Here is a 115,343-nt window from a genome sequence, read left to right as displayed (position 1 = left end):
GGGGGCCCCCCCCCCCCCCCCCCCCCCCCCCGCCGTTTGCAGTTACCGGTGGGCGTGCGCGTGTGTGTTGTGCCGGTCCAGCCGGGCCTGCAGCCGGTCCTGGAGCAGGTCCAGCGCCTCGTAGGGCGTGTCGGCGCACGCCTCGGCGTGCAGGACGTGGCCGTTGAGGTCGACCTCCGCCCGCGCCGTCACCGGCCGCAGCGCGGCGGGGTTGCCGATCCGGTCCAGCCGGACCCGCGCGAACAGGACCGGCCGCGCCGTGTGCCCGAGCACCGCGGTGACCTTCTCCTGGGCGTACCGCTGCAGCTGCTGCTCCATGCCGTCCTGCAGTTGCACGTTGACCTCGACCTCGTCGTGAGTGCGGGACATCGTCGTCGTCCTTTCGCAGCCCCGGCGGCGCGGATCCGGCCGCCCGAGATCATTTGATCTCCACCGCCCGGTCCGGCTCCAGGGTCTTCCGACCCGTCCGCACGGACCTAAGCCTCCTCCCCGGCAGGCATCGGCCGGCTGGTGAGATAGCCGCCCATCGTCCAGAAGTAGTCGACGGCGGGCGGTTCGGCGCCGTCGGCCGTACGCACCCGCTCGACGGCCAGCCCATGGCTGTTGCCGCGGCGGGCGTCGGCTCCCGCGACGATGACGACGGCGTCGCCCTCGCGGATGAAGATCCGGCCGGGCGTGCCGCCGTACCGTCCACTGGAGACGGACGCAGCCACGATGCGGATCCGTTCGCCCTTGTGGTACGTGAACGCGTTCGTGAGCTGCGCGACGGCCGGGTCGGCCACGAACCGGGACGCGGTGAGGCCCGGCGCGTGCAGGTAGCCGCGGGCCAGGCCGGCGCCGGCGTGCTGCTCGCCGCGTTCGCGCTCGCCGTGCGGGCCTGGCGGCCGGCGCGCCCGGATCGCGTTCGCGCCGGGGGAGCCGGGCCGTCGGCGAGGTCCTGTCCTGGTTGAGCGCCGGCGGCCGGGCCGGGCCCCGATGCCGCCGGCCCTTCGTGCCCACGAGTTCGACCAGGCGACCGCCGACGGCTGTTGATTCGGGCGGGCCGCCAGGCATCATCCGCCGCCCAGACCGGCTCGCGCGGATCGCGCGCGGCGGGCACGGCCGCGTCGCGCGCGATCTCGCTGGTCATCGTGCGATCCCAGTGCGATGGGCCGGGCCGCTCACGAGGCCTTACGCTCGTGCGCGATGAGCACCGGGCACTCCGCGTGGTGCATGAGCTGCTGGCCGACGGAGCCGAGCAGCAGGCCGGCGAAGCCGCCGTGGCCGCGGCTGCCGACGACGACGAGCTGGGCGGTGTGCGAGACGCCGACGAGCACCTTGGCCGCGCGGCCGGCGGCGACGAGGGCCTCGACCTTGACGTCCGGGTACTTCTCCCTCCACCCGGCCAGCGAGGCGTCCAGCGCGGCCCGCTCCTGCGCCTCGATGTCGCGCAGGGGCAGCGCGGGCTGGGCCGGCGTGACGTGGGCGCGGATGGCGACCACCTCGGCGCCGCGCGCCCGGGCGGCCTCGAAGGCGAGTGCCAGCGCGGCATCGCTGGACGCCGAGCCGTCCGCGCCGACCACGACCGGGCCGTCGACGGCGGCGGAGCGGCCGCGGACCACGACGACGGGGACCCGGGAGTGGGTGGCCACCTGCTGGCTGACGGACCCCATGAGCAGATTGGTCAGCCCGCCGGCCCCGCGGTTGCCCACGACGATCATCCGGGCGCCGGCGTCGCCGAGGTCCAGCAGCGTGGACGCGGGCGGCGCATCGACGGAGACGCCGAAGACGTCGATGCCGGTGCCGCGCTCGCGGACCCGCGTGACGATCTCGGCGACGAGCTCTTCGGCGGCCTCCCGCGCGGCCGTGATCTGCTCCGCGACGGCGATGTAGTAGGCGCCCGGCCAGGCGATCTGGTAGGCGTTGACGACCTGCAGCTGGCTGTTCGTGCGCTCGGCCTCGGCGGCGGCCCAGTCGACCGCCCACCGCGCCTCGTCGGACCCGTCGTAGCCGACGACGATCCGGTGCTCGCTCACGGTCGCGTTCATCGCATCCTCCTCCGATGGTTTCCTCACTTCAGCCTGGATCCAGCGGTGCCGGCGGGACAGGGAACATGGGCGCCACCAGCCGGGACCTACGTCCCGGAGCCGGCCGAGCCCGCTGAGCCCGCCGAGCCTCAGCGGGTGTCCGAGCCGGTGGCGGTGACGGCGCTGCGGCCGGCCTCGAGCCGGGCCACGGGGACCCGGAACGGGGAGCACGACACGTAGTCCAGGCCGGCGTCGTGGAAGAACCGGATCGAGTCCGGGTCGCCGCCGTGCTCGCCGCAGACGCCGATGTGCAGGTCCGGGCGCGCGGCGCGGCCCTCGGCGACGGCGATGCGGATCAGCCGGCCGACCCCGTCGCGGTCGATGGACTCGAACGGCGACACGCCGAAGATGCCCAGCTCGAGGTAGCGGGTGAAGAACGCGCCCTCGACGTCGTCGCGGGAGAAGCCCCAGCCCATCTGGGTCAGGTCGTTGGTACCGAACGAGAAGAAGTCGGCGGCGCGGGCGATCTCGCCGGCGGTGAGCGCGGCGCGCGGCACCTCGATCATCGTGCCGATGCGGGCGTCGACGCCGAGCTCGCGCAGCAGCCCCTGCGCCTCCGCGCGCACCGCCTCCAGCTCCTGCACCGCGCCGACGAGCGGCACCATGATCTCGGCGCACGCGCCGGGGACCCGCGCCGCGGCCTCGGCGATCGCCCGGACCTGCATGGCGAACAGCCCCGGCACGACCAGGCCGAGACGCACGCCGCGCAGGCCCAGCATCGGGTTCTCCTCGTGCATGCGGTGCACCGCGTCGAGCAACTCCCGGTCGTGGCCGGGGTCCTCGCCGCGCTCCTCGGCCCGGGCGACCCGCACCGCGAGGTCCTCCAGGGGCGGCAGGAACTCGTGCAGCGGCGGGTCGATGAGCCGCACCGTCACCGGCAGCCCCGCCATCTCGCGGAACAGGCCGGTGAAGTCGGCGCGCTGCAGCGGCAGCAGCTCGGCCAGCGCGGCGTCGCGCTGCTCGGCCGTGCGGGCCAGGATCAGCCGCTCGACCAGCGCGCGGCGCTCGCCGAGGAACATGTGCTCGGTGCGGCACAGGCCGATGCCCTGGGCGCCGAAGCGCCGCGCGCGGGCGGCGTCCTCGGCGGTGTCGGCGTTGGCGCGCACGGCGAGGCGGCGGCGCTTGTCGGCGTGGGTGAGGATCCGGTCGACGGCGCGGACGAGCTGGTCGGCGCCGGGGGAGAGCGCACCCTCGAAATACCGGACCACGGGCGAGGGCTGGACGGGCACCTCGCCGAGGTAGACCGCCCCGGAGCTGCCGTCGATCGAGATGACGTCGCCCTCGCGCACCACCTGACCGTCCACGGTGAACTGTCCCGTGTGGACGTCGACGTCGAGCGTGTCGGCGCCGCACACGCAGGTCTTGCCCATGCCCCGGGCGACCACGGCGGCGTGCGAGGTCTTGCCGCCCCGGCTGGTCAGGATGCCCTGGGCGGCGATCATGCCGGGCAGGTCGTCGGGGTTGGTCTCGCGCCGCACCAGGATCACCGGCGTGCCGGTCCCGGCCAGCTCCGCGGCGCGGTGGGCGTCGAAGACGGCGGCGCCGACGGCGGCGCCCGGCGAGGCGGCGATGCCGGAGCCGATCCGCCGCGGCCCGGCGGACAGGTCGAACGCGGGGAACATCAGCTGGGCCAGCTGCGCGCCGTTGACCCGGGTGAGGGCCTCGTCGAGGTCGATCACGCCGTCGTCGACGAGCTGCGCCGCGATCACGAAGGCCGCGGCGGCGGTGCGCTTGCCGACCCGGGTCTGCAGCATCCACAGCTTGCCGCGCTCGATGGTGAACTCGATGTCGCACAGGTCCTTGTAGTGCGCCTCCAGCCGCGCCATGATCGCCAGCAGCTCGTCGTAGCTCGCCTTGTCGATGCGCTCCAGCTCCTGCAGCGGCACGGTGTTGCGAATGCCCGCCACGACGTCCTCGCCCTGGGCGTTGGCGAGGTAGTCGCCGTAGACGCCGGGGGCGCCGGTGGCCGGGTCGCGGGTGAAGGCCACGCCGGTGCCGGAGTCGGGGCCGAGGTTGCCGAAGACCATGGTGACCACGTTGACGGCGGTGCCGAGGTCGGCCGGGATGTGCTCCTGCCGGCGGTACAGCACGGCCCGCTCGGCGTTCCACGAGCCGAACACGGCCCGCACCGCCTGCTCGAGCTGCACGCGCGCATCCTGCGGGAAGTCGTCCCCGGTGTGCTCCCGGAAGATGGCCTTGTACCGGTCGACGAGCGCCCGCAGCGCGTCCGTGCCCAGCCCGAGATCGTCGCCGGTGCCCGCCAGCGCCTTCGCCTCGTCCAGCGCCCGGTCGAACGCCTCGCCCGGGACCCCGCGGACGGTCTTGCCGAACATCTGGACGAGCCGCCGGTAGGAGTCCCACGCGAAGCGCTCGTCGCCCGCCCGCGCCGCCAACCCGGGGAGCGTGGCGTCGGTGAGGCCGACGTTGAGGACGGTCTCCATCATGCCGGGCATCGAGAACTTCGCCCCGGAGCGCACGGACACGAGCAGCGGATCGCCCGCGTCGCCGAGCCTGCGGCCGGCCTGCCGCTCCAGGCGCTCCAGGTGCAGGGCGATCTCGTCGGCCAGGCCGTACGGCTCCTTGCCGGTGCGCAGATAGGCCCGGCACGCGTCGGTGGTGATCGTGAAGCCGGGCGGGACCGGCAGGCCGAGGTTGGCCATCTCGGCCAGGTTGCCGCCCTTGCCGCCGAGCAGGTCCTTGAGCCCCTTGTTGCCCTCGGCGAAGTCGTACACGTACTTGGTCATCGCGCACCTCCAGGGTCCGGACCGACGCTAGGCGCGGGCCGGGCCGTCGCGGCAGGGTCGATCGACCCGCGGCGACGGGCCGGTCAGGCGCTGGACCGAAACCAGGCGGAGGGCTCGGTGCCGGCCGGCGTCATGAGGTCCCGTGCGGTGGCGCCGGCCATGCGGTCTCGGCGGCGTCGCTGGCGGGGCGTGCCGGCCACGCGCGGCCCGTCGGCCTCGAACAGCTGCGGGTAGGTGTCGCGGTCGACGACGCCGAGGAAGCGCCCCGATGCGTCCACCACGGCCACCGCCCGGGCGCCGGCGCTCTCGACGGCGTCCACCACCTGCTGCAGGCCGGTGTCGGCACCGATGGTCACGACGGCCGCTGCCCCTTCCGATCCGATCAACTCGTCCAACACGAGCGACGCACCTCCTCCGGTCTCACGCCCAGCGTAGGCACCGCGGCGGGGCGCGGGCAGGCGCGGACGGCCCCCCGCGCCCGGGACTTCGGGCCCTGCCTGAACCGCGCGGCAGCGGCGACGCTGTAGGGGAAGCGAACCGCCTCAGACCGACTCGGGAGGAACGATGACCACCACCAGCGTCCCCGCCGGCACCGGACTCGCCGCCTGGCGCGGCTTCGGCGGCGGGCGGTGGCGCGACGAGGTCGACGTCGCCGGCTTCGTGCGCGCCAACGTCCTGCCGTACGAGGGTGACGGGGCCTTCCTCGCCGGCCCGACCGAGCGGACCCGGCACGTCTGGGGCCTGCTGACCGAGATGTTCCCGGCCGAGCGCGAGCGCGGCATCTACGACGTTGACGCGCGCACGCCGGCCTCGATCACCGCGCACGCGCCCGGCTACATCGACCGCGACCGCGAGCTGATCGTCGGCCTGCAGACCGACGCGCCGCTGCGGCGGGCCATCATGCCCTTCGGCGGCCTGCGGATGGTCGAGAACGGGCTGCGCGCCTACGGCTACGAGCTGGACGCGAGCGTCAAGGAGGTCTTCACGCGGTACCGCAAGACCCACAACGACGCGGTCTTCGACGCCTACACGCCGCAGATCCTGGCGGCGCGCAAGGCCGGCGTCATCACCGGGCTGCCCGACGCGTACGGCCGCGGCCGCATCATCGGCGACTACCGGCGGGTCCCGCTCTACGGCGTGGACTTCCTCATCGCCGCCAAGCGCCGGGACAAGGCGTCGCTGGACGAGCACGCCGCGACCCCCGACGTGGTGCGCGACCGCGAGGAGCTCGCCGAGCAGCTGCGCGCCCTCGACGAGCTCAAGGCGATGGCCGCCTCCTACGGGTACGACATCTCCGGGCCGGCGCGGACCGCGCGCGAGGCGGTGCAGTGGCTGTACTTCGCCTACCTCGCCGCCGCCAAGGAGCAGAACGGCGCGGCGATGTCGCTCGGGCGCACCTCGACGTTCCTCGACGTGTACCTCGAGCGCGACCTCGCCGACGGCACGCTCACCGAGACCGAGGCGCAGGAGCTCGTCGACGACTTCGTCATCAAGCTGCGCATCATCCGGTTCCTGCGCACGCCCGAGTACGACCAGCTGTTCTCCGGCGACCCGACCTGGGTCACCGAGGCGATCGGCGGGATGGGCAGTGAGGGCACTGACGGGCGGACCCTGGTGACCCGGACCTCGTTCCGTTACCTGCAGACGCTGTACAACCTCGGCCCGGCACCCGAGCCGAACCTGACCGTGCTGTGGTCCCCGGCGCTGCCGGAGCCGTTCAAGCGCTTCTGCGCCAAGGTGTCGCTGGACACCAGCGCGATCCAGTACGAGAACGACGACCTGCTGCGCGGCTACGGCGACGACGACACCGCGATCGCGTGCTGCGTCTCGGCGATGCGCACCGGCAAGGACATGCAGTTCTTCGGCGCCCGGGTCAACGTGGCCAAGGCCCTGCTGTACGCCGTCAACGGCGGCCGCGACGAGATGACCGGCGTGCAGGTGGCGCCGAGCACCGAGCCGATACGCGGTGACGTGCTGGACTACGACGAGGTGATGGCCGCGTTCGACCGCACCCTGGACTGGCTGGCCCGCACCTACGTCGACGCGCTGAACATCATCCACTACATGCACGACAAGTACGCCTACGAGCGCATCGAGATGGCGCTGCACGACTACCCGGTGCGCCGCTTCCTCGCCTGCGGCATCGCCGGGCTCTCGGTGGCCGCCGACAGCCTGTCCGCGATCCGCTACGCCACCGTCCGGCCCGTGCGCGACGACACCGGGCTCGTCGTGGACTACCGCGTCGAGGGGGAGTACCCGGCCTACGGCAACGGCGACGACCGCGCCGACCGGATCGCGGTGTGGCTCGTCGAGGCGTTCATGGACAAGCTGCGCGGCAACCCGGCCTACCGCGAGGCGATCCACACCCAGTCGGTGCTCACCATCACCTCGAACGTGGTGTACGGCAAGCACACCGGCAACACCCCCGACGGCCGCCGCGCCGGCGAGCCGTTCGCGCCGGGCGCCAACCCGATGAACGGCCGCGACGTGCACGGCATGGTCGCCTCGGCGCTGTCGGTGGCGAAGCTGCCGTACGCCGCCGCGCGCGACGGCATCTCGCTCACCAGCACCGTCACGCCCGACGGCCTGGGCCGCGGCGACGAGGAGCGGATCGGCAACCTGGCCGGGATCCTCGACGCCTACACGTCGGCCGGCGGCTTCCACCTCAACGTCAACGTGCTCGACCGGGCGACGCTGGTGGACGCGATGGCGCATCCGGAGCGCTACCCGCAGCTGACCATCCGCGTCTCCGGCTACGCGGTCAACTTCGTCAAGCTCACCCCGGAGCAGCAGCGCGACGTCATCAACCGCACCTTCCACGGCGCGCGATGATCGACCTCGAGGTGCCCGGGCGGCTGCACTCGTGGGACGTCTCCACGGGCGTGGACGGCCCGGGCACCCGCTTCGTCGCGTTCCTGAGCGGCTGCCCGCTGCGCTGCCTGTACTGCCAGAACCCGGACACCTGGCACATGCGCGACGGCACCGCGACCACGGCCGCCGCGGTCCTGGAAACGGCCAGGGGCTTCGCCGCCTTCGCCCGCACCACCGGCGGCGGGATGACCGTCAGCGGCGGCGAGCCGCTGCTGCAGCCGGCCTTCACCCGCGCGCTGTTCGCCGGCGCGAAGGAGCTCGGCCTGCACACCGCCCTGGACACCTCGGGCGCGCTGGGCGCCCGGGCCGGCGAGGACCTGCTCGACCTGACCGACCTCGTGCTGCTGGACATCAAGTCCTGGGACCCGGCCCACTACCGCCGGCTCACCGGCGGCGAGGTCAGGCCCACCCTGGACTTCGCCCGCCGGCTGGCCGCCCGCGGCACCCCCGTGTGGGTCCGATACGTCCTCGTCCCCGGCGTCACCGACGACCCGGCCGACGTCGACGGGGTCGCCGGGTTCGCCGCGGGCCTCGGCAACGTGGAGCGCGTCGACGTGCTGCCGTTCCACCGGCTCGGCGCGGCCAAGTACGACCGGCTCGGCATCCCGTTCCCGCTACGCGACACGGCGCCGCCGGACCGGGACCTGATCGAGCGGGTCCGGGGCCGGTTCCGCGACGCCGGGCTGGTGGCCTACTGACATCCCGCCCCGAACAACGACGACGGTCCGCACCCGGGGGTGCGGACCGTCCTGACGTCGGCTACCGGTCGGCTCCGGAGAAGACCAGCGCGAGGTCGACGAGCCGGTTGGTGTAGCCCCACTCGTTGTCGTACCAGCCGAAGACCTTGACCAGGTGGCCGTCGGCGGCGGTGAGGCCGGCGTCGAAGACACACGAGGCCGGGTCGCCGATGATGTCGCGGGACACCAGCGGCGCCTCGCTGTAGCGCAGGATCCCCTTGAGCGGGCCGGCCGCCGCCGCGGCGAACGCCGCGTTGACCTGCTCGACGGTCGCCGCCTGGGACAGCCGCACGGTCAGGTCGGTCATCGAGCCGTTCTCGACCGGCACCCGCAGCGCGACGCCGCCGAGCCGCCCGGCCAGCTCCGGCAGCACCAGGCCGATCGCCTTCGCCGCCCCGGTGCTGGTGGGGATGATGTTCGTGGCGGCGGTGCGGGCCCGGCGCAGGTCCTTGTGCGGCGCGTCGAGCACGACCTGGTCGTTGGTGTAGGCGTGCACGGTGGTCAGGTAGCCCTGCTCGATGCCGAACGCGTTGTGCAGCACCTGGGCCATCGGGGCGGCGCAGTTGGTGGTGCACGACGCCGCGGAGACGACCTCGTGCGCCCGCGGATCGTACGACTCGCCGTTGACGCCGAGCACGAGCGTCGCGTCGACGTCCTTGCCGGGCGCCGAGATGAGCACCTTCCGGGCGCCGGACTTGAGGTGCACCGCCGCGTCGTCGCGGCTGCGGAACCGCCCGGTCGATTCGATGACGAGGTCGACGTCGAGGTCGGCCCACGGCAGGAACGCCGGGTCGCGCTGGCGCAGCACGTCGACGAACTGGCCGCCGACGGTCATGCCGCCGCCGGACGGGTCGACGTCGACCGTCGCGCGCAGCCGGCCGAACGTGGAATCGTGCTGCAGCAGGTGCGCGAGCGTGCCCGTGTCGAACAGGTCGTTGATCGCGACGACGGTGATCGCCCGGCCGAACAGGTCCCGCTCGACGAGACACCGGACGAAGTCCCGGCCGATGCGGCCGAACCCGTTGATGGCGATGCGGTACGTCATGGCTTCCTCCTCAGCCCCGCGGGGCATGCCGGCCCCACACTTCCCACCCTGGACCGGCTCGCTCGCGCGCACACGGGCCGAACGTCACCCGCGGGCCGGGCCCAGGTCACCCCCGCCGGGTGACCGCGCACCCCGCCGCGTCATGGTGGACAGGCCGATCCGGGACGCCGGGAGGGTCACCGCCGCATCCGTGGCACGTCGAGCGGCCGTTCGGCGTCCTCCCGCTCCGCCATCGCGGCCACCTGGGCGCGGTACTCGGCCCGGTCGAGCCGGCCCGCCAGCAGCGCCCGCGTGGCGCGGCGCTCGGCCCGGTAGCGCCGATGCGCGGCCGTGGCCAGGAGCCACACGGCGAACCGCAGGCGGGACCCGTCGCCGGCCGATCCTCGCCGGCGGATCGCCACGGTGTGCAGGACGATCAGCGTGACGCACGTGCTCACCAAGAGCGCGACGACGACAATGGCTGCGGCCATCGGACTCACCTCCCGGCATCCCTCCCCGCCGGACACGGCTTCTAACCACGCTAGGCGGCGCCGGTCGCGGCGGGCAGGGCCGCCTCACGTGGTGGTCGCGGCGGAGCTGACGACCGGCTCGGCGGGAGCCCGGCTTGGGCCGTGGGCGATGAGGACGGGACAGGCGGCGACCTGCAGGACCCGGTGCGTCACCGAAGGGTTCGGCGGCTGGACGCGGTCGCCCGGGCAGCGGGTGCCGAGGACGAGCAGGCCCGCCCACTGCGACACCACGGCGAGCGCCTGCACCGGGTCGCCCGGCTCGCTACGCACCTCGACGTCGAGCAGCGGGTACTTGGCGCACCAGGGCGCGGCTGCGTCCTGCAGCGCCTCCCGGACGACGGTGTCGTCGGCGCTGAGGTCGGCGCCGCGGACCGACCCCGGATGCCACAGCCGCGGGTGCGGCCACGCCTGCACGATGACGAGCCGGCTGCAACGGGCGGACGCCTCCTCGAAGGCCAGGCGTAGCGCGCGCCGGGCCGGGTCCGAGCCGTCGAACCCGACGACGACCGGCCCGCAGCGGGGCAGCGTCGCGTCGGGGTCGGCCCACCTCCGGGCGTCGTGGACGATCAGCACCGGGGCGTCCGCCCGGGTGCCGAGCGCCTGGCTGACGGAGCCCAGTGGCTTGTCGCCGTCCCCGCCGGCGCCGCGCCCACCGATCACGACGAGGCGCGCCCCGGCCGCGAGTTCGCGCAGGACCGCGACCGGGGAGCCGTAGCGGGTGTCGGCCTCGGCCGCCACGCCGACCCGCCATCGCCGGGCCTCGGCCGCGGCGTCCGCCGCGATGTCCGGCCGCGCCCGCCCGGCCGCACCACCCTCAGGCAGCACGGCCACGGCCAGGAGCATGCGCGTCCACCGGCAGGCCTCGTCGGCGCCCCAGTGCAGCGCGCCGATGCTGTGTGCCGATCCGTCGACGCCGACAACGACCGGCCCGAATTCGTACGCCATCGGGAATCCTCCGTCCCGCGCGGCGCAGCGGGCGTCGCCGCCGCGCCGCCAACTGCTGGCACCGGCGGTGATCGGGACCGCCGGTGCCGACCTTCACACGCTGACGCGCACGGGGTGCCCGACGACGGCCCGAAGGTCGGCGGCGGTGGTCACCAGCAGCTGGTGGCCCAGGTCCGACAGCGCCCGCGCCGCGGCGAGCTCGTCGCCGATCGCCGGGACGTCGGTGTCCGCCGGATTCAGCCTGGCGTCCCCGACGCCGGTGAGCCGGGCGCTCTCGCCGCTGTGCAGGCGCGCCTCCGCATGCGTGTGCCCGTCGCGCTCGTCGATGAGCACGACGACCGCCCAGCGTTTCACGGTGGCCATGACGACATCGTCTCCTCCCGTGCCGAACGGGTACTCCATTGCCCAATGGTCCCTCGCGCCCGCGCCCCGGTCGCAGGGCCGAAAGTCCCGGCGTGCCGGCCGCGCACGCCGCCGGCCCCAGAGACCGGTGCCGCGGCGGCATAGGACGCGCCGGCCGGGGAAGCGTTGCGACGGGTACGACGATCGGGTGGTACGACGGGGAAGACGGGGAAAGGGACGGCCGATGAGAGCGCACGTAGGCGACCGCATCATCGAAGAGGGCAAGCGCGTCGGTGACCACCGGCGCATCGGCGTCATCACCGCGGTCAGGAGGGACGACGGCACACCGCCATATGTCGTCCGCTGGCTGGACACCCAGCACGAGGCGCTGGTGTACCCCGGCTCCGACTGCAGGATCGAGGCGGCACGCGCGGGGGATTCCCCCACCTGAGCGGCCGGAACAAACCGAAACAAATCGGGGACGTGGAAACGATGAACGACCGGCCGCCGATCACGGCGGTGCTGCACCGGGCGGCGGAGGATGCCGGGCTCGCGCCGTCGATTCTCAACACGCAGCCGTGGCGGTGGCGGGTCCGGGCGGACGCGCTCGACCTGTACGCGGATCCGGCCCGCCAGCTGCACGCGATCGACCCGTTCGGGCGGTTGCTGATCGTCAGCTGCGGCGCGGCCCTGCACCATGCCCGCGTCGCCCTGGCGTACGCCGGCTACGAGGGCCGGGTGTACCGCTGGCCCGACCCGGACCAGCCGTGGCTGCTCGCCCGGATCGTGGACTTCCGGGCCCGCCCGGCCGACCGCGGCAGCGTACTGGCATACCGCAACATGCGGCGGCGCCACACGGACCGCCGCCCCGTCGGCGGCCGCGCGCCGGTGCCGGCCGCGGTCGTCGCGGCGCTGCGCGCGGCGGCCGAAGCCGAGGGCGCGCGGCTGCACGCCCTCGTGCGCGACGAGATCGCGTACCTGCGATACGCCGCGCAGGGCGCGCGCAGGATCGAGGGCGCGAGCCGGGGACACGTCGCCGAGCTGCGGCGGTGGACCTCGCGCGGCCCGGGCGCCGTCGACGGGATCGCGCCGGAGACCGTCGTGGCACCGGTCCCGCGGCCGGTGCCACAGAGGGACTTCGGCATGGGCGCCGCGGCGAAGCTGGCGCCCGGCCCCGGAGACGACCGGCTCGCCGAGTACCTCGCGCTGGCGACAGACCGGGACGAGCCAGGGGACTGGCTCTCGGCGGGCCAGGCGGTCAGCGCCGTCTGGCTGAGCGCGACCGGGCACGGGCTCACGGTCTCGCCGATGAGCGACGTCATCGAGGTCCCGGGGGCCCGGGTGCTGCTCCGCGGCCTCCTGCACCCGCCTGGGCAGCCGCATCTCGTACTGCGGGTCGGCGTGGCCGGCGACCTGGCGCCACCCCCGGCGAGCCCGCGCCGGCCCGGCGCCGACATCGTCGAGGTCGAGGCGTCGGCCGACGGCTGACACCGTGGCGGACCCGCCGGCTCGGACCGGCCGGGCCTGGCGACCACGAAATCCGGCTGCCTACGCTGGGCTGATGGCGCGGACGAACGACACCGTCGCGGCGCTGCTGCAGGAGTACGCCGACCTGATCGCGGTGACCGGCGGAGACGACGCGTTCAAGGCTCGCGTGTACGAGAAGGCGGCCCGGGCCGTCGCCGGTCATCCGGTCGACATCGCCGCCCTGGACGCCGACGGGCTGCGGCAGATTCCCAACGTCGGCGCGTCGATCGCCGGCAAGGTCGTCGAGTATCTGCACACCGGCCACATCGCCGCGGTGGACGCGCTGCGGGCGAAGGTGCCGTACGGCGTCCTGGAGCTGACCCGGATCCCGACGCTGGGGCCGAAACGAGCCCTGCAGCTGCACGAGGAGCTGGGCGTCGCCTCCATCGACGGGCTGCGCGACGCGATCCTCGCCGGCCGGCTCAGCGGCCGCCGGGGCTTCGGGGCGAGGGCGGCCGAGAACATCCTGCACGGCATCGAGGTGCTGGAGCGCAGCCACGGGCGCACCCTCATCTCGGCGGCGACGGACGCCGCGGAGCAGATCGTCGGCGCGCTGTGCGGCGTGCCGGGGTGCCTGCGGTGCACCTGGGCCGGCTCGCTGCGCCGGTTCCGCGAGACCATCGGCGACGTCGACATCCTCGCCGCCGCGGTGGAGCCGGGTCTGCTAATGGACGCCTTCACCCGGCTGCCGGAGGTCGTCGACGTGCTGGCCTGCGGAACGACGAAGTCGTCGGTGCGGCTCCGCGGCGACCTGCAGGTGGACCTGCGGGTGGTCGAGGCCGTGTCGTGGGGCGCGGCGCTGCAGTACTTCACCGGGTCCAAACCCCACAACGTGCGCCTGCGCGAGATCGCCGCCCGCGCCGGGTTCAAACTCTCCGAGTACGGGCTGTTCCGCATCGTGGACGGCTGCCTCGTCGCGGCGCGGTCCGAGGAGGAGGTGTACGCGCGGCTCGGCCTGCAGTGGATCCCGCCCCCGCTCCGGGAGGACCGGGGCGAGATCGCGGCGTCCCGGGAAGGCACACTGCCGGACCTGGTGACCGCCGCCGACATCCGCGGCGACCTGCATACCCACACCGACCTCACCGACGGTGTCGCACCGCTGTCCGACATGGTCGCCGCGGCCCGGGAGCGGGGCTACGAGTACTACGCGGTCACCGACCACGCGAAGAACATGCCCATGCAGCGCATGACCGACGAGAAGATGCTCGCCCAGCGCGAACGGCTGCACGAGCTGGCCTCGCCGGACGGGCCGGTGCTGCTGCACGGCACGGAGCTCAACATCGGCCCGGACGGCGAGCTGGACTGGGACGACACGTTCCTCAGCGGGTTCGACCTGTGCGTGGCCTCGGTGCACTCGCACTTCACGCAGCCGGCCGCCGAGCTCACCCGGCGGCTCGTGCGCGCCTGCGAGAATCCCTTCGTCACGATCCTCGGCCACCCGACGACCCGCCTGATCGGCAAGCGGCCGCCCCTGGACGCGGACTGGGACACGGTGTTCGCCGCCGCGGCCCGCACCGGCACGGTGCTGGAGATCAACGGCTTCCCCGACCGGCTGGACCTGCCCGACGAGCTCATCCTGCGCGCCCGGCGCCTCGGCGCCAAGTTCGCCGTCGACACCGACGCGCACGCACCGGTACACCTGGATCACCTGCGCTACGGCATCGGCACCGCCCAGCGCGGCTGGCTCACCGCCGACGACGTCGTCAACACCTGGCCGATCGACCGCCTGCGCGCCTTCGTCGCCGCCAAACGGGCGGTCGCGGCCCGGCGGTGAACGACCGCCAAGCGCGCCCGATCCGGGGACGCCGGCTGGGGACCGGCGGAAGAATAGGCGGATGGAGACGATGATCGCCTGGCAGGTCGACCGGCCCGGTCCGATCGCGACCCGTCCGTTGCGCCGTGTGACGCTGCCGATCCCGGAGCCGGCCGACGACGAGGTACTGATCCGGGTGCGCGCGTGCGCGGTCTGCCGCACCGACCTCCACCTGGCCGAGGGCGACCTGCCGCCGCACCGGCCGGGCACCGTGCCCGGCCACGAGGTGGTCGGCACGGTGGAGCGGCTGGGCGCGAGCGTGTCCGATCCGGCGGTGGGTGACCGGGTCGGGGTGGCCTGGCTGCGCCGGACGTGCGGCATCTGCCGGTACTGCCGGCGGGGCGCGGAGAACCTGTGCCCCAACTCGCGGTACACCGGGTGGGACGCCGACGGCGGGTACGCGGAGTTCTGCGTCGCCCCCGCCGCCTACGTGTACCGGCTGCCGGACGGCTACGCCGACGACGAGGTCGCCCCGCTGCTGTGCGCCGGGATCATCGGCTACCGGGCGCTGCGCCGCTGCGAGCTGCCGCCGGGCGGCCGGCTGGGCGTCTACGGGTTCGGCGCGTCGGCGCATCTCGCCGCGCAGGTCGCGATCGCCGAGGGCGCCACCGTCCACGTGGTCACGCGCTCCCGGGCCGCCCGGGAGCTGGCGCTGTCCCTCGGCGCCGCGTCGGCCTCGGCCGACGGGCCACCGCCCGAGCCGCTCGACGCCGCGATCCTGTTCGCCCCGGTGGGCACCCTGGTGCCCCCGGCGCTCGCCGCGCTGGACCGCGGCGGCACGCTGGCGATCGCCGGGATCCACCTGACCGACATCCCGCCGCTGCACTACGCCGAGCACCTCTTCGAGGAGCGGCGGCTGTGCAGCGTGACGGCGAACACCCGCGAGGACGGCCGCCAGTTCCTCGACCTCGCACAGCGGCACCGGCTGCGGGTGACCGTCACCGGCTATCCCCTGGCCGAGGCGGACAAGGCCGTGGCCGACCTGGCCGCGGAGCGCTTCCACGGCGCCGCCGTGCTGCAAGCGACGCCCTAGCGGGGGATCCGCGCTACCTCGCGGGACGCGCCTCGCCGGAGACCCAGTCGCCGCCGTCGCGGCGAATCGTGCAATCCCAGCCCAGCCGGCGCAGCTGGAGTTCCAGCCGGTCCGGGTCCACGAAGTTCTTGACCACGCGGAACGTGCTGCCGTCCCGCAGCCGCCGCTCGACGATCTCGTCCCGGCCCGGGACATAGGCCTCTTTGTCGCGTACGTCGACGTGCTCGTCGATGAACAGTACCCGGCCGTCCTCGGCCAGCAGGCCCCGCAGCGAGTGCCAGAACTGTTCGACCAGGCTCGTCGGCACATGTGACAGCCACGCCGAGAAGAAGACCACGTCGAACCGGGCGTCCGGCTTCCACGAGAACACGTCGGCAACCTCGAAGCTGACGTTCGCCGAACCCACCCGATCGCGAGCGATCTCCACCGCCTCGGGGGCCGCGTCGATCGCCGTCACCGTGTCGGCCAGCGCCGCCAGCGCCTCCGTCCACAGGCCGGTCCCGCATGCGATCTCCAGCACGCGCCCGGTCGGCCGCATCTGCGCCACCAGTCGCGCGATGCGCTCACGCGCCGCCGCGACGTCGCCGTACGCCGTCACGTCGTACTCGCCCGCCCGGCGCCGGTAGTAGTCGAGCTGACCAGCCAGAACGTCGTCGATCACCCGGACATCATCACACAGCGACGCGGACCGGGCTCAGCGACGGGCGACCAGGACCGGTACCGATGCGTGATCGAGCACCTGCTGCGTCACGGATCCGAGCCGGAGCGAGCCGAAACCGCCCGTGCCGCGGGGGCCCAGCACGACCATGAGCGCGTCGCGCGCCTCCTCGATGAGCACCGGCACCGCCGCGCCGTGGACGCTGCGCAGCTCGACCCGCACGGCGGGGTACTTCGCCCGCCACGGCTCCAGCTCGGCGGCCAGCGCCCGCTGCACGTCGTCGGCGAGGTGGTCGCGGCGCGCGGCGCGGCCCCGGTGATCTCGATGGTCTCGGGCCTCCTGCCAGGCCCGGACAGCGGTCAGGTCCACGTCCCGCGAGGCCGCCTCCGCGAACGCGAGCTCGATGGCCGCCTGCGCGTGGGCCGAGCCGTCGGTACCCACCAGGACCGGCCGGTACCGGGGGAGCGCGCCGGACGGACCGGCCCATCGCTCCCCGCTATGGACCACGAGCACCGGGCAGTGCGCGTGCGCGGCCAGCTGCACGCCGACGGAGCCGACCGGCAGCGCGTGGAAGCCGCCGGTGCCGCGGCTGGCCACCACCACGAGGCTGGCATGGCGGGACTGCTCGACGAGCAGCCGGGCCGGCCCGCCGTGCCAGGTGCAGGTGGTGACGTGCAGGCCGGGCTGCCAGCCGCGGGCCTCGACCGCGGCCCGCGACGCCAGTTCGTGTTCGTCGGGCGCCTGCTCGAACGGGTCCGGTGCGCCCAGGGCGTGGGTGATCTGCAGCGGCTGCCGAAGGCGTACCGCTTCGTCCGCGGCCCAGCGGACCGCGCCGAGGCTGGCCTCCGAACCGTCGACGCCCACGATCACCGGGCGGTGGATGGCGGTCATCTCGCCTCCTCGCGTGCTCGCCCTCGCTGCGGGTCACCTTCAGCGTTGCGCGCGCGCATGCCACGCGGAAGGGCCGTAGGACCCGACAATCGTCCGGCGCCGGGGGCGCGGCGGTGCCTACCCGGCCGGGGTGACCAGGCCGGCGCCGCCGTCGTAGCGGCGGTACACCAGGTTGCCGCGGCCGGTCCGCGCCTCGGTGAAGAACAGGAACGGCAGCCAGCCCTCCGCCAGGTGGGCAACGGCCTCGTCAGCGGTCAGCACGGGGGTGTGGCGCGGGTTGACGGTCGGCACTGGGGCGCCGTGCACGGTGGGCGGGTGCATGCTGCGCTGCCGGGACAGCTGCACCCCGGTCGGCCCGGCGCGGTGCACGAGCGCGTCCTCGCCGGTCTCGGCGTCGGTGAACAGGTACGCGTCGTAGTCCATCGCGGCGAGGTACGCCCCGGCCTGGCAGCTGCTGCGCCGGTGCAGCCGCACCGGCTTGCGGCGGGTGATGTGCGCCGGGCCGGGCACGGCGAGCGGGCGGCGTTCGGGGTCGGGCCACGGCCACGCCTCCCAGGCCGTGGTCAGCCGCCGGATCTGGCGTTCCAGCCGCACCGTGCCGGCGGCCAGCGCCGCCGCGGGGGAGGACCCGGGCACCTGGATGCGCGCGGGCGCGCCGAACACCCGCAGGTTGACCTGGACGAGCATCGGGCCGCCCGCGCAGGTGGCCGCCGCCAGCCGGACGCGGACGCCGCCGGCCACGTCGTGGCGGGCCGCCACCGCGGCGAACATCGCCCGGGCCGACTCGAGCGCTTCGGCCTGCACCGGGCCACGTGGCAGTACCTCGACGACGCGGGCCACGGTACGCGTGTCCGACATGGCGATGCCCCCTCCTGCGGTGCGCGGACCGCACCACTGTGCGACCGCGGCGGACCGCCGGGCCAGTGCCGAAAGTCCCGTTCCGGGCGGCGACGGCCGATGCGGCATCCGGTATCAGGACGCGGTTCGGGCGACCACCTCGATGACCTCGGCGGCGGGGCGTAGCGGCGGCCCCGGCACGGCGCCGATCCGGCCGGCCACGCCGAAGCGGACCAGGGCGGCCGGACAGCCGGCGCCGGGCGGCAGGCTTCGCCGCAGCCAGGGCGGGACGGCCGCCGGCGGGCAGGCCTCCGCGGAGGTCGCCAGCCCTTCGGCGGTGGCGTTGAGGATCACCGCCGAGAGCGCCTCGCCGGCGACCAGCCAGTCGTGCGGCCGGTCGCCGGCGGTGGTGACGACGGCGAGCCGGTCGGCCGCCTGCGGTCCGGCGAGCAGGTGCAGGTGCGCGCCGGCGTCCTCGGCGACGCCCTGCAGCAGGCGTACCGTCTCGTCGGGGACCGGCTCGTCGGCGAAGCTGCGCTGGTCGGTGCGGCGCACCGCGATGGCGCGGCGCAGCCGTTCCGCGCGCGGCTCCCGGGCGGCCGGACCGGTGTACCGAAGGACCGCCACCGGACCCGGGATGCGCGGCTGCGCGGAGCGGATGACCTCGACCCCGATGCCGTCGGCGGCGAGCACGACGAGCGCGTGATGCAGGGCCGCGCCGCAGCTGATGGTCACCTGCCGCTCGTCCGGATCTTCCGGCAGCCGGCGCCGGTGGTCCGCGGCCAGCTCCGCGCGTTCGCCGTCGATGTGCCACCGCCACGGCTGGGTGTTGTGGAACGACGGCGCCTCCATGGCGGCCAGGGCCGCCCGCGTCAGGGCCCGGGAGACCTCGCCGAGCCGCACCGCTGCCCCGGCGTCGGTGTAATGGATCGCAACCATGGCGTGCTCCTCGGCAGACGGGATGGCTGACTCCCACTACCGTGCCGCCTCTACCCGGCCCCGTTCAGGGGCGAAGGTCCCGCGTTGGGCCCGAAACCGCTCGTTTTGTCAGAACCGCGACGCGGGCACCGCCGGCCTCAGATCGGCACGCGCCAGGCCACACGGGTGCCGCCGCCGGCGGCCGGCCCGACAGTGCAGTCGCCGCCGAGATCGGCGGCGCGGGCGCGCATGTTCGGCAGGCCGTTGCCGCCCGCCCTACCCCCGTCGAGACTCTTGGCCGGGCCGCGGCCGTCGTCCTCGACGACGAGGTCGAGCCCCCCGCCGCCGGCCGTGATCGTCACGCGGGCCGCGGCGGCGTGGGCGTGCTTGGCGACGTTGCTCAGCGACTCCCGCAGTACGGCCATCAGGGCCGTGCGGGCGGTGTCGGGCACCGCCGTGTCGATCGGCCCGTCGATGTGCAGGACGGGGCGGAAGCCGAGGGCCGGCGCGGCCTCCTCGAGCAGGTCGCGGATCTCCTTGCGCAGGCTGTGCTGTGCCGCGCCGCGCAGCTCGAAGATCGCGCCGCGGATGTCCCGGATCGTCGTGTCGAGGTCTTCGGTGACGCGGCCGATGCGCTCGCGCACGTCGTCCTGGCCGGCGCGGTAGGCGGCGGCCTGCAGCTGCATGCCGGCGGCGAAGAGCCGCTGGATGACCACGTCGTGCAGGTCGCGGGCGATCCGCTCGCGGTCGCCGACCACGGCGAGCATCTCGCGCTCGTCCTGGGCCCGGGCCCGCTCCAGGGCCAGGGCGGCCTGGCCGGCGAACGTCTCGACCATGGCGAGCTCCATGCCCTCCGTGATCGGGGTGCCGTCCTTGCCGAACGCGACCACCAGCGCGCCGAGGGCCACGCCGCCGACGGCGAGCGGCACGAGCAGAGCGGTGCCGGTGGGCAACAGGATCGGCCAGTTGGCGGCGGTGCCGAGGTCGGTGATGACGGCGACGTGCCGGTCCTGGAGGACCTCGGCGAACTCGCTGCCGGCGACCGGGATCGACCAGCCGGCGGCGCCGTCCGGGCCGCCGGCGGCGACCTCGACGGTGAGCCGCTCGCCGTCGTCGCCCGAGAGCAGGACCATGGCCAGCTCGGCGCCGGCGACCTCGCGGGCCCGGGTCGCCACGAGCGCGAGGGCCTCGGTGCGGCGGACCTCGCCCAGCAGCACCGAGGTGATCTCGGCCGCGGCGACCAGCCAGCGCTGCCGCCGCTCGGCCTGCGCGTAGAGGCGGGCGTTGTCGATCGCCGCGCCGGCCGCCACCGACAGCGCCGCCACGAGGTCCTCGTCGTCCTGGGTGAACTGCTCGCCGCCGCGCTTCTCCGCGAGGTACAGATTCCCGAACACCTGGTCCCGGATGCGCACCGGAACCCCGAGAAAGCTGTGCATCGGCGGGTGGTTGGGCGGGAACCCGTAGGCGCGCGGGTGCTTGGTGATGTCCTCCAGCCGGATCGGCCGGGGCTCGTCGATGAGCAGGCCGAGCACGCCGTGGCCGCGGGGCAGGTCACCGATCTCGGCGCGCTGCTCGGCGGTGACGCCGTAGTTGATGAACTCGACCAGCATCCGGTCCGCGCCGATGACGCCCAGCGCGCCGTAGCGCGCATCGGCGAGCCGGCAGGCGGCCTCGACGATGCGCTCCAGGGTGCTGTGCAGGTCGAGGTTGGAACCGATGCCGACGACGGCGTCGAGCAGGGCCCGCAGCCGCTCCCGGCTGGTCATCACCTCGCCGACGCGGGCGAGCAGTTCCTGCAGCAGGGCGTCGAGGTCGATCCGGGACAGTTCCGGCAGCGGCAGCGTCACGGCTTCTTTTGTACTACGGCTTCTTTTGTAACAGCCGCGACGCCAACACCGCCGCCTGCGTGCGCCGCTCCAGGCCCAGCTTGGCCAGGAGGCTGGAGACGTAGTTCTTGACGGTCTTCTCGGCCAGGAACATCCGCTCGGCGATCTCCCGGTTGGTCAGCCCCTCCGCCACCAGCAGGAGGATCTTGCGCTCCTGGTCGGTGAGGTCCTTGAACTCGTCGGGCTGCTCCGGGCCCCGCCGGATGCGCTCCAGCACCCGGGCGGTGACGGCGGGGTCGAGCAGCGACTGCCCGGCCGCGACCCGGCGCACGGCGTCGACCAGGTCGGTGCCGTGGATCTGCTTGAGCACATACCCCGACGCGCCCGCCATGATCGCCGCGAACAGCGCCTCGTCGTCATCGTACGACGTGAGGATGAGCGCGTTGATCGACGGGTCGACCGACCGGACCTCGCGGCACACGTCGATGCCGCTGCCGTCGGGCAGCCGCCCGTCGAGGACGGCGACGTGCGGCCGCAGCGCCGGAATGCGGTGCGTGGCCTCGACCGCCGAGCCAGACTCGCCGACGACCTCGATGTCGCCCTCACGCTCGAGCATCTCGCGCAGGCCGAAACGGACCACCTCGTGGTCGTCGAGCAGGAACACCCGGATCATGTACTCCTTCTTACCCGCCCGATGTCACGTCCCGCCAGGCCTAAGGTCCCGATTTCGTCGCTTCTCGCCAGGTGGCCTCCCGGCGCCGGGGCCGGCGGACGGGCGGCCCGGCAGCGACTGGCGGTCGCCGAGGTGCGTGGCCGGGCGGTGAGGTGCGTATGGGCCGGCCGGCGGCTGCCGTGCTGCGGAGGACGGTGGCTCCGGTGGATGCCACTTGCCGCCGTGCCGGCCCCCTTCCGCAGCCCACCACGATTTCCGGCCCGCGCGGAACAGGCGCGCCGTGCCTTTCCGGCAGACGCACGTCGCCCGGCGGTCAGGCTGCGCCGAGTGCGACGATCGGCGCCGCATGCTGCCCGGTCCGCCGATCACTTCCGGGTTCGTGCGGATGGACGATCCGGGTTGGACCGTCCTGCGGAGGCGTCGAGGCGTCGAGGCGCCGTGGGTCGCGGCGCTGTCGCGGCTTTGTCATATCCTCTCAGCAGGTTCGTCGTACTTCGCGCCGACAATGTCCCATTGTCCCGGTGGCGGCGGTGAACGGATGACGGCGTGCTCAGCGACGATGAACAGTGGCGCCTGGGGCAGTTGGAGCGGCAACTCGCCGACGAGGATCCGGCGCTTGCGCGGGCCTTGTCCCGTCACGAGCCGGTGCGCCGGTGGCAGGTCCGCCTGGTGACGTGGGCGACGGTCGCCGGCGGGTGTGGTGTCCCGGCGAGCGTCATGGCCCATGATCCGGTACTGCTGGTCGTGACGCTGCTCGCGTTCGGGCTCTGCTGCGCGTTGATGGTGCCCGACGGCCGCAACCGGCCCGCGCTCCCGAGGTGCCCGGAGTCGCCGCCGACCTCGGCGAGGACCGACCGGTGTCTGCCCGGGCAGCGTCGAGCCCGTCCGCCGTGGGTCCGGGCGCCGGGTGCCACCGGCGTTCGCCGGGCCGCCGCCGGCGGCGCCGACCGCGTATCCCGGCGCCGCGGCTGGGCGCGCCGGGCCGCCGCGTTGTGGACCTCGGGGTGGTCCGCGTGAGCGATCAGGAGCCGCTGGAGGAGCCGGTGGCCGAGGGGCAGGTCCGGCCGGTGGCGCCCCGCCTGCGGGTGCATCGCGAGGAGCACGAGGGGTTCGTACTCCTGCGCCTGGTCGGGCAGTTCGTGGCCCTGACCGCGCTGAGCGTGCAGGTGAACCTGGCGCGGTCCCTGGCGGCCCGGCCGCCGAGAATCGTGCTGGAGACCCACGCGGTGCGGGCGATGGACGCCGTCGCCGCGACCATGGTGCAGGTGGCCGCGCAGGTGGCCGGCGAGCGCGCCGGGTTCGTGCGCATCGCCGCCCCGTCGGCGGCGGTGGCCGCGGCGCTGCGGGCGCTGCCGTCGGGGTCGGTGGGCGTGCACGTCAGCGTCGCCGACGCGCTGCTCGGCGTCTCGGCAACGCCCAGCACGGGCGGCGAGGAGCGCGGGTCGGCGCGGCGGACACGTGGGGGCGGGATGAGCACGGGCGGTGAGGAGCGCGGAAGGGTGCGACGGACACGGACCGGCGTGTTGAGTGTGGGCGGCGAGGAAAACGGAGCGGCGCGTTGTTGAGCGCGGAAGTCGAGGAGAACGGAGCGGTGCGATGAGCGCGGGCGGCGCGGCCGCGGTGGACGAGGCCGGTGGCCAGCTGGCCGTGTCGCACCGGAAGCTGGTGGGCGTGTTCCGGCACGCGCCCGTCCCGGGTGCGGGGCGATGGCTGCGGGCGTTGCGCGCGCCGAGCGAGCGGGCCGGCCGGGTGCTGCTGGCGGCCTCGATCCTGCCGGTGCTGGCGCTGGCCGGCTGGCTGCTGGTGGCGGTACCGCTAGCGGCGCTCGGCGGCTTCCACCCCTGGACGGTGCTGCCCGCGGCGGGACTGGCGATGCTGCTGCTGGTGCGGTGGGCGCTGCCGAGCCTCGCCGCCGTGCGGGCACGCCCGGCGCCGTGGTGGGCGGTGATCGGCACGCTGCTGGTCGCGACCGCGTTCGCGGCGCTGGCGATCGTGACGCACAGCGAGCAGGCGGTACTGCACCGCGACGCCGGCACGTACGCGCAGGTCGGGCTGTGGCTGAGCGGGCACCCGGGGCTGACGACGCCGGTGCCGGTGGAGGCGTTCGGCTCCGCCGCCGACACGGTCACCTACGCCCACCCCGGGTTCTACGTCCAGGACGGGCTGATCGTGCCGCAGTTCATGACGGGCTGGCCGACGCTGCTGGCGGCCGGGTACTGGATCGGCGGCTGGACCGGCATGTTCGTGCTGCCGGGGCTGGTCGGCGGACTGGCCGTGCTGGCGGTGGCGGGGCTGGCGGCGCGGCTGTGCGGGCCACGGTGGGCGCTGCTGGCAGCGGCGCTGCTGGCGCTGGCGTGGCCGATGCTGCGGGTGAGCCAGACGACCTACTCGGAGCCGCTGGCGTGCCTGATGCTCGCCGGCGGCCTCAGCCTGCTCGCCGACGGCTGGTCGATCGGCGAGGGTGCCCGCGCCGCCGGGCGCGGCTCCGCGCGGCGGCGAGCGGCCGGGGTGCTGCTCGGCCTGGCCGGGCTGGTGCTGTCCGGCGGCGAGCTGGTCCGGCTGGACATGGCGGTGGACTTCGCGCTGGTGCTGCCCGCGGTGGGCTGGTGGTGGCTGCGCCGCCGGCCGGGGGTCGGGCCGTTCCTGCTCGGCACGGCGGTCGGCGGCGGGCTCGGGTTCCTCGACTGCCGGTACGTGACGTTGCCGTACGTGATGGTGAACTGGTCCTCCGTCCGGCTCATGATCGCGCTGCTGGTGGTCATGGCCGTCGGGACGGTGGCCGGTGCGCTGCTGCTGCGGCGCCGGGGCGTGCCGCTGGACCCGCACCGGCGCCGCCTGCTGGCCGCCGCGGCGGTGACGGCGGTGATCATCGGGGGCGTGCTCCTGGCGGCGCGGCCGCTGCTGTACGTCGATCACTCGATCACCGCACCGTCGACGATGGAGTATGTCGCGTCGCACCAGGAGCAGTACGGGCTGCCGCACGACGGCACCCGCGGCTACGCCGAGCAGAGCCTGTCCTGGGTGTCGTGGTATGTCGGCTGGCCGGCGCTCGTGCTGGCGTGGACCGGCGTGATGGTCGCGGCGGCGGGTGTCGCGCGCGGCCGGGACTGGCGCCTGCTGCCGGTGCTGCTGGTGTACGCCGGGTCGGGCGTGGCGACGCTGCTGCGCCCGGCGATCACCCCGGATCATCCGTGGGCGGACCGGCGGCTGGTGGTCGAGGTGATCCCCGCCGTCGTCCTGTTCGCCACCCTGGCCGTCGCTCGCGGCGCGCGGTCGTGGCGGCTCGGCGCCTCGGCCGGGGCCCGGTCGGCGGTGCCCTGGCCGAAGCGGGCCCTGCTGCCCGCGGTGCTGATGCTGGCGCTGGTGCCCGGCGTGGTGGTCACCGCACAGCTCGCGCCGCTGCGCACCGAGCTGGGCGAGCCCGAGGCGGCGGCCGCGGTGTGCGAGGCGCTGCGCCCCACGGACTCCGTGATCATGATCGACACGCAGTGGGCGCCGACCGTGCGCAACCAGTGCGGCGTGCCGGTCGCGGCGCTGGAGGATCCGACCGTCGAGCGCATGCAGACCACGGTGGCGGCGGTGCGGGCGAGCGGCCGGGACCCGGTGCTGCTGTCCTCCTCGACGCTGCCGCTGCTGCCGTACGGGCTGCCGCTGGAGCAGGTGGTGTACCTGGAGGAGCATGAGGACCAGCACCAGCTGGTGGCGCGGCCGACCGGCACCGATACGCGGCGCCTGGAGTGCTGGGTGGTGCGGCCGTGACCGGTTCAGCCGGCGGCGTCGGGCCTTGGCTGTTCGAAAGGCTGGGGTCCGTCGACGGGCCGGACGCGCCGACGGCGGGCCGCCGCGGCGGCGCCCCCGGCCAGCACGAGGTCGGCGACGGTCATGACCGCCCGGGACAGCAGGGCCACCGCGGCCGCCTCATCGGTACCGAGCTGGGTGGCCAGCAGCGCGATGAGGACCACGTCGCGGGCGCCCGCCCCGGCCGGCGCCACGACCAGCAGGAAGCCCAGGCACCAGGCGAGCGCGAAGCCGCCGACCGACACGGCGGCGGCCGGGCCGGGGTGCCGGGTCAGCGGTACGACCAGCAGCCAGATGTGCACCCCGAACAGCAGCCACGACACGACCGCCCACCCGGTGGCGGCCAGCACGGCCCGCGCGGGCAGCGGCCGGTCCGGCGGCGGCCGCCGGGTCACCCGCAGCGCGACGGCCAGGGCGGCCCGCAGGCAGGCCGGGTGCAGCACGAGGGCGACGACCGGCACCCCGGCGAGCAGCCACAGGTACCGCCGGTCGGCACCGGCCAGCGCCGGGGGCAGCGTCGCGGCCGCGGTCAGCAGGCCGGCGCCCAGCGAGACAACCATGGTCAGCAGCGCGGCGGTGCCGGTGCGGTGCCGGGGCACCCGGTGGGCGTGGGCGAGCTCCATCTGGGCCAGGATCGGCCACACCGATCCGGGCACGTACTTGCCGAGCTGCCCGACGAAGAAGACCTTCGCCGCGGCGAGGGGTGGCAGGTCGCTGCCGAGCCCGGCCAGGACGACCCGCCAGACCTGCATCGTGGCCAGCAGCCCGGCCACCGCGGCGACCCCGCCGCCGAGGACCGCGACGGCGCCGATGTCCCGGGCCGCCGCGGCGACGGCGTGACGGTGCGGCGCGAGGGCGAGACCGCCGCCGACCACGGCGGCGGCCAGGAAGGCCCATCTCGTCCACCGGCTGCCGGCGACGGCCTTGGCAAGCCGTACGACGGCCTTGACGACGACCTGGGCCAGCCTCACCGGCGCCCGATCCTGCGAGCGGCCCGCGGCCGCCGGCTGACCCGCCGTCGGTGGCGCGGGTGTCGGCGACGGGCGGGGCATCGGCCGAGCCTATCGGTACGCCATGTCGACCAGCGCGGAGGGACGGATACGGTGGGCGGCATGCGCGTCGTGTTCTTCGGCACCTACGACACCGCCACGCACCCGCGGGTGCTGGTGCTGGCCCAGGGGTTACGGGCGAACGGCGCCACGGTGCTGGAGTGCAACGCGCCGCTGGGCGTCGGCACCGCGGCACGCGTGGCGGCCGTACGCCGGCCCTGGCGGGCGGTGCCGCTGGTGGCGCGCATCGCCCGGCGCTGGTGGACCCTCGCCCGGGCGGCCCGTGCCGTGCGCCCGCGGCGCGGCGGGACCCCGGTGGACGCGGTCGTCGTGGGCTACCTGGGCCTGTTCGACGTACACCTGGCTCGCCTGTTGTTCGGCCGCACCCCGGTCGTGCTGGACCACATGGCCGGCGCGGCGGACACCGCGGCCGACCGGCGCCTCGGCGGCCGGCTGCGGCACCGGCTGCTGGCCGCCGTCGACCGCGCCGCGCTCGCCCGCGCCGACGTGATCGTCGTCGACACCGACGAGCAGCGCGACGCCCTGCCGCAGCACGTGCGGGAGCGGGCCGTGGTGTGCCCGGTCGGCGCGCCCGACGCGTGGTTCGACGCGGGAGCCGCCACGCCGCCCGCGCCGCCGGGCCCGCTGCGGGTGGTGTTCTTCGGCCTCTACACGCCCCTGCAGGGGGCGCCGGCGATCGGCGCGGCCGCCCGGCTGCTCGCCGACCGGCCGGTGCGCTTCACGATGATCGGCCACGGTCAGGACGAGGACGCCACCCGGCGCGCCGCCGACGGCGCGGCGGTGCGGTGGGTGCCGTGGGCCGACGCCAGTGAGCTGCCGGGGCTCGTCGCCGGCCACGACGTGTGCCTGGGCATCTTCGGCGGCGGCGCGAAGGCCCGGCGGGTCGTGCCCAACAAGGTCTTCCAGGGCGCCGCGGCCGGCTGCGCGATCGTCACCGCCGACACCGCACCGCAGCGGCGGGCCCTCGGCGGCGCCGCGCTGTTCGTGCCGCCCGGCGACCCCGCCGCCCTCGCGGCGGCGCTGGACCGCCTCGCCGCCGACCGTGCCGAGCTGGACCGCCTCCGCGGCGCCGCCCGCCGGCTGGCCGAGGACGACTTCACCGCGGCTCGGGTCGCGTTGCCGCTGTGGCGGCGACTCGAGGAGAGCCGTCGCGGCGCCGCCGCCACCCCGGCGGCCGGGACGGCGGGGGTGCCGCGGTGACCGGCGAGCCGATGGTGGCCGCGGCGAGCCCGCGGGCCGGCGCGAGGCTGGACCGGCTGGCCCCGCTGTCGCTCAACGCCTGGCTGCGCCTCGACGTCGTGTCGCGGCTCTTCCCGGCCGGCGTGCGTGACGTGCTGGAGATCGGCTGCGGCCAGGGCGGCTTCGGCGCCCGCCTCGCTCAGCGCTACGACTACGTCGGGATCGAACCCGATCCGGCGTCGTTCGCCGTCGCCGAGCAGCGCCTGCGCCTCGCCGGCGCGGGCGGGGTCGCCAGGGTCGCCAACATCCGCCTGGAGGAGCTGCCCGCGGCCCGCTTCGACGTCGTCTGCGCGTTCGAGGTGCTCGAGCACCTCGAGGACGACGCCGCCGCGCTGGCCGCCTGGGCCGCCCGGCTGCGCCCCGGCGGCTGGCTGCTGCTGTCGGTGCCCGCCTACCAGCACCGCTACGGCCCCGCCGACGAGCTCGTCGGGCACTTCCGCCGCTACGACCCGGCGGCGCTGCACGCGCTGCTGACCGGCGCGGGCCTGACCGACGTGCGCCTGTGCCACTACGGCATGCCGCTCGGATACCTGCTCGAGGCCGCCCGCAACCGGCTGGCCCGCCGGCGGCTGCGCTCCGTCGGCGACGCGACCGCGCCGCAGCGCAGCGCGGCCTCGGGGCGGCTGCTGCAGCCCTCCGCGCCGCTGCGCGGCCTGCTGCACCGGTGGGGCACCGCCCCGTTCCGGTGGGCGCAGCGGGCCGCGCCGAACACCGGGCCGGGCCTCATCGCCGCGGCCCGGCTCGCCGCGTCACACGTCGGGGCGGGACCGCACGATGAGATCGGCGAGCAGCGCCATTGAGCCGATGATCAGCCCGGTCAGGAACAGCATCACCGTGTTGGTGGCCAGCCGCACCGGGTGTACCGCCACGTCGAACACGCTCTTCGCCACGCCCGCCCCGATCAGCATCAGCGCCGGCGGCATCAGCGCCTTGAGCGGGTTGAAGTACATCACCATCCGCAGCACCTGCAGCAGGTACCGGTAGGCGTCGCTGACGAACCGGAACTTCGACCGGCCGGCCCGCTTGGCGTAGTCGATCGGCACGTAAGCGACGGGGTGCTGGTTGGACAGGAACGCCAGGGTGATCGTGGTGACGCAGGAGAAGCCGGGCGGCAGCAGCCGCAGGTACGGGGCTGCGACGCTGCGCCGGAACGCGCGCAGGCCCGAGTTGAGGTCCGGGATGCGCTGCCCGACGAGCCACTCGGCGATCTTGCGGATCGTCCACTTCGCCGGAATCCGCAGCAGGCGGTGGCTGCCCTGCTCCGACGTGCGGGCCCCGACCACCTGGTCGATGCCCGGATTGTCGCGCAACCGTTGCACCAGCTCCGGGATGCGCTCGTTCGGGTACGTCATGTCCGCGTCGGTCCACACCACGATCTCGCCGCGGGCCATCCGCGAGCCGAGCCGCCGCACGGTTCCGGCGCCACCGTTGCGCTCCAGCGCGATCACCTGCACCTGCGGCAGCGACAGCTGCGCCAGGTGCAGCACGTCCAGCGTGGCGTCGGTGGACGCGTCGTCGATCGCGAGGACCTCGTACCGGTAGCCGGCGTGGTCCATCGCCGCGCAGATCCGGTCCAGTTCGGCCCGGACATGCGCGGCCTCGTTGAAGCACGGCAGCACGATCGTCACATCCAGCGGCGCCGGCTGGTCGCCGGGCCGCGTGGTGTCGTCGGCCGGCACGGACACGGTTTCCACGACGTACCTCTGGGGGTGAGTTGGCGAGGGCATTACACGGGCATGCGGAGCTCGTCGGGACCGGCATCGGCAGCGGCAGCGGCACCAGGGGCGGCGGGCGGCGGAGCGTCGGCCGCCGGTGTGCCGCGGCGGCGGTTGCGCCACCGGTTGAGCGGCTCCAGCGACCGGGCCAGGATCGGGCCGGCCACCGCGAGCACCAGCACATAGGCGGCGGCGAGCGGGCCGATCTGTTTGTTGAGGCCGGCGGCCACCGCCAGCCCGGCGATGACGATGTTGAACTCGCCGCGCGGGGTCAGCGCGAGGCCGGCGCGGGCGCGGCCCAGGGAGCTGACGCCGGCCCGGCGGGCCGCCCACCAGCCGGTCGCGATCTTCGTAAGGATGCTGACGAAGGCGAGCAGCACCGCCACGCCCAGCATCGGCGGCAGGGAGCCGGGGTCGGTGTGCAGGCCGAAGAAGACGAAGAACACGGCGGCGAACAGGTCCCGCAGCGGGCTGAGCAGCTCCCGGGCCGTGTGGGCCAGCGGCCCGGACAGCGCGATGCCGACCAGGAAGGCGCCGACCGCGGCGGAGACCTGCAGCAGCTGCGCGACGCCGGCGACCAGCACCGTCAGCCCCAGGGCCTTGAGCAGCAGGACCTCTTCGTTGGGCGAGGCGACGAACTTCTCGACGTAGCGGCCGAACCGCAGCGCGATGACGAGGATCACGGTGATCGTCGCGGCCGCGATGGCCAGCGTGGTGAGGCCGGCGACCAGGCCCACCCCGGCCAGCAGGGCGGTGAGGATCGGCAGGTAGACCGCCATGGTGAGGTCCTCGAACACCAGCAGCGACAGCACGACCGGGACCTCGCGGTTACCGAGCCACTGCAGGTCGGCGAGCACCTTCGCGGTGATGCCGGACGAGGTCACATACGTCACGCCGCCGAGCGCGACCGCCGCGACCGGACCCCAGCCCAGCAGCAGCGCCGTGGCCACCCCCGGCGCGGCGTTGAGCACCAGGTCAACCACGCCCGCGACGGCGTTGTGCCGCAGCGTGCCGACCAGTTCCGGCGCGGTGTACTCCAGGCCCAGCGTGAACAGCAGCAGGATCACGCCGATCTCGGCGCCGGTCGCGGTGAACTCCTCGCTCGTGGCCAGCGGCAGGATGCCGCCCTTGCCGAACGCGAGCCCCGCCAGCAGGTACAGCGGGATCGGCGAGATCCCGAAGCGGGCGGAGACCGCACCGAGCAGACCCAGGCTGAGGATGACCGCCCCGATTTCGATCAACGCAGTAGCACCGTGCATGCGCTCAGCCGTTGTCGAGGATCGAAGCGACGGCGGCGGTACCCTCGGCCGTGCCGACCACCACGACCAGGTCCCCGGGTATGAATACGAAGTCCGGACGTGGGCTGGCCAGGATCTGTCCGGCCCGGATCACCGCCACGATCGACGCGCCCGTGCGGGTCCGCGCCTGCGTGGCGCCCATCGACCGCCCGTCGTACGGCGACCCGGCGGTGATCGGCACCTGCACCGTCTTCAGCCCGGTCACCTGCCGCTGCAGGTCGGCCAGCCGCTCGACGATCCGGGCGGTGCCCAGCAGTTCCGCCACGCCGTTGGCCTCGTCGGTGCTCAGCGACAGCGTCGACACCACCGTGTCCGGGTCGTCGATGCTGTACAGCACGATGTCCCGGCGACCCGACACGTGCGACACCACCGCGGCGTGCTGACCCTTCACGGTGACGAACTCGTGCCGCAGGCCGATTCCGGGCAGCGCGGTGCGTTCGACGTCCACGGATCAGTGCTCCTTCGTTCTGGGGGCCACGCAGCAAAAGGCACACGGGGGCTCCAGGCATGGCGCCCGCCGACGTGTACCGCAGGCGCTACGGTGCCGAATCGATATGACCGATATGCCGCGACAGCATGACAGTCCCATGACGGTCTCGCTCGTCGGGGGTGACCGGCACCGTCCAGTGGCAACGGACGGTTTTGGCTGGGTGACCTAAGGTACCGAATGCGGGCCGGGGTCGCCAGCATCGTCGCCGTTCGGCGGGTGGCCGGGCGTTGCGTCGCCGGAGGTAGCGTTGGCCTGAGATATCGGGCGATCATGGTAGCGCTCTGGCGTTCGGCCATGCCCGCCGCTGCCACGGCGTCGCCGCAGTCGCACCGTCAGACACCGAGGAGCGACATGAACCGGGCGACGGGTGGGCTGTTCCGCCGGATGGTGCTGGCCACCAGCGTCCTCCTGCTCATCGTCGGCGGGGCATTCGGCCTGCTGCTCATCTCGAGCGCCGAGCGGAACGCGGCCACCCGCGTGTCGACCCACGCCCAGGAGGTCTTCATCACCGCCGACCGGATCGAGCGGGTCGCTATCGACATGCAGACGGCGCAACTGGAGTACACCTCCACCGGCGACCCGCGCTTCCTCGGCGCCTGGCAGTCCGGTCGGGTCGACCTCCCCCTCGAGACGGCGCGGCTCGTTCGGACCGCCACCAACCAGGCCCAGCGCAACCAGGCCCAGCACATCACGCAGACCGCCGACTCGTACGTCAACCTGTACTCGGTTCCGGCCATGCAGGCCGCGCAGCGCGGCGACCCCTCGGCGCGCAGCGAGGCGACCCTGCAGGAGGGCAACCGGCGCATCGACGAGCTGCAGTCGGACCTGGTCGCTTTCCGGGTGGCCGAGCAGAACCTCATCCACGCCGACGACGTGCGCGCCGACCGAATGGCCAGCCGGGAGATCATCGCGGTCATCGTCGGGATGGTGGGGTCGGTGATCGTCATCGGGCTCGTCGGCGGGTACCAGATGCGGATCATGATCCAGCCGATCCGCCGCGCGGCCGCCATGGCCGATCGGCTGGCCGGCGGCGACTTCAGCACGCGCATCCCCGAGACCGGCAAGGCCGAGATCGGCCAGCTCGAGCGGTCGTTCAACGTCATGGCCGCGACGCTCGCCCAGTTCGTCGACACCCAGACGGCCCTGCGGCGCGTCGCCACGCTCGTCGCACGCGACGCCCCGCCGGCCGAGGTGATGCAGGCCGTCGCCTCGGAGCTGGGCGGGCTGATCGGCACCCCGTCGGTGCGGATCGTGCGGTACGAACCGGACGGCAGCGGCTTCATCGTCGCCGCCTGGGGCGAGGTCGACCTGGAAATGCCGCCCGGAACGCGGATCTCGCTGGACGGGCTCAATGCCGCGGCCCTGGTGCGGCAGACCGGCCGGCCCGCCCGGATGGACGACTACGCGAACGCTCCCGGCCCGCTCGCCGCCCACCTGCGCGAGCACGGGATCACCGCGGCGGTCGCCGTCCCGATCAACGTCGAGGGGCGCCTGTGGGGCTGCGTGGCCGCCTCGATGACGGACAACCGGCCGCCGCCACCCGACGCCGAGGCCCGCCTGCTCGAGTACACCGACCTCATCGCCACCGCGATCGCGAACAGCCAGGCGCGCGCCGACCTGGTCGCGTCGCGGGCGCGGTTCGTGTTCGCCACCGACCAGGCCCGCCGGCGGATCGAGCGCGACCTGCACGACGGGGTCCAGCAGCGGCTCATCTCCCTCGGGCTGGAGGTGCGCCGGGCCGAGGCGAGCGTGCCGCCGGAGCTGCCGGACCTGCGGGAGCAACTGGGCGCGGTCGCGGCGGGGCTGACCGGCACGGTCGACGACGTCCGGGAGATCTCCCGCGGCGTGCACCCGGCGATCCTCACCGAGGCCGGCCTGCGGCCCGCGCTGAGGGTGCTGGCCCGCCGCTGCGGGGTGGCGGTGGACCTGGACATCAAGCTGGACGGGCGGCTGCCGGAGCCGGTGGAGGTGGCGGCGTTCTACGTGGCGGCGGAGGCGCTGACGAACGCCGCGAAGCACGCCCGCGCCACGCACGTGTCGATCGGCGCGACCGTCCGGGATGAGCAACTGCACCTGACGGTGAGCGACGACGGCGTCGGCGGCGCGGACCCGGCGCACGGGTCGGGTCTCATCGGCCTGACCGACCGGGTCGAGGCGCTGGGCGGCACGCTCGTGATGCACAGCCCGCCCGGCGGCGGCACCCGCCTGAGCGTGCGACTGCCCCTCGAAGAGGGCGGCCCGCACGCCTTCCCGGAAGGGATTGGGCTGATGGCAACGCCCACCGCGCGGCCGGAGACATTTCCGTAACGGTCCGTAGCGGTCCGTCCTCCTGGCCGGCTGGCCGGCCGCCTTGTGGCTGAAGGCCGCGCCGAACGAATTTCCGGGAAACGCCGAACTTTTCCACGAGTTGGGTCCGTACTGGGGGGTAGCAAGGCCAACGGCGGATCGGCGGTGGTAGCCCGGATGTCAGCTCCGCACTATGCACAGGGCGTGGCGGTCACGCCCGGCGAGGTAACCCCGGTCACCGCCCCCGTCGGCGGCCTGGACCGGTACGGCCCGCAGCGCTGGGGCGGCGGTCCGGTGCCGTATCCGAAGCCGCCCGAGTGGCGCGGCCCGCCGAGGCGCCGCGGCTGGCTCGTGCTGCGCTGGATCGTCGGCAGCATCGTGCTGGTGACCCTGGCCTCGCTGGTCGGCGTCGCCGGGCTGGTGGCGGCCGTGCAGTCCCAGTCGCAGCCACCTGGCCCCCGGCCGCCGACCGGCGCCCAGCCGAACGCGGCACCGCCGGCCCTGTTCAGCGACGCGCCGAGCGATCCGCCGAGTGCGGCGGCACCGGCGCCGACCGAGGCGCCCGACCCCGCGGCGATCGTCTCGTCCGTGAACCGGAGCGTCGTCGACATCAACGCCACGCTGGGCCTGCGCAACGCGCGCGCGGCCGGCACCGGCATCGTGCTCACCGGCACCGGCCTGGTGCTGACCAACAACCACGTCATCGCGGGCGCCACCTCGATCACCGGCACGGCGGTCGCCAACGGCCGGACGTTCCATGCCGGCGTCGTCGGCTACGACCGCTCCCACGACATCGCCGTAATCCAGCTGGCCAACGCGACCGGGCTGCCCCGGCTCGCGGTCGCCGACTCCTCGTCGGTCGGGGTCGGTGACCCGATCATCGCCATCGGCAACGCCGGCGGCGCCGGCGGTACGCCGACCGCGGTGACCGGATCGGTCACGGCGCTGGACCAGTCGATCACCGCCCAGGAGCCGGACGGCGGCGGCGCGCAGCAGCTCTACGGCCTCATCCAGGTGGCCGCGGACATCCGGTCCGGCGACTCCGGCGGTCCGCTGGTCGACCGGTCCGGCCGGCTCATCGGCATCAACACCGCCGCGTCCGTCGAGGAACAGGGCCAGGCCGCGGGCGGCACGGGGTTTGCGATCCCGAGCAACACCGCGGTGGGTATCGCGCAGCAGATCCAGGCCGGCAAGGCGTCGCCGACGATCCACCTCGGCCCGACCGCCCTGCTCGGCGTCGCCGCCGCCGACGCCGAGGGCCAGGTCGGCGGGGCCGCGGTGACCGGGGTGATCGTCGACAGCCCCGCCGAGCGCGCCGGCCTGAACGCGGGCGACGTGATCCGGTCGGTCGACGGCCAGCCCGTCGGCTCGGCCCGCGCGCTCACGTCCGTGCTCGACACGCACCATCCGGGCGACCAGGTCAGGATCGCCTGGGTCGACCAGTCCGGCCAGTCGCACGCGGCAACGGTGCGGCTGGCCGTCGGCCCGGCCGGCTGAGGGCGTTCGGCCGCGGGGAGCGGGACCGGCGCGACGCGGTCAGCGCCCGCGCAGCCACGACATGAGGCCCGTTGACCGCTTCCGGCCGCGTTCGCAGGTGCACCGCTGCGCCTCGGGCACGCCGGCGAGCACCTCGTCGACGTGGTTGCCGCATCCGGCGTAGGTGGCCTTGCCGCAGGCGCTACAGGTGACGCGCTGACACATCGTGTCGTCCTTCCGTTTTCGGTTCCGGTGTATCGGCTGTATCGGGATGTCTCCGCCCGGCCGAGGTGCCCTCAAGCCAGCGACAGGAACAGCTTCTCGAGCTGCGCGACATCGACGGCCTTGTCCCCGCCGGTCTCCTCGGCGGTGATGCACTGCCGCAGCCCGGTAGCGATGATCTTGAATCCGGCCCGGTCCAGTGCCCGGGACACGGCCGCGAGCTGGGTGACGACCTCGGCGCAGTCCCGGCCGTCCTCGAGCATCGCGATCACGCCGCGGATCTGGCCCTCGGCGCGGCGTAGCCGCTTGACCACGTCGTCGATGGCGCCCTTGTCGATCTCCATGCCCACTCCTCATCCGTGGTCCGCCGTGGGGCGAGGATACCCCTCGGGGTACACGTCGAAGGTCGTGCCGGCGGTCACCGCAGCGTGAGGTCGACCCGGGGCGGCTGCTCAAGCGTGTTGTGCACGGTGCAGTGGGACGCGACCGCCTGCAGCGCGGCCCAGCGGTCGCGCGGCACGCCGGGGGGCACGTGCAGGTCCAGCCGGACCGCGGCGACCCGGGCCGGGCGGTCGGCGGCGAACTCGAACCCCGCGTCGACCGACAGGCCGTCGCGGGAGTACCCGTGACGGGTCAGGTAGCGGCCGGCGTAGAACGCGACGCATGAGGCCAGCGCGGCGACGAACAGCTCGGTCGGGGTGGGCGCCAGGTCGGTGCCGCCCGCGTCGGTGGGCTGGTCGACCAGGATCCGATGGCCCCGGACCGCGATCTCGTACGCCTCGCCGGTGCGGGGTTCGACCCGCATGCCGGTCGTCGTGACGGCGTTGTTCATCGGTGTACCTCTCTTCTCTGCGGCGGTGCTGTCAGCCAGGGATGACGGGTAGGCCGGCGTCGGCGGCCATGCTGTAGTCGTCGTCGATGTGGATCACACGGCGGCCGGCGCGCTGCAGCAGGCCGCTGGCGGCCGCGGCGCGGTAGCCGGAGCCGCAGTGCACCCACACGGTGCCGGCCGGCACCTCGCCGAGGCGTCGCGGCAGGTCGGGGAGCGGGATGTGGACGGCACCGACGACGTGTTCGGTGCGCCACTCGTTGGTCATGCGCACGTCGAGCAGCACGTCCGGCGCGGGCAGGCCGTGCGGCGGGGCGCCGGCGCGGGCGGTGGCGAGGTCGGCGAACGTGGCCATGGTCAGCGAGGCGAGGCGGGCCTCGTCGTGGCCGGCCCACTGCTGCGGGGCGCCGGCGGCCGCGGCGGTGGGCCGGTCGATGCCGATGCGGGCCAGCTCCCGCTGGGCGGCGGCGACCTGCCGCGCGCTGTCGCCGAGCAGGGTGATCGGTGCGCCCCAGGGGATCATCCAACCCAGCCAGGTGGACATCGGCCCGTCGAGGCCGAAGCTGAGGGTGCCGGTCAGGTGCCGGTGGGCGAACGCCTTGCGGGAGCGGAGGTCGACGACCCACTCGCCGGCGGCGATGCGCTCGGCCAGCTCGGCAGGGTCCGCGGGCCGGACGGGGGTGAGATCGATCAGCTCGGCGCCGGCGGCGTTGCGGGCGCCCATGTGCGCGTAGTACGCGGGGAAGGCGTCGAGGCCGGCGAGGGTCTGGGTGACGAAGTCGCCGGTCTCCAGCCGCAGCGCGGGGTTGACGTGCCGCTCCCGCCCGACGGTCGACTCCGGGGCGTCGGACTGGGTGGCCGAGCAGAAGCTGCCGAAGCCGTGGGTGGGCCAGACCCGCGCGCCGTCGGGCAGCAGGTCGGCCAGCCGCCGCGCCGAGTGGTGCTGATGTTCGGCGAGGGTGTGGGCGTGCTGCGGGCCGAGCAGGTCGGTCCGGCCGGTGGTACCGAACAGCAGCGACCCGCCCGTGAACACCCCGTCCGGGCCGTCCGGGCCGTCGAGGATGTAGGAGAGATGGTGGAAGGTGTGCCCGGGCGTGGCGACCACGCGCAGCCCCATCCGCGCCGACAGGGCGATCGCGTCGCCGTCGGCCACGGGCCACCGCTCGAAGCCCACCCGGTCACCGGCGGGGACCAGGTACGCCGCGCCGGTCAGCTTCGCCAGGGCCAGGCCGCCCGAGACGTAGTCGTTGTGCAGGTGGGTCTCGGCCACGTGCGTGATGCGCACGCCGAGCCGGCCGGCCGGCGCCAGGATGCGGTCGATGTCGCGCTGCGGATCCACCACGATCGCCACCTGGCCGTCGTGGGCCAGGTAGCTGCGGTCGCCCAGCGACGAGGTCTGCACGACCTCCACGCTCAACTCACTCATGCCCGACCTCCTGCCCCGCATCCGCGACGCCACCACATCCGGCTCGTCGCTCATACCCCCGGGGGTATCCCTTAGTCGCAATATACCCCGGTGGGTATCTGGCCGCCAATGCCCCCTCCGACGGCGCGTTCACCCGGTGATGGTGTTGGGGTTCGTATTCGGGTGCTTGGAGCGTGGAAAGCACCCAACGTTCGGCCAGGGTCGTTCGGAGGTTGCCGGGCGCGTTACTGGAGCAGCGATGAACCATCGGGCGTCGGCCGGGGTGCTGTCCCGCCGGCAGGAACTGGCGGAGCTGGGCGTGTTCCTGCTGCTGATCGTGCCGCCGTTGGTGCTGTCGTTCTTCGCGGTCGGCCAAGCCACCATGTCATTCCCGCTGCTGGCCGGCGCGACGATCACGCGCGACGCGAGCCTTGTCGCCCTGATCCTGCTGCTGCTGGCTCGTGCCCGGCAGCCGGTCGCGGCCGTTGGCTGGGTCGGCCGCGCAGCCGGGCGCGAGGTCGCCTTGGGGGTTGTCCTGGCGATACCGGTCCTGGTCGGGGCACAAGCCTTGAACGTTGCCCTTCGGGCCGCGGGCCTGTCCGGGCCGCAGCCGTCCGGTACCGGCCTATTGCCCTCGCCAGGTATCGGTGGGCTTCTCCTCGCGGTGCTGCTGGTTGTGGTGGTCGCGGTCGCCGAGGAGACGATCTTCCGTGGGTATCTGATCCTGCGGATCGCGAGCGTGCTTCGCAGCCGTTGGTTGGCAGTGCTGTTGTCGTCGGTGATCTTTTCCGTCGGGCACGGATATGAAGGCAGCGCGGGAGTACTGACGGTGGGTGTGACCGGCCTGGTCTTCGCCGCCGTCTACGTCTGGCGGGGAAGTCTTGTGGCACCGATGGTGATGCACTTCCTGCTGGACTTTCTCGCGATCGTGGTGGCACCGCTCCTGCTCCGCTGAGCCGCTCGACGCCGAGCCGTCGGAGGGGACAGTTGGCGGTCGACCTGCTGCAGATGACCGCCTACAACTTCGCCGCTGCGCGGGCGGCTGATGGCGCCGACCGTAGACCGGTCATCGCGGACAGATCACCCCGGCGACCTGTCGGCGGATGCCCGAGCACGATAGGTTCGAGGTCGGTGCGCTGAAACGGTCCTGCAAACATGACGAAATCGCTCGAAGCCAGTCGAGGCGATTTGGGTCGTCTCCTGGAGCAGCAGTCTGCGCTGAGGCGAATCGCGACGCTGGTTGCGCAGACGGTGTCTCCTGCCAAGGTCTTCGAGGCTGTCACCGCCGAAGTCGGCCAGCTCTGCGGGGCCGACCTCGCACGCATGGAGCGCTACGAGGTGGACGGTAGTGTGACCGGCGTCGGGATCTGGGGCAGGGAGGGCGGCAGCCAACTCGCCATCAGCACGCGGTTCGTCCTCGAAGGCGCGAGCATTGCCGCGCTTGTACGGCGCACGGGCCGTGCGGCGCGAATCGACAGCTTCGCTCACGCCACCGGTCCGATTGCGGAAGAGGCTCGACGGCTGGGAATCCGCTCGTCGGTCGGTTGTCCGATCATCGTCGCCGGACACCTCTGGGGCGTGATCGCCGCCTCGACGAGGGGTGAGGCTCCGTTCCCCGCGAACACGGAGTCGCAGATCGCCGACTTCACCGAACTCGTAGCCACCGCGGTCGCGAACGCCGAGAGCCGTGACGAGCTCACCCGGCTGCTGGAGCAGCAGTCCGCGCTGAGGCGCGTCGCCACGCTCGTCGCGCATGCCGTACCCCCGACCGAGGTCTTCTCCGCGGTAGCTGCGGAAGTGGCGCGTCTCATCGGCGCCGACAGCGCGAGACTTGTCCGCTACGAGGCCGACGGGACGGCGACCGTGGTCGCGGCCTGGGGCGTGCTCGATGTGATGATCCCGGTCGGCACCCGCGTGTCGCCGGAAGGCGGCAATGTCTCCGGGCTGGTGTTGCGCAGCGGTCGGGCCGCCCGGATGGAGACCTATGCGGACGCTTCGGGCCCGGTCGCCGCTCAGCTGCGCAACTATGGCGTCCGCTCGGCGGCCGGCGCCCCAATCTACGTCGGGGGACGCCTATGGGGTGCGGTGATCGGCTTCTCGACGAAAGAGGAGCCGCTCCCGCAGGACGCCGAGGCGCGACTCACGGACTACACCGACCTGGTCGCCACCGCCGTCGCCAGCGCCGACGCCCGCGCCAACCTGATCGCCTCCCGTGCCCGGGTGGTGGTCGCCGGCGACCAGGCGCGCCGACGCATCGAGCGCGACCTGCACGATGGCATCCAGCAGCGGCTCGTCTCGGTCGGGCTCGACGTACGCAACGCCGAGGCGAGCGTGCCGCCCGAGACAGCTGGGCTCCGGGCGCAACTGTCCGCGATCGCAGACGAACTGACCAACGCGCTGGACGATGTGCGGGAGATATCGCGCGGCATCCACCCGGCGATCCTGTCCGAGGGCGGCCTGTGGCTCGCGTTCAAGGTACTGGCCCGTCGTAGTCCTGTCGCGGTGGACCTCGACGTGCACCTCCCCAGGCGGCTTCCTGAGCCCGTCGAGGTAGCGGCGTACTACGTCGTCGCGGAGGCGCTCGCCAACGCCGCCAAGCATGCGCACGCATCGCATGTACGCGTCGAGGCGACGATACGGAGCGGTTCGCTACACCTGTCGGCGCGAGACGACGGCATCGGTGGCGCCGACCCGGCAGGAGGCTCCGGCCTCATCGGGCTCGCCGACCGGATCGAAGCGCTGGGCGGGACGATCACACTCCACAGCCCCGTCGGTCACGGCACCTCCTTGCAGGTCGAGTTGCCCATCAGCAGTGGCTGACCTGTCCGTGGAAAAGTTGCCGGCGGCGACAATGGCTACGCCGTGACCTTCGCGGCCACGCGATGCCGGGAGCGAGGCTCGGCCGCCGCGGGGCAACGGCCGAGGCTCGGATGTGGCGGCCCTCGGGTGGCTCAGACGCCGGGCGCCCGGTACTCGACGGCCCTGTGCACCGCCTCGTCCACCTCCTCCGGGCTTAGCAGCACGATGGTTCTGGTGGTGGCTCCGCCGGCCGCGCCGATCGCGAGTGCGACGGCCGCGGCGGCCTTGTGATCGGGCAGGTCGCAAATCACATGCGTGTCCCGATCACCGAATGAGAAGTCGAAGGACTGGAGATGCCCGCCGACGCTCTCGGCCATCTTCCGGACCGCCTCGACGCGCCCGCTGCCGCCGTCCTTGAGGATCCCGCGGAGTCCCTCGTGCGTGTAGGTCGCTTCGATGAGGAATCTGGTCATGGAGATCACCTCCTTCAAGCCCAGCGTAGCCGCCGGACGTACGCCGGCTGCAAGGGTCGCCCGGCGCGGCCGACCGGGGACAAGGCGTCAACGACCCTTCTCCTCCTGCACCGAGTTGGCACCGTCCACGATCAGAGTCTGGCCGCTGACGTACGACGCCTCGGGCATGGCGAGGAACGCCACGGCCGCCGCCACCTCGTCCGGAGTGCCGGGACGGCCAACCGGCGTCGCCCTTCCCATGGCCAGCTCCCGCTCGGTTGCCGAGCCGGTCGCGATCCAGCCCGGTGCGACCGCGTTGACGGTGACGCCATACCGGCCGACCTCCACCGCCAGTGCCCGGGTCAGCCCCACCATGCCGGACTTCGCGGCGTGGTACGCGGCGTCGCCGGGGTAGGCGACCACGGGTCCGGACACCGAGGCGACGTTGACCACCCGGCCGTACCGGCGCTCCACCATGCCTGGAAGCAGCGCCCGGGTCAGCCGGAACGCGCTGGTCAGGTTGCGGTCCAGCGCATCGCGCCAGACCTTGTCGCTGGTTTCGAGCAGCGGTACCGATTCGGCCGCGTCGGACACCGACGTCATGCCGGCGTTGTTGACCAGGATGTCGACCCGGCCGCGCACCTGCAGGGCCGCCCGGGCCAGGCGGTCCGTCTCCTCCGGATCGGTCAGGTCGGCGACCAGACCGGACGCGTCGATTCCGGCGGCGCGCAACTCGGCTACGCGTTGCTCAATGCGCTCGGTTGTCGAGGCGACAATGACGTGCGCACCGAGCGTGCCGAGCAGCCGGGCCGAGGCGAAGCCGATCCCGGTTTCGCTGCCGGCTCCCGTGATGACCGCGATCTGGCCGCTCATCCGGGCAAACGTGGTTGGTGCGGTGCTCACACCGGCAGACTAGCTCCCACGTCGACATGCGCCTGCGCCACACCGGCAGGTCCGGGACGAGTGCCGGGTGCCTGCCGGTGTGCGGTCCGTGCGTTGATTCGGTGGCTGATCGCCGCTGTCAGGAGGCGTACACCTCGAACTCGGAGATCTGGCCGGCGGGCCAGCCGGTGTTGGCGGTGAAGTTGAGCCGGACGTAGCGGGTGGCGGTGGCGGTGAACGTGATGGGGGTGGTGTTGGCGCTCGGGCTGAACGTGTAGTCCGCCGACGCCTTGAGGGTGGTGAAGTTCGCGCCGTCCGTGCTGCCCGTCACCGAAAGGGTCTGGGTACGCGCACCCCACGACGCCGGCAGCTTCAGCACGATCCGCCCGACCGAGGTCGCCGAGCCGAGGTCGACCTGCAGCCACTGCGGGAAGGCGTTGTTCGCCGACTCCCAGTAGGTGTCCTGGTTGCCGTCGACGGCGTTGCCGGAGCCATAGGTCTGTGTGTGGCTGCTCTCCGATGTGGCCTTCCCGCGCGCCAGGTTGGTGTTGGGTGCCGGGTCGGTCGTGACGGTGACGCCGTTCGAGGCGGCCGAGACGTTGCCCGCCGCGTCCTGGGCGGTGACGGTGAAGGTGTACGACGTCGATGGGTTCAGCCCGGTGACGGTGAAGGACGTGGCGGCGGTCGTCCCGACGACCGCGCCGCCCTGGCGGATCTGGTACCCGGTGACGCCGACGTTGTCGGTGGAGGCCGTCCAGGACAGCGAGACGCTGCTGGAGGTCTTCCCGGTCGAGGCGAGGTTGGCGGGCGCGGTTGGCGGTTGGGTGTCGCCGCCGGCCGCCGGGCCGTAGACCTCCAGCTCTGACAGTTGCGCGGCGGGCCAGCCGTTGTTGGCGGTGAAGTTGATCCGGACGTAGCGGGCGTTGGCCTGGGCGAAGGTGAGGGTGGCCGTGTTGGCGCTGCCGGAGTTGAAGGCGACGTCACCGGAGTTCACCACGGTGGTGAACGCGCCGCCGTCGGTGCTCGTCTGTACCGACAACGTCTGCGTACGCGAGCCCCATGATGCCGGCAGCTTCAGCACCACCTTGTTCACCGCGAGCGCCGACCCGAGATCGACCTGCACCCACTGGGGGAAGGCGTTGTTCACCGACTCCCAGTAGCTGTCCTGGTTGCCGTCGGTGGTGTTGGCCGACCCGTACGACTGGTTGTGGCTGCTTTCCTGCGTCGGCCTGGACCGCGCGAGGTTCCCGGACGGGGGTGGCGGCGGCGGGCCGCCGTTGGGCTGGGTGGGCCGGACGGGGGTGAGGGCGATCTGGCCCTTGAGCATCCGGCCGCCGTCGCCGGTCAACCGCAGGTAGTAGTCGGACGAGCAGGCGGTCCCGTCCTCGTCGAGCGCGAGCAGCCCCGAGTTGGTGGGCACGTCTGCCAGGGTCGCCGCGGTCTTGCAGATCTGGTTGCCCTCATTGAACTCGTCGTACATGGAGATGTAGATGCCCTGGGCACCGACGCGCACCATGTTGTAGAACTGCCGCCACATGAAATCGCCGTGCGCGCGCTGACGTGCCGAGACGTCGCCGGGCAGGACGCAGGGCTGGTAGTCGATGCCGTTGGCGTTGCAGTCGGCCTGGTCGCCGACGTTGAGCTGGTTGTAGATGTTGTCGGAGTCGGCGGCGTTGCTGATCGCGCCCACCATCCACGGCGAGAGCATGTTGAACGCGTGGTAGGTGCCGAGGAAGCCGGGCCGGGAGCCGTTGATGCCGATGCGCCATTCCCGCGGTACACCGCCGATGACGTAGCAGCCCTGGCTCTTGAACCAGTTGATCACATCGAGGCAGGTGGCCGCATCCCACGGATGGTTGTTGTCGTTGAAGCCGAAGCCCCAGATGCAGACGACCGGTTTGCCGTTCTGCCGCGCGTACGCGCTGGAGGCCGTATGCGCCGACATCTTGTTCGTCCAGTCAGCCTTGATCTCCGGCTGCATGTTCGTCCAGTTCGTGACGTCGTACATGATGTAGAACTTGCGGCCGTTGGACTCGGCTGCGCTGCGTACCTTGGCGGCCATGGCGTCGCGGGTCGCGCCCTCGCCACCGTTCGGGTTGAACCGCTGCAGCGCGGCGGTGTCGATGTTGTTCTGCTGCATCCACAGGAAGTGGGTGTCGACCGTCTGCTGGTCGTAGGAGGAGAACAACGTCGCGGGCTGACCGCTGCCGAGGTTGGCGTACGCCGTCTGATATGCGCGCGTGTATTCGCGCATGTCGGGCCAGGCGCGCAGCGTGCCGTTGTTGCTGGGCGACGGGGGCTGGCTCCAGTTGTTGCTCCAGTGCCACCAGGCGTTGATGGGTGCGCCGTCGCCGATGCAGGCGAACCAGCCCTGGTAGCCGACCGTGATCTTGCCGACGACATCGCCGGGCGGGCTCGCCGCGAACGCGGTCGTGGTCCACGCGGACACCAGTTCGCCGGTGGAGACCGCGGCGAGGGCGGTACCGGACACGACCGAGGCGACGAACTTCCGGCGTGAGATTGCCATGTGGTTACTCCCCTCCTGTTTACGTGGCCGTCATACTTCCAGTCGTCGACACATTTCTGCAATACTCGGATGCATGCTTGCAACATCTTGATGATCCGCCGCAAACCTGCACGTGAAGAGTGGAAAGGTAGGTGTGAGGATCGGGTCGCGCGCCAGCGCCGGTCACGACGCCGAGGCCGACGGGCCCTGGGCCGCCGACCTCGCCATCATTGCGGACCCGGCGTCGTGCTTCTGCGGATGCGTGCGGTCCGGATGGCGACGAGGATGCTGGTCGGAAGGGCCAGGACGTGGGGCAGGCAGACTATTGGGTCCCCGACGAGGAGCCCGTAGGTGAGCCAGAAGGCGCTGGCGGCGGCAGCGAGGACGTACATGCGTGCCGACACCCCGGCCACGCCCTCCTCCGTTCGCGGGGCGAGCAGTTGCGGCACGGCGGTGAGCGCTGCGCTCGTCACGGCTACGACGGTCAGTAGCGGCAGATAGTGAGCCGTGCCGAGCATCGCGACGCTGAGCAGCCCGAATGAGATTGACGCCCGGGTCCGCAGCGCCGATTGCTGACGGCTCAAGATCACCGTCAACGTGAGGAAAGCCGCGAGCGGTGGAATCTGCCCAGCCAGCAGGCCAAGGTCGTGGCGAACCACCGCGTAGCAAGCCCAGGCGAGTCGGGACATGTAGCCGGCAAACACCGTGCCCAGCGAGAGACCCGCCACGGTGCGCAGCGCCCTGGTGACCTGAGGCCAGGCATAGACCGCGTTCAGCGCCGTGCCAGCAAGGCTGACCAGCGTGGCGGCGTCCGAGTTCATCATCGTCCGGGTCTTTCCGGTGGGCGGTGGCGGCTGGTCACCGCTGTTCAGCGTCCGCCGGTCACGTCGAGCGTCGTAGCGATACCGCGGGTGCCACCGTCAGATACCTGCATGTCAATCCTCCTGTGGTGAAGCGTGTCGGGCCGTGACCCTATGGGTCGGCACGACGCCCTGGCGATGCGAGAATCACTCAATGAGTCGCGACGCGGCGTCGTCGATGATCGGTCGTGTCTTGACGCTGCTCGACGCCGTCGCGGAGGCCGGCATCACCAATCGCCGCGACCTCGCCCGAGCAACCGGTTTGCCCCAAGCGACATGCAACCGGATCGTCGCGAGGCTCGTCGCGGAGCGCATGCTCGCCGAGGGACCTGCGGGTTTGCGCCTGGGGTTGCGGCTCTTCGAGTTCGGTACTCAGGCCGCTCAGGCCGGCCTCACCCTGCTCGACGTCGCGGGCCCGTACTTGCTCGACCTACACGGCGCGCTGGGCTGGACGGTTCAGCTCGCCGTTCTGGACGGCGACACCGTGATCTACCTGCTCAAGATCGATGCCCGCCACCGTCCCCGACTCGATACCCGCGTCGCCGGGCGCTTCCCACCGCACTGCACAGGAGCGGGCAAGGCCATGCTCGCGTTCAGCCCTCCCGAGCTGGTCGACAGTATCCTCGACCGAAGCGCCCTCACCGCCCGCACGCCTTCGACCATCACCAGCCGCCCACTCCTGCTGCGGGAACTGCATGCGACGAGGCGCCGTGGCTACGCTATCGATCGCGGCGAGTTCCAGACCGGCCTGACCGGTGTCGCCGTACCCATCCGCCAACGCACACGACTCGTCGGTGCGGTGACGGCCAGCGGACCCACTGAGTCGTTCGACCCACCACGCGCTGCCCACGCCGCACGGGTCGTCGCCCGGTTGATTGAAGCCCGACTGGCCCCGGGTCCGTAACAGACGATCGCAGGGCAGAGGGGGAGTTGTCCGACCCCATTGTAACTACTAGTATGTACACATGCCGAGAGCTGGTGGCACCACCCGCGATCATCTGATCGAAAGCACCCGGGAACTTCTCTGGGAACGCGGCTATGCGGCGACCAGCCCGCGCGCGATCCTCGACAGGGCGGGCGCCGGGCAGGGCAGCATGTATCACCATTTCGCCGGTAAGGAAGACCTGGCCGCTGCGGCGATGCGGGACACCGCGCAACAGCTGCTCGCGCGGGCCGAGGCGGACCTGGCCGGCGACGGTTCCGCGTTCGAGCGTTTGAAGGCGTATCTGCTGCGCCAACGCGAAGTCCTGCGTGGGTGTCCGGTGGGACGGATGACCGGCGACGCCGAGGTCCTTGGGTCCGCAGTCCTGCAGCACGTGGTCGCCACCACGTTCGACCAGCTGCGGGGACACATCGTGGCCGTCATCCGTGACGGTGTGAACAACGACGAATTCGACGGCAGTGTGCAACCTGCCGAGCTCGCGGACACCGTGCTCGCCGTCGTGCAGGGCGGCTACGTGCTGGCCCGCGCGGCCGGCGATCCTGCGCCGTTCGACCGTGCCGTCCGCGGCGCCGTCGCGATGCTCGAACACATCCGAAGGAAGGAAGCCCCATGAGGCGGATCGACGCCACGCTGAGCGATCTTCCGAACGGGTCGCGCTTCACCGGCTCGGTCTCCGGGCTGCACCTCGCTCCACCGGAGGACCCGCAGTTGCACGCCTACGTCGTGCGCTTTGACGCCGGCGGGCGCACCGCGTGGCACGCGCACGAGCGGGGTCAGCTGCTGATCTGCATCGACGGCTACGGCTATGTCGGCACGCGCGACGGCCACCTCATCGAACTGCGGCCCGGCGTGTCGGCGTGGACCGACCCGGGCGAGGAGCACTGGCACGGCGCCGCTCCACAGTCCACGATGACCCACGTCGCCGTCCAGACCGAGACGCCAGGCAGCGACTCCGTGCGTTGGCTGGAGCAAGTCGACGGCAACCCGTGGGAGGCGAAGCGGTGAGACAAGGACAGCTGTTGATGCGATACCCCATCGCGCTGCCAACCGACTACGACATGGAGATCATTCGGACACGGGTGCGAACGAGAGGCGGCGCGCTCGACAATCGCAGAGGTCTTCGGTGCAAGGCGTACTGCATCCGTGAGGTAGGTGTCGACGGGTCGCAGGTGAACCAGTACGCACCCTTCTACCTGTGGGCGGACAGCAGCGCCGCGGCCGAATTCCTGTGGGGCGCCCAAGGTTTCGACGGCATCGTGCGCGACTTCGGCCGACCGCAAGTGCAGACCTGGGTGCCGGCCGCGCTCGGTGTGGGCGGGTGCGGAAGATCAGCCGTCACCCACGCGTGGTTACGAACTGAGGTGATCGACCAGGCCGCCGATCTCGTCACGGTGGCGGAGGCGCTGAAAGCAGCGGTGGGCGCCCGAGCCCAACATCCGGGAACTCACCTCGCCTTCGCAGGCATCGATCCGACGACTTGGCAGGCGATCGAGTTCACGATGGTCGCCGGACTCGATCGCGCGACGATGCCGGCTGACGCCACGCTCTTCACCGTGTTGCACATCAGCGAACCGGACCAGCAGTGAATCGTCCGACGTCGGTACGCACCGTACTCGGCGACATCACCTCCGATCGGCTTGGCGTCACAAATTCTCACGATCATCTATTCCTCCGTACGCCGGCGCTGCCCGGACAGGAACTCGACGACGTGAAGGCCGCGACAGCCGAGGCGCAGGCGTTCGCCGCCGCCGGGGGCCGCACCGTCGTCCAGTGGACACCCCGCGGACTCGGCAGACGTCGCGCCGATCTTGCCGCGATCGCCGCGGCGACGGGACTGCATATCGTGGCGGCGAGCGGACGACATCGCGCCATCCACCACGATCCCGAGGAGGCCAGACGAACGGCTGACGACCTCGCCAGGTTGATCGTGGACGACATCACCTCAACGACCCATCCTTGCGGACTGGTGAAGATCGGTACCGGCTACCACCACCTCGACACGTTCGAACACGTCTCCCTCGAAGCCGCGGCGGTGGCGCACACACTCACCGGCGTACCTGTCGCGGTCCACCTCGAACTCGGCTCGGCCGGCGACCTGGTCCTCGAGGAACTGAGCAAAAACAGTGTCCCGTCAACCTCGACCGTGCTCGGCCACGTCGGCCGCAACCCCGACAACGGCTACCTGCTCGAACTGGCCAGCAGTGGCGCGTTCCTGTGCTTCGACGGTCCGTCCCGCGCGAACCATCCCACGGACTGGCGCACCCCAGCCCTCGTCGAACTCCTCGCCACACGCGACCACCTCCACCAGGTACTCGTCGGCGGTGACACCACAACCGCGGCGGCGAGGTCAGTGACATCCGGACCCGGTATGCCGGGCCTGCTCCACCACTTCCGCCACACCATCACCCAGCGAATCAGCGACGACGCATGGGAGACGATCACCGTCGCCAACCCGGCCCGTGCCCTCACCTTGCGACCCCGATGAACCGAGCCCTACCCGCCGGCGCCCGACGGTGCTTATCAATGACCCGTTGCATCGTGGCGTTGTCGCAGGTCATCCCTTGATTTGACAGGACTGCTGATTCTGCATTGCTTTCTCCGCCGCCGCCGCCGCCGCCGCCGCCGCCGCCGCCGCCGCCGCCGCCGCCGCCGCCGCCGCCGCCGCCGCCGCCGCGGTCTCGGCCGCCACCCGTGACCGGCTCGCCAACAAGATCACCGCGATGGAAGTCCGTTCCCGGTGGCGCAAGCTCGACCCCACCACCCAGGCCACCCTCGTGCTGGCGTTCCTACGCACCAACCTGACCTATCCCGAGCTGGCCGTCGCCAACGCGATCAGCACCGCCACCTGCCGACGCATCATCAACGAAGGCATCGAGCTGCTCGCCGACCGCGCCATCCGCCTGTCCGGGGTGGTCCGCCTGGCCCGCAAGGCCGGCTGGGAGTACCTGCTCATCGACGGCGTCAACGTCCCCACCGTCGTGTTCGCCCGCCGCCAACGCCACTACTCGGGCAAGCACAAGCGGCACGGGGTGAACGTGCAGACCATCTGCGCCCCGACGGCCGGCTGCTGTGGGCCTCGGCCGCCCTACCCCGCAAGGCCAACGACATCACCGCCGCCCGCCACCACCTTCCAAGCAAGATCTCTAACCTGCTCGGGCTGCTCGACGACCTGGGCTACCTCGGCCTCGACGGCGTCGCCACCGGGTTCCGCCGTCCCCGTGGCGGACAACTGACCCCGGCCCAGCAGGCGGCCAACCGACTCCACGCCGCCCTACGCGGCAGCGCCCAGCTGAAGTGGTTCCGCGTCCTTGCAACCGAGCTGCGCTGCCGCCCCAACCGCTGCACCCGCATGATCAAGGCCGTCCTGACCGTCTACTACCGCGAGCACCAGCCGTTCGCGGCGTGAGACCACCACACTTCCGCGAGCTATACCAGGATGATCAAGCACCTGAGCAGGGCAAGATCCGATCAAGCCTCCCTGTCAAACCAGAGGCCGACCAGGACAAACGTCAGGATGAACTGAGCTCATTACGTCTCGGGAGTGCTTTCCCCGATCGCGTTGCCTTGGTCGTTGGATGGTTTGGAGGTGAGCGTCCCCGCGGATCTTGACGGCGAGGGCTGATCGCGTGCGGCCAGCTCAACTGGGTTGGCGAGCAGATCCTGCAGGGCGGCGTGGCGGAATTGGTACACAGGGCCGGCCTGCCGCAGCACCTGCCTGTCGAGTGCGGTCTGGAGCAATGCGATGAACCTTACGCGCTGGCCGCGCAACGCCCAGATCAGTTCAACCATAGTCAATTCCAGGGCTGGTCCCCGCCCGAATATGAGCACACCCGCAAGCATGGCTGCAAGCCCGCTAACGAGCCCGAGCCCGAGTCCGACGCTGAGGCCGCTCCCGAGCCCGACGACGAGCCCGCCAACCAGCCCGGCGACGAGCCCAACTGAACCGGTCCGTTTGCGATCTGAGCGGTAGACCTCTATCGGAGTCGCCGCCCCTGTGGTTGCCAGTGGGGTGCCCCACAGAGTCAGCAGGCTGTCCACGAGATCGACTACGAGCCCGCCAACGAACCCCAATCCGAGCCCGAGCCCGAGCCCGCCCCCGAGCCCGACCGTGAGTCCGCCAGCGAGCCCGAATCCGAGCATGCCCCACCACCCAAGAGTTATCCCGCCCGTGAGCGCAAACATGAGCACGGCCACGAGCGTGGCCACGAGCACGGCCACGAGCCCGACCATGAGCCCGGCAGCGAACCCCCACGCGAGCATGACCACGAGCACGAGCCCGAGGACGGACTGGGCCCAGGATTTGGCCGCCTCACGGATTTCCCTGGGGTCGGGCCAGCGCACGACGAGGGATTTCGGTTCGCTCTCCCACTCGGGCAAGGCCCAAAGCCCGACCGCGAGCCCGACCACCACCCCCACCGCGAGCCCGACCGCGAGCCCGACCACCAGCGCCACTGCCAGCCCCACCGCGAGCCCAATCACGGGTCCCAACAACCCGAAAAATACGACTCGTTGCTTGAGGGGCGCCCAGGTAGAGATGTCCCACCAACGCAGATCCCGGCCGCCGTCAAGACAGGAGGCGATCAAGGACAACCACTCCGCAGCGTACAGACGCTCAGCCCGATCGGGATAGGCGAAGAAGACGGATCGGACGAGCAAGTGCCTTAGGAGGGCATCCGGCGTTGGGTGGGAGTCGCTGTTTAGCAGATCCGCGGGGTCAGACCGGGCATAGGCGTCGCGGGCAAGGGTCAGCGCAAGCGGGGACGTCAGCGTACGGGCAGCAACGCTGTCGGGATTTACCTTCAGGTAGTCCGTCACGTGCCGCCACGCCTGGTGGCGGTCACCGAGTTGTTCGGCAAGCAGGAACGCCCGGGCGTGGTCGACGTCCACCGGCAGGACGTCGATAACCGCCGCCCCCCAAAGTCGGCCATGCTCGACGGCGGACCGATATTCCTCGGGTCGGCTGGTCAGCACCAGCCGCAGCCCAGCCGCATCCCGGTCGAGCTTCGTCAGCGCGGTTGCCCGCATGGCCGGCGGCATTTCGTCGAGGCCATCAAGGAACAGCGCGACATGGTCGGCCAGAATGAGCCGTTGGGCGGTGCCGGGCCCGCCGCGCTCGGCGGCTTCGAGACCGGGATAGGTGCGCTTGAGGGTGGCCGCGGCCCATTCCTGCAACGAGGTCGTGTCGGGGTTCCATCCGCCGAGGGTGAGCCATACCGGCACCGGCTCGGTGCTGCCCGGCTCGCGTGCACGCAGGATGTCGATCAGCAGGAGCAGCATCGCCGTCGTCTTCCCGGCACCAGGGCCGCCGAGGATGACAACCCGCGCCGGGTCGGGAAGCTGCCCGTACAACTGCTCGCGCAGCTCAGTAACGACGCCTTCGGTGAGCAGCTTGGACTGCAGCTGTCCGGCCGGCACGGCGACGTTCTGGTCGGCCCACCGCCACGCCACTGCCGCCGGCGACGGGGTGACGATACGCCGGTCCTTGGCCTGCTGCTGCCAGTAGCGCAGCGTTTCGCGGGCCAGGTATTCGGCGGCGGCCTGCCGCTGCTCGGCCGCGGGCCTGCTGACGGCGTCAGTCTGGCCGGCTTTGCGTGGCCACAGCGTCAACAGCGCTACGATCAGCGCCGCGACGCCAGCTAGCCCGCCGATAACGTTCGCATTGCCGACCAGCCCCTCATTGGCCGCGTGACCACGGAACATCCACACGACGGCAGCGATGGACGCTAGCAGCGCCGCGACAATCAGTGCTTGAATCCGCCGATCCACGGCTATGAGTGTCGCTGAGGACGACAAGTGGCAGCACGGAATCCGTCAAGATCTTTTGGACACCGAGTTGTCGGTTGTACTGTAATGGCGCCGGCGCTGCCCAGAGTGTTGAACGCATCAACGAATCTAGATCAAGTTCGCAAGAACTTTCGTGGTCGCCTCCGGCGATATGCCAGGCGATCGGCTCGCCGAGCATATCGGTCGGCGGGGTCACGGTGTACGCCCAACACCAGCGACGTTCCCCGACCGCACCGGTTGGTCGGGGAACGTCGTGTGGTGTGTCGGCTCGCCACGGGGGCACTCAATACCAGGCCGGGGCACTACGAGGTCGAACCCGTCGACAGGTGCTGCACATGCACGGGGGTGCGGAGAGTGACCGACATGGTGCTCTCCTGGGACAGGCGCACGACCAGATCGGCGTCGGCGGCGGTGCTCATCCCGTGCGCGATTCGCGAGCACGGCGACCGGCTGGGGCAGGTTCAGTAGCCGGCTCTGGCCCCGGCACCCCGACTTGGCGAAGATTCGGCGCGCTGATCCTCTGCGCGTCCGCCGGGTTCGCCAGCGGGTCTGCGCGTCCGTCCTCGCGGTAATCCACGTCCGCTCCAGGTCAGCCTGCACAGGCGAGCAGTTCCAGCGCCTCGTCCCGGCTCAACGGCACCGCCTGCGGGTACGGGTCCTCCGACCCGGGCGGCGCCAGTGCGTCCCGGCGGCGCGGCTCGTCGAACCGTGCCGCCGCAGTCAGCAACGTGAACCGCCGCTCCACCTCGTCCGGTGTGACCACGCGTCCATCTTCCGTCAGATCAACCTGACGTCACGTCAACCTGACGGACTCCGTTCGGTGCCCGGGCGGACGAGTGCGGCACTTTGGTAGATCGCTGCCCTTCAGTACTGGAACGACGATGATCGAGCTAACCTCGTCGCTATGTCCGCGATGACGGAAGTCCTCAAAGATCTTGAAAAGCGTCGTCTACGCGCGTTGGTTGACGTGGATGCAGACATCCTGAACGAGATGCATGCCTCTGACTTCGTGTTGGTCCATCCCAGCGGCGGCACGTGGTCAAAGGCGCAGTATATCGGTGGGGTCGTGTCGGGAGAGATCGACTACCGGAAGTTCGAAGCAGTTTCCGATGTCGAGGTGATGGTGGACGGAAATCTGGCGGTACTGCGATACCGGTCAACCATCGAGATTCACGTCCGCGGCCAGGAGCCCGGCCCGCTCGAGTGCTGGCATACAGACTGCTATCGCAGGGTGGACACGGGTTCGCCTTGGCAGGTGGTCTGGTCGCAGGCGACGGAATGCGCCTGACACCAAAGCCGCCCCAATCCAGTGAACTACGGGTTGGCCGGGCGTTGTAGGTAGATCATGGGGTCGGGTGCCGCGGTGGGGTACGGTTCGGCGTCGGTGTAGCCGAGGCGGCCGGAATCGTTCGGGAGGGTACGCCTCCCGACGTTCATCCGCAGGTTTCGAGCAGGCGCGGTTACTCCGATTCTGGCCGGGGATGCCAGGTTCCGTCGAGCGGAATGCCGGCGGCCGCGGCGATCCGGTTGCGCGATTCCACCAGTCGGGTCTGCAGCGCCGGCAGGTCCACGTCCACCAGCCGGCCGTCGCGTTTGACCACGCGGCCAGCGACGAGAACCGTGTCGACCAGGCCGGGATGGCCGGCGGCGACGATCGTGCCGGCCGGGAACACGGTCAGGTCGTCGGCGCGCAGCAGGATCACGTCGGCGTCTTTGCCGGGCGTGATGCTGCCCGTTCGGGCGGCAAGCCCGCACGCCCGGGCGCCGTCGACGGTGGCGAACTCCAGCACGTCCCGGGAGCGCAGGCTGCCGTCCAGGCCGCGCTGCACCGCGTAGGCGGTGCGCATGGTGGCGAACATGTCGCCGCCGGCTGACGGGCAGTCGTCGATGGACAGCGTCGGACGCAGGCCGGCGGCGAGCATGCGGCCGGTCTCCGGCCAGCCGAAACCCATCTTCAGCTCGACGTCCGGGCTGATCGAGACCGAACTGCCGGCGTGGGCGAGCATCCGTAGCTCGTCGTCGCCGATCCCGTTGGCGTGCACGAAAGTCGTGGTGTCGGACAGCAGGCCGTGCTCAAGGAGCTCGGCGATCGGGCGGCCGCCGGCCCCGCCGGATTCGATGTGCACGCTGGTCCGCAGCCCGAGATCGGCCGCCAGCTGCAGGTCCTCGGCGACGGTGTCCATTGTGGTCATTTCCGGCCCGCGCAGCCCCAACGCCATGGTGACCAGGCCGTCCCCGGAAAGTGCAGACCGGACGCTCCGCGTCCGGCGCGTCGATTCGCTCGGCCACCTCGACGATCACGCCGTCTTCGAGCAGCACGTCGCCGCGGTCGAGATCGCCGACAGCCGGGTCCATGCTGACCACGGTGCCGCCAGTGAGCAGGGTCCTCATCAGGCGCTCGCCGCTGCCGCGACCACCGCGTCGGCCGCGGCGAGCGCGTCGGCAACCAGGTCGGCCGTGTCCTCCGTGCCCGCGGCCAGCCGGACCAGGCCCAGCGGAACCCCAGACTCGGCGATCTGTTCCTCGCTGAGCATCCCGCGCCACATGGACGCCGGATGCACGGCCAGAGATTCCACGCCGCCGAGGCTGGCGGCCCGGCGGGCGTAGCGCAGCCGGCCGAGGAACGCGTCGGCCGCCTCGAAACCGCCGGCGAGCTCAACGCCGAGTACCCCGCCGAAACCGCTCATCTGGCTGCCCGCCAACGCGTGCTGCGGGTGCGTCGCCAGGCCGGGATAGTGCACCCGGGCCACGGCTGGATGGTCCTGCAGCGCCTCCGCGAGCGCCTGGCCGTTGACGTTGTGCCGTGCCATACGCAGCGGCAGGGTGCGCAGGCCGCGTAGCAGCAACCACGCATCGAACGGGCCGAGCACGGCGCCGGTGAGCACGGCGACATCCCAGATCTGGTCCAGGATCTCCGCCGGCCCGGCCAGCACCCCGGCGGACACGTCGGAATGGCCGTTGAGGTACTTGGTCGCGCTGTGCCAGACCAGATCGATGCCGAAGTCTGTCGGTCGCTGGTTCACCGGAGTGGCGAAGGTGTTGTCCGCCACGGTCAGCACGTCATGCGCGCGGGCGAGGTCTGCCACGGCGCGCAGGTCGGTGATCTGCAGCAGCGGATTGCTCGGCGATTCCACCAGAATCAGGCGGGTCTGCGGGGTCAGCGCCTTTTCGAACGCCTCCGGGTCGGTCTGGTCCACCTGGGTGATCGATACGCCCAGCCGTGGCAGCAGGTTCAGCAACACCGACGCCGTGCCTCCGTAGGTGGACTTCTGCCCGATCACGTGGTCACCGGCCGACACCAGAGCCAGCACGGCGGTGGTGAGCGCCGCCATCCCGGAAGCGGTGACCATTGCCGCCTCGGCACGCTCCAATTCCGCGACTACGGCCGCGACCTGCGCATGGTTCGGGTTCCCATAGCGGGTGTAGAAGCCCTGGCTCCGCCGGTCGACGGCGGCCTGCGCGAACTGCTCCGCATCCCCCGCCCAGAACGTCGCAGTCTGGTAGATCGGCGGCGCCACCGCGCGGCCGCGATGGACATCGCGATCGGCGTGAACGGCAACCGTGCTGCTGCCGGACATGGTTCCTCCTTTTGCTGGACCACCGGACATGCCGGCACAAGTGTGGCCGACCGGCACGCTGACGCGAACCGATCTCGGCAACTTTGGCAGCAAGTAGCGCATCCACTGAGGTATGTGATTGTGCTAGTCATAGCCGCTGCGCAATAATCTGCCAACATGGACGACGTGGACCGGTCGATACTGGCCGTGCTCGAGCAGCATGGCCGGATCAGCAACGCTGAACTCGCCACCCAGGTCGGCCTGTCGCCATCGCCCTGCCTGCGGCGCGTGCGCCGGCTGGAGGAAACCGGGGTGATCCGCGGTTACCGAGCGCTGATCGATCCCGCCGCAGTCGGCCGCAGCCTGCGGGTGTTCGCCGGTGTCCGGCTGGTGCGGCACGCCCGCGCGGATGTGGTCGCGTTCGAGCGTGCGGTCATCCGACTGCCCGAAGTGGTGTACTGCCACCACGTCACCGGCAACTACGACTACCTGCTGCACGTCGAGGTCGCCGACCTGCCCGCCTACGAGGACTTCCACGCCAACCGCCTGGCCGGCCTGCCCGGCGTGGCCGCGGTGACCAGCTACGTCACGATGAAGTCGCTCTCCGCCGACACCGCGTGATCGGCGGCTGCCGCCTGCCCGGTCGCTCAGACCAGCCCGTGCTCGTGGGCGAACACGACGATCTGCACCCGGTCGCGCAGCGCCAGCTTGCGCAGGATGGCGCCCACATGGGTTTTGACCGTGGACTCGCTGGCGAACACCGTGCCGGCGATCTCCGCATTGGACAGACCGCGGGCCACGGCGGTGAACACCTCACGTTCCTTGTCGGTGAGCCCAAGGAACGCCGCCGGCGGTGTTACCTCGGCCTGGAACTGCCTGTCCAGCAAAGTGGCCAGGTCCTGCGGGGCGAGTACGGCGTTGCCGCCATGGACGGTGCGGATCGCGTCGCGCAGCATCAGCGGCGTGGTGTCCTTGAGCAGGAAGCCGCTGGCGCCGTGGCGGATCGCGGTGGCGGCCCGGTCGTCGAGGTTGAAGGTGGTCAGCACGATCACGCGGACAGGCTTGGTCCGCCGGGCGACCCGCTCGGGTGTGAAGATCTGCCTGGACGCCTCGACGCCGTCCATCTGCGGCATCCGGATGTCCATCAGTACGACGTCGGGCCCTAACTCCTCGACAAGGCGGACCGCCTCCACCCCGTCGCCGGCCGCGCCGACCACGCGCATGCCTTCCTGGGCGTCGATGATGACCCGTACTCCTTCGCGGAAGAGCTCCTGATCGTCGACGAGCAGCACGGTGATCTCGTCGCTCATCACGCGCCGCCTCGCACGGGCACGAACGCGGTCACGGTGAAGGTGGTGCCGGCGGGTTGCTCGCGGCGGCGCACGTCGAGGTGGCCGCCGATCGCTTCGAGCCGGCGCCGCATGCCGTCCAGGCCACGTCCGGCGAGGGTGCCGTCGTGACCGGAGTCCTCGGTACCGGAGGCTTCGGTCATGTTGGTCACCTCGATGCGCAAGGTGTCGGCGACGCCGCCGGCCGGTTGCGCGGACGGCCAGTGCCGCTCGGCCGTAATGGGCTGGTCCCGCCGGCCGTGCTTGATGGCGTTGGTGAGCATTTCCTGGAAGACCCGGTAGGCCACCGCCGCGGCCTCCCGCGGCAGCTGACGCGGTGTGCCCAGCTCGGTCGCGACGATCTCGTGTCCGCTGCCGCGCACCCCGGCGATCAGAGCGCCGAACCGGTCCGCATCACCACGCACCGTGGCCGTGTCCTGGGTCGAGGAGAGCACCTGCCGTACATCCTGCAGGGACGAGCGCGCCGAGGTGGCGATCGTCTGCAGGGTCTTCTTCAGCTTCACGGTGTCGTCCAGGTACTGCCCCGACTCGGCCTGCGCCAGGATCACCGCGAGCGAGTGGCCGACGACATCGTGGACGTCACGGGCCAGGCGGGTCTGCTGATCGCGCAGATGAGCGATTTCACGGGCATGTCCCGTCTCGCGCCGTGCCCCGGCGGCGGCCTCCTCCGCCGCGAGCATCGAGGCCCGCGAGGTGCTCGCCCGTTCGAGCAACCGCATCACCAGCCCGGCCGGCCAGGGAGCGGCGACGACCAGCAACCCGATCAGCGACAGGGTCAGCTGCACAGTCGGCTCCTGGCGTACCACGGCGCCCAGCTTCGACCCGCCCAGCAGGAGGTGGAGGCTGACAATGTTGCCCTTTTGCAGGACGAACGCCACGACCACGGCCAGCGGCACGGAAAGCGCGCTGATCACCACGGTCGGCGGGCGGCCCCACCGCGCGCCGCCGAAGAACACGGCGGTCAACGTGAACTCGATCAGCATGACCGGCGCACCGCTCAGCACGTGGAACAGGCCCAGCCCCCATACCAGTCCGAGCGCCGCGTCCGGCGCCCGGCGGCACATCCCAACCGCGAACGCGACGGCCAGCGCCTGCACGAAGCCTTCCGTCCGGCCACCCGTCATCGCCCATGTCAGGACGGCCTCGGTGAAGCCGATCGCGAGCACCATGAACGCCGCGATCGCCTCGGGCAACCATGGGCGCCAGCCCGTTTCGCTCATCCGGTCATCCAGGTGGGTGGGGGCACGTCACCCAAGGCAACCATCCGTAGGGCTTGACCTGCAAAGTAGGTGATGATCGCCACGCGGGTTCAGGCCGGCAGCGCATCGCGCACCAGCAGATCGAGCAGGGCATCAAAGGACATTCCGGTCGCGGCGAACATTCTGGGCACCTGCGACTGCGCGGTGAAGCCTGGCGTCGTGTTCACCTCGTTGAGGACCGGCCCCTGATCGGTGAGGAAGAAGTCGACCCGGGCGACCCCGCCGCAACCCAGCGCGTCATACATGTTCGCCGCCGCCTGTTCGAGGTCCCTGCGGGCCACCTCGTCCAGCGGGGCCGGGATGAGGAAGTCCGGCGAGCCGCCGTACTTGGCGGCATGGTCGAAGATCTCCCCGTCGGGTACGACGATCTCCAGCGCCGGCGCCACGACACGCGACCCGTCGGGGCGGCCCAGCACCGCCACGTCGATCTCACGGCCGCTCACGAGATCCTCCACCAGGATCCGGTCGTCGTGGGCGAACGCGGCGTCCAGGGCCGGGCCGAGCCCGGCCGCTTCACGTACCAGGGTGACCCCGTAACTGGATCCGGCGGCGACGGGTTTGACCACGACCGGGTGAGTGAAGGTGTACGAGTGCGCGTTGGCGCGCGTGAGCAACTGGCCGGGCGCCGTGGCGATGCCGAGCGCGCCGGCGACGAGTTTGGTAGCCCACTTGTCCATCGCCAGCGCGCCGGCGCCCAGCGGTGATCCCACCCACGGTACGTCGGCCAGGTCGCACAGCGCCGCCAAAGTGCCGTCCTCACCGTGCGGACCGTGCAGTACCGGGAAAGCCACCGCGCAGGAACGCAGGGCGTGAACCGCCCCGGCCAGACCGATCGGGCGGTCCTCCCGGTCGCGCCAGACGCCGGCGGGATCGATGGTGAGGCGAACGGTGTGGTAGCCCGCCTGTTCCAGGGTGTCGGCCACCGCGGCGGCCGAGGCGAGGGACACGCCGTGTTCGCAGTTGCGGCCGCCGCCGATCACGGCGACGCGGGTGGGGGTCATGAGGCGCTCCTTCGGTGCAGCCGGGCGCTGAGGCCCGTGACGATCTCGTGTTCGAGGGTTTCGGCCCAGCCGGCCCATTGCGCTGTGGTCGGCTCGCCGTGGTCGCCCGGGCCGAAGACGGTTACGGGGTCGCCAACGGATACCGTGGTATCGGGGCCGAGATCGACGACGGTCATGTCCATGGAGATCCGGCCGGCCACCGGGCGGCGCGTGCCGCCGACCCAGACCTCGGCACGGCCCGAGGCCAGCCAGGGAAGGCCGTCGGCGTAGCCGACCGGGATCAGGCCCAGCCGGGTCGCTCGCCTGGCCGTCCAGGTGTGCCCGTAGCCCACCGCAGTGCCGGCCGGGACGCTGCGGATGGTCACCAGCGGGGCGGTCAACGTCAGGGCGGGCCGCAGCCGTACCGTGCCCGACTCGTCGATGCCCACCAGGCCCGCGCCGATACGGCTCATGGTGTGGTGCGACAGCGGATCGCTGAGTGTGGCGGCCGTAGCGGCGAGGTGGTGGTCGGCCGGGCGCAGGTCCGCGGCCCGGGCCACCCGCAGACCCCAGGTGAACCGGTCACGGCCCGACGCGTTCGCGGCGTGGCCGGGCTGGTCGGCGCAGGGCAGGTGGCCCATGATTCCGACGACGCGTACGAGGCCTAGCCGCTCGGCCTGCCGGGCGGCACGGCAGAGCCGGTCCCACCGGGCGGGTTCGGCGCCGTCACGGCCCATGCCGGTGTCCAGTTGCAGGTGGATGCGAGCCCCTGGAGCGGTACCGGCAATCGTGTGCAGGTGGTCCAGGCCTGGAACGCCGAGTTCGATGTCCAGCCTTACCGCCGCGGCGAAGTCGGCATCCAGCGGGTTGAGCCAGCTCAGGATCCGCTGGGTCAGGCCCGCAGCGCGCAGCGGCCGAGCCTCGTCGATGCTGGTGACGCCCAAGCGGGTCGCGCCGCCGGCGAGGGCGGCATGCGCGACGTCGATCTGGCCGTGGCCGAAGCCGTCGGCTTTGACCACAGCCATCAGTTCGCCGGCCGTACGAGATTTGATGGTGCGCACGTTGGCGGTGACCGCGCCCAGGTCGACCTCAAGGATCGCCTGCGGCCGTAACGCCAGCAAGCTCATCGCAACACCGGGCCGTACAACGCGGCAGCGGAACCGGTGGCCAGCGCCCAGTAGCGGTCGCCATAGGAGTAGTGCCACCACTCGGTGGGATAGTTGACCAGCCCTTCCCGGCACAGCACCCGGGCGAGCAGGTCCCGGTTGGCCCGCGCCTCGCGGCTGATCCCGTCCGCGGCGAAGTAGCAGCGGCCGCCGGACTCCTCCGGGGTGGCATCGATCGCGGTTCCCAGGTCGAGTTCCCGTCCCGCCGAGTCGACCAGGGTCACATCGACAGCCGCGCCGGCCACGTGGGGCGCCACCGCGAGCGGTGCGACGTATCGGCTGGTGAGGATGTGCAGGTCCGGCTCGCCGATGCCAGGCCGGGTGGCACGGATCTCGGCCGAGTAGCGCTCGATGATCGCCTGCTGCCGGTGCGCCGGCCGATAGCCCTCCACCACGCGCAGGTGGATCCCCGAGGGCAGGGCCGCCGACGCGGACTCCAGCCGGGTAGCCAACTCGCGGCGCACCAGGGCTTTGCCGGGTCCAAATCCGGGATCGAGGATAACAAGGGGCTCATCGACGTCGCGGACAGGAACGGCGGATACCCGTGGATCGGACAGCAAGAGGATCATGGCATTACGGTGACCGGCGCGCTGACCCGGATGCCTCCGTCTTAGGTGCCGATGATCGGTCCTCAAGGCTGAGCCGCCGGACCCGAGGGAGGAGGCCGTCGGGCCCGGTTCCGGCATTCCGGACACCACATTGGGATGGCGTTGCGGGTTCAGCCCGCCGGGGGCAGCGCCGCCGACGGGTCGGTCCGCACGACGACGCGGTCGGTGGCGGCCATCGAGACCGGGCTGTGCCGCGGATCCGTCACGGCCAGCCGCGCCACTGGTCCTGCGGTCTAGACTCGGCGGCATGGAGAAAGTGCTGGGCCTGGGTGGCCTCTTCTTCCGGGCCAGGGACCCGATGGGTCTTGCCCAGTGGTATCAGAACAATCTCGGCCTTGCCGTCTACCCGGCCACCGACGAGCCGTGGCAGCAGGAGGCGGGCCCCACGGTGTTCGCCCCCTTCGAGGCCGACACCGAATACTTCGGCCGCACCGACCAGCAGTCGATGGTCAACTTCCGGGTCCGCGACCTTGACGCGATGCTCGCCCAGCTCAGGGCAGCCGGCGCGGCCGTCGACGACGAGGTGATGGAGGAGTCCTACGGCCGCTTCGGCTGGGTCACCGACCCCGAGGGCAACCGCATCGAGCTCTGGCAGCCGCTCTCGTAATTCGGCCGCGCCGATCACCGCTGGATTCGGGCTCGTGGACACCGAGCGGTGGTTCTCGTGGCCACTCAGTCGAGACAGAACTCGTTGCCCTCGATGTCCTGCATCACGAGGCACGACTCGTTGACGCCATCGGCAAGCAGGAGTCGCACGCGTACCGCGCCGAGCGCGACCAGTCGTGCGCATTCGGCCTCAAGTGCGGCCAGGCGCTCTTCACCCACGAGCCCGGTGCCGACCCGCACGTCAAGATGCAGCCGGTTCTTGACGACCTTGCCTTCGGGAACGCGCTGGAAGAACAGTCGCGGGCCCACACCTGAGGGATCAATGCATGCGAACGCTGAACCCTGATGCTCAGGCGGCAGCGCGCGATCGAAATCGTCCCAAGTAGCAAACCCCTCCGGTGGCGGCGGTACGACGTACCCCAACACCTCGCACCAGAAACGAGCGACGCGCTCAGGTTCTGTGCAGTCGAAGGTGACTTGGATCTGCTTGACCGACGGCATCGGTCCACCATAGAGGCAACAAAGGCAGGAAAACGCTACCCCCTGCCACTTTCAAGATATAGCGCACCCGGGGGCTTGCGGCAAGACCCGGGTCGGGGCGCAGAATCGTCGGCCGAGACGTGGGGGTGTCATGGTTGACGTGATCATTGCCGGCGGCGGACCGACCGGCATGATGCTGGCGAGTGAGTTGCGGTTGCACGGCGTGGCCGTGGTCGTGCTGGAGAGGGAGGCGGAACCGAGCGGCCATGCCCGGGGGCTGGGCCTGCACGTGCGCAGCATCGAGGTGCTGGACCAGCGGGGCCTGCTGGAGCGGTTCCTCGCGCTCGGCAGGCAATACCCGCTCGGCGGGTTCGCCGGCATCAACAAGCCCGCGCCCGAGCGGCTGGACACCGCGCACCCGTACATCCTCGGCATCCCGCAGAACCTCACCGAGCGGCTGCTGACCGAGCACGCCGTGGAGGTCGGCGCCGAGATCCGGCGCGGCAGCGAACTGGTCGGGCTGAGCCAGGACGACGACGGGGTAACCGCCGAACTTGCCGACGGTACGCGGCTGCGTGCGCGCTTCCTCGTCGGCTGCGACGGCGGTCGCAGCACGGTGCGCAAGCTGCTCGGCATCGGCTTCCCCGGCGAGCCTGCCAGCATCGAGTGGCTGCTGGGCGAGCTGGAGGTGGGAGCGTCGCCGGAGGCCCTGGCCGCCGTGGCCCAGTCGCCGCGCCTGCGGTTCGGCCCGGCGCCTCACGCGGAGGGGGTGTACGGCTTCGTCGTGCGCACCGAGGAGGTGGCCGACGACCGCCCGGCGCCGCCCACCCTCGAGCAATTCAAGGAGCGGCTGCGGGCGCTGGCCGGCACCGACTTCGGCGTGCACTCGCCGCGCCGGCTGACCCGCTTCGACGACGCCACCCGGCAGGCCGAGCGGTACCGGTCCGGCCGGGTGCTGCTGGCCGGCGACGCGGCGCACATCCACCCGCCGATCGGTGGGCAGGGCCTCAACCTCGGCATCCAGGACGCGTTCAACCTCGGCTGGAAACTGGCCGCCGAGGTCGGCGGCTGGGCGCCCGACGGTCTGCTGGACAGCTACCAGACCGAACGGCACCCGGTGGCCGCCGACGTGCTGGACAACACCCGCGCCCAGGCCGTACTGACCTCGCCCGAGCCGGGTCCCCGGTCGGTGCACCGGCTGGTGTCGGAGCTCATGGACTTCGAGGAGGTGAGGCGGTACCTGATCGAGAAGATCACGGCGATCGGGATCCGCTACGACTTCGGCGACGGGCACCCGCTCGTCGGCCGCCGGCTGCGGGACGTCGGGCTGCAGCGGGGCCGCCTCTACGCGCTGATGCACGGCGGCCGCGGGCTGCTGCTCGACCAGACCGGCCGGCTCTCGGTGGCCGGTTGGGCCGACCGGGTCGACCATGTCGTGGACGTCAGCGAGGAACTGGAGGTGCCGGCCGCGCTGCTGCGCCCGGACGGCCACGTGGCGTGGGTCGGCGACGACCAGCGGGACCTGCTCCGCCAGCTACCCCGGTGGTTCGGCGACGTCGGCTGAGCGCGCGCCAGCACGGCGGTCACCGAGGTCGACGCGGCCGCCCAGAACCTCGTCAGCGCCGCTGGTCGTCTGCAAACGCTGGTGGGGCGCTTGCAGTCCTGACGCATCAGCGGTCCCGTGCGGCGCGCTGCGCCGCACGGGACCCGGACGGAGCGGGTCAGCCGGTGAAGCCGGCCGTGATCTGGGTGAAGGCCCAGTCGGACTGGGCGATGCCGGAGCAGGTTTCCTGGATGCCGCCGCCGGCGCACCCGCGGTCACGGTTGACCGACCAGAACGCGAGCCGGGCGATGTGGTTCGCGTTCGCCCAGTTGCGGATGTTGGTCCAGATCGCCGTCGTGGTGATCTCGGACTGGTCGGAGTAGCCGTTCATGCCGGAGATGCCGACGTGGGCGTACGCCGTGGCGTCGGACCAGCCGAACGCCGTCTTGAGCTGGTTCTTCAGGCCGTTGGCGGCGTTGACGGTGTTGCCGTACATGTCGGCACCGCCGCCGAAGTCGAACGGCATGATGGTGAAGACGTCGATGTTCGCCCCGAGCGCGGCGGCCTGGTTGATCAGGCGGGTGCCCCAGGAGCTCGGGCCGCTCGTGGACGTGCCGAAGGTGACGATCGTCTTGATGCCCGGGTTGTTCTGCTTGACGATCTTCAGCGCGCCGAGAATGCGGTCCTGGACGGTCGCGTTCTCGAACTCGTCGGTGTTCTCGATGTCGATGTCGATGTACTTCAGGCCGTACGCGCTGATCACCTGCTGGTACGCGCCGGCCAGCGCGCTGGCGGAGGAGCAGTTCGGGCCGAGCTTGTTGCCGCTCCAGCCGCCGAAGGAGATCTCGACGTCACCGCCGGCGGCACGCACGGCGTTGATGGTCGCCTGGTCGACGCCGCCGGTCAGCGCGCGGGAGCTGTCCCACTTCGGCACGCAGCCGCCGCCGGAAAGCATGAACGCCATGGTGATCTGCTTGATCCCGGTCGCGCTCATCACGGTGCCGATGTTCGGCGGGTTGCCCCAGCCGTTGTAGTAGTACGGCGCGCCCATGACACCTGAGCCACCGCCGCCACCGCCGCCACTGCCGCTGGGGACGTTCCACTTCTGGTTGGCGCCGCCGGAGCAGTCCCAGATCTGCAGTGGGGTGCCGTCGGCCGAGCTGGGGCCGGTGGCGTCGAGGCACTTGTTGGACTGCGGGTTGACGATGTCTTTGGCCGAGTTGGCGACCCACTGCTGGGCGCCGGTGCCGTTGCAGTCCCAGATCTGCACCTTGGCGCCGTTGGCCGTCGATCCGCCGGAGACGTCGAGGCACTTGCCGAGGGCACGGATCGTGCCGTCGGTGCCCACGGTCCAGGTCTGCGCGTTGGTGCCGTTGCACGTGTACAGCTGCACCTGGGTGCCGTTCGCGCTGTTGGCGGCCGCGACATCGACGCACTTGCCGCCGTAGCCGGTGATCGCCCCCGTGCCCGCGGCGGCGGCGACGCCCGGGACGAGGATGACGGTGCCGAGCACGGCGGTGGCGGCCGCGACGAGGACCCGGCGTAGGTACGCCGATCGTCGTCTGTCCATGAGGTACTCCTGAGGGGTGTGGGGGGAGATGGACCCTGATCGAATTGGCGGACTTTTTTCATATCGCAAACTTGCCTAACTGTAAAGAGACCTTCCATTTCTCCGGACCCCGCCAGCCCCACTGCCGCAACACCCTCGAGAACGCCGAGAAGGAAGATGGACCTCGCCGGACGGCTCGGCCTGGACCGGCTCGAGGCGCGCCTCATCGAAGGGGGAGCGGACGCGAGCGCCGGCACGCCGGCCATCGCGCCATTGAAAGATAGATTTGAATCTAGGAATCTTATGCTGTTAGGCTGGCGTCGTCCGGCAGGCCGCGATCGACCGGCCGCCGGCCACCTCTGTGGGCGCGTGACAACGGCAACCGAGGTCGAGATTCATCCGCGGTCAGGTGGCGCGACAGAGCGGTCGCCGGGATGGTTGGCGGCGCACGCGGCCGGCAGGGGTGGCGATCATGCGGCGGTTTCCCCAGCGCGAAGACACGGGACGACCCGACCGCCTTCGGGCGTGCGTGGTCGGAGTCCGGCATGCGTGAGACCCTGACGTGCATCCGCTGCCCGGTGCCCGCGCGCGTCGCGCGCACCGGCCGGCGGCCGGCCACCTGCGGCCAGCGGTCGATGTGGGACGTGCTGGCCTGGCTATATCCGGAAACCCAGCGTCACAACATGCTGCAGATGGCCCCGGTCCCGCAGGGGCGGACCCGCGCCGAGGTCCTTGCCTGCGTCGGCGAACTGTTCTCCCGCCACGAGTCGTTGCGGACCCGTTACCAGGTCGCAGGCGACGGAGAGCTCTGGCAGTACCTGGCCCCGGACGAGACGCTCGACGTGGAGTTGTTCTCGGTCACCGCGGGCCAGGTCAACGAGCTCTACCGGCTGGTCCAGCACGAGCTCACCGAGACCCGCTTCGACCTGACCTGCCAGTTGCCGCTGCGGGTCGTCGTCGCCGAGGTCGACGGGGTACCGCTGGCGGTCGCGTTCACAGTCTCGCACATCGCCGCCGACCTGACCGGTGCCCGCGTGATGCGCGCTGAGCTGTCCGGACTGCTGGAGGCTCCCGACGGTGCCTCCCTGCCGCCGCCGCGGTGGCAACCGTTCGAACAGGCCGAGTTCGAGGCGTCCCCGGCCGGACGCGAGGCGTTGTCCCGTTCGATGCGGCGCTGGCAGGCCGCCATCGAGGTGCTGCCGAGAACCCAGCTCGCCATGGACCGGATCCCGCCCGCCGAGCCCGCGCGGTTCTGGTCCGGCGACCTGCGTTCCCGGGCGCTGCCCGCGGCCTTGGCGGTGCTCGCCCGGCGGTACCGTACGAGTACTGCGGCCGTGGCGCTTGCGGCGACCGCCGTGGTGCTCGGTCACCGCGCCGGCGTCGAACGGTGCGCCCTCGGACTGATCGCCAGCAACCGCGTCGATCCGCGCCTCGAACACGCCGTCGGGAACATCACGCAGATCGTGTGGACCGACGTCGACCTGTCCGGTCCGACGTTCACCCAGGTCGTGCGGAGTGCCGGGGCCGGCGCACTGTCCGCGTACCAGCGCGGGCTGCACGACACCCGCCGGCTGGAGGAGCTGGTCGCCGAGGTCGGCCACCGGCGCGGCGTGGCCATCGACGTCTCCACGTTCTACAACGACACCCGTGTGCGGGCAGGCCTGGAGGCGGCGGGGGAGGACTCGCCGGAGGAGATCGCCGCCGCCCGGGCCGACTCCTCGTTCGCCTGGAGCAGCTGGCTGGAACGGGAGCGGATGACCGGTTACCTGGTCCTCGCCGACGACGAAGAGCCAGGCTGGGCCCGGCTATCGATCATGACGGACACGACCCTGCACCCCCCGGAGATCGCCCGCCGGTTGGTGGAGGGCGTCGAGGCGGTGCTGGTGGCCGCGCTGCGCGAGTCCACGTTGACCGAACTGCGCGCGGCCACCGGTCTCACCCCGCCGGAACGGGGCGCGGGATGGGTCCTGATCGAAGGGTGCTGGACCCACCTGCCGGCGGTGGAGCAGCTGGTCCGCGACGCGGTGCAGCCGGCGGACGTGCGGGTGGTGGCGGAGTGGCACGACGGCGACCGGGTGGAGATCGCCGCGCACGTGGTGGCGCCCCAGCGGGCCAGGACGCCGCAGGAGGTGCACGACGCCTGCATGGCGCTGCTCGACGACCGGCGGACCGCGACGGCCCCCCACCGCTACGTGCTGTACGCGGCAGGCACCGACGTCGACGTGGCGATCGGCGGCGCGCCGGCACTGGCCGCGGGGCCGGGCCGGTGAGGGGCGTGCCGGCGGACCGTCCGGCGGTGCGGCTGCGCGGGGTGCACAAGCGCTACGGCGACGTCGTCGCGGTCGGCGGCGTCGACCTCGAGGTCGTCGCGGGCGGCTTCCTCGGGCTGCTCGGCCCCAACGGGGCCGGCAAGTCGACCACCATGCGATTGCTGACCGGGCAGAGCCGCGCCGATCAGGGCGAGGTCGAGGTACTCGGCCAGCCGATGCCGGCCCAGGGGAGGCGGGTGCGGTCCCTGACCGGCGTGGTGCATCAACACGACAGCCTGGACGAGGACCTGACCGCCCGGGAGAACCTCGACGTGTTCGTCCGGCTGACCACCGTGCCACGCCCGGCTCAGCGCGGGGCGGTCGCACGGGCGCTGGACGTCGTCCGGCTCACTCAGCGAGCCGACACCCGCGTGCGCGAGCTCTCCGGCGGCATGCGCCGGCGGCTGCTGCTCGCCCGGGGCATCGTTGCCGCACCCCGGCTGCTGCTGCTGGACGAGCCGACGGTGGGCCTGGACCCGCAGGCCCGGCAGGATCTGTGGGAGATCCTGGACGGGCTGCGCGCCGGTGGTACCACCGTCGTGATGTCCACCCACTACATCGAGGAAGCCGAGCGGCTCGCCGACGAGGTGGCGGTGCTCTTCGCCGGCCAGGTCATCGCCCGGGGCGCACCGACCGCCCTGTTGCAGCAGCACGTCGGCGCGCAGGCCGCCGAGTACCAGGGCGACCGTAGCAGGCGGGCCGCGGTCGAGGCGGCCGCGTCCGTCGCGGGGCAGCCGTACCGCCGGACCGGCCTTTCGGTGTCGCTGCTGCGCGCGGAGCGGATGCCGGAGGGGCTGCGGCGCGAGATCGGCCCACCGGACGTACTGCGACGCACCACCCTGGAGGACGTCTTCGTGGAGCTGACCGGTGAGCTCTTTGGCTGAGAACTCGGTGGCGGTGACGGAGCCGGTCGGCATCGCCCGGATCGAGCGCACGCCGGCCCTGTTGCCGGCACTGCGTGCGGTCTGGCTGCGCGAGCTGCTGCTGTTCCGCCGGTACTGGCCGGCCGTGACCTTCGGCTCGCTGGTCGAGCCGCTCGTCTACCTGGCCGGGTTCGGCATCGGCTTCGGCGCCCTGGTCAGCTCGGTCGACGGCCGTTCCTACCCGCAATTCCTGGGCCTGGGCATGGTCCTCACCTCGGTGCTGTTCTCCTCGGTCTTCACGGGCATGTTCGAGACGTTCAACCGGCGGGCGTTCCAGCGCGTCTACGAGGCGCTGCTGAGCCATCCGGTGGACGCCTGGGAAGTGGTCACCGCCGAGGCGAGCTGGATCGCGGTGAAATCCTGCCTGTACGGCTGCGCGCCGCTGCTGGTGACCGTGGCCCTCGGCCTGCCGGTGCACCCGCAACTGGCGCTGGTGCCGCTGATCGGGCTGGTTGCGGGCTTCGGCTTCGCGTTGGCCGGCATGTGGGTGTCCTGCCTCGTGCCGGCCATCGACTGGCTGCGGCTGATCGTCTCCGGCGTGCTGACCCCGCTCGTGCTCGCGGCGGGAGTGTTCTTCCCGGTCGACAGACTCCAGGGCTGGGCGGGCACGCTGGTGGCGTTGAACCCCGTCTACCACTGCATGCAGCTGATCCGGCACGCGGCCCACGGCGCCGTGCACGCGGCAGACCTCGGACACGGCGCGGTCCTGGTGCTGGGCACGGCGGCGGCCTGGCTGCTGGCGGTGCGTGCGATGGGCCGTCGCCTCATTGACTGAGCTTGTCCTCGAGGGCGGTGCGCACGCAGGCGGCGAGCTCGGCCCGCGCCGGCGTTGCGTGCCGGTAGAGGAAGAAGTGGTCGCCGGCGAAGATGCGCAGGGCGAACCGGGCCGTGGTGAGCCGCTGCCATCCGGCGATCCACGCCGGCTCCGCCATCCGGTCCTCGGTCCCGCCCAGTGCCAGCAGGGGACAGCCCAGCGGGGTGGCCTCGACGGTGTCGGTGTAGTCCGCCAGCAGGCCGAGGTCGGCGCGCATCACCGGCAACAACCGCTCCATGAGTTCCCGGTGCGCCAGCACCTCGGCCGGGGTGCCACCGAGTCGTTCGAGCCAGGAGATGAGCTCGTCCGCCGGGAGGTCGTGGATGTGGTGCCGTGGCGAGCCGGGCGGCCGGCAGCCGGACACGGCCAGGCAGAGCGGGGCGGAGCCGGCCGCGGTGAGGCGACGCGCGGTCTCGTAGGCGATCTGCGCGCCCATGCTGTGCCCGAGCAACACGAAGGGGCGTCCCGGCGGGCGCGTGGCGAGCACCGTGAGCAGCTCGTCGGTGACACGGTCCATCGTGGACAGTGGGTTGTCGAAGAGGCGGGTGCCGCGCCCGGGCAGTTCGACCGGCACGAATACCAGGTCGGGCTGGTCGTCGGCCTTCGACCAGGGCAGGAACACCGAGGCCGATCCGCCGGCGTGGGGCAGGCAGTACACCGGGATCCGTCCCGACCTGGCGAGCGCGGCCGGATCGCGGTGCCAGGGGGTCCATCTCGTGCGGACATCGGACGTGCCGAAGGCCGATTCCAGCACGTCGACGTCCTTCCTCCTGCCGGCTCACCGGGCGGGCGCGGGCCAATGGTAACAGCGTTGCTGATTCATGTACATCAATAATAAATCTTGCGTCGGTCGATCTCTCGCTGTTACGGTTGGGTCGCACAGTTATCGCCGGACAACGCCGTTTGGGCGGGTGCTAACCGGCCTGTGCCGCTTCAAGCCATCGCGGGGGATCTATCCCAATGTGTGGTTTAGTTGGCGCGTTCGCTCTCGACTTGTCCAGCCGGGAGAACGGGGATCTTGTAGGACACGGCGGCGACCTCGTTCGGCAGATGGCCCGAGCGCTGCGGCACCGGGGGCCGGACGGGGACGGGTTCCACCACGACGGCGCGGTGTCGCTGGGCTTCCGGCGACTCGCGATCAACGATCCGCAACACGGCCACCAACCATGGCGGACCGACGACGGTGCGGTGACCGTCGTTTGCAACGGCGAGATATTCAATCACCGGCAACTGCGTGCCGAGCTCGTCCGCCGGGGGCACCGGTTTCGCACCGGATGCGACACCGAGGTGCTCGGCCCGCTGTACCAGGAGTACGGACTCGCCATCACCGACCGGTTGGACGGCCAGTTCGTGTTCGCCGTCCACGACGCCGGCCGGGGCCGGCTGGTGCTGGCCCGCGATCCGGCCGGCATCGTGCCGCTGTTCTACACGGTCGTGGACCGATGCCTGCTGTTCGCCTCCGAGATCAAGGCGTTGCTGCACCACCCGAGGGTGCCCCGCCAGGTCGACCTGGCCGGCCTCGACCAGGCGCTGACCCTGCCCGGGCTGGTCAGCCCGCGGACCATGTTCGCCGGCATCCGGGCGCTACGCCCGGGCGAGCGACTCATCGCCGACAACACCGGGATTCGCCTGGAGCGCTATCGCGACCTGGAGTTCCCGCCCGCTGACAGCCTCGCACCGGTCACCGACGTCGACCGGGAACTGGACCGGTGGGCCGAGCAGGTCGCCCCGGCGCTCAGCGCGGCCGTCGAGGCGCGCGCGCACGCCGACGTCGCGGTCGGGACCTACCTCAGCGGTGGACTCGACTCCAGCCTGATCGCCGCCCTGCTGGGGACCGCCCGGCCGGGTCACCGCTGGCCCAGCTACGCCGTCACGTTTCCCGGCAGCGACTTCGACGAGCGCGGCTTCCAGCGGCTGGTCGCCCAGAAGCTCGGCACCGCGCACCGGGAGGTGCCGGTGTCCGAGCCGGACGTGGCCGCGTGCTTTCGCCGGATGGTCCGGCACTGCGAATCCCCGGTGCGGGAGTCGTACAACGTCTGCTCGCTGCTGCTGTCCGCCGCGGTGCGCGAGAGCGGCGTGCGGGCGGTGCTCACCGGCGAGGGGGCCGACGAACTGTTCGGCGGCTACCGCAGCTACCAGCTTGCCGCGGCCGGCGTCGGCGGCAACCGGCTGGGCGGTCTGGACGCCCACCTCGAGCGCGAGATCAGACAGCGCATGTGGGGTGTGGACATCGGCTACGAGCAGGATCAGCTGCCCGCCGCCGAGTTCCGCCGCGAGCTGTACGCCGAGGACCTGGCGGAAGGGTTCGACGACTTCGCCGTCACCGGCCAGCAGTTGGTCGACCCGGCCGCGCTGGCCGGCCGGCACCCGCTGCACCAGCGGTCCTATCTGGACTTCCACCTCCGACTCGCCGACCACCTCCTGGGCGACCACGGCGACCGGATGGCGCTGGCCAACGGGGTGGAGCTGCGGTTGCCGTTCCTCGCCCCGGCCGTGATCGACCTGGCCACCGCGATGCCACCCGAGCTGCTCGTGGCCCACGGGCGGGAGAAGGCGGTGCTGCGCCGGGTCGCCGCCGGGCTGGTACCGGACGAGGTGGTCCACCGACCCAAGTTCGGGTTTCGCGGTCCGACCAGCAGCGACCTGCTCGCCGCCGGCGTCGACTGGTTCGCCGAGCTGTTGTCGCCCTCGCTGGTGCGCCGGCAGGGGTACTTCAATCCGGCGACGGTGGACGCGTTGGTACGCAGGCAGCGGGAGGGGGGTCCGGCGGTGCACCCGCACCTCGACGTCGACTATCTGATGCTCGTCGCCACCTTCGCCGTCTTCCTGGAGGAGTTCGATCTGCCGTGCCTGGGCTGATCCGGTCGCCGATGAGCCCGGTGGTCACCGACGCGGAGCCACGGCCCGGCGGTGCGCTGCGGCACCCGCTCGTCGGCATCGTCGGCGGCATGGGCCCGTTGGCCTCGGCGGAGTTCCTGCGCGGGCTGTACGCGGGTGGCGACTGGTTCGCCGAGCAGGACAGTCCGCGGATCCTGTTGTACTCCGACCCGGCGGTGGTGGATCGCACGTCGGCCCTCGACCGCGGGGCAGCCGACGAGCTGCGCCGGGCCGTGGAGCTGGCCGTACGCAGGCTGGTCGGTGCCGGGGCGGAGCGGGTGGTGATCGCCTGCGTGACGGCGCACCACGTGTTCGCGGACCTGCCCCCCGAGTTGGCGTGCCGGTGCGTGTCGCTCGTCGACGTCATCCACGACGAGCTGGACCGCGCCTCCGCGCCGCACCTGCTGCTGTGCACCAGCGGTGCGGCCCGAGCGGGCATCTTCTCCCCGGACCGGTTCTCCCCGGACCGGCGACGAGGCGCGGCCGACCGGCTGGTCCGGCTCCGCGCCGCGGATCAGGAGGCTCTGCACCGTGAGATCTACCGGCTCAAGCGCGGCGGTGAGCCACTGGCCGGGCTGGATCTGCTGCACCGGCTCCAGGTGCGCTACGGCGTCAAGGCTTCCGTCGCCGCCTGCACCGAGCTTCACCTGGTCGCCCGCGCGGTCGACGTCATCGGCCTGGCCGGTGAGTTCCCCATGATCGATCCACTGGCGATCGTCGCGAGCAGGATCCGGAGCGCAGAGCTGTGACGTACCCGAATCTCCTCGACCGCTGGGCGTCGCAGGTGCGGCTGCGCGGCCACAATCCGGCACTGGTCACTCCCGATCGGGTGTGGACCTACCGGGAACTGGCCGGGCTCGCCGGTGGGCTGCGCCGGGACCTGGCGGCCGCGCCGGACGGCGCGGTCCTGGTCGCGTGCGAGGACCGGGCCCTGACGACCGCCGCGATCCTGGCCTGTGCCTCACTCGGGCGTGCGTTCGCGCCGGTCGACCGGGGCCAGCCGGCGGCCCGGCTGGCGGCGATGGCGGAGCAGCTGCGACCGGCCGTGGTGCTGAGCGACGGCGCGGGCCCGCCCGCGGGTGCGGCGTCGGTCGCGGGCCCGTCAGGCATCGGGCCGGTGCACCTCACGGCCGAGACGACCGCCGAGGGACCGTGGCCGGCGTCGACCGGCACCGCGCCCGACGCCGGGTACGTCTACTTCACCTCGGGCACCACCGGCCGGCCGAAGGGGATCGCCGGCAGCCTCGCCGCCGTCGCGCACTTCGTGGAGTGGGAGATCGCGGAGTTCGGCGTCGGTCCGCACAGCCGGGTCTCGATGCTCACCTCGCCCGGGTTCGACGCGTTTCTCCGCGACGCGCTGCTGCCGCTGTGCGCCGGTGGCAGCGCGCACGTCCCCGGGGAGGTGCCGGTCGGCGATGGGCTGCTGGACTGGCTGGAGGAGCAGCGGATCAGCGTGCTGCACTGCGTGCCGACGCTGTGGCGGACGATGCGGGCCGCCGCACCGGGTCCGGACCGCCTGCCGCAGCTGCGCGCGGTGCTGCTGGCCGGTGAGGCGGTCCGTCCGTCCGATGTGGAGTGGTGGCACGCCGGTCCAGGCCGCCGGGTGCCCCTGATCAACCTGTACGGCCCGTCCGAGACCACGATGACCAAGGTGTTCCGGCGGCTCACCGCCGAGGACGCCGCCGGGCCCGTGGTGCCGGTCGGCCGGCCGATGCCGGGGGTCGAGGTACGGGTCCTGGTCGCCGGTCGCCCCGTCGTGGACCAGATCGGCGAGGTGGAGATCAAGACCCCGTTCCGGCTCGGCGGCTACCTCGACGGGTACACCGGCGGCTTCGCCGGCCCGTACCGGTACCGCACCGGCGACCTGGGCCGGCTGCGGCCCGGCGGCGACCTGGAGATCCTGGGCCGGCGGGACCAGCAGGTGAAGGTCAACGGCGTCCGGGTCGAGCTCGGCGAGGTGGAGGACGTGCTGCGCCGGCACCCCGCGGTGACCGACGTGTGCGCGGCCCTGGTCGAGGAGGCCGGCTCCGACCCGCTGCTGTGCGCCTACGTGGTCGCCGGCGAGGTCGGCGAGGAGACGCTCCGCTCGCACGCGGCGGCCGCTCTGCCGCAGGCACACCGTCCCGCCCTGTACGTGCGGCTGGCCGCCCTGCCCCGCACCCTCAGCGGCAAGGTCGACCGACGCCGGCTGCCGTCGCCGGCGGCGGCCCGTGCCGCGGACCGGACCCACGAGCCGAACGCGGGACTCGAGGCCGAGATCGCCGCGATCTGGGTCGAGCTGCTGGGGTTGCCCTCGGTCGGCCGGCGGGACGACTTCGCGCTGCTCGGCGGGGACTCGCTGCGCACGGCGCGGCTGCTGGACCGGATGCGCGCCCGCTTCGGGGTGGACGTGCCGTTGCGCGTCTTCGTCACCGACCCGACCGTGGCCGGCCTGGCGACGGCGGTGGCCGCCGCCCCCGGCGCGGCGCAGCACCCGCCGGACGGTGCCGGGTACCCGCCCGGCGACACCGGTCGCGACGCGACAGGACGGCGCTGATGGGCGCGGCACGCATCCCGGCCCGCGCCGACCGCGCCATCGCCCCGCTGTCGTTCGCGCAGAGCGCCATCTGGCGGGCGGAGCAGCTGCTGCCGGACACCGCACTGCACAACGAGACCGCCGCGTACCGCATCGACGGCCCGCTGGACGTCGCCGCCCTGCAACGCGCGCTGTCGTACCTGACCGGCCGGTACGAGATGATGCGGTGCGCCGTGGCCACCGGCGCCGACGGGGAGCCACGCCAGCACTTCGCCGAGCGGGTCACGCCCGCGGTACACCGCGCCGAGCTCGACGGCGCATCCGACGAGCAGCTGTCCCGGGCGCTGCGCCGGGCGGCCGCCACCGCGTTCGACCTCAGCCGGCCACCGCTGGTGCGCACCCACGTGTTCCGGCTCGCGCCGCGGCGGCACGTGGTCCTCTTCGTGGCACACCACTTCGTGGTCGACGCGTGGGCCTTCCGGATCTTCCTGCACGGCCTGGCCGACCGGTACGCCGTCGAGACCGGGCGCGCCGGCACCACCCCGACCACCCCGCCGGGCGGCGACTCCAGCGACTTCAGCGACTACGCGGCCTGGCAGCGCGGTCTGCCCGAGCCCGACGAGACCCACTGGGCCTACTGGCGCGAGCGGCTGGACGGGGACCTGCCCGTGCTCTCCCTGCCGCACGAGAGCGCCGACGCACCGGCCGAGTCGCCGGCCGCCCGGTACGTGCGGGGGGACGTGCGGCAGGCGACCCTGCCGAGGGCGCTGGTGGCCGAGCTGACCGCGCTGGGCCGCACCGAGCTGGCGACCCTGCCCGCGGTCGTGCTGACCGGGTTCGCCGCGGTCCTGTCCCGCTACGCCGGCCAGGACGATCTGGTCGTCGGGGTACCGGCCGCCGTGCGTGGCCGGCCCGAACTGGCCGGCACCATCGGGCCGCTGCTGAACCTCGTGGCGCACCGCGTGGACCTCACCGGGACGCCGACGTTCCGGGAGGCGCTGCGCCGGGTGCGCGACCGGCTGCGCGCCGACCTGCGGCGCCGGGACGTCCCGTTCGATCTGCTGGTCGAACGCATCGGTTCCGGCAGCGGGCGCACCCCGCTGTTCCAGACGATGTACGCGTTCCACAGCGGGCCGCCCGCCGCGCTGACCCTGCCCGGCACGGCCAGCGCGCCGGTGCCGGTGCACAGCGGCACCGCCAAGTACGACGTCTCGCTGTTCGCCGGCCCCGCCGCCGACGGTGGGCTCCACCTGCGGCTGGAGTACCGAACCGCGCTGCTCGCCCCGCAGACGGCCGAGGCACTGCTCGGCGCGCTCGCCCGCCTGCTCACCGTGGCGGTCGCCGACCCGCACCGGCCGCTGGCCGACGTCGACCTCCTCGGTCCGGCCGGCCGCCACCAGCTTCTGGTCGACTTCAACCGGGCGGGCACCGAGCCGCCGCCGGCCCCCACGGTTCCCGGCGCGCTGCGCGCACTGGCCGCCGCGGACGGCGCCGCGCCGGCCGTGACCTGCGGTGGTACGACCCTCACCCGGGCCGGGCTCGGCGAGCTCGCCGACCGGGTGGCAGGGCGGCTGGCCGGCCGCTTCGCGGTGCGGCCCGGCGACCGGATCGCGGTACTCGTGCGCCGTGACGCCCGGCTGGTGGCCCTGATCCTCGGCGTCTGGCGCGCCGGGGCGGTGCTGGTGCCCCTGGACGAGGCGCTGCCGGCCGGGCGCCGGGAGCAGATCATCGGGGACAGCGGTCCCTGCCTGACGGTCACCGACGCCGCGCCGGCCGCCGACGCCGCGACCGTCCCGGTCGTCGCGCTCGACGCGCTCACCGCGGACGACGGCTCCGATCCGGGGCCGGTCCCCTTCCCTGACGGCCCGGCCGCGCACGCCCTCGCGTATCTGATGTACACCTCCGGCTCCACCGGAGCGCCCAAGGGCGTTGCGGTGCGGCACGACGGCGTGCTGAACGTGCTGTCCAGCGTCGCGGACGAGCCGGGTCTCACGCGCGACGACGTGCTGGTCGCGGTCACGTCGATCACGTTCGACATCTCGATCCTGGAGCTGTTCGCGCCGCTGGTCGCCGGCGGCCGGGTGGTCGTGGGTCCGGACGGCGTGGGCCGCGACCCGGTCGCGCTGGGCCGGCTGCTGCACGACAGCGGGGCGAGCGTCATGCAGGCGACCCCGTCGCTGTGGCGCGGGCTGCTCGACGGTGGCTGGGCGGGCCGGCCCGGGCTGCGCGCCTTCTGCGGCGGGGAGGCGCTCGAGCCGGAACTCGCCCGTCGGCTGCTGGCCCGCTGCGCGCAGGTGTGGAACCTCTACGGCCCCACCGAGACGACGATCTGGTCGACGGCCGGGCGGATCCACCCGGACGAGCCGGTCACGGTCGGCCGGCCTGTTGCCCGCACCGTCTGCTACATCCTCGGCCGCGGGGACCGGCTGGTGCCGCGCGGCGCCGTCGGCGAGCTGGTGATCGGCGGTGCCGGGGTGACCGCCGGGTACTGGCGCCGTCCCGAGCTGACCGCCGCGGCATTCGTCGCCGACCCGGTCGACCCCGCCGGCGGAACCGTCTATCGCACCGGTGACCTCGCACGTCACCTGCCCGACGGCCGGCTGGTCATCCTCGGCCGGCGGGATCAACAGGTGAAGATCAACGGGCACCGGGTGGAGCTCGGCGAGATCGAGGCGGCCCTGCTGGCCCATCCGGCGGTGCGCCAGGCGGCGGTGCTCCTCGACCGGGCACCCGACCGGCCGCGGCTGGTCGCCTTCGTCGTGCCGAGCCCCGACGCAACCGACGACCCGGCGTTCGCCGCGACCCTCCGGCGGCACCTCGCCGAGCGGCTCGCCGCCGCGGTCGTGCCACCGCTCATCGTCTGCCGGCCCGAGCTGCCGCTCAACGTCAGCGGCAAGGTGGACCGGCCGGCCCTGGCCCGCATCGCGGCCGAACTGGGCCCCGGAACCGGGCGGATGCCGCCCGTGACGGCCGCCGAGAACGCGGTCGCGGCGATCTGGGCGTCGGTCCTCGGCGCCCCGGTGGAGCGGGTCGGCAGTACCGACGACTTCCTGGCCGCCGGCGGCAACTCGATCGCGGCCACCCGGCTGCTCGCGCAGGTGGAGGCCGCTCTCGGCCGGGCGCCGTCGTTGGCGGAGTTCTACCGGGAGCCGACGGTGGCCGCGCTCGCCCGGGCGTTGCCCGAACCACCGCCGGCCACCCCGCTCCCACCGCCGCTATCCGGCGGGCAACCCGCCCCCGCCGCCGAGTCCGCGCGTGCCGGCACGGTCCCGCTCACCGACCAGCAGCGACAGTTCTGGCTGCTGCACCGCCTGGCCCCCGAATCCGCCGCCTACCACCTCGCCGCCCGGGTCGAGATCGACGGTCCGCTCGACCCGGCCGCCCTGGCCGACGCGTTCGCCCAGCTGGGCCGCCGCCACCCCGTGCTGACCGCCCGGTGCGAGCTGGCCGGCAGCGAGCCGCTGCTGGTCTGCCAGCCGGACGTGCCCATCGGGCTGGAACTGCTCGACCTGCGTGGCGTCGCGCCGGCCGAGCGGCCCGGTCGGCTCGCCGCACAGGTTGGCGACGCCGCGACCCGGCCGTTCGACCTCGATCACGGGCCGCTGCTGCGCGCGGTGCTGGTGCGGGAGACGCAACGGCGGTGCACGCTGCTGCTCGCGGCGCACCACATCGCGGTCGACGGCTGGTCGGTCCACGTCGCGGCCCGGGAACTGGCCCGGCTGTACGACGCCGCAGGCGGCGGGTCCAGCAGGCCAGGTCCGCTCGCGCCACCCCGGTTGGACTTCGTCGAGTACGCCGCCGACCCGGCCCGTGCCGCGGCCGCCCGGGCGGACCTGGCCTACTGGACCCGCCGGCTTGATGGGTACTCCGGCACGCTCAATCTGCCCGTCGACCCCGCGACCGGCCCGCGCGGGCGGTCCGATGCCGGACGGACCCTGCCGGTGAACGTCGGTCCCGAGCGCACCGTCCGGCTGCGCGAGGTGGCCGCCCGCCTGCGCGTCACCCCGTTCACCGTACTGCTGAGTGTCTTCGCCGCGCTGCTCGGCCGGTACGCGGGCACCGACGACGTGGTGGTCGGGGTGCCCGCCGCCAACCGCGGCCGGCCGGGCACCGACGAGGTCGTCGGGTTGCTCATGAACACCCTGCCGGTACGCGTCGGGTTCACGGATACGGAGACCTTCGCGCAGCTCGCCGCCCGGGTCGCCGGGCTGGTCGCCGCCGACCTCGGCCACGCGCTGGTGCCGTTCGACCGCCTGGTCGCCGAGCTCAACCTCGACCGCGACCTGACCCGGCCCACCCTCGCCCAGGCGATGCTGGTCTTCCAGCCCGCGCCGCCGCAGTCCCTGCGGTTCGGCGACGCGGTCGGCACGCTGCGCCCGGTCGACACCGGCACCGCGAAGTACGAGCTGACCCTCGCCCTCGACGAGCACCCCGACCGGCTCGCCGGGCGCCTCGAGTACGCCGCCGGGCGGTTCGACGCCGCCCTCGCCGAGCGGTTCCTGGCCCACTTCGACCGGTTGCTCGCCGCGGCCCTGGCCGATCCGAACGCCTCGCTCGACCCGGTCGACCTCGGCGGCGACCCGGTGCCGTCGCCGGCACCCGCGGCGCCGCCGGGCCTGATCCGGGACCGGGCGGGGACCGTTCTCACGGCGTTGCGGCACGGGTTAACCGACCCGGACCGCCCCGCGATCCGGTACGGCACCACGGTGGTCCGCTACGGGGAACTCGACCGGTGGAGCGACCGGATCGCCGCCGCGGTGATCCGCGCGGCCCAGCCGGCTGAGCTAGCCGGACAGCTCACCGGCCGGTTCGTGTCGGTGCTGCTGCCGACCGGCCCGGAGCAGACCGCGGCGATCATCGGCATCGCCAAGGCCGGCGCCGCGTTCGCCGTGCTCGACCCGGCCGACCCCGAAGCGCGGCTGGACGCGCTGCTGCGCGACGCCGAACCGGTGTGCGTGCTCGCCACCGAACCGGCACTGTCCCGCCACCCGCGGCTGTGGGACCCGAGCGCCAACCGGTTCGGGGGAGTACCGGTGCTCCCGCTGCCCACCGACGACGGGGTGCCGGCGCCCGACCCGGCGCCGGTCCGCGCCGCCGATCCGCTCTGCCTCGTGTACACGTCCGGCTCGACCGGGCTGCCCAAGGGCATCGTGCTGTCCCACGCGTCCTTCGCGCAGTTCGCCCGCTGGCAGGCGGAGCGCTTCGGCATCGGCGCGGACAGCCGGGTGGCGCAGTGGGCACCGTTCACCTACGACGCCGCGTACACCGAGGTGTTCGCCGCGCTGACCGCGGGCGCGACGCTGTGCGTGCCGCCGGTGGAACAGCGCCGCGACCCGGTCGCCATGGTGGAGTGGCTTCGGGCCGAGGGGATCACCCAGCTGCAGACCGTGCCCGCCTTCTTCGCGCTGATCACCGACGTGCTGGACGCCACCGGCACCCACCTGCCCGAACTGGCGCACGTCCTGCTCGCCGGCGAGGTCCTGCCGGTGTCGCTGACGCACCGCTGGGCCGACCGCTCGCGCGGGCCCCGGCTGCACAACCTCTACGGACCCACCGAATGCATCCTGGCCAGCCACCGGCAGATCGCGCCGGGTGAGCGGTTCACCCGGTCGGTGCCGATCGGGGTACCGATTCCCGGCCGGCAGGCGCTCGTGCTCGACCACCGGGGCCGGCCCTGCCCCGTCGGGGTCACCGGCGAGATCCACCTCCGCAGCGACCTGCTCGCCGGCTCCTACCACCGGCGGCAGGCGGAGACCGAGCGGGCCTACCGGCCCGACCCCTGGCAGCGCGATGGCCGGCTGTACCGCACCGGCGACCTGGGCCGGTACCTGCCGAGCGGAGAACTGGACTTCGTCGGGCGGACCGACAGCCAGGTCAAGATCCGGGGCAACCGGGTGGAGCTGGGCGCCATCGAGGCGTTGCTGGAGGCCCACCCGCTGGTCGTCGAGGCCGCCGCCGCGGTGCACGGCGACCTCGAGCCGCGCCTGGTCGGCTACGCCGTGGCCGCCGCCGGTGTCACCGGGGCCCAGCTGCGCGAGCACCTGGCCGCCCAGCTTCCGGCCGCAGCCGTGCCGGAGACGGTCGTCCTGCTCGACGCGATGCCGCGCACGGGCACCAACAAGCGGGACCGAAGCCGGCTGCCGGTGCCCGACGGCGGCGGGCCACCGGCGGACGCGCCCCCCGGCGACGGCCTGGAGCGGCTCGTGGCCGACGTCTGGCAGGTGGTGCTCGACGGCCGCACCGTCGGCCGGCACACGAACTTCTTCGACGCCGGCGGCGACTCGTTGCGCGCCGCCAGGCTGCAGGTCCTGCTGACCGCCCGACTGCGGCGGCAGGTCCGGCTGGTCGACATCTTCGCCCGGCCCACCGTCGCGGAATTCGCCGCCGGCCTCGACGCCGTGGCCGGCACCTCCGATGCCCCGCCGGCCGATGCCCCCCACCCCGACGACCCCGGGCGCGGATCACGCCGGCGTGCCGCGGTCCGGGCCCAGGCCCGCCGCCGCACCACCGGCTGACCGCCCGGCCGCCGGCCTCGCGCCACCGCTCGGCACAACGACGACAGAAGGAACAGCTATGGACGTGGACAGTGTGCTGGTCCAGCTGCGGGCCGCTTTCGGCGCCGGCGGGCTGGACCGGGTCGAGGAGTGCCTGCGCATCCTGGTCGGCCAGCGAGTACCGACGTACCTGCACGACGAGCAGGAGCCGACCCGACTGTTCTTCCCGGGGATCAGCGCCCTGCCCTGGCACGAGACCGCGAACCTGCCCTGGGTCGCCGAGATCGAGTCCTCCTTCGAACAGATCCGTGCGGAGTTCCTCGCGCTGCGTGCGGAGCAGGCCAGGTTCGCCCCGTACGAGGACCTCTACACGAAGGAACTCGGCTGGCAGGGCTGGGACACCTACCAGCTGTACCGCAACGGCAGCTGGCGGGACGAGGCACGCCGGCGCTGCCCGGCGACGTACGCGGCGGTGGAGCGCACCCCGCACGGGCCGCGCGACGGCATGTTCACCATCCTCAATCCCGGCGTCCACATCACCCCACACACCGGTGGGGTCAACCTGCTGCTCACCGCGCACCTGCCGCTGGTGGTCCCGCCCGGCTGCGCGATCAAGGTCGCCGACGCGGAGCGGACCTGGGAGCCGGGCAACGTGATCCTCTTCGACGACAGCTTCATCCACGAGGCGTGGAACAGGGGCACCGAGCAGCGCGCGGTCCTCCTGTGGGACGTCTGGCACCCGGACCTGACCCCGGTCGAGGTCCAGGCGCTGGGGTTCCTCATGCCCCGGTTCCAGCGCTACCTGATGGCCGTCTGAGCCGGGGGAGGGCACCATGAACGCGCAGCCGGCCGAACAGGAGTACGGCGAGCCGGACAACCGGGTCGCGATCATCGGCATGTCGGGGCGGTTCCCCGGCGCGGACTCGGTCGACGAGCTGTGGGACCTGCTCGCCCGCGGCACCGAGGCGGTGCGCCGGTTCACCCGTGCCGAGCTGCGGGCCGCCGGGGTGCAGGACGAACTCGCCGACGCCGACGGGTATGTGCCCGCCAAAGGTGTACTGGCCGATGTGGCCGGCTTCGACGCCCAGCTGTTCGGCTACAGCGCCCTGGAAGCGGCCGTGATCGACCCGCAGCAGCGGATCTTCCTGGAATGCGCCTGGGCGGCGCTGGAGGACGCCGGCTGCGATCCGGACCGGTTCGCCGGCCCGATCGGGCTGTACGCGGGCGCCATGCTCAGCAGCTACCTGATCAGGAACCTGCTCCCGCGCACCGACCTGCAGGCCAGTCTCGGCGTCCCGATGCTCTTCCAGGCCAACCAGCCCGACCAGCTCACCACCCGGGCGGCGTACAAGCTCAACCTGCGCGGCCCGGTCGTCACCGTGCAGGCGGCCTGCGCCACCTCCCTCGTGGCGGTGCACCTGGCGGCGCAGAGCCTGCTGACCCACGAGTGCGACCTGGCGCTGGCCGGTGGCGTGACGGTGACCGTACCCAGCCACAGCGGGTACCTCCCGATGCGCGGCGGCGTGGAGTCCCCGGACGGGCACTGCCGGCCGTTCGGCGCCGACGCCTCGGGCACCGTGTTCGGCAACGGCGCCGGGGTCGTGGTCCTCAAGCGCCTCGCCGATGCCGTGGCCGACCGCGACCGGATCCACGCGGTCCTGCTCGGGTCCGCGGTCAACAACGACGGAGCCGCCCGGGTCGGCTTCACCGCCCCGGGGGTGAGCGGCCAGTCCGCGGTCATCCGTGAAGCGCTCGCGGTCGCCGGGGTGGCGCCGCGGACGATCGGCTACGTCGAGGCGCACGGCACCGGCACGCCGATCGGCGACCCGATCGAGGTGGCGGCCCTGACCGCCGCCTACCGGTCCGCCGACGGCGACGACGCCCCGCAACCGGCCACCGGCTGGTGCGCGCTCGGCTCGGTGAAGTCGAACCTCGGCCACCTCGACACGGCGGCGGGCATCACCGGCCTGATCAAGGCGGTCCTCGCGCTGCGCAACGGGCAGATCCCGGCGAGCCTGCACGGCCGGCCCGCCAATCCCGCCCTGTCCCTGGACACCAGCCCGTTCTTCGTACCGGACCGGCTGATCGACTGGCCGGTGCGCCGCGGGCCGCGCCGAGCGGCGGTCAGCGCGTTCGGCATCGGCGGCACCAACGCGCACGTCGTGCTGGAGCAGGCCCCGCCCGAGCCGGCCGCCACCGGCGCGCCGGCGTTCCCGGTCGCGCTGCCGCTGTCGGCCCGCACGCCGGCGGCGTTGGACACGCTCACCGAGCGACTCGCCGCTGACCTGGAGGCGCACCCGGACCGGCCACTCGCCGACGTCGCCCGCACGCTGTGCACGGGCCGCCGCCAGCTGCCGCACCGCCGCGTGGTCACCGCCACCGGCACGGCGTCCAGCGCGGCGGCGGCGCTGCGTGGCCGGGCCGCTGCCGACCGGCTGGACGCGCGGGCCGTCGACGGCCATCCGCCGGTGGTGTTCCTGCTGCCCGGCCAGGGTGTGTCGCTGGCCGGCAGCGCGGTGGACCTGCACCGGACCCATCCGGTGTTCCGCGCGGCACTCGAGCACTGCGCCGACCTGCTGCGGTCGCATCTGGACCGGCCGCTGCTGGACGTGCTGCGCCACGGCTCGCCGCAGGAGTGCGCCCGGACCTCGTTCGTGCAGCCCGCCGTGCTCGCGATCAGCTACGCCACGGCGCGGCTGCTGGAACACTGGGGGGTACATCCGGCGGCGCTGCTCGGACACAGCCTCGGCGAGTACTCCGCCGCCGTGCTGGCCGGCGTGCTCCCGCTCCCCGACGCACTGGCACTGGTGGCCGCCCGGGGCCGGCTGCTGGAGGCGACCGCGCCCGGGGGCATGCTCGCCGTCGGCCTCGGCGAGGCGGACGCCCGGGAGGTCGCCGAGGCGCACGGGGTCTCGGTCGCCGCGGTGAACGGTCCCGCCGCCACCGTGCTCTCCGGCCCACCCGCGCAGCTGGACCGGCTCGCGCGGCACCTGACCGAACGCGGCCTGCGCCCGCTGCCGCTGGCGGTCGACCGGGCGTACCACAGCCCGAGCTGCGAGCCGGCCGCCGAGACCTTGACCACCCTGTTCGACGGCCTGCCGTTGCGGGCGCCGGCGATCCCGTTCGTGTGTAACGTCACCGGCGACTGGATCACCGCCGAGCAGGCCACCAGCGCGGCGTACTGGGCGCGGCACCTGTGCGAACCGGTCCGCTTCGCCGACGGGCTGCGCCAGGTCGCCGGCCTCGACGAGCGGGTCGTGCTCGTCGAGAGCGGCCCCGGCAGCGTGCTGACCGACCTGGTCCGCGCGGTCGGCGGCGTCGACCCGGACCGGGTCAGGCTGGCTCCGCCGCCGCTGGCCGGTCGCCACCCACGGTCCGGACCCGACGAGGCCCGCAGCGCGGCGCGCTGCCTCGGCGGCCTGTGGACACACGGGGTGGCGGTGCGGTGGGAACCGGCCGCATCCGAGGCCCGGGTGGCGCGCCTGCCCGGGTACCCGTTCGAGCGGGTCCGGCACTGGATCGAGCCCGGCGCGACCGGATCGCCGGCCGGTGACGTCGACGGCGATCCGGACGAGGCGGTGTACGCCCGGCTCGTCTGGCGCACCCTCCCCGACGCCCTCCCCGACTCCCTCCCGAACGATGCCGGCCGGCCGGACCCGTTCGCCGCCCGCCGGCACACCTGGCTGGTGTTCCTCGACGCGGCCGGGCTGGCGCAGCCGGTGGTCGACCGGCTCACCGCGCGTGGACAGGTGGTCACCACGGTCCGGCCCGGCCCGCAGTACCAGCGGGTGCGCCGCGGCGTGTACGAGCTGGATCCGGCCGACCCGGCCCAGTACAGCAAGCTCCTGAACGACCTGCGGGCCCTGGTGCGCACCCCCACCGCCGTGCTGTACGCCTGGGGGCTGTCCGCCGAGGCGCACGCGGCAGGTGACGCGACCGCGGCCTACTTCGGCCTGATCCGGCTGGTGCGGGCGATGACCGCGACGAGCGTGGTCAACGAGGTACGACTCGGACTGCTCACCGCGGGTGCCTTCCGGGCCACCGCGTCCGACCGGCCGGACCCGGCCTCCGCACTGCTCAGCGGCCCGGCACTGGTGCTGGGGGAGGAGTACCGCAACATCCGGTGCACCCAGGTCGACCTCCCCGCCGACCAGCCGGTCGACGCCGACGCCGCGGAGGACGTGCTGCGCGCCCTGCTGACCGCCGACGCGCCGCTGCTCGCCCTGCGCGGCGGTGCGGTCCTCGCCCGCGCCGTGGAGCGGGTGGACCCACCGGCGGGTGACGCCGGCCACGGCGGCTCCGGCCGGCTGACCCCGGGCGGCACCTACCTGGTCACCGGCGGACTCGGCGGCATCGGCCTGGCGGTGGCCACCGACCTCGCCCGGTCGATCGGGGCACGGCTGGCGCTGCTGAGCCGCCGCGTCGCCCCCGGCCCGGACGACCCCGGGCCGGCTGCGCGGGCACTGCGCGACCTGCGGGCCGCCGGCACCGAGGTGCTGACCGTCCAGGCCGACGTCACTGACGCCGCGGCCGTGCGGCGGGCACTGGACGAAGTCCGGGCCCGCTTCGGCCGGATCGACGGGCTGGTCCACGCCGCCGGCCTGCCCGGTGGGGGATCGGTCGAGCTGCGCACCGACGACGAGATGCGTGCGGTACTCGGCCCGAAGACCGCCGGGCTGCGGCACCTGCTCGACGCGTTGCCGCCGGACGAGGCCGGCGTGGTCGTCCTGTGCTCGTCGCTGGCGACCGTGATCCCGACCTACGGCCAGGCCGACTACGCCGCGGCCAACGCCTACCTGTCGGCGGCGGGGGAGTCGGCCGCCGCCGGCGGGCGGTACGTGCTGGCCGTCGACTGGGACATGTGGGCGGAGGTGGGGATGGCCAGCGCGGCCACGGTCCCGGCGAACCTGCGGGAGCTGCGACGGCGCATGCTCGACGGCGCGCTGAGCACGGGACAGGGGGTACGCGCGCTGCGCGCGGCGTTGGCCGGGCCGCCGGGGCGGGTGGTGCTCGCCCGGCCCGGCGCCCGGGTGGAGGGCGGGCGGCTGCTGCTGGCCGCCGAGCCGCACACCGCCCTGCCGCTCACCGTCGCCGCGCCGCGGCCCGAGCTCGCGACCGCGTTCCTGGCTCCCCGCACCGACGCCGAGGCGCGGGTGTCGCAGATCTACGGCGAGATGCTCGGCCTGGAGCGGGTGGGCGTGCTCGACGACTTCCTCGACCTGGGTGGGCACTCGCTGCTCGCCGCGCAGATCGTCGCCCGGATACGCGCCGAGTTCGAGGTCGACGTGCCGGCCCGGATCTTCTTCGAAGGCGGCCGGGTCGCCGACGTCGCCGCCGAGATCGAGCAGCAAATCCTCGCCGAACTGGAGCGTCATGACTAGTCCCGCAGCACACCAGCGCGGATTCGGCGCTGAGGACCGGGAGGATCGGCTGGCTCGGCTGACCCCCGAACAGCGGGCGGCGTTCGCCGCGCGGATCCGGGGCGGGGCAGGTCAGGCCGCCACCGAGCCGGGCTCCGACGGTCCGCGACCGGGTGAGGCGGGCATCGCGCCGCCGCTGTCGTTCGGCCAGGAACGGCTGTGGTTCCTGGAGCAGTTGCACCCCGGCTCGGGGGCGTTCAACGAGTACGTGGCGCTGCGGCTGGACGGGCCGCTCGACCTCGCCGCGCTGGAGGCCGCGCTGGGCGGACTGACCGAGCGCCATGAGGCGTTGCGCAGCGTCGTGGACCCGGCCGGCGGCACGCCAGGGCTGCGGGTCCTGGAGCGCATCGGACCGGTGCTGCGCGTGGTCGAGCTGTCCGGACAGCCGCTGGAGCAGGCCGATGCGGCCGCCCGCCGGCTGGCCGAGGAGGAGGCCGCCCGCCCGTTCGACCTGACCCGCGGGCCATTGTTCCGGGCGCTGCTGATCCGCATCGCGCACGAGCGGGCGTTGCTCGTGGCGGTCAACCACCACCTGGTCGGTGACGCGTGGTCGCGCGCCGTCCTGGTCGACGAGCTGGCGGCGCGCTACCGGGCGCACCGCACCGCCGAGGCGCCGCCGGCGCCACCGGCCGTCCGGTACGCGGACTGGGCGGCCTGGCAGCGCCGGGTCCTCACCGATGCGGCGCTGGCCGGGGACCTCGCCTACTGGCGCGACCGGCTCGCCGGCGCGCCGCAGCTGCTCGACCTGGCCACCGACCGGCCGCGACCGGCCGTGCCCAGCCACCGCGGTGGCCGGGTGCACTTCGCGCTCGACGCCGGCCTGACCACCGCGATCGACGAGCTGGCACGGGCCGAGCGGGCCAGCTCGTTCATGGTGACGCTCGCGGCCTGGCAGGCCGTCCTGGCCCGGCACTGCGGGCAGGAGGACATCGTGGTGGGTGTTCCCGTCGCGGGACGCGACCGCCCCGAGGTGGAGGCCCTGGTCGGCATGTTCGTCAACAGCCTGCCACTGCGCACCGATCTCGGCGGTGACCCCACCTTCGCCGAGGTCCTCGGGCGGGTGCGCAGCACCGCCCTGGAGGCGTTCGGCCACGCCCGGGTGCCGTTCGAACGGCTGGTCCGGGAACTGCGGCCCGAGCGCGACACGAGTCACGCGCCGCTCTACCAGGTCCAGTTCGGCTACCGCAACGTGCCCGGCGGCGAGGTCGACCTGCCCGGACTGGCCATCACCCACGTCGACGTGGACAACGGGCTGTGCCGGCTCGACCTGAGCATCGAACTGGCCCGCGACGGCACCGGCACGGCAGGGGTGTGCGAGTACAGCCGCGACCTGTTCGAGGAGGCGAGCATACGCACGCTCGTCGACGTGTTCGTCCGGGTCCTGCGTGAGGGCACCACCGATCCGGGCCGGCGGTTGTCGTCGCTGCTGGCGCTCACCGATGGCGAGGCCGCGCAGCTGGCCCCCGCCGAGCTGGGGGAACCGCTGCCCGACGGGGGCGAGGACGTGGTGGCCGCGTTCGCCCGCGCGGCGCGCGAGCGCCCCGAGGCGCCTGCCCTGGTCACCGTCACCGGCGCGGAGCTCACATACCGGCAGCTGGCCGAGCGCTCGGACCAGGTGCTGGCGGCCCTGCGCGCCGCCGGGGTACGCCCCGGCGACAGAGTGGGGCTGTGCCTGCGCCGCGAGGCGGACCTGCCCGCGGCGATGCTGGCGATCCTGCGCTGCGGCGCCGCCTACCTTCCCCTCGACCCCGACTACCCGCCGGCCCGGCTGGCCTACGTGGTCGCGGACGCCGCCCCCGCGGTGGTGCTCGTGCACACCCCGACCCGTGGCCGGGCTCCCGCCGGATGCCGGCTGATCGACCTGGACCGCGATCTCGGCCCGGCCGGTGCGGACCGGCCGGCCGACGCGGTGACGGATCCGCAGGCCCCGGCGTACGTCATCCACACCTCCGGTTCCACCGGCCGGCCGAAGGGCGTGGTGGTCCGCCACCGCAACCTCACCGCCTTCCTGGCGGCGATGGACCGCGTGGTACGCACCGACGGGCCGGTCTGCTGGCTCGCGGTCACCAGCGTCTCCTTCGACATCTCGGTGCTGGAGCTGCTGTGGACCCTCAGCCGGGGCCACCGGGTGGTGCTCGCCCCGGACGGCGAGCCCGCCGCCGCTGCCGCGGTCGACTTCAGCCTGTTCTACTTCGCCAGCGACGCCGGCGCTGCCACCCCCGGCCCGGACCGGTACCGGTTGCTGATGGAGGGGGCCCGCTTCGCCGACGCGGCCGGGTTCGCCGCGGTGTGGCTGCCCGAGCGGCACTTCCACGCCTTCGGTGGCCCGTTCCCGGCACCGGCCGTCCTGGCCGCCGCCGTCGCGCAGGTCACCCGCCGGGTCGGTATCCGCGCCGGCAGCGTCGTGCTGCCGCTGCACCATCCGGTCCGGGTCGCCGAGGACTGGGCGGTGGTGGACAACCTCTCCGGCGGTCGCGTCGGCCTGTCGTTCGCGTCCGGATGGCACGTCGACGACTTCGTCCTCGCCCCGGACGCCTACACCGACCGCCAGCGACGCACCGTCGCCGGCATCGACCAGGTGCGCCGGCTGTGGCGGGGCGAGGCGCTGGAACTGGCCGGCCCGGACGGCGAACCGGTGCGGGTCGGTGTGCTGCCCCGGCCGGTACAGTCCGAGCTGCCCTTCTGGCTGACCTCCTCCGGCAACGTGGAGACCTGCCGTCGCGCCGGGGAGATCGGTGCCCGGCTGTTGACCCACCTGCTGGGGCAGAGCGTCGACGAGCTCGGCGAGCGGATCCGGGTCTACCGGGACGCCTGGGCGGCCGCCGGCCATCCCGGTGAGCCGCACGTCACGCTCATGGTGCACGCGTTCCTGGGTACCGACGACGCCGAGGTACGCGACCGGGCGTGGCAGCCGTTCCGGGAGTACCTGCGCTCGTCGGTGGGGCTCATCGAGAACATGGCCCGGCGGCTCGGTGTCGATGTGCGGGCGGCCGGCTTCACCCCGCAGGACGAGGAGGCGCTGCTGGACCACGCGTGCAGCCGCTACCTGCACGACGCCTCGCTGATCGGGACGGTCGAGGACCGGCTGCCGTTGGTGCTGCGGCTGTCCGCGGCCGGCGTGGACGAGATCGCCTGCCTGGTCGACTTCGGGGTGCCCGTGGACGCCGCGGTCGCCGGGCTGCCTCGCCTCGGCGCGCTGCGGGCCGGCGCGGGCGCGGGTGGCGGCACCGGCACACCGCAACGCCCGGCCGCACTGACCGCGCTGATCCGCCGGTACGGGGTCACGCACCTGCAGTGCACCCCCTCGCTGGCCCGGTCCCTGCTGGCCGAGCCGGATCCGGGCGCGCTGCGCCGGCTGCGCCAGCTGCTGCTCGGCGGCGAGCCCCTCGACCGGGACCTGGTCCAGCGGCTCGCCCCGCACCTGTCGGGCTCGTTGCACAACATGTACGGGCCGACGGAGACCACGGTGTGGTCGACCGCCGACGTGGTGGACTACGCCGGGGTCTCCGCCGCCGGCCCGGTCACCATCGGCCGCCCGATCGCCGGTACCAGCCTGCGGGTGCTCGACCCGCACGGCCGCCGGGTGCCGCTCGGCGTCCCCGGCGAGCTGTACATCGGCGGAGCCGGGGTGGCCGCCGGGTACCTCGGCCGGCCCGAGCTGACCGCCGAGCGGTTCGTCGCCGACCCGCACGATCCCGCCGTGGTCCGCTACCGGACCGGTGACATCGTGCGCGTGCGTCGCGACGGCCGGCTGGAGTACCTGTCCCGCAACGATCACCAGGTCAAGATCCGCGGGTTTCGGGTGGAGACCGGCGAGGTCGAGGCCGCGCTGGCCGGCCTGCCCGGCGTTGCGCAGTGCGTGGTCGTACCGCACGGACTGGGCACCGAGCGGGCCGGGCTGGCCGCCTACCTGGTGGCCGAGTCGCCGCAGCGGCCGCCGACCCCGCAGGAGCTGCGCACCGGGCTCGCCGTGCACCTGCCCGCCTACCTCATCCCGTCGCGGTTCATCGTGCTGGACGCCCTGCCGCTGACCGCCAACGGCAAGCTCGACCGGGCGGCACTGCCGGAGCCGGCGGCCGTGGCCGAATCCGGCACCGCGTTCGTGCCCCCGGCCACCCCCACCGAGGAGCGCATCTGCGCCATCTGGCGCGACGTCCTGCAGGCCGACCGGGTCGGTACCGCCGACGACTTCTTCCTCCTCGGCGGTCACTCACTGCTGGCCACCCAGGTGGTCGCGGCGCTGCGCCAGCAGTTCGGCGTCCAGGTGCCGCTGCGGACGTTGTTCAGCACGCCGACGGTTGCCGCGCTCGCCGCGGCGGTGGACGAGCTGCGGGCCGAGCCGGGCGTCCCGGGCGACACCGCCGCCCCGGCCGATGGCGCCGGCCGCCCGGGCCCGGCGCCGCAGGAGCTCCCCCTGCGCCCCGACCCCGGCAACCGGCACGAGCCGTTCCCGCTCACCGACGTGCAGCGGGCGTACTGGATCGGCCGAAGCGGGGCGGTCGGCGGCGACGTCTCCTGCCACCTGTACCTCGAACTCGACGCGCCGCGGATCGATTTGCCCCGGCTCGCCGAGGCGTGGCGGGCGCTGATCCGCCGGCACGACGCGCTGCGCCTGGTCGTCGACGGCGACGGCCGGCAGCGGATCCTCCCCGAGGTGCCGAGCTACGAGGTCGCGGTCACCGACCTGCACGACCTGCCCGCCGACGAGCGCGAGCAGCGGCTGCAGGCGCTGCGCGAGCGCATGTCGCACCAGGTGCTGCCGGCCGACCGGTGGCCGCTGTTCGAGCTGCGGGCCACCCGGATCGACGCCACGGACACCCGCCTGCACCTGAGCATCGACACCCTCATCGCGGACGGCGGCAGCGTGCGGCACCTGCTGCAAGAGCTGCTCGCGGTGTACCAGGGCACGCTCGACCCGCGCCCACTGGCCCTGTCCTTCCGCGACTACGTGCTCGCCGAGCAGGCCGGCCGGCGCGGGCGGCGGTACGAGCGGGACCTCGCCTACTGGCGGGACCGGCTGGACAGCCTGCCGCCGGCACCGGCGTTGCCGCTCGCCCGGCGCGCGCAGGACCTGCGACGGACTCGGTTCCACCGCCGCGAGGCATTCCTGCCCGAGCCGGCCTGGACCGCGCTGAAGGCCCGCGCGGCGGCCGCCCGGGTGACGCCGTCGGCGCTGGCGCTGACCGCCTACACCACCGTGCTGGGTACCTGGTCCGCCAACGACCGGTTCACCGTCAACCTGACCCTGTTCAACCGCAACGGCGACCATCCGGAACTGCCTGAGCTGGTGGGCGACTTCACCGCGCTGACCCTGTTCGAGGTCGCCGACGCGGCCGGCGGCAGCTTCCTCGACCGTGCCCGCGCCGTGCAGCGCCAGCTGTGGGAAGACCTGGAGCACCGCACGGTCGGCGGCGTGTGGGTGGCCGGCGAGCTGGCCCGGCGCCGGGGCGTCGAGAACTCCGCGATGCCGGTGGTCTTCACCAGCGAGCTCGGGGCCGCCGCCGACGGCGCCGGCGACGTGCTGGGGCAGCTCGGCGCGCGGGTGGCCCACACCATCACCCAGACGCCGCAGGTGTGGCTCGACCACCAGATCGCCGAGGACGCCGGCCGGCTGCGCCTCACCTGGGACAGCGTCGACGCGCTGTTCCCGCCGGGGCTGCTCGACGACATGTTCGGCAGCTACACGGCGCTGCTGTCGAGGCTGGCCACCGACCCCCGGGCCTGGCACAGCACCGACCTGGAGCTGCTGCCGCCCACCCAGGTCGATGCGTACGAGCAGTTCAACGACACCGCCGGACCGGTACCGCGGGGGCTGCTGCACGAACCGTTCCTCGCCCGGGCCGCGGACGACCCTGCACGGCTCGCGGTGGTGTCCGCCACCGGCACCGTGACCTACGTGGAGCTGGCCGCCGCGTCGGCTCAGGTGGCCCGCGCGCTGCGCGGGCTCGGGGCGGGACCCGGGGACGTCGTCGGCGTGCTCGCCAACCGGGGGTGGGAGCAGGTCGCCGCGGTGCTCGGCATTCTCCGGGCCGGCGCGGCCTACCTGCCGCTGGACAGCCAGGCGCCGCCGGCGCGGGCGGCGCGGTCGCTGGGCCACGCCGGAGCCGTGGCGGTGGTGGTGCCACCGGACCTCGAGCCGGACGGGCGGCTGCCCGACGGGCTCCCGGTGGTGCGGTTCGCCGACGCGCTCACGGCGCCCGGCACGCCGTTGCCCGAGCCGCCGGGCACCGCTGCCGACGCCCTGGCGTATGTCGTCTACACCTCCGGCTCCACCGGCGAGCCCAAGGGAGTGATGATCGACCACCGGGGCGCGCTCAACACCGTGGCCGACGTCAACGAGCGGTACGGGCTGGGCCCGCGGGACCGCGTCTTCGGGCTGTCCGCCCTCGGCTTCGACCTGTCGGTGTGGGACATCTTCGGCACCCTGGCCGCCGGCGCCACGCTGGTGCTCGCCGGGCCGGGCGAGGAGCGCGACCCGGCATGCTGGCGCCGGTTGCTCGACGAGCACGGCGTCACCGTCTGGAACTCCGTGCCCGCGTTGATGGAGATGCTGCTGACCTACGTCGATGGCAATCCGGCCGGCTGGCTGGAGCGGCTGCGGCTGGTGCTGCTCAGCGGCGACTGGATCCCGGTCGCGATGCCCGGCGCGATCCGCGCCGCGGCCCCGGGGGCCGAGGTGATCAGCCTCGGCGGTGCCACCGAGGCGTCGATCTGGTCCGTGCTGCACCCGGTGCGGCACGTCGATCCGGACCGGCGAAGCATCCCGTACGGGCGGCCGATGCGCAACCAGCGCATGTACGTCCTCGACGCCCAGCTGCGGCGCCGGCCGTGGTGGGTGCCCGGGCAGCTGTACATCGGCGGCCTGGGCGTCGCGACGGGCTACCGCAACGCACCGGAGCTGACCGACCGGGCCTTCTTCGTGCATCCCGGCACCGGCGAGCGGCTTTACCGCACCGGCGACCTTGCCCGGCTGCTGCCCGACGGCGACCTGGAGTTCCTCGGCCGCGAGGACTCCCAGGTCAAGATCCGCGGCATGCGCATCGAGCTGGGCGAGATCGAGGCGGCCCTGGTCCGGCAGGAGGGCGTGCGGGAGGCGGTGGCCGTGGTCGAGGGGGCCGGCCTGTCCGCCCGGCTGGTCGCCTACGTGGTGCCGGACCGGCCGGCCGAGCCGGCGCCCCGGGCGGCCGCCGCGCTCGACGGCGACCGGCTGCGGACCCTGGACCTGCGGCTGCGGCAACCGGCCCGGCGCACGGACCTCGCCCCGGGCGGAGCGCTCGAGCTGGCCGCGATCGCCGCCGGCGCGCCGGCGGGCACCACGCCACGCGGGCGCACCGCGACCGCGTTCGGGGCGGCCCCGGTCGCCGCGGCCGAGCTGGCGGCGCTGCTGACCGTGCTGACCCGGCAGGACCACGACGGAATTCCCCGCTACGCCTACGGCTCCGCCGGCGGCCTGTACCCGGTGCAGACCTACCTGGCGACGGCCCCCGGCCGGGTTTCCGGGGTGGCGGCGGGCACCTACTACCTCGACCCGTCGGACGCCACGCTTGTCCCGCTGGGCGGCGACCCGGCGGCGGGCACCTACTACCTCGACCCGTCGGACGCCACGCTTGTCCCGCTGGGCGGCGACCCGGCGGCGGGCAGCCCGCTGGACCCGCGGCTGTACGACGAGGCGAACCGGGCGCTGGTGAACGGCTGCGGGTTCGCCGTCTTCCTGGTCGCCCGGAACTCGGTCATCGAACCGGTCTACGGCGACCTGGCGCAACGGTTCTGCCTGATCGAGGCGGGCACCATGGCGCAGCTGCTGCGCCAGCGCGCGGCCGAGCTCGGCCTGGCCCTGTGCCCCGTGGGTGACGTCTACGCCCCGCCGCTGCGCGAGGCGTTCCGGTTGGAGCAGGACCAGCCGGTGTTGTACACCCTGCTTGGCGGCGCGCCGGCCGACCCGCAGCGCGGCACCGAGCGGCTGCCCGACACCCTGCGCGGCAGCCTGGCCGAGCGGTTGCCCGCCTATCTGGTGCCGCAGCAGATCCGGGTGGTCGCCGCGCTGCCGCTGTCCTCGAACGGCAAGGTCGACCGCAACGCGTTGCTGCGCCGGGCGCAGGCTGGGACGGAAGCGGCAGAGCGGCCGGTGGACAGCACGCCTCGGCCCACGGTGGAACTGTCCACAGTGGAACGGCCCACGGTGGAGCGGCTGACGGCGCTGTGGCGCGAGGTGATGGAAGGGGTCGACGTCGACGTCGACGCGAACTTCTTCGAAGCCGGCGCCAACTCCATCCACCTGGTCCGCGCCCAGCGGCGTATCGCCGACGAGTTCGACCGGGAACTGCCGGTGGTCGAGCTGTTCGCCCGCCCGACGATCCGGGACCTGGCCGAGCTGCTCGACGCGGCACCCGCCTCCCCGGATGTCGCGGGCCGCGAGGCCGCGTCCCCGCAGGCCGCCGCCGCGGACGCCGGGGAGGGCGCCAGAGCCGGCCGGCACGCCCACCACGGCCGCCGCCGCGCCGCCCGCGGGGACGCCTCCGGGCCGGTCGAATGACGTCGCCGTCCGGACCACGAGGGAGCCTGCGATGAGCACCGATCCGCCGGCGGTGGCCCCGCCGGACGCCGTCGCGATCGTCGGACTCGCCTGCCGGTTCCCCGGTGCGCCCGACGCGGCCACGTTCTGGCGCAACCTGGTCGCCGGCCGCGAGGGCATCACCGTGCGCACCCGGGCCGAGCTGGCGGCCCTCGGGGTAGCGGCGGACCGGCTCGCCGATCCCCGGTTCGTACCGGCCGGCGGCGTGCTCGACGGACTGGACCTGTTCGACGCCGAGTACTTCGGCATCCCGCCCCGCGACGCCGCGCTGATGGACCCGCAGCACCGGGTGTTCCTGGAGTGCGCGGTCACGGCCCTGGAGGACGCCGGACAGGTCCCCGGACGGGTGAGCGGCGACGTCGGCGTCTACGCGGCCGCGGGATTCAACTCCTATCTGACCCACCGGGTGCTGCCACACGCCGCGCAGCTCGGCGACCTGGCCGACATGCAGTGGCTCGCCGCCGGTGACAAGGACTACCTGGCGACGCAGACCGCGTACCGGATCGGTCTGACCGGCCCCGCCGTCAGCGTCCAGACGGCCTGTTCGTCGGCGCTGGTCGCGGTGCACCTGGCCGGTGAGGCGCTGCTGAGCGGCGAGTGCGACCTGGCACTGGCCGGCGCCGTGTCGGCCGGGGTGCTGCAGGGGCTGGGGTACCGGTACACCGAGGGCGGGATCCTCTCCCCGGACGGGCACTGCCGCCCGTACGACGCCGCGGCCGGCGGTACGGTCTTCGGCGGTGGCGTCGGCGTGGTCGTGCTCAAGCGCCTCGCCGACGCACTGGCCGACGGCGACCAGGTGCGGGCCGTGCTGCTCGGATCCGCGGTCAACAACGACGGCAACCGCAAGGTCGGGTTCACCGCGCCGAGCGTGGACGGCCAGGCCCGCGTCATCGCCGCGGCGCTGTCGGTCGCCGGGGTCCACCCGGAACAGGTCTCCTACCTGGAGGGCCACGGCACCGCCACCGCCCTGGGCGACCGCGTCGAACTGGCCGCCCTCCGCCGGGTCTTCGCCGCCGCACCCGACCCGAACCGCGTCCTCGGCTCGGTCAAGTCCAACGTCGGCCACCTCGACACCTGCGCCGGCATGGCCGGCCTGATCAAGACGGTCCTGTGCCTGCAGCACCGCGCCCTGGTACCGACGGTCCACTTCGAACAGCCCGGTCCGGACCTGGACGCCGACCTGTTCCGGGTACTGACCGACAGCGCCGCCTGGCCGGGCGCGGACGGCGCCCGGATCGCGGGCGTCAGCGCCTTCGGCGTCGGCGGGACGAACGCACACGTCGTGCTCGCCGACCCTCCACCGGCCGCCCGCACCACCGGCCGCACCGCGGACACCGCCGCCGGCCACGGATGGCGGGTGCTCCCGCTGTCCGCCCGGACGCCGGTCGCACTGGACCGGCTGACCGAGCTGACCGCCGTGGCCCTGCGCGCCCCGGACGCACCGGCGCTCGCCGACGCCGCGCACACGCTGCAGACCGGGCGAGGAGAGCGACGGTGGCGCCGGGCCGCGGTGGCACGTGACGGCATGCACCCGACCGGCCTGTGGACCGGCGGGCCGGTGCGCGCCGCGGACGCCGCTCCCGGCGTGGTCTTCGCCCTGGCCGGGCAGGGCAGCGGTCACCCCGGACTGGCCGGCGGCATCCACCGCGACGAGCCGGTGTTCCGCGAGGCGCTGCGGCGGTGCCTGGCCGCGCTGCGGCCGTGGACCGACGCGCCGGTCGAGGACCTGCTGCTCGACGCCGCAGGCGGCGCCGCGAACGGCGACGGGTTCGACCGGACCGAGTACGCCCAGCCGGCGCTGTTCGCCCTGGAGTACGCGCTGGCCACCTGGTGGATCGCGCTCGGGGTGCGCCCCGTGGCCCTCATCGGGCACAGCATCGGCGAGCTCACCGCCGCGTGCCTGGCCGAGGTGTTCACGCTGGCCGACGCGGCCCGCCTGGTGGCGGCCCGGGCACGGCTGATGAGCCGGTTGCCGGCCGGCGCGATGCTGGCCGTGCCGCTGAGCGAGGCGGCGCTGCGCGAACGGCTGGACCACGCCGGAGCGGCGGCCGACGGCATCGACCTGGCCGCCGTCAACGCGCCGGAGCGCTGCGTACTGGCGGGAGCGCCGCAGGACGTGGCCCGCATCGCCGAGCACCTGTCGGCGCTGGGCGTCCCCAGCCGGCCGCTGGCGACCCGGCATGCCTTCCACTCCCGGCACACCGACCCGCTGGCGGCCCAGTTCGCGCAGCTGGTCGCTGGGGTGCCGGCCGGTGCGCCGACCCTGCCGGTGTACTCGACGCTCACCGGCCGGCGCCTCACGGCCGCGGAGGCGGCCTCGCCCGGCTACTGGGCCGGACAGATGCGCCATACCGTGCGGTTCGCCGACGCGCTGGACGCCACGCCCCCCGGTACACCCGTGCTGGAGATCGGACCCGGACGGGCCTTGTCCGCAGCGCTGCGGCAGGGCTGGCCGGACCGGCCGGTGCTGGCCTCGCTCGATCCGGCCCCGCCCGCCGACCCGGGCGCCGAGGCCGCACCACCGGCCCGGTACGTCTGCCTGGCCCGGCTGTGGGAGCGCGGCACCGAGGTCCGGTGGGCCGCGCTGGGCTGGCCCACCGGGCGGCGCGTGTCCCTGCCCACCTACCCCTTCGAACCCACCCGCCACTGGTTCGAGCCGGCCACCACCACCGCCCCGCCGCCGGTCGGCGGCGTAGCCGTGGACGACTGGCTGCACGTCCTGGAGTGGAAGCCCACCCCGCCGGTGCGACCGGCCCCGTCCCCGCCGACCGTCCTGGTGCTCCTGGACCGAGCCGGCACCGCGCGGCCGGCGCTCGGGCCGGTCGTGGTCGCGTCGCTGCTCGCCGCCGGGAGCCGGACGGTCGCCGTCGAACCGGGCGATCCGCTCGACGATCCACAGTGGAGCGCCGCACTGCTCACCCGGCTCGCGAACCGGGGCGAGCCGCCGGATGCGATCGTCGACCTCAGGGCGCTGGACTGCACCGCGGTCACCGAGGCGGGCAGCATCGCCGACCTGGCCGGTGAGGCCCGTACCTGCCTCGCCGGGCTGCTCGGCCTGCACAGGGCCGTGGGGGAGGTGCTCCCCGGCCGGCCGGTGCGGACCCTCGTGGTCACCGACGCCGCTCACGGCATCGGCGGACACCCGCCGCGCACTCCGCAGGCGGCCGCCGTGCTCGGCGCGGTGCGGGTGGTACCGCTGGAGTCCCCGGCGATGTCGATGACCGCCTTCGATCTGGATCTGGCCGCCCGGGACGGGGACAGCCTCACCGCCGCCGCGGCAGCCGTGATCGCCGAACTCGGGGCGGGCTCGGATGCCATGGCGGCCGCGCGTGGACGCAGCCGCCTGGTCCCCGTGCCCGCGCGGCCGGTTCTGGCCCCGTCCGGGCCGGCGCCGGTACCGCCCGGCGGCGTCCACCTGATCACCGGTGGTCTCGGGGGCGTCGGATTGGCTGTCGCCGGCCACCTGGCCGCCGATCCCGGCCGCACCCTGCTGCTGCTCGGCAGGCGCCCGGTGCCCGACGGGCCGGGGTGGCACACGATCCGTCCCCCGGGTGCGCCGGCCGGGCCGGGCACGCCCGAACTCGCCGAGGCGCTGGACGCGCTCACCGCCGCCGGTGCCACGGTGTGCCTGGTCCACGCGGACGTCACCGACGCCGACGCCCTCGCCGGGGCGCTGCGCCAGGCCCGTGCCCGCTTCGGGCGCATCGTCGGTGTGGTGCACGCCGCCGGGGTCGCCGACGGGGTGGTGTCTGCGCTGCGCACCGCGCAGCAACTGGACCGGGTGCTCGCCGCCAAGGTGGCCGGCACCCTGCTGCTGCACCGGCTCACCGCGCCCGACCGGCCCGAGTACCTCGTGCTGTGCTCGTCGGTGCTGGCCGTCACCGGGGCGGCCGGGCAGGCCGGCTACGTCGCCGCGAACGCGTTCCTGGACAGCTTCGCGCACCTGGCCGATCGGACCGTGTCGATCGGCTGGGACCGTTGGTCACAGACGGGCATGGCGGTGCGGGCAGCGGGGGACCGCGAAACCGGTCCGCAGGACGGTTGGCCCGACGACGGGCAGCGGCTGGAGCATCCGCTGTTCGACGCCCGCCGCGACAGCGCCGACGGCACGTGCGAGCTGCGACTGCGATGGCACGGCCACACCCGGTGGCTCGCCGACGAACATCGGCTGCGGGGGGAGCCTGTGCTGCCCGGCACCGCACTGCTCGATCTGGCGGTGGCCGGGTACCGGCTGCTCCACGGTCCGGGTGCGGTACAACTCGACGCGGTGTTCGCGCAGCCGTTGCGGGTGCCCGAGGGCACCTCGCCGCTGGTCGTGTTCCGGCTGCGGCCCCGGCCGGAGGGCGGGTACGAGTGGGAGGCCGGCGGCTCGGCCGTGGCCGCCCGCGGCGGTATCGGTCCGCACGCCGGCACCGCCGGACCGCTCGACGTCGCCCCACCGGCCGACGTGGCCCTGCCCGTCACCGGGTACCCGGAGCCTGCGGCCGGGGCGGCCGCGGGCGCGCACACGGCCGGGCTGCGGACCGGGCCACGGTGGCGGTGCCTGACCGGCGGCTGGGCGGACCAGCGGGCGGCGGTCCTGCGCATGGACCTGCCCGAGCGGTTCCACGCCGACCTTGACGCCCACCCGTTGCACCCGGCGCTGCTGGACGTGGCCACGGGGGCGGTCGCCGGGGCCGGCGGCGCTCACCTGCCGGCCGCGTACCGGCGTGTCGTCGTGTACCGCGATCTGCCCGCCGCCGGGTACGCCCGGGTGGTGCGCCAGGACGACGCCGGCGACGCGGACACGCTCGTCGTCGACGTGACGCTGGCCGACCCGGACGGGCAGGTGGCGGTGGAGGTGACCGGGTTCGTGCTGCGGCCCCCGGCGGCGGAGCCGGGCGGGCTCACGACCGCCGACGCGCTGCGCGCCTTCGACCGGGTGCTCGCCAACCGGCATCTGCCGCACGTCCTGGTCACCACGCGGGGACCGGCACCGGCGCCCGCCCCGCGGCGCCCGCATCCCGCGGCCGCACCGCCGCCCGCCGCGCCGGGGCCGGCGGACGGCGACACCGGCGACTTGGCTCGGTTGATCGCCGACGCGAGCGCCCGGCTGCTCGGCGTAGCGCAGGTCGGGCGGGACGACAGCATCTTCCAGCTCGGCGCCGACTCGCTGCTGATCGTGCAACTGGCCGCCGAGTTGCAGCGCCTCGGCGTGGCGGTGTCGCCCGGCGACATCTTCGCCGAGCCCACGGCCGCGCGGCTCGCCGCGCATCTGAGCGCCGGCCGGCCGCAGCCGGTGGCCGACGCGGTGGCACCGGACGCTCAGGCTCGGCACGGCTTCGCGGACACGGACCTCGACGAGACGGAGGTGGCCAGGATCATGGCGCGGTTCCAGTCAAACGGTGACCAGAAGGGTGACCAGCGGTGACGAACGTCGAGGACATCTACGCGCTTTCCCCCACCCAGGAGGGCATGCTCTTCCACACGGTCACCGCGGCCGACAAGGGCCTGTACGTGGAGCTGACCTCGTTCCGGGTGGGCGGCGAGCTGCCGCTGTCCCGGCTGACCGATGCCTGGCAGCGCGTCGTCGACCGTCATCCGGTGCTGCGTACGGCGTTCGTCTCCGCCCAGGTCAGCGCTCCGCAGCAGGTGGTGCTCGCCCACGCCGCACTGCCGGTGGCGTTCCACGATCTGACCGGGCTGCCGGTCGGCGAGCGCGCCGCCGCCGCGGAGGCCGCGGTGGACCGGTTGCGGGGGCAGCCCTTCGACCTCACCCGGCCGCCGCTGATGCGGCTGCTGGTGCTCGGCCTGCCGGACGAGTACCTGGTCGCCTGGTCCTACCACCACCTGCTGCTGGACGGCTGGTCGGCGGCGCTGCTGCTGGCCGAGGTCGCCGAGGCCCTGCAGGAGCCGGCCGGGGCCGCCCCGCCGGCCCGGCCCGCACCGCCGCCGTACCGCGAGTACATCCGCTGGCTGCGGCAGCGCGACACCCGCGCCGACCGGGAGTTCTGGAGCCGCTACCTGGACGGCTACCGGGAACCGGCGACCCCGACGCTCGCCGGCATCCGCCCGGGCAGCCGACCCTCGGGCACCTTCCGCACCGTGCGGGCCGAACTGCAGGCGGAGCAGGTCGCCGCGCTGCGCCGGCTCGCCGTGGACACCCAGACCACGCTCGGAGGGCTCGTCGAGGCGGCCTGGGCCGGCACCGTGGCCCGCTACTGCGGACGCGACGACGTGGTGGTGGGCGTGACCACCGCGGGCCGGCCGGCCGCCATCGCGCGGTTCGACGAGATGATCGGCATGTTCATCAACACCATCCCGGTGCGCGTACGCGTCGACCCCGCCGCCCCGGCCCGGCAGTGGCTCGCCGCCCACGCGGCCGGACGGCACCCCGTCCTCGACCACCAGCACACCCCGCTGCCGGACATCCAGCGGTGGGGCGGCCTCGGCGCGGGCACCGCGCTCTTCGACACCGTGCTGGTATTCGAGAGCTACCCCGACCGGACGGCCGCCGTGTTCGGCGACGGCCAGGCCCGGGTGACCGACGTACGGTACGAGACGCGCACCAACTACCCGGTGACGCTCGTGGTCCGGGTCGGCGCGACGATACGCCTGGAGGCCGTCGTGGACGCGGCCCTCTTCACCGGCGGCGAGGCCGAGTCGCTGCTCGATCACCTCGGCGCCGCGCTGCGCCGGCTCGCCGTCGATCCCGGCCAACCGGTGCGCGCGGTGTTCGCCCTGCCGGAGGCGGATCGGGCCCTGCTGGTCGAGCGGTGGAACGGCGCGCTTGTCGACCGGACCGAGCCTCGTGCCATGCTGCCCGCCCTCATCGACGAGGCGGTGGCACTGCGGCCCGACCACCCCGCGGTGGTGGACGAGCATCTCGTGCTGACCTACCGGGATCTCGATCGGCGCGCCGACGCGCTCGCTGCGACGCTGGCCGGACACGGTGTGCGGCCCGGTGACCGGCTGGGGGTCTGCCTCGGCCGCCAGGCGGACCTGGTCACCGCCCTGCTGGGCTGTGCCCGCGCCGGAGCCGCGTTCGTCCCGCTCGACCCGACGCATCCCGCGGAGCGCAACCGGTTTGTGCTCGACGACGCCGAGCCGAGCGCGGTCCTGGTCGACGCCACGGGCGCGCCCGCGCTGGCCGGTTGGGCCGGCCCGGTGGTCGACCTGTCCACGGCGGACTGGCGCGCGGCGGAGCCGGTCGTAGGCCGCGCCGATGGCAACGGGCTCGCCTACGTCATCTACACCTCCGGCTCGACCGGTCGCCCCAAGGGGGTGGCGGTCGGCGGGCGCGCGCTGGCCAACCTCGTCGACAGCCTCGCCCGGCGGCACCCCGGCCTCGGCCCGGACGACCGGTTCCTCGCGCTGACCACGCTCACGTTCGACACCTCACTCGCCGAGCTGCTGGTGCCGCTCGCGGTCGGCGCGACCGTCCACGTCGGCGGCGGCGCACTGCGCCTCAACGGCCAGGAACTGGATCGGTACGTCACGTCGCACGGCATCACCGCGGTGCAGGCGACCCCGTCGCGGTACCGCATCTTCATCGACTCCGGCTGGCAGGGCGCCGGCCGGCCACGGCTGTACAGCTGCGGCGAGGCGTTCCCGCCGGACCTCGCCGTACCGCTGGCCGAGCGGGGCTCGTCGGTGTGGAACATGTACGGACCCACCGAGACGACGGTCTACTCCAGCGTCGAGCGGATCCACTCCGAAACCACCCGGATCACGGTCGGCCGGCCGATCTCGAACACCACGATGTACGTGCTCGACCCGCATGACCAGCCGGCACCGCACGGCTGCGTCGGTGAGCTGTGCACCGGCGGAGCCGGTGTCGCCGACGGATACTGGCGGCGGCCCGAACTGACCGCGCAGCGGTTCGTCGCCGACCCGTTCCGGCCGGGCGGGCGGATGTACCGCACCGGCGACCACGCGCGGTACCTGCCCGACGGCCGGCTCGAGCTGCTCGGCCGGATCGACCGGCAGGTAAAGCTGAACGGTTACCGGATCGAGCCCGGCGAGATCGAGGCGGTCCTGCTCACCGACGACCGGGTCGGCGCGGCGGCGGTGGCGGTACGGGGTGGCCGGCTCACCGCCTACGTCGTTGCCGCCGACCCGGCCGCGTCGCCCACCGCCGAGCAACTGCGTGCGACGCTTCGCCGGCTGCTGCCGTCGTACATGATCCCCGAAGCGTTCGTCGACCTGCCCGCGCTGCCGATGACCCTGGCCGGCAAGACCGACCTGCTCGCCCTGCCCGACCCACCGGTCGAGGCCGCGACGCCCGGACCCGCCGCCGCGCCGGTCGGCGACATCGACGCCCTGGCGCAGCTCGCCAAGCTCGTCCAGGACGTGCTGGGCGTGTCGGGTGTCGGCCCGGACGACGACTTCTTCGAACTCGGCGGCGACTCACTGAGGGCGCTGCGCCTGGTCTCCCGGATCGAGGCCGAATTCGGCTGTGAGGTCGGGGCCGACCTGCTGTTCGAACACCCGACGGTGCGGGCCATGGCGGACCTGGTCGCCGTGCTGCGCGGGGACGAGGACGCGTGATCCCGTCGACGGCCCCGCCCGATCCGCGGCCCGGCCGCCGGACGCGGCTGCTGGCTCTCGCCGCGACCGGCACGCTCGTGTCCCTCATGCTGCTGTCGGGGTACCTGCTCAATGCGGTACCGGCACCGGCCGGCGCCGGCGTCGCGGCGGAGCGGTTCTCGGCCGAACGCGCCTACCGGCACCTGACCCGGATCACCGGGGCGCCGCACCCCTCGGGCACCGACGCGGCCGACACCGTGCGCGGATACGTGACGGAGCAGCTCACCGGCCTCGGCCTGCAGCCCGCCGAAGCGGACACCGTCGCGGACATGCCGGTCGACGGCTGGGCACACCTGCTGGCGCAGACCCGGAACGTCGTGGCCACCGTGCCCGGCCGCGGTGGAACCGGGCGGGTGATCCTGGTCGCGCACACCGATTCGGTCGCCATCAGTCACGGCGCCTCCGACGACGGCCTGGGGGTGGCCACCCTGTTGGAGGTCGCCCGCGCGCTGCGGGCGGCGCCGGCCCTGCGCAACGACGTCACCCTGCTGTTCACCGACGGTGAGGAATTCGCGCAGCTGGGCGCGAAGGCGTATGTGCGGTCCGACTCCTCCGGCCGTCCGGCGGACACCGTGGTGCTGAACCTGGAGGCCCGCGGCACCAGCGGCCGGCTGGTCATGTTCGAAACGGGCCCGGGCAGCGCCGGAGTCCTCGGCGCGCTCGACGACCGGGTCCCGATCGCCACGTCACTGGCCGCCGAGATCTACCGGCTGCTGCCCAACGACACCGACTTCACCCGTTTTCGCGCCGCCGGATACGCCGGCATGAACTTCGCCGTGATCGGCGGCAGCGCCCGGTACCACACCGCCCGCGACGACCTCGCCGCCGTGGACCGGGGCAGCCTGCAGGACATGGGGGACACGGTGCTCGCCGCGACCCGGACGCTGGGTGGCCGGGACCTGACGGCGGTGGCCGGGTCGGGCGAAGCGACGTGGTTCACCGTCGGCCCCTGGCTGGTCCGCTACCCGGCGTGGGCCGTGCTGCCGCTGGCCGTGCTGGCGGCCGTCGCGGTCGGCGCCGCCTTCTGGTACGGCGGTCGCCGACGGGCGATCCGGCTGCGGCCGGCCGGGCTCGCGCTGGCGTCGTTTCCGGGAACAATGCTCGTGGCCGGGGCGCTCGGCTGGGCGCTGTGGCGGCTGCTGTGCCTGCTCCGACCCGCATACGGGCGGTTCCCGTACGGCGATCCCTACCAGGTCGCCGCGGTCGCGGCCGGGCTGCTGCTGCTCGCCACCGCCGTCACCTGGCTGTGGCTGGTCCTCGCCCACCGCCGGGTCAGTGCCCCGGAGATCGCCGCCGGCCTGCTTGGCTGGCTGGCCGCACTGGCGCTGCTTACCGCGGTGGCGGTGCCCGGCGCCGCCTACCTGTTCACCTGGTCGGCGCTGGCCGGCGCGGGCGGACTTGCCGCCGCCGTACGCACGGCCGGCGACGCGCCCTGGCGGCCCGTGCTGATGTCGCTGTCGGCGCTGCCGGCGGCGCTGGTGCTGGCGCCGTTGCTGCCGGTGCTGCTGCACGCGGTCGGGCTCGCCGCCGCGGCGGCCGTGCTGGTGCTCGTCCCCCTGCTGGCGGGCGCGCTGCTGCCCGCGGCGGTGCGGTCGGGGCGCCGGGCGGGCCGATCCGTCGTCGCCGCGCTGTGCGTGGCGTCGGCGCTGCTCGTGGCCGGCGGAGCGGCGGCGAGCCGCACGGACCGAGTGCACCCGCTGCCTGTCAGCCTCATGTACACCTACGATGCCGACACCGGGCAGGCCCAATGGGTCTCCGCCGACGTCGACCCCGACCACTGGGTGTCGCACTACGTCGGGGCCGAACGGGCTTCCATCGCCGACCGGTTCCCGAACCTGTGGGGACCGCCGGGCGGGTTCAGGGTCGGCCCCGCACCGCCGGCGACGCTCGCCCGCCCGTCCGTGCGGCTGGTCGCCGACGAACGCGACGGCGAGAACCGGCGGATGCGCCTGCGGCTGCGCGCCGAGTCGTCCCGGCCGATCCTGCTGGCACTCTACGTCGACACGTCGTCGGCCACCGTCACCGCGGCCAGTGTCGGCACCGCCGCCGGCACGGTGTGTACCGTGTCGGGCGGACAGAACGTGCCGGCGGAACCGGCGGTGTGGAAATGGGGAGTCATGTTCGCCGCGCCGCCTGACGACGGGTTCGAGCTGAGCATCGACGTGCACGCCCCCGGACCGGTGCGCCTGTTGGCCCTGGCGCAGGACCGGGCCGTACCGGAGGAATCGCTCGACCTGCCGCTGCCCGACGACCGCACCTGGTCGGCCACGGGGTCAGGGCTGGCCTTCGCCAGCCGTACCTACGTCTTCTGAGCCCGAACTGGAGTATCGCCGCATGACGGATCCTCACGACGGCCGGCCCGCCGGCCCGGCCACGCAGCAGACTGCGGTGCGAGTGGCCGCAGCGGCCGACGCCGCCGAGATCACCTCGGTATTCCTCGCCTCCCGGGCGGCCGCCATGCCGTACCTGCCGAAGCTGCACACCGACGAGGAGACCCGGTGGTGGATCGAGCACATCGTGCTGACCGGCCACCGGGTCTGGGTGGCGACCGACGGCGAGCCCGGCCGCGTCGTCGGCTTTGCCGCCCTGGACGGGGAGCTGCTGGCGCACCTGTACCTGCTGCCCGACGTCCGCCGCCGGGGCATCGGTTCGGTGTTGCTCGCCGTGGTCCGGGCGGCGAGTCCGGACCGGCTGCGACTGCACGTGTTCCAGCGCAACACCGCTGCCGTGGCGTTCTACCGCCGCCACGGCTTCCGCCTGGTCGCGACGGACGACGGCAGTCGCAACGAGGAGCGAGAGCCGGACGCGACCTTCGAGTGGGTGCCGTAACGCCGTCGAGCCGTGCGGCGCCCCGGTTTTCTTGGCGGCACTTTCCAAAGTGGAAAGTATTCGTTATGGTTTCCAGTATGGAAAGTGTTGAGGCGCGTGACCAGCTGCTGCTCGTGGAGCGCGCCGCTGCGGCGCCCTACGTGCAGTACCCTCCGACTCCGTGGTGGTACGCCCCGGCCGTCGGCGCCTGGACCGCCGCGTTCATCGGAGACTTCGCCTGGTGGCGGGTGAACGGCGCACTCTTCGCCGCCTCCCTTGGGATTCTGGTCTCGGCCGAGGCACTGTTCTTGATCTGGATGCGCCGACGGCACGGTGCGCTGCCGATGCCCGGCCACGGCAAGCCTCCTGTTGAGATCGCAGCGGTGTGGCGCGGCTACTTCGTCGGCGTCGTGATCATTGCGATACTGGTCGCGCTGGCATGGTGGTTCGGTGGCGTGCCGGTGGCCGCAGCGGTCGACTTCGTGCTCGTCACCGCCGGCGTCGCCATCTACGAGCGCAAGTACGCCATCGCCGCGGGCAACGTCCGGGATCGGCTGGCATGATCGACGGCCTCGATCCGGTCATCCACGTTCCCAAACGGCTCGCGGCGATGGCGATCCTGGCCAACGCGCCGTCGGCGTCGTTCCGATTCCTCAGGGAACAACTGCAACTGGCCGACTCCGACCTGTCCAAGCAGATGTCGGCGCTGGAAGCGGCCGAGTACGTCAAGTCCACGAAGGACGGTCATGGGCGGGGTGCGAGCACGACCTTCTCGATGACCCGCGCAGGGCGAAAGGCGTACGCGGCACACTGCGCGGCACTTCGGTCGCTCATAGATCCCGTTCGAGCGACCGATAGCGAGCCCGGCTAGGCTCGGCACGATGCGGTCCTGGGACAGCCTGGCCATCGCCGAGCGGACGCTGATTCGCGCGGCACTGTCCGAGGCTTGGCTCGCCGGAACGATCCAAGCGTACGGCGCGACGCTGCGCTGGTCGGGGGTGCCGGACGTGCCGCCGCGCAGCTGCACCGCAGACGAGCAGCGCCGGTTGGTCCCCGTGCCCTCACCACCTGGCGGCTGGCTGCACGATCTCCGGACCGCCTGTGTGCGGCGCCGGGACATACCCGGACTGCGGCTCGGGTAGCGCCGTCACACATCCCGCGGAACATGCGTTCACCAGCATTGGCAGCACGTCGGTGCCGACCAGCCGGGAGATCCAGACCTGGCGAAGCTCACCTTGGATTGGTCCGTCGCAGACGCTGCAGGTTTGCACCGCGTCGGCGCCCCAAACGGCTGGGTCGAGCGCGTCGAAGTCGACCTCACCTGCCCGGGTCACTGGACGCAGCGCCGGAAACGGCGGGCGGAACTTGAAGTTGCCGTAGAGGACGCGTGTGCTCACCGTGCTGTCGGCTAGCTTGGCGCATCTGGTCAGCTCGTACGGGTACCAATGGAGTCGGTGGGAGGTGTAGGGCTCGAAGATCTCGAGGCTCGTCATGGCCCCGATCTCGGGCGGGATCCGGACCAGGTTCGTGCCGTAGAGCACCAGACGTTTGACGGTGGTCAGCTTCGCGATCGTCGGCGGCAGCGTGACAATCTGCCGCCTCTCTGGAGCGCTCATCTCCACGAACGGCTTGAACACCATCCGCCCATCCGCCGCCGCTTCCTCGATCAGCGCGAGCAGATGGTGCCAGCCCGGCGCCTCGGTATCCTGCCGGTCCCGGTGGAAAGAGACGATCGCGGGCCGGGTTGCGACCGAGTGGCCGACGCATCGGCAATGATCGCGGGCAGGCCCGCCCGCGCTGGGTCCGACCGCATCCGCAAAAAGGTTTGGAAACAGCCGCGGCGTCGTCTCATCTGTCCCCACCGGCAGAGCATACCGACGCCCATCGACGTGATGCGCGGACGCCGTGCGGTTCTTCAACGTCGGCCACATCGACGCCAGTGCCCCCGGCATCCGGCCTCCCGGCCCCGCGGCGAAGGCCCTGGCCCGTTCCGACTGCGGCGCCTTCCGCTAACGTCCGCTGAGACCGACGGTCCGCCTCCGACCACCTGTCCGGAGGTGGCCGCCGGCGGCTCGCTCCCCGGATACCTCTTGGACAGCGAGGATTATTGGGACGACGACCGTCAGCGCGTATCGGTCTGCACGTGCGAGGAAGAGCTGTTCAACGTCGCCGTCGGGTATTCGCTCTATACCGACGAGATGGGCGGGATACGCTCGGTCGCCACCGCTGAACGGTGTACCGCATGCGGCCGGATCGGATCGCTGGTCGAGTGGATGGTCCGCACCGGAGACATGGGTTTGCTGGATCTCGCATGAACGGACAGTCAGGCCGAGGGCCCCGACCTTCCGTGGCGCACGGCGAGGACCATCCAGGGCTGCAGCCGCGCTATGTCGTTGAGCCCGACCCTGCCTGGGACTGGTCTGATGACCGCGACGGCGTCCTGGTGGTGGAGCTCAGCTGGTCTCCTGACGCGCTAGCAGGGCGGTTAGCGGACCTGGTCGTAAGCCCGGCGTTGGCTGCTGCGCTCGTGGCGAACGGGCTGAGTGGATTTCGTAGCGGCGCCGCGAGAGGCGTCTTTCGTGAGGACTCCTTCGGCGTGGAACCGGGAGCGTCACCACCGCCCCTCGTGCGCCTCATCGCCGGCGACGACCCAGCAGGCGACGTGGCATACGTGCCGCCGGTCGGTCTTACCGTCAGCGGGCGCGCTCTTGATGTCCTGCGGACACATTGCGAACGCCTCCAGGTCGAGACGATCGACTCGTAGCATCTCGGCATGTCCGGGAACTGGACGGCCGACTCATCGTGACGTTCCATAGCGAGCTGATTGCGGTCAGATGAGGATGGGTTCGGGCACCGAAGCGCCGGACGTGATCCGGCAGACTGCGTTCATGACTGAGAACGTGCTGTCCGTGCCCGCCTACAGCTCTCAGACGGGGTCATCGCTCCAGTCGAGGGAGGAACAGTCACTATCGAGATCGGGATGGATCGGTCGAGATATTCGGCGACCCAGCCGGACTTCGTGATCTCGCCCGCTGGTGCCTTGCGCTGTCCGACACACGGGCGCCATCTGGAGTACATGTCCACCTTGACCCCGGAACCATCCCGCTCGCTGTGGAGTCAGCGCCACTGATGCTGGCTCGCCACTCGCGGTAACGCCCCCGAGCCCCGACTTGCGGCAGAAGAGCGCGTTGTCTCCTCGGTGCTGCTGATCGATGTCGTGGCGATCGACGCACCGGGCCGTCTATCCTCCTGGACGCAACAGCCAGCGTGCGAAACACCCGTCGTCGGGCAGCTCGGTGTACCACCGGACGGCGAGCCGGTACGTGCGATGGCGGTCTCGATCAACAAGCCGGGGTCGGCCACGGCGGTGGGCCGTCCATGGGCTGGCGGCACCGGACCCGAACTGACCGGCAGCAACGGGTCGGACCCGTCCACCGCGGCGCTGAAGATCGCCAGCTCGCCGCTGTCCACCCGCAGCGTTCCGCCGTCGATGTCCCCGCGATCGGGGTAGTCCAGCGCCTGGGCGACGACACGCCGGTAGTCGGAGCCGGAAGCTTGCACGATCGCCAGCGCGCCGTCGTCGGCCTCGAGCACCTCCATCCAGCTGTCGTCGCGAACCACACCGTCACCACCCACGAGGACCGCCGTTCCGGCCCCAACCGCAATGCTGGTGGCGTCCGGCCCGAGGCCGACGATGCGTTCCTCGTACAGGTCCTCGTCGCTGCCGCCGCGCCACCCCTCGCGAAGGGCGGCGTCCACCGCGAGGGACGGCTCGCCGTTGGTCCACAGCCGTCCGACGTGCACCCATGTTCGCATCCGTTCAGCTTGCACGTCGCCGTCTCGTGATCATGTCCCGACCATGCCCGCGCTCACAGGTCGCTCACTACCTTCAATGCCGTGTGTCTCGCCCGGATCGCGGCATGAGCACGCGCCTATCCAGGCAGTGGCGGAGGCCGAGGCACGCTGCCGGCCGCAGATGGGTGCCGCCAGACGAGCGCGCTGCCGGAATACGGGACCGATCGGATCGATCAGGGCCGCCCAACGTCCTACTGACACTGTTCGATCGGTCGGTGTTGCGCAACGTCGAGGAGCCAGTCCAATTGGCGTAACCGTTGGATCGGGGAAGAGGTCCGGAGGGTATCGATCAAGCCATGCCAGAGGTGCCTGGACGTCCGGACTTCGACCTGTTGTACTTCGGCAAAGACGACGCAGAAAGCGATGTCAGTGGCGCCGGCCTGTTGCGCGCCGGATTCATGCGGACGGCCGCCTACAACATGGTGATGCAGGGACGCAAGCAGCTCCTGATCGGGCGGAAGGGCGCCGGTAAGAGTGCCATCTGCATGATGCTTGCAGATGATGCGGCGAAGCATGCATCGATCGTGACTCCGGACGAGATCTCGGCCGACGAGATCCGGCAGTTCGAGTTACAGGGACTGACCCGCCAGATGTCGAAGCAGCTCATCTGGCGATACGTGCTGGCGGTGCAGATTGCGAAGCTCGTGCTGCACCATGCAAGGACTGCGCACGGCAAGACACCGGCTGCCGTGTGCCAGTTGCGCAAGTTCCTCCTCGAGAATGGCGAGCTCAACGACGACCCTCGCTGGCATGAACGGTTCTGGAAGACCATCCAGCAGCTTCGCTCGTCACTCTCCCTCGAAGCGTTCGGCATCAAGGCGAACCTCGAGCTCGGCAAGGGATCGGCACCGTCGGAGGGCATCCGGGTCTCGCAGCAACTGGACGTCGTCGAGGACTGGTTGGACCGGGCGATCCACGACCTGGACTGCCCGGCAGGGCACGGACCCCTCCTCGTGCTGGTCGACCAGATCGAGAAGGTATGGTCGAACGACGTCAACTCCGACGACATGGTGGTTGGTCTGCTGACCGCCTCAAAGCACGTGTCGAGCCGGTTCCGCAACGTCCGCTGCGTCGTCTGTATCCGATCAGACATCTACGACGCACTGCAGTTCCCGGAACGAGACAAGTTCCGCGGCGATGAGATGCGCATCGAATGGTCAGCCGCGGCACTCGCCGACATGCTCATGGTCCGCGCCGAAGCGGCGGTCGGCTCGACCGGCGCCAATATTAGGTTGTTCGGTGACTACTTCGTCAAAACCGTTGATGAACGACCAACGGCGACATACCTAATTGAACGCACACTCATGCGACCTCGCGACCTCATCCAGTTCGCCAACCTATGCCGGGACACCACGGCGAAGAACGGACGCAAGTACGTCACGGCGCAGGACATCGTCGAGGCCGAGCGGCAGTACTCCGTCTGGAAGGTCCAGGACCTTGCGAACGAGTATCTGATCAACTACCCGTTCCTAGCCGACTTGTTCGTGCTGTTCCAGAACTCTGGGTACGTCGTGGATCGAGATGCGTTCGACCAGCTGCTGTCCACACTCGCCAGCACCTTGCGCAGCAGGCACCCCCGCTTCGCAGAGGTTTTCACCCCGCACGGGGTCACATCGGTGCTGTACGGCATCGGTTTTCTCGGTGTCCGGCGTGGTGACGCCTTCGAGTACGTCCACGACAACAACTTGCCGCTCGACGGAACGGAGCATCAATTCTGCGTGCATCCGTGTTTCCGGCAGGCGCTACACACCGTCACCGCGACCGGCGTCGCCGCCTACCGGCCATTGTCCACCCGGTCCTCGTATGCCCTCGGCCACACGCCGAGCAGCTGGCTCGGCCCGCGCGAGGTCTTCATGCGTGGCGACGAACCGTTCCTGCTGTACGACGCCGTGGATGAAGCCGGCGAACGGGCCGCCAGGGTATTCCGCGATGCGCCAGTGGCACCGGAGTTCCGAGCGGAACTGCTCGGCAGTGTCTCCGCCATGCTGGCCGACACGCGCGAGCGACGCAGAGCATCCAGATCGGTCGAGTCGGCCATCGAGCAGACGCGTTGGGTGTCCCAGTTCTTCGTCCGACTCGCCAATGACCTTGCCAGCATCCACAAACTGACCGGCATTGCGGATCGCATCGGCCGCATCGGTCTCGGGTTGGACGAGCTGGCACTCGGCCTGCCCCGCTATGACCCGAGGCCGTCCGAGTTGAGTTGACCGCCGCACGAGCAATCTCCACAGCGGCAAATCCGTATACCCGATCTTGGTCCAGGCGCGGGCAGGGAGATAGCTGTATGCGCGTTACAAGCCCCCCGGATGCATTGACAGCCAGTCGTGATGCCGGTCCCGAAGGGCGTCGCGCTCGGCCGTGGACGAAAGCATCACGTCCATGCCCCCGTCATAGGGGTGGTACAGCCACCGCAAACCGGTGTCCGCCACCAGCACGTTGGCGATCACCTCGTCAGCGACCTGACGCAACAACGGGTCCAGGCCCCCTGCCGACCACGGCATCTGGCTGACGTACAAGTGAATCCAGCTTTCGAACCCCGGCTCGTCGTCCATGCAGGCGCTCGTCCAATAGACGGCGTCCGGGTGCACGTCCAGGGTCTCTGATGACCGGCAAGGCCCCTGTGGTTCCGGCGCATCGGAGTAACCAGCCGTGACAACGAGCACCGCCGAGTCGGTGACCAACTCGGCCAAGACGATGTTGTGCCGAGCCAGGACGATCCCGTATTCGGCTTCTGTTTGGGGATAGCGCTTGGAATCGGGCAGGGTGTGAAACCGCACCCACCGGTCCCGGACACCTCGAAGCTTGTAGGGCAGCTTCGAGCAGCCGGGCCACCGCTCATCCCACAACATCGACAACCTGACGGTGTCGACCGCGGCAGTGGTCATCCACTCGCCCTCTCATCCAGCCGGTGTCTCGGCTCAAACGGCCTTGCCGCACTCTATCGATCTTCGGGTTATTACGACGTAGACGCACTGTTCTCGGCAGATCAGGACACCTTCGCGCCGCTTGGGCCCGTCACCGACCGTAGCCAACTTGGAAGTCGCCGCGCACCATCGGCGGCATGAGCGAGCACGTGGTCAAAGGAGACGCAACGCCGACCGGGAATGAAGACCCGACCGAATGGGCCACCGGGCTGACGGTACACGCCGAACGCGAGCGGGACTTCTCAAGCGGCGGCGCCGGGGCGGCCGTAGAGCAGAGCGGCTCGGTTGTGGCGGCCGTTTACGGTGGGTGGGACAGCGGTACCACCCGCAGGCTGTTGGCATGGAGGTACGGTCCGTCACCATGAGTCGCAGAATGCTCATCGCGCTTGGCGTCGTTGTGGTGGCGGCCGCCGTCGTGGTGGCCTTCGCCGTCAGCCGGGCGCCCAATGGCGCTGCCAGCCCGGAGTCCGCCGTCAGCGAGTATCTCGCGGCGCTCGGCGCGCGAGACCGAGGCCGCCTGGAACGGCTCGCCGACCCTGAGAACGACGCCGCCGGCGAGATCACCGGCCGGCTCGAACGGCTTGGCGGCGGGCGCCTGGTAGTCGCGGGCAGCAGCGTGACCGGCACCGAGTCGGCCTTCCTGAAGTCGGCGGACATCAGCGGCTCGGTCGACGGCGCGCCGTACACGAACAAGCTCTGGCTCCACGCCTACGCGGCTCCCTGGCCGCACAGCGGAATCCGCTGGTTCGTCGTCCTCGGACCGAATCGCAACGCGCATCCCAAGGGCACTGGAACCTGAGCGCGTGGATCAGGACGGGCCTCGGACGCGGTTGCTGGTGCGCTGGTGCGGGTGGCGGTGATGGCGGGGTCGTCGATGCGGCCGCGGGCGGCGGGGATCTCCATGACCGGCCGGCATCGCGCGGGGAATGCACTCGTGGCGCCCGGTGCTCGCTTCCATGCCGACTTCTCGTGCGCTTGAGCGTTGTACGCAGTTCCACCGTGCAGCCTTCGCCAACCCAGGCACAGACAGTGACTGCATCCCGGGCGGGCGCACGATGACAGCGGCAGATGCGGATTGTGCGCTGGATGGAAGACTGAGCTGATGCAGGCGACGACCGGGCTCTTCGACGAGATCTACGCACTCATCGACAGTTACTGAACGTGACGGTCCCTAGCTTGTGACTATTCGTCAACTCCTAGCACTGAACTGCTCAAACAGGGGCATACGTTGATCAACACTTGTTGTCGATGGTCAACGCTTAGTGGTCTTGGGCGGAAGTTCGTCGGGGGTCACGCCGCGGCCGTGAGGGGGCCGGCGTTGTGAGCGGCGAGGCGTTCCAGTAGCTGATCAAGGTCGCGTTTGGTGTAGCGCCAGGTGAACGGGCGGGCGGCGAAGTTGTAGTGCTCTTCGAACGCGGCCAGGCGGGCTTCGACGTCGGCGAGGTCGTAGAAGTCGTTAGGGGTGACGACTTTGCGTTGCACGACGGAGAAGTAGATTTCGCACTGGTTCAGCCAGCTGGCGTGGACCGGGGTGTGGACCAGCGTCGCGGTCGGCCAGGTGGTGGACATACGGTTGATGGCTGCCTGGCCGCGGTGTGAGGAGCCGTTGTCGACGATCCAGAACACTCGGCGGGCGGAGGCGTACGGTTCGATGGTCATGACCTGCTCGACCAGCGCGGCGAACGGGGGAGCAATAGTCAAGACTTGTGGATGAGAAATCTTGATCAGGCGGCTGCGGCCTCGGTCGTGACGAGTTCGGTGGCGGGCCGTTCGATGAGCTTGCCGCGCTCGAAGCGGGCGCCGGCGCGGACCAGAGCGACCAGGTGCGGTGCGTTGACGGCCCGCCACCGGTGTTGGGCGGCTTCGATCAGTTTGAACGCCATTGCGAGGCCGGCCGCCTTCGAGCCCGGCCCTTTGGTGACCTTGGTGCGGTGCCGGACGGTGGCGAACGTCGACTCGATCGGGTTGGTGGTGCGCAGGTGCACCCAGTGCTCGGCGGGAAAGTCGTAGAACGCGAGGAGTTCGTCCAGGTCGTCGACGACCTTGGCGACCGCCTTGCCGAACTTCGCGCCGTAGGCGAGCTTGAACGCGGCGACCGCCCGGCGGGCGTGGTCGCGGTCCTCGGCGTTGCAGATCTCGGCCAGGGCCTTCTTCGCCCCGGGATGCGCCGATTTCGGTAGCGCCGCGAGGACGTTGGCGATCTTGTGGAACCAGCAGCGCTGCTCGCGGGTGTCCGGGAACACCTCGCGCAGCGCGTTCCAGAACCCGAGCGCCCCGTCGCCGACAGCGAGGACCGGCGCGCGCATGCCGCGGCGCTTGCAGTCGCGTAGCAGGTCCGCCCAGGAGCCGGCGGACTCGCGGTAGCCCTCGGCGAGCGCGACGAGTTCCTTGCGACCGTCGACGCGGACGCCGACCATGACCAGCAGGCACAGTTTCGCCTCGTCCAGGCGCACGTTCAGGTGCACGCCGTCCGCCCAGAGGTAGACGTAGTCGGCGGTGGACAGGTCCCGGCCGGCGAACGCGTGGGCCTCGTCCTGCCACTGGACGGTCAGCCGGGTGATCACCGACGCGGACAGCCCCGAGCTGGTGCCGAGGAACTGCTGCAACGCCGGCGTGAAGTCCTGCGACGAGAGCCCGTGCAGGTAGAGCAGCGGCAGCACCTCGTTGATCTGCGGGGA

88 protein-coding genes and 2 pseudogenes are annotated in these 115,343 nt (G+C 72.7%); 45 read left to right on the top strand and 45 right to left on the bottom strand.

The annotated features are described in order from the left end of the window. Nucleotides 1-42 precede the first annotated feature (42 nt). The 5 genes and pseudogenes from ACGFI8_RS37615 to ACGFI8_RS37595 all read right to left on the bottom strand — a co-directional run bounded on the left by ACGFI8_RS37615 (nucleotide 43) and on the right by ACGFI8_RS37595 (nucleotide 5,166). A complete protein-coding gene (locus ACGFI8_RS37615) occupies nucleotides 43-369 on the bottom strand; it encodes an HPF/RaiA family ribosome-associated protein (protein WP_392811987.1) in 327 nt (108 codons plus the stop codon). Nucleotides 370-476: 107 nt separating this feature from the next. Next, a pseudogene (locus tag ACGFI8_RS37610) lies at nucleotides 477-749 on the bottom strand (methionyl-tRNA formyltransferase); the annotation flags it as partial. A 411-nt stretch (nucleotides 750-1,160) separates the two neighbouring features. Beyond that, on the bottom strand, nucleotides 1,161-2,027 hold the full coding sequence (locus tag ACGFI8_RS37605; RefSeq protein ID WP_392811986.1) for a universal stress protein: 867 nt from the start codon (nucleotides 2,025-2,027) through the stop codon (nucleotides 1,161-1,163). A 128-nt stretch (nucleotides 2,028-2,155) separates the two neighbouring features. Next, nucleotides 2,156-4,810 carry a pyruvate, phosphate dikinase gene (gene ppdK, locus ACGFI8_RS37600; RefSeq protein ID WP_392811985.1) on the bottom strand — a complete coding sequence of 885 codons (2,655 nt, stop codon included), beginning with the start codon at nucleotides 4,808-4,810 and terminating at the stop codon, nucleotides 2,156-2,158. A gap of 83 nt (nucleotides 4,811-4,893) precedes the next feature. After that, nucleotides 4,894-5,166 carry a hypothetical protein gene (locus tag ACGFI8_RS37595; protein ID WP_392811983.1) on the bottom strand — a complete coding sequence of 91 codons (273 nt, stop codon included), beginning with the start codon at nucleotides 5,164-5,166 and terminating at the stop codon, nucleotides 4,894-4,896. A 208-nt stretch (nucleotides 5,167-5,374) separates the two neighbouring features. Between ACGFI8_RS37595 and pflB the strand changes: the two genes are divergently transcribed. After that, on the top strand, nucleotides 5,375-7,642 hold the full coding sequence (pflB, locus tag ACGFI8_RS37590) for a formate C-acetyltransferase (protein ID WP_392811981.1): 2,268 nt from the start codon (nucleotides 5,375-5,377) through the stop codon (nucleotides 7,640-7,642). Further along, nucleotides 7,639-8,379, top strand: a complete 741-nt coding sequence (pflA, locus tag ACGFI8_RS37585) for a pyruvate formate-lyase-activating protein (protein WP_392811980.1) — start codon at nucleotides 7,639-7,641, stop codon at nucleotides 8,377-8,379. Before pflB ends, pflA begins: the two co-directional genes overlap by 4 nt. A 61-nt stretch (nucleotides 8,380-8,440) precedes the next feature. Here pflA and gap read toward each other — a convergent pair whose 3' ends face one another. The 4 genes from gap to ACGFI8_RS37565 all read right to left on the bottom strand — a co-directional run bounded on the left by gap (nucleotide 8,441) and on the right by ACGFI8_RS37565 (nucleotide 11,319). Further along, nucleotides 8,441-9,463: a type I glyceraldehyde-3-phosphate dehydrogenase gene (gene gap / locus ACGFI8_RS37580; protein ID WP_392811978.1), complete on the bottom strand. Its 1,023-nt coding sequence runs from the start codon at nucleotides 9,461-9,463 to the stop codon at nucleotides 8,441-8,443. 176 nt (nucleotides 9,464-9,639) lie between these two features. Beyond that, the gene (locus ACGFI8_RS37575; RefSeq protein WP_392811976.1) at nucleotides 9,640-9,933 is read right to left on the bottom strand and encodes a hypothetical protein; all 294 of its coding nucleotides are present in this window, start codon (nucleotides 9,931-9,933) and stop codon (nucleotides 9,640-9,642) included. Nucleotides 9,934-10,017: 84 nt separating this feature from the next. Beyond that, a complete protein-coding gene (locus ACGFI8_RS37570; protein ID WP_392811974.1) occupies nucleotides 10,018-10,917 on the bottom strand; it encodes a universal stress protein in 900 nt (299 codons plus the stop codon). 93 nt (nucleotides 10,918-11,010) lie between these two features. Next, the gene (locus ACGFI8_RS37565) at nucleotides 11,011-11,319 is read right to left on the bottom strand and encodes a DUF1876 domain-containing protein (protein ID WP_392811973.1); all 309 of its coding nucleotides are present in this window, start codon (nucleotides 11,317-11,319) and stop codon (nucleotides 11,011-11,013) included. Between the two features lie 184 nt (nucleotides 11,320-11,503). Here ACGFI8_RS37565 and ACGFI8_RS37560 point away from each other — a divergent pair, with 184 nt between their 5' ends. The 4 genes from ACGFI8_RS37560 (at nucleotide 11,504) to ACGFI8_RS37545 (ending at nucleotide 15,632) form a co-directional block, all read left to right on the top strand. Next, on the top strand, nucleotides 11,504-11,710 hold the full coding sequence (locus ACGFI8_RS37560) for a DUF1918 domain-containing protein (protein WP_392811971.1): 207 nt from the start codon (nucleotides 11,504-11,506) through the stop codon (nucleotides 11,708-11,710). Between the two features lie 41 nt (nucleotides 11,711-11,751). Further along, nucleotides 11,752-12,747, top strand: a complete 996-nt coding sequence (locus tag ACGFI8_RS37555; RefSeq protein WP_392811969.1) for an Acg family FMN-binding oxidoreductase — start codon at nucleotides 11,752-11,754, stop codon at nucleotides 12,745-12,747. Nucleotides 12,748-12,820: 73 nt separating this feature from the next. Further along, a complete protein-coding gene (gene polX, locus ACGFI8_RS37550; protein ID WP_392811967.1) occupies nucleotides 12,821-14,560 on the top strand; it encodes a DNA polymerase/3'-5' exonuclease PolX in 1,740 nt (579 codons plus the stop codon). A gap of 61 nt (nucleotides 14,561-14,621) precedes the next feature. Then, on the top strand, nucleotides 14,622-15,632 hold the full coding sequence (locus ACGFI8_RS37545; RefSeq protein ID WP_392811966.1) for a zinc-dependent alcohol dehydrogenase family protein: 1,011 nt from the start codon (nucleotides 14,622-14,624) through the stop codon (nucleotides 15,630-15,632). Nucleotides 15,633-15,645: 13 nt separating this feature from the next. Here ACGFI8_RS37545 and ACGFI8_RS37540 read toward each other — a convergent pair whose 3' ends face one another. From ACGFI8_RS37540 to ACGFI8_RS37515, 6 genes are all read right to left on the bottom strand, one after another. After that, nucleotides 15,646-16,293, bottom strand: coding sequence for a class I SAM-dependent methyltransferase (locus ACGFI8_RS37540; protein ID WP_392811964.1), 648 nt, complete (start codon nucleotides 16,291-16,293; stop codon nucleotides 15,646-15,648). A 33-nt stretch (nucleotides 16,294-16,326) separates the two neighbouring features. Next, nucleotides 16,327-17,181: a universal stress protein gene (locus tag ACGFI8_RS37535; RefSeq protein WP_392811962.1), complete on the bottom strand. Its 855-nt coding sequence runs from the start codon at nucleotides 17,179-17,181 to the stop codon at nucleotides 16,327-16,329. Between the two features lie 117 nt (nucleotides 17,182-17,298). Further along, nucleotides 17,299-18,039, bottom strand: a complete 741-nt coding sequence (locus tag ACGFI8_RS37530) for a sigma 54 modulation/S30EA ribosomal C-terminal domain-containing protein (protein WP_392811961.1) — start codon at nucleotides 18,037-18,039, stop codon at nucleotides 17,299-17,301. A 114-nt stretch (nucleotides 18,040-18,153) separates the two neighbouring features. After that, a complete protein-coding gene (locus ACGFI8_RS37525) occupies nucleotides 18,154-18,957 on the bottom strand; it encodes a hypothetical protein (protein WP_392811960.1) in 804 nt (267 codons plus the stop codon). Nucleotides 18,958-19,094: 137 nt separating this feature from the next. After that, complete coding sequence (locus ACGFI8_RS37520; RefSeq protein ID WP_392811991.1) at nucleotides 19,095-20,771, bottom strand: GAF domain-containing protein; 1,677 nt, start codon at nucleotides 20,769-20,771, stop codon at nucleotides 19,095-19,097. A 25-nt stretch (nucleotides 20,772-20,796) separates the two neighbouring features. Beyond that, complete coding sequence (locus tag ACGFI8_RS37515) at nucleotides 20,797-21,435, bottom strand: response regulator (protein WP_392811958.1); 639 nt, start codon at nucleotides 21,433-21,435, stop codon at nucleotides 20,797-20,799. Nucleotides 21,436-21,981: 546 nt separating this feature from the next. On the opposite strand from ACGFI8_RS37515, the gene ACGFI8_RS37510 reads away from it, so the two are divergent. From ACGFI8_RS37510 to ACGFI8_RS37500, 3 genes are read left to right on the top strand one after another with little or no spacing between them, the layout of a single operon-like run. Continuing rightward, the gene (locus tag ACGFI8_RS37510; protein ID WP_392811957.1) at nucleotides 21,982-22,452 is read left to right on the top strand and encodes a DUF3040 domain-containing protein; all 471 of its coding nucleotides are present in this window, start codon (nucleotides 21,982-21,984) and stop codon (nucleotides 22,450-22,452) included. Continuing rightward, nucleotides 22,449-23,000 (top strand): STAS domain-containing protein, encoded by a 552-nt coding sequence (locus tag ACGFI8_RS37505; protein WP_392811956.1) that lies wholly within the window; start codon nucleotides 22,449-22,451, stop codon nucleotides 22,998-23,000. Before ACGFI8_RS37510 ends, ACGFI8_RS37505 begins: the two co-directional genes overlap by 4 nt. Nucleotides 23,001-23,031: 31 nt before the next feature. Next, the gene (locus ACGFI8_RS37500) at nucleotides 23,032-25,194 is read left to right on the top strand and encodes a hypothetical protein (protein ID WP_392811955.1); all 2,163 of its coding nucleotides are present in this window, start codon (nucleotides 23,032-23,034) and stop codon (nucleotides 25,192-25,194) included. A 5-nt stretch (nucleotides 25,195-25,199) separates the two neighbouring features. On the opposite strand, the gene ACGFI8_RS37495 is transcribed toward ACGFI8_RS37500, so the two are convergent. After that, the gene (locus tag ACGFI8_RS37495; RefSeq protein ID WP_392811953.1) at nucleotides 25,200-26,204 is read right to left on the bottom strand and encodes a lysylphosphatidylglycerol synthase domain-containing protein; all 1,005 of its coding nucleotides are present in this window, start codon (nucleotides 26,202-26,204) and stop codon (nucleotides 25,200-25,202) included. A gap of 141 nt (nucleotides 26,205-26,345) precedes the next feature. Between ACGFI8_RS37495 and ACGFI8_RS37490 the strand changes: the two genes are divergently transcribed. Together ACGFI8_RS37490 and ACGFI8_RS37485 are read left to right on the top strand one after the other, a co-directional pair. Continuing rightward, nucleotides 26,346-27,503 carry a glycosyltransferase gene (locus ACGFI8_RS37490; RefSeq protein ID WP_392811951.1) on the top strand — a complete coding sequence of 386 codons (1,158 nt, stop codon included), beginning with the start codon at nucleotides 26,346-26,348 and terminating at the stop codon, nucleotides 27,501-27,503. Beyond that, on the top strand, nucleotides 27,500-28,342 hold the full coding sequence (locus ACGFI8_RS37485) for a class I SAM-dependent methyltransferase (protein WP_392811949.1): 843 nt from the start codon (nucleotides 27,500-27,502) through the stop codon (nucleotides 28,340-28,342). The genes ACGFI8_RS37490 and ACGFI8_RS37485 overlap by 4 nt, the downstream gene beginning before the upstream one ends. Here the strand turns inward: ACGFI8_RS37485 and ACGFI8_RS37480 are convergent. The 3 genes from ACGFI8_RS37480 to ACGFI8_RS37470 are packed head-to-tail and all read right to left on the bottom strand — an operon-like array spanning nucleotide 28,292 to nucleotide 31,003. Continuing rightward, complete coding sequence (locus tag ACGFI8_RS37480; protein WP_392811947.1) at nucleotides 28,292-29,236, bottom strand: glycosyltransferase family 2 protein; 945 nt, start codon at nucleotides 29,234-29,236, stop codon at nucleotides 28,292-28,294. The two genes, ACGFI8_RS37485 and ACGFI8_RS37480, sit on opposite strands and share 51 nt — an antisense overlap. Nucleotides 29,237-29,268: 32 nt before the next feature. Next, a complete protein-coding gene (locus ACGFI8_RS37475) occupies nucleotides 29,269-30,516 on the bottom strand; it encodes a cation:proton antiporter (protein WP_392811945.1) in 1,248 nt (415 codons plus the stop codon). Nucleotides 30,517-30,520: 4 nt separating this feature from the next. After that, nucleotides 30,521-31,003 (bottom strand): cation:proton antiporter regulatory subunit, encoded by a 483-nt coding sequence (locus ACGFI8_RS37470; RefSeq protein ID WP_392811943.1) that lies wholly within the window; start codon nucleotides 31,001-31,003, stop codon nucleotides 30,521-30,523. A 393-nt stretch (nucleotides 31,004-31,396) separates the two neighbouring features. On the opposite strand from ACGFI8_RS37470, the gene ACGFI8_RS37465 reads away from it, so the two are divergent. Further along, nucleotides 31,397-33,352, top strand: a complete 1,956-nt coding sequence (locus ACGFI8_RS37465) for a HAMP domain-containing protein (protein WP_392811942.1) — start codon at nucleotides 31,397-31,399, stop codon at nucleotides 33,350-33,352. A 183-nt stretch (nucleotides 33,353-33,535) separates the two neighbouring features. Then, nucleotides 33,536-34,828, top strand: a complete 1,293-nt coding sequence (locus tag ACGFI8_RS37460) for a S1C family serine protease (RefSeq protein ID WP_392811940.1) — start codon at nucleotides 33,536-33,538, stop codon at nucleotides 34,826-34,828. Nucleotides 34,829-34,867: 39 nt separating this feature from the next. Here the strand turns inward: ACGFI8_RS37460 and ACGFI8_RS37455 are convergent, their stop codons facing one another. The 4 genes from ACGFI8_RS37455 to ACGFI8_RS37440 form a co-directional block, all read right to left on the bottom strand. Next, nucleotides 34,868-35,032 carry a hypothetical protein gene (locus ACGFI8_RS37455; RefSeq protein ID WP_392811938.1) on the bottom strand — a complete coding sequence of 55 codons (165 nt, stop codon included), beginning with the start codon at nucleotides 35,030-35,032 and terminating at the stop codon, nucleotides 34,868-34,870. A 71-nt stretch (nucleotides 35,033-35,103) separates the two neighbouring features. Further along, nucleotides 35,104-35,373: a metal-sensitive transcriptional regulator gene (locus ACGFI8_RS37450; protein WP_392811936.1), complete on the bottom strand. Its 270-nt coding sequence runs from the start codon at nucleotides 35,371-35,373 to the stop codon at nucleotides 35,104-35,106. A 74-nt stretch (nucleotides 35,374-35,447) separates the two neighbouring features. Then, nucleotides 35,448-35,861 carry an OsmC family protein gene (locus ACGFI8_RS37445; protein WP_392811935.1) on the bottom strand — a complete coding sequence of 138 codons (414 nt, stop codon included), beginning with the start codon at nucleotides 35,859-35,861 and terminating at the stop codon, nucleotides 35,448-35,450. Nucleotides 35,862-35,892: 31 nt separating this feature from the next. Further along, nucleotides 35,893-37,284, bottom strand: a complete 1,392-nt coding sequence (locus ACGFI8_RS37440; RefSeq protein ID WP_392811933.1) for a rhodanese-like domain-containing protein — start codon at nucleotides 37,282-37,284, stop codon at nucleotides 35,893-35,895. A 238-nt stretch (nucleotides 37,285-37,522) separates the two neighbouring features. Here ACGFI8_RS37440 and ACGFI8_RS37435 point away from each other — a divergent pair, with 238 nt between their 5' ends. Both ACGFI8_RS37435 and ACGFI8_RS37430 read left to right on the top strand, forming a co-directional pair. Beyond that, entirely contained in the window at nucleotides 37,523-38,218 is a 696-nt protein-coding gene (locus tag ACGFI8_RS37435; RefSeq protein ID WP_392811931.1) for a CPBP family intramembrane glutamic endopeptidase, read from the top strand. Between the two features lie 200 nt (nucleotides 38,219-38,418). Further along, nucleotides 38,419-40,083, top strand: a complete 1,665-nt coding sequence (locus tag ACGFI8_RS37430) for a GAF domain-containing sensor histidine kinase (RefSeq protein WP_392811929.1) — start codon at nucleotides 38,419-38,421, stop codon at nucleotides 40,081-40,083. A gap of 131 nt (nucleotides 40,084-40,214) precedes the next feature. Here the strand turns inward: ACGFI8_RS37430 and ACGFI8_RS37425 are convergent, their stop codons facing one another. The 4 genes from ACGFI8_RS37425 to ACGFI8_RS37410 form a co-directional block, all read right to left on the bottom strand. Continuing rightward, nucleotides 40,215-40,535, bottom strand: a complete 321-nt coding sequence (locus ACGFI8_RS37425; RefSeq protein ID WP_392811927.1) for a GYD domain-containing protein — start codon at nucleotides 40,533-40,535, stop codon at nucleotides 40,215-40,217. 87 nt (nucleotides 40,536-40,622) lie between these two features. Continuing rightward, nucleotides 40,623-41,417 (bottom strand): SDR family NAD(P)-dependent oxidoreductase, encoded by a 795-nt coding sequence (locus tag ACGFI8_RS37420; RefSeq protein WP_392811926.1) that lies wholly within the window; start codon nucleotides 41,415-41,417, stop codon nucleotides 40,623-40,625. A 118-nt stretch (nucleotides 41,418-41,535) separates the two neighbouring features. Then, complete coding sequence (locus ACGFI8_RS37415; RefSeq protein WP_392811924.1) at nucleotides 41,536-43,923, bottom strand: discoidin domain-containing protein; 2,388 nt, start codon at nucleotides 43,921-43,923, stop codon at nucleotides 41,536-41,538. Nucleotides 43,924-44,129: 206 nt separating this feature from the next. Then, complete coding sequence (locus tag ACGFI8_RS37410; protein ID WP_392811922.1) at nucleotides 44,130-44,726, bottom strand: hypothetical protein; 597 nt, start codon at nucleotides 44,724-44,726, stop codon at nucleotides 44,130-44,132. Nucleotides 44,727-44,916: 190 nt separating this feature from the next. On the opposite strand from ACGFI8_RS37410, the gene ACGFI8_RS37405 reads away from it, so the two are divergent. From ACGFI8_RS37405 to ACGFI8_RS37385, 5 genes are all read left to right on the top strand, one after another. After that, the gene (locus ACGFI8_RS37405) at nucleotides 44,917-45,666 is read left to right on the top strand and encodes an IclR family transcriptional regulator (RefSeq protein ID WP_392811920.1); all 750 of its coding nucleotides are present in this window, start codon (nucleotides 44,917-44,919) and stop codon (nucleotides 45,664-45,666) included. 61 nt (nucleotides 45,667-45,727) lie between these two features. Then, nucleotides 45,728-46,318 carry a TetR/AcrR family transcriptional regulator gene (locus tag ACGFI8_RS37400; RefSeq protein WP_392811918.1) on the top strand — a complete coding sequence of 197 codons (591 nt, stop codon included), beginning with the start codon at nucleotides 45,728-45,730 and terminating at the stop codon, nucleotides 46,316-46,318. After that, complete coding sequence (locus tag ACGFI8_RS37395; protein ID WP_392811916.1) at nucleotides 46,315-46,710, top strand: cupin domain-containing protein; 396 nt, start codon at nucleotides 46,315-46,317, stop codon at nucleotides 46,708-46,710. Before ACGFI8_RS37400 ends, ACGFI8_RS37395 begins: the two co-directional genes overlap by 4 nt. A 17-nt stretch (nucleotides 46,711-46,727) precedes the next feature. Beyond that, nucleotides 46,728-47,291, top strand: coding sequence for a DUF4865 family protein (locus tag ACGFI8_RS37390; RefSeq protein ID WP_392811914.1), 564 nt, complete (start codon nucleotides 46,728-46,730; stop codon nucleotides 47,289-47,291). After that, the gene (locus ACGFI8_RS37385; protein WP_392811912.1) at nucleotides 47,288-48,190 is read left to right on the top strand and encodes a hypothetical protein; all 903 of its coding nucleotides are present in this window, start codon (nucleotides 47,288-47,290) and stop codon (nucleotides 48,188-48,190) included. Before ACGFI8_RS37390 ends, ACGFI8_RS37385 begins: the two co-directional genes overlap by 4 nt. 69 nt (nucleotides 48,191-48,259) lie before the next feature. Here the strand turns inward: ACGFI8_RS37385 and ACGFI8_RS37380 are convergent, their stop codons facing one another. After that, nucleotides 48,260-48,394: a hypothetical protein gene (locus ACGFI8_RS37380; RefSeq protein WP_392811910.1), complete on the bottom strand. Its 135-nt coding sequence runs from the start codon at nucleotides 48,392-48,394 to the stop codon at nucleotides 48,260-48,262. A gap of 31 nt (nucleotides 48,395-48,425) precedes the next feature. Between ACGFI8_RS37380 and ACGFI8_RS37375 the strand changes: the two genes are divergently transcribed. Beyond that, on the top strand, nucleotides 48,426-48,938 hold the full coding sequence (locus ACGFI8_RS37375; RefSeq protein ID WP_392811909.1) for a hypothetical protein: 513 nt from the start codon (nucleotides 48,426-48,428) through the stop codon (nucleotides 48,936-48,938). A 295-nt stretch (nucleotides 48,939-49,233) separates the two neighbouring features. Here the strand turns inward: ACGFI8_RS37375 and ACGFI8_RS37370 are convergent, their stop codons facing one another. Together ACGFI8_RS37370 and ACGFI8_RS37365 are read right to left on the bottom strand one after the other, a co-directional pair. Further along, nucleotides 49,234-51,471: an NACHT domain-containing protein gene (locus ACGFI8_RS37370; RefSeq protein ID WP_392811907.1), complete on the bottom strand. Its 2,238-nt coding sequence runs from the start codon at nucleotides 51,469-51,471 to the stop codon at nucleotides 49,234-49,236. A 607-nt stretch (nucleotides 51,472-52,078) separates the two neighbouring features. Next, nucleotides 52,079-52,252, bottom strand: a complete 174-nt coding sequence (locus ACGFI8_RS37365) for a hypothetical protein (RefSeq protein ID WP_392811905.1) — start codon at nucleotides 52,250-52,252, stop codon at nucleotides 52,079-52,081. 141 nt (nucleotides 52,253-52,393) lie between these two features. On the opposite strand from ACGFI8_RS37365, the gene ACGFI8_RS37360 reads away from it, so the two are divergent. Continuing rightward, the gene (locus tag ACGFI8_RS37360) at nucleotides 52,394-52,777 is read left to right on the top strand and encodes a nuclear transport factor 2 family protein (RefSeq protein ID WP_392811903.1); all 384 of its coding nucleotides are present in this window, start codon (nucleotides 52,394-52,396) and stop codon (nucleotides 52,775-52,777) included. Nucleotides 52,778-52,949: 172 nt separating this feature from the next. Here ACGFI8_RS37360 and ACGFI8_RS37355 read toward each other — a convergent pair whose 3' ends face one another. Both ACGFI8_RS37355 and ACGFI8_RS37350 read right to left on the bottom strand, forming a co-directional pair. Next, on the bottom strand, nucleotides 52,950-53,717 hold the full coding sequence (locus ACGFI8_RS37355; RefSeq protein ID WP_392811989.1) for an amidohydrolase family protein: 768 nt from the start codon (nucleotides 53,715-53,717) through the stop codon (nucleotides 52,950-52,952). A gap of 162 nt (nucleotides 53,718-53,879) precedes the next feature. Continuing rightward, nucleotides 53,880-55,067, bottom strand: a complete 1,188-nt coding sequence (locus ACGFI8_RS37350) for a trans-sulfuration enzyme family protein (RefSeq protein ID WP_392811901.1) — start codon at nucleotides 55,065-55,067, stop codon at nucleotides 53,880-53,882. A gap of 156 nt (nucleotides 55,068-55,223) precedes the next feature. On the opposite strand from ACGFI8_RS37350, the gene ACGFI8_RS37345 reads away from it, so the two are divergent. Then, entirely contained in the window at nucleotides 55,224-55,667 is a 444-nt protein-coding gene (locus tag ACGFI8_RS37345) for an Lrp/AsnC family transcriptional regulator (protein ID WP_392811899.1), read from the top strand. 26 nt (nucleotides 55,668-55,693) lie between these two features. Here ACGFI8_RS37345 and ACGFI8_RS37340 read toward each other — a convergent pair whose 3' ends face one another. The 5 genes from ACGFI8_RS37340 to ACGFI8_RS37320 form a co-directional block, all read right to left on the bottom strand. Beyond that, nucleotides 55,694-56,356, bottom strand: a complete 663-nt coding sequence (locus ACGFI8_RS37340; protein WP_392811897.1) for a response regulator — start codon at nucleotides 56,354-56,356, stop codon at nucleotides 55,694-55,696. Beyond that, nucleotides 56,356-57,615, bottom strand: a complete 1,260-nt coding sequence (locus ACGFI8_RS37335) for a sensor histidine kinase (protein WP_392811895.1) — start codon at nucleotides 57,613-57,615, stop codon at nucleotides 56,356-56,358. The genes ACGFI8_RS37340 and ACGFI8_RS37335 overlap by 1 nt, the downstream gene beginning before the upstream one ends. Before the next feature lie 89 nt (nucleotides 57,616-57,704). Then, a complete protein-coding gene (locus tag ACGFI8_RS37330) occupies nucleotides 57,705-58,655 on the bottom strand; it encodes a D-alanine--D-alanine ligase (RefSeq protein WP_392811893.1) in 951 nt (316 codons plus the stop codon). Next, nucleotides 58,652-59,761: an alanine racemase gene (gene alr, locus ACGFI8_RS37325; protein ID WP_392811891.1), complete on the bottom strand. Its 1,110-nt coding sequence runs from the start codon at nucleotides 59,759-59,761 to the stop codon at nucleotides 58,652-58,654. Before alr ends, ACGFI8_RS37330 begins: the two co-directional genes overlap by 4 nt. Further along, a complete protein-coding gene (locus ACGFI8_RS37320; protein WP_392811889.1) occupies nucleotides 59,758-60,369 on the bottom strand; it encodes a M15 family metallopeptidase in 612 nt (203 codons plus the stop codon). The genes alr and ACGFI8_RS37320 overlap by 4 nt, the downstream gene beginning before the upstream one ends. Nucleotides 60,370-60,655: 286 nt before the next feature. On the opposite strand from ACGFI8_RS37320, the gene ACGFI8_RS37315 reads away from it, so the two are divergent. Further along, nucleotides 60,656-61,015: a VOC family protein gene (locus ACGFI8_RS37315; protein WP_392811888.1), complete on the top strand. Its 360-nt coding sequence runs from the start codon at nucleotides 60,656-60,658 to the stop codon at nucleotides 61,013-61,015. A gap of 65 nt (nucleotides 61,016-61,080) precedes the next feature. Here ACGFI8_RS37315 and ACGFI8_RS37310 read toward each other — a convergent pair whose 3' ends face one another. Next, nucleotides 61,081-61,515 (bottom strand): VOC family protein, encoded by a 435-nt coding sequence (locus ACGFI8_RS37310; protein WP_392811886.1) that lies wholly within the window; start codon nucleotides 61,513-61,515, stop codon nucleotides 61,081-61,083. 130 nt (nucleotides 61,516-61,645) lie between these two features. On the opposite strand from ACGFI8_RS37310, the gene rox reads away from it, so the two are divergent. Then, nucleotides 61,646-63,058 carry a rifampin monooxygenase gene (gene rox, locus ACGFI8_RS37305; protein WP_392811884.1) on the top strand — a complete coding sequence of 471 codons (1,413 nt, stop codon included), beginning with the start codon at nucleotides 61,646-61,648 and terminating at the stop codon, nucleotides 63,056-63,058. Nucleotides 63,059-63,215: 157 nt separating this feature from the next. Here the strand turns inward: rox and ACGFI8_RS37300 are convergent, their stop codons facing one another. Next, nucleotides 63,216-64,607, bottom strand: coding sequence for a ricin-type beta-trefoil lectin domain protein (locus tag ACGFI8_RS37300; RefSeq protein ID WP_392811882.1), 1,392 nt, complete (start codon nucleotides 64,605-64,607; stop codon nucleotides 63,216-63,218). A 524-nt stretch (nucleotides 64,608-65,131) separates the two neighbouring features. On the opposite strand from ACGFI8_RS37300, the gene ACGFI8_RS37295 reads away from it, so the two are divergent. Genes ACGFI8_RS37295 through ACGFI8_RS37285 form a run of 3 tightly spaced genes read left to right on the top strand, consistent with a single transcriptional unit; the run spans nucleotide 65,132 to nucleotide 68,593 of the window. Beyond that, on the top strand, nucleotides 65,132-66,856 hold the full coding sequence (locus ACGFI8_RS37295) for a condensation domain-containing protein (protein ID WP_392811881.1): 1,725 nt from the start codon (nucleotides 65,132-65,134) through the stop codon (nucleotides 66,854-66,856). A 5-nt stretch (nucleotides 66,857-66,861) separates the two neighbouring features. Continuing rightward, nucleotides 66,862-67,779 (top strand): ABC transporter ATP-binding protein, encoded by a 918-nt coding sequence (locus tag ACGFI8_RS37290; RefSeq protein ID WP_392811880.1) that lies wholly within the window; start codon nucleotides 66,862-66,864, stop codon nucleotides 67,777-67,779. Beyond that, nucleotides 67,763-68,593 (top strand): ABC transporter permease, encoded by an 831-nt coding sequence (locus ACGFI8_RS37285; RefSeq protein WP_392811878.1) that lies wholly within the window; start codon nucleotides 67,763-67,765, stop codon nucleotides 68,591-68,593. The genes ACGFI8_RS37290 and ACGFI8_RS37285 overlap by 17 nt, the downstream gene beginning before the upstream one ends. Here ACGFI8_RS37285 and ACGFI8_RS37280 read toward each other — a convergent pair. Continuing rightward, a complete protein-coding gene (locus ACGFI8_RS37280; RefSeq protein WP_392811877.1) occupies nucleotides 68,583-69,386 on the bottom strand; it encodes a thioesterase II family protein in 804 nt (267 codons plus the stop codon). The genes ACGFI8_RS37285 and ACGFI8_RS37280 overlap by 11 nt on opposite strands. 206 nt (nucleotides 69,387-69,592) lie before the next feature. On the opposite strand from ACGFI8_RS37280, the gene asnB reads away from it, so the two are divergent. The 13 genes from asnB (at nucleotide 69,593) to ACGFI8_RS37215 (ending at nucleotide 106,757) form a co-directional block, all read left to right on the top strand. Continuing rightward, complete coding sequence (gene asnB, locus ACGFI8_RS37275; protein WP_392811875.1) at nucleotides 69,593-71,491, top strand: asparagine synthase (glutamine-hydrolyzing); 1,899 nt, start codon at nucleotides 69,593-69,595, stop codon at nucleotides 71,489-71,491. Beyond that, nucleotides 71,479-72,258, top strand: coding sequence for an aspartate/glutamate racemase family protein (locus tag ACGFI8_RS37270; protein WP_392811874.1), 780 nt, complete (start codon nucleotides 71,479-71,481; stop codon nucleotides 72,256-72,258). The genes asnB and ACGFI8_RS37270 overlap by 13 nt, the downstream gene beginning before the upstream one ends. Then, complete coding sequence (locus ACGFI8_RS37265; RefSeq protein WP_392811872.1) at nucleotides 72,255-74,045, top strand: non-ribosomal peptide synthetase; 1,791 nt, start codon at nucleotides 72,255-72,257, stop codon at nucleotides 74,043-74,045. Before ACGFI8_RS37270 ends, ACGFI8_RS37265 begins: the two co-directional genes overlap by 4 nt. Then, entirely contained in the window at nucleotides 74,045-80,539 is a 6,495-nt protein-coding gene (locus ACGFI8_RS37260; protein ID WP_392811870.1) for an amino acid adenylation domain-containing protein, read from the top strand. Before ACGFI8_RS37265 ends, ACGFI8_RS37260 begins: the two co-directional genes overlap by 1 nt. Nucleotides 80,540-80,597: 58 nt before the next feature. Then, complete coding sequence (locus ACGFI8_RS37255) at nucleotides 80,598-81,335, top strand: aspartyl/asparaginyl beta-hydroxylase domain-containing protein (RefSeq protein WP_392811868.1); 738 nt, start codon at nucleotides 80,598-80,600, stop codon at nucleotides 81,333-81,335. A 16-nt stretch (nucleotides 81,336-81,351) separates the two neighbouring features. Further along, a complete protein-coding gene (locus ACGFI8_RS37250) occupies nucleotides 81,352-85,899 on the top strand; it encodes an SDR family NAD(P)-dependent oxidoreductase (protein WP_392811867.1) in 4,548 nt (1,515 codons plus the stop codon). After that, nucleotides 85,892-94,471 carry an amino acid adenylation domain-containing protein gene (locus ACGFI8_RS37245; RefSeq protein ID WP_392811865.1) on the top strand — a complete coding sequence of 2,860 codons (8,580 nt, stop codon included), beginning with the start codon at nucleotides 85,892-85,894 and terminating at the stop codon, nucleotides 94,469-94,471. The genes ACGFI8_RS37250 and ACGFI8_RS37245 overlap by 8 nt, the downstream gene beginning before the upstream one ends. A 31-nt stretch (nucleotides 94,472-94,502) precedes the next feature. Continuing rightward, nucleotides 94,503-99,920: an SDR family NAD(P)-dependent oxidoreductase gene (locus tag ACGFI8_RS37240; protein ID WP_392811863.1), complete on the top strand. Its 5,418-nt coding sequence runs from the start codon at nucleotides 94,503-94,505 to the stop codon at nucleotides 99,918-99,920. Then, complete coding sequence (locus ACGFI8_RS37235) at nucleotides 99,917-103,039, top strand: amino acid adenylation domain-containing protein (RefSeq protein ID WP_392811861.1); 3,123 nt, start codon at nucleotides 99,917-99,919, stop codon at nucleotides 103,037-103,039. Before ACGFI8_RS37240 ends, ACGFI8_RS37235 begins: the two co-directional genes overlap by 4 nt. Continuing rightward, on the top strand, nucleotides 103,036-105,390 hold the full coding sequence (locus tag ACGFI8_RS37230) for a M20/M25/M40 family metallo-hydrolase (RefSeq protein WP_392811859.1): 2,355 nt from the start codon (nucleotides 103,036-103,038) through the stop codon (nucleotides 105,388-105,390). Before ACGFI8_RS37235 ends, ACGFI8_RS37230 begins: the two co-directional genes overlap by 4 nt. 22 nt (nucleotides 105,391-105,412) lie before the next feature. After that, nucleotides 105,413-105,907 carry a GNAT family N-acetyltransferase gene (locus ACGFI8_RS37225; RefSeq protein ID WP_392811857.1) on the top strand — a complete coding sequence of 165 codons (495 nt, stop codon included), beginning with the start codon at nucleotides 105,413-105,415 and terminating at the stop codon, nucleotides 105,905-105,907. Between the two features lie 77 nt (nucleotides 105,908-105,984). Beyond that, the gene (locus tag ACGFI8_RS37220; RefSeq protein ID WP_392811855.1) at nucleotides 105,985-106,449 is read left to right on the top strand and encodes a hypothetical protein; all 465 of its coding nucleotides are present in this window, start codon (nucleotides 105,985-105,987) and stop codon (nucleotides 106,447-106,449) included. Beyond that, nucleotides 106,446-106,757, top strand: coding sequence for a winged helix-turn-helix domain-containing protein (locus ACGFI8_RS37215; protein WP_392811853.1), 312 nt, complete (start codon nucleotides 106,446-106,448; stop codon nucleotides 106,755-106,757). The genes ACGFI8_RS37220 and ACGFI8_RS37215 overlap by 4 nt, the downstream gene beginning before the upstream one ends. Before the next feature lie 190 nt (nucleotides 106,758-106,947). Here the strand turns inward: ACGFI8_RS37215 and ACGFI8_RS37210 are convergent, their stop codons facing one another. After that, complete coding sequence (locus tag ACGFI8_RS37210) at nucleotides 106,948-107,748, bottom strand: leucine-rich repeat domain-containing protein (protein WP_392811851.1); 801 nt, start codon at nucleotides 107,746-107,748, stop codon at nucleotides 106,948-106,950. A gap of 228 nt (nucleotides 107,749-107,976) precedes the next feature. Between ACGFI8_RS37210 and ACGFI8_RS37205 the strand changes: the two genes are divergently transcribed. Further along, the gene (locus tag ACGFI8_RS37205) at nucleotides 107,977-108,201 is read left to right on the top strand and encodes a hypothetical protein (RefSeq protein ID WP_392811849.1); all 225 of its coding nucleotides are present in this window, start codon (nucleotides 107,977-107,979) and stop codon (nucleotides 108,199-108,201) included. An 802-nt stretch (nucleotides 108,202-109,003) separates the two neighbouring features. Here ACGFI8_RS37205 and ACGFI8_RS37200 read toward each other — a convergent pair. Next, a complete protein-coding gene (locus ACGFI8_RS37200; RefSeq protein ID WP_392811847.1) occupies nucleotides 109,004-109,690 on the bottom strand; it encodes a hypothetical protein in 687 nt (228 codons plus the stop codon). Nucleotides 109,691-110,037: 347 nt separating this feature from the next. Between ACGFI8_RS37200 and ACGFI8_RS37195 the strand changes: the two genes are divergently transcribed. Next, nucleotides 110,038-111,948 (top strand): P-loop ATPase, Sll1717 family, encoded by a 1,911-nt coding sequence (locus ACGFI8_RS37195; RefSeq protein WP_392811845.1) that lies wholly within the window; start codon nucleotides 110,038-110,040, stop codon nucleotides 111,946-111,948. 84 nt (nucleotides 111,949-112,032) lie between these two features. Here the strand turns inward: ACGFI8_RS37195 and ACGFI8_RS37190 are convergent, their stop codons facing one another. Continuing rightward, nucleotides 112,033-112,626, bottom strand: a complete 594-nt coding sequence (locus ACGFI8_RS37190; protein ID WP_392811844.1) for a hypothetical protein — start codon at nucleotides 112,624-112,626, stop codon at nucleotides 112,033-112,035. Between the two features lie 176 nt (nucleotides 112,627-112,802). Here ACGFI8_RS37190 and ACGFI8_RS37185 point away from each other — a divergent pair, with 176 nt between their 5' ends. Further along, a complete protein-coding gene (locus tag ACGFI8_RS37185; RefSeq protein WP_392811843.1) occupies nucleotides 112,803-113,030 on the top strand; it encodes a hypothetical protein in 228 nt (75 codons plus the stop codon). Between the two features lie 8 nt (nucleotides 113,031-113,038). After that, nucleotides 113,039-113,464: a hypothetical protein gene (locus tag ACGFI8_RS37180; RefSeq protein ID WP_392811842.1), complete on the top strand. Its 426-nt coding sequence runs from the start codon at nucleotides 113,039-113,041 to the stop codon at nucleotides 113,462-113,464. A gap of 491 nt (nucleotides 113,465-113,955) precedes the next feature. Here ACGFI8_RS37180 and ACGFI8_RS37175 read toward each other — a convergent pair. Together ACGFI8_RS37175 and ACGFI8_RS37170 are read right to left on the bottom strand one after the other, a co-directional pair. Further along, nucleotides 113,956-114,450: pseudogene (locus ACGFI8_RS37175) on the bottom strand (transposase); the annotation flags it as partial. Further along, nucleotides 114,390-115,343: IS256 family transposase (locus ACGFI8_RS37170; protein ID WP_392811841.1), on the bottom strand; the 954-nt coding region annotated here is incomplete at its 5' end. The gene ACGFI8_RS37170 and the pseudogene ACGFI8_RS37175, both read right to left, overlap by 61 nt.

The organism is Dactylosporangium sp. NPDC048998, assembly GCF_043197855.1.
Classification (GTDB): Bacteria; Actinomycetota; Actinomycetes; order Mycobacteriales; family Micromonosporaceae; genus Dactylosporangium.
Note: the sequence above shows the minus strand (reverse complement) of the source record. Positions and strands in the feature narration are given on the sequence as shown.

Excerpts from the sequence above, each read along its gene's own strand:
- ACGFI8_RS37615 (WP_392811987.1), bottom strand. The coding sequence starts at position 369 with ATGTCCCGCACTCACGACGAGGTCGAGGTCAACGTGCAACTGCAGGAC.
- ACGFI8_RS37605 (WP_392811986.1), bottom strand. The coding sequence starts at position 2,027 with ATGAACGCGACCGTGAGCGAGCACCGGATCGTCGTCGGCTACGACGGG.
- ppdK (WP_392811985.1), bottom strand. The coding sequence starts at position 4,810 with ATGACCAAGTACGTGTACGACTTCGCCGAGGGCAACAAGGGGCTCAAG.
- pflB (WP_392811981.1), top strand. The coding sequence starts at position 5,375 with ATGACCACCACCAGCGTCCCCGCCGGCACCGGACTCGCCGCCTGGCGC.
- pflA (WP_392811980.1), top strand. The coding sequence starts at position 7,639 with ATGATCGACCTCGAGGTGCCCGGGCGGCTGCACTCGTGGGACGTCTCC.
- gap (WP_392811978.1), bottom strand. The coding sequence starts at position 9,463 with ATGACGTACCGCATCGCCATCAACGGGTTCGGCCGCATCGGCCGGGAC.
- ACGFI8_RS37575 (WP_392811976.1), bottom strand. The coding sequence starts at position 9,933 with ATGGCCGCAGCCATTGTCGTCGTCGCGCTCTTGGTGAGCACGTGCGTC.
- ACGFI8_RS37570 (WP_392811974.1), bottom strand. The coding sequence starts at position 10,917 with ATGGCGTACGAATTCGGGCCGGTCGTTGTCGGCGTCGACGGATCGGCA.
- ACGFI8_RS37565 (WP_392811973.1), bottom strand. The coding sequence starts at position 11,319 with ATGGAGTACCCGTTCGGCACGGGAGGAGACGATGTCGTCATGGCCACC.
- ACGFI8_RS37560 (WP_392811971.1), top strand. The coding sequence starts at position 11,504 with ATGAGAGCGCACGTAGGCGACCGCATCATCGAAGAGGGCAAGCGCGTC.
- ACGFI8_RS37555 (WP_392811969.1), top strand. The coding sequence starts at position 11,752 with ATGAACGACCGGCCGCCGATCACGGCGGTGCTGCACCGGGCGGCGGAG.
- polX (WP_392811967.1), top strand. The coding sequence starts at position 12,821 with ATGGCGCGGACGAACGACACCGTCGCGGCGCTGCTGCAGGAGTACGCC.
- ACGFI8_RS37545 (WP_392811966.1), top strand. The coding sequence starts at position 14,622 with ATGGAGACGATGATCGCCTGGCAGGTCGACCGGCCCGGTCCGATCGCG.
- ACGFI8_RS37535 (WP_392811962.1), bottom strand. The coding sequence starts at position 17,181 with ATGACCGCCATCCACCGCCCGGTGATCGTGGGCGTCGACGGTTCGGAG.
- ACGFI8_RS37530 (WP_392811961.1), bottom strand. The coding sequence starts at position 18,039 with ATGTCGGACACGCGTACCGTGGCCCGCGTCGTCGAGGTACTGCCACGT.
- ACGFI8_RS37525 (WP_392811960.1), bottom strand. The coding sequence starts at position 18,957 with ATGGTTGCGATCCATTACACCGACGCCGGGGCAGCGGTGCGGCTCGGC.
- ACGFI8_RS37515 (WP_392811958.1), bottom strand. The coding sequence starts at position 21,435 with ATGATCCGGGTGTTCCTGCTCGACGACCACGAGGTGGTCCGTTTCGGC.
- ACGFI8_RS37500 (WP_392811955.1), top strand. The coding sequence starts at position 23,032 with ATGAGCGCGGGCGGCGCGGCCGCGGTGGACGAGGCCGGTGGCCAGCTG.
- ACGFI8_RS37490 (WP_392811951.1), top strand. The coding sequence starts at position 26,346 with ATGCGCGTCGTGTTCTTCGGCACCTACGACACCGCCACGCACCCGCGG.
- ACGFI8_RS37475 (WP_392811945.1), bottom strand. The coding sequence starts at position 30,516 with ATGCACGGTGCTACTGCGTTGATCGAAATCGGGGCGGTCATCCTCAGC.
- ACGFI8_RS37465 (WP_392811942.1), top strand. The coding sequence starts at position 31,397 with ATGAACCGGGCGACGGGTGGGCTGTTCCGCCGGATGGTGCTGGCCACC.
- ACGFI8_RS37455 (WP_392811938.1), bottom strand. The coding sequence starts at position 35,032 with ATGTGTCAGCGCGTCACCTGTAGCGCCTGCGGCAAGGCCACCTACGCC.
- ACGFI8_RS37450 (WP_392811936.1), bottom strand. The coding sequence starts at position 35,373 with ATGGAGATCGACAAGGGCGCCATCGACGACGTGGTCAAGCGGCTACGC.
- ACGFI8_RS37445 (WP_392811935.1), bottom strand. The coding sequence starts at position 35,861 with ATGAACAACGCCGTCACGACGACCGGCATGCGGGTCGAACCCCGCACC.
- ACGFI8_RS37440 (WP_392811933.1), bottom strand. The coding sequence starts at position 37,284 with ATGAGTGAGTTGAGCGTGGAGGTCGTGCAGACCTCGTCGCTGGGCGAC.
- ACGFI8_RS37435 (WP_392811931.1), top strand. The coding sequence starts at position 37,523 with ATGAACCATCGGGCGTCGGCCGGGGTGCTGTCCCGCCGGCAGGAACTG.
- ACGFI8_RS37430 (WP_392811929.1), top strand. The coding sequence starts at position 38,419 with ATGACGAAATCGCTCGAAGCCAGTCGAGGCGATTTGGGTCGTCTCCTG.
- ACGFI8_RS37425 (WP_392811927.1), bottom strand. The coding sequence starts at position 40,535 with ATGACCAGATTCCTCATCGAAGCGACCTACACGCACGAGGGACTCCGC.
- ACGFI8_RS37415 (WP_392811924.1), bottom strand. The coding sequence starts at position 43,923 with ATGGCAATCTCACGCCGGAAGTTCGTCGCCTCGGTCGTGTCCGGTACC.
- ACGFI8_RS37410 (WP_392811922.1), bottom strand. The coding sequence starts at position 44,726 with ATGATGAACTCGGACGCCGCCACGCTGGTCAGCCTTGCTGGCACGGCG.
- ACGFI8_RS37405 (WP_392811920.1), top strand. The coding sequence starts at position 44,917 with ATGAGTCGCGACGCGGCGTCGTCGATGATCGGTCGTGTCTTGACGCTG.
- ACGFI8_RS37400 (WP_392811918.1), top strand. The coding sequence starts at position 45,728 with ATGCCGAGAGCTGGTGGCACCACCCGCGATCATCTGATCGAAAGCACC.
- ACGFI8_RS37395 (WP_392811916.1), top strand. The coding sequence starts at position 46,315 with ATGAGGCGGATCGACGCCACGCTGAGCGATCTTCCGAACGGGTCGCGC.
- ACGFI8_RS37390 (WP_392811914.1), top strand. The coding sequence starts at position 46,728 with ATGCGATACCCCATCGCGCTGCCAACCGACTACGACATGGAGATCATT.
- ACGFI8_RS37375 (WP_392811909.1), top strand. The coding sequence starts at position 48,426 with ATGGAAGTCCGTTCCCGGTGGCGCAAGCTCGACCCCACCACCCAGGCC.
- ACGFI8_RS37360 (WP_392811903.1), top strand. The coding sequence starts at position 52,394 with ATGTCCGCGATGACGGAAGTCCTCAAAGATCTTGAAAAGCGTCGTCTA.
- ACGFI8_RS37350 (WP_392811901.1), bottom strand. The coding sequence starts at position 55,067 with ATGTCCGGCAGCAGCACGGTTGCCGTTCACGCCGATCGCGATGTCCAT.
- ACGFI8_RS37345 (WP_392811899.1), top strand. The coding sequence starts at position 55,224 with ATGGACGACGTGGACCGGTCGATACTGGCCGTGCTCGAGCAGCATGGC.
- ACGFI8_RS37340 (WP_392811897.1), bottom strand. The coding sequence starts at position 56,356 with ATGAGCGACGAGATCACCGTGCTGCTCGTCGACGATCAGGAGCTCTTC.
- ACGFI8_RS37335 (WP_392811895.1), bottom strand. The coding sequence starts at position 57,615 with ATGAGCGAAACGGGCTGGCGCCCATGGTTGCCCGAGGCGATCGCGGCG.
- ACGFI8_RS37330 (WP_392811893.1), bottom strand. The coding sequence starts at position 58,655 with ATGACCCCCACCCGCGTCGCCGTGATCGGCGGCGGCCGCAACTGCGAA.
- alr (WP_392811891.1), bottom strand. The coding sequence starts at position 59,761 with ATGAGCTTGCTGGCGTTACGGCCGCAGGCGATCCTTGAGGTCGACCTG.
- ACGFI8_RS37320 (WP_392811889.1), bottom strand. The coding sequence starts at position 60,369 with ATGATCCTCTTGCTGTCCGATCCACGGGTATCCGCCGTTCCTGTCCGC.
- ACGFI8_RS37315 (WP_392811888.1), top strand. The coding sequence starts at position 60,656 with ATGGAGAAAGTGCTGGGCCTGGGTGGCCTCTTCTTCCGGGCCAGGGAC.
- ACGFI8_RS37310 (WP_392811886.1), bottom strand. The coding sequence starts at position 61,515 with ATGCCGTCGGTCAAGCAGATCCAAGTCACCTTCGACTGCACAGAACCT.
- rox (WP_392811884.1), top strand. The coding sequence starts at position 61,646 with ATGGTTGACGTGATCATTGCCGGCGGCGGACCGACCGGCATGATGCTG.
- ACGFI8_RS37300 (WP_392811882.1), bottom strand. The coding sequence starts at position 64,607 with ATGGACAGACGACGATCGGCGTACCTACGCCGGGTCCTCGTCGCGGCC.
- ACGFI8_RS37295 (WP_392811881.1), top strand. The coding sequence starts at position 65,132 with ATGCGTGAGACCCTGACGTGCATCCGCTGCCCGGTGCCCGCGCGCGTC.
- asnB (WP_392811875.1), top strand. The coding sequence starts at position 69,593 with ATGTGTGGTTTAGTTGGCGCGTTCGCTCTCGACTTGTCCAGCCGGGAG.
- ACGFI8_RS37260 (WP_392811870.1), top strand. The coding sequence starts at position 74,045 with ATGGGCGCGGCACGCATCCCGGCCCGCGCCGACCGCGCCATCGCCCCG.
- ACGFI8_RS37255 (WP_392811868.1), top strand. The coding sequence starts at position 80,598 with ATGGACGTGGACAGTGTGCTGGTCCAGCTGCGGGCCGCTTTCGGCGCC.
- ACGFI8_RS37250 (WP_392811867.1), top strand. The coding sequence starts at position 81,352 with ATGAACGCGCAGCCGGCCGAACAGGAGTACGGCGAGCCGGACAACCGG.
- ACGFI8_RS37245 (WP_392811865.1), top strand. The coding sequence starts at position 85,892 with ATGACTAGTCCCGCAGCACACCAGCGCGGATTCGGCGCTGAGGACCGG.
- ACGFI8_RS37240 (WP_392811863.1), top strand. The coding sequence starts at position 94,503 with ATGAGCACCGATCCGCCGGCGGTGGCCCCGCCGGACGCCGTCGCGATC.
- ACGFI8_RS37225 (WP_392811857.1), top strand. The coding sequence starts at position 105,413 with ATGACGGATCCTCACGACGGCCGGCCCGCCGGCCCGGCCACGCAGCAG.
- ACGFI8_RS37220 (WP_392811855.1), top strand. The coding sequence starts at position 105,985 with ATGGAAAGTGTTGAGGCGCGTGACCAGCTGCTGCTCGTGGAGCGCGCC.
- ACGFI8_RS37215 (WP_392811853.1), top strand. The coding sequence starts at position 106,446 with ATGATCGACGGCCTCGATCCGGTCATCCACGTTCCCAAACGGCTCGCG.
- ACGFI8_RS37195 (WP_392811845.1), top strand. The coding sequence starts at position 110,038 with ATGCCAGAGGTGCCTGGACGTCCGGACTTCGACCTGTTGTACTTCGGC.
- ACGFI8_RS37190 (WP_392811844.1), bottom strand. The coding sequence starts at position 112,626 with ATGACCACTGCCGCGGTCGACACCGTCAGGTTGTCGATGTTGTGGGAT.
- ACGFI8_RS37185 (WP_392811843.1), top strand. The coding sequence starts at position 112,803 with ATGAGCGAGCACGTGGTCAAAGGAGACGCAACGCCGACCGGGAATGAA.
- ACGFI8_RS37180 (WP_392811842.1), top strand. The coding sequence starts at position 113,039 with ATGCTCATCGCGCTTGGCGTCGTTGTGGTGGCGGCCGCCGTCGTGGTG.